Source organism: Pseudoalteromonas luteoviolacea (assembly GCF_021654285.1).
GTDB classification, from domain to species: Bacteria; Pseudomonadota; Gammaproteobacteria; order Enterobacterales; family Alteromonadaceae; genus Pseudoalteromonas; species Pseudoalteromonas luteoviolacea_J.
The window spans coordinates 1-115,343 of record NZ_JAKFZS010000018.1 but is presented as its reverse complement, the minus strand read 5'-3'; the positions used below and the strand labels follow the sequence as shown (position 1 = coordinate 115,343).

General features: G+C 40.8%; 96 protein-coding genes and 2 pseudogenes (1 of these 98 running past the window's edge). 47 read left to right on the top strand and 51 right to left on the bottom strand.

The window, feature by feature from the left end:
- Positions 1 to 757, bottom strand: partial view of an NAD(P)/FAD-dependent oxidoreductase gene (locus L1077_RS17330; RefSeq protein ID WP_237138221.1) — the 5' portion only. It extends 365 nt beyond the left edge of the window; only the first 757 of its 1,122 coding nucleotides appear in the window; it begins with the start codon at positions 755 to 757; its stop codon lies off the left edge, out of view.
- A 205-nt stretch (positions 758 to 962) separates the two neighbouring features.
- Between L1077_RS17330 and L1077_RS17325 the strand changes: the two genes are divergently transcribed.
- Positions 963 to 1,373, top strand: a complete 411-nt coding sequence (locus L1077_RS17325) for a TraR/DksA family transcriptional regulator (RefSeq protein WP_237138220.1) — start codon at positions 963 to 965, stop codon at positions 1,371 to 1,373.
- 46 nt (positions 1,374 to 1,419) lie between these two features.
- On the top strand, positions 1,420 to 2,628 hold the full coding sequence (zigA, locus tag L1077_RS17320) for a zinc metallochaperone GTPase ZigA (protein ID WP_237138219.1): 1,209 nt from the start codon (positions 1,420 to 1,422) through the stop codon (positions 2,626 to 2,628).
- A gap of 55 nt (positions 2,629 to 2,683) precedes the next feature.
- Here the strand turns inward: zigA and L1077_RS17315 are convergent, their stop codons facing one another.
- On the bottom strand, positions 2,684 to 3,076 hold the full coding sequence (locus L1077_RS17315) for a hypothetical protein (protein ID WP_237138218.1): 393 nt from the start codon (positions 3,074 to 3,076) through the stop codon (positions 2,684 to 2,686).
- Positions 3,077 to 3,673: 597 nt separating this feature from the next.
- Between L1077_RS17315 and L1077_RS17310 the strand changes: the two genes are divergently transcribed.
- The 4 genes from L1077_RS17310 to L1077_RS17295 all read left to right on the top strand — a co-directional run bounded on the left by L1077_RS17310 (position 3,674) and on the right by L1077_RS17295 (position 11,358).
- Positions 3,674 to 5,980, top strand: coding sequence for a serine protease (locus L1077_RS17310; protein ID WP_237138217.1), 2,307 nt, complete (start codon positions 3,674 to 3,676; stop codon positions 5,978 to 5,980).
- A gap of 198 nt (positions 5,981 to 6,178) precedes the next feature.
- Entirely contained in the window at positions 6,179 to 8,485 is a 2,307-nt protein-coding gene (locus L1077_RS17305) for a serine protease (RefSeq protein ID WP_237138216.1), read from the top strand.
- A 266-nt stretch (positions 8,486 to 8,751) separates the two neighbouring features.
- Complete coding sequence (locus L1077_RS17300) at positions 8,752 to 10,818, top strand: LruC domain-containing protein (RefSeq protein ID WP_237138215.1); 2,067 nt, start codon at positions 8,752 to 8,754, stop codon at positions 10,816 to 10,818.
- Positions 10,819 to 10,827: 9 nt separating this feature from the next.
- Positions 10,828 to 11,358, top strand: coding sequence for a hypothetical protein (locus tag L1077_RS17295; RefSeq protein WP_237138214.1), 531 nt, complete (start codon positions 10,828 to 10,830; stop codon positions 11,356 to 11,358).
- Between the two features lie 105 nt (positions 11,359 to 11,463).
- Here the strand turns inward: L1077_RS17295 and L1077_RS17290 are convergent, their stop codons facing one another.
- The 4 genes from L1077_RS17290 to L1077_RS17275 all read right to left on the bottom strand — a co-directional run bounded on the left by L1077_RS17290 (position 11,464) and on the right by L1077_RS17275 (position 16,564).
- The gene (locus tag L1077_RS17290; protein WP_237138213.1) at positions 11,464 to 13,170 is read right to left on the bottom strand and encodes an ATP-binding protein; all 1,707 of its coding nucleotides are present in this window, start codon (positions 13,168 to 13,170) and stop codon (positions 11,464 to 11,466) included.
- Positions 13,171 to 13,596: 426 nt separating this feature from the next.
- Complete coding sequence (locus L1077_RS17285; protein ID WP_237138212.1) at positions 13,597 to 14,961, bottom strand: serine hydrolase domain-containing protein; 1,365 nt, start codon at positions 14,959 to 14,961, stop codon at positions 13,597 to 13,599.
- A gap of 173 nt (positions 14,962 to 15,134) precedes the next feature.
- Positions 15,135 to 15,857 carry a L,D-transpeptidase family protein gene (locus L1077_RS17280; RefSeq protein ID WP_237138211.1) on the bottom strand — a complete coding sequence of 241 codons (723 nt, stop codon included), beginning with the start codon at positions 15,855 to 15,857 and terminating at the stop codon, positions 15,135 to 15,137.
- A gap of 260 nt (positions 15,858 to 16,117) precedes the next feature.
- The gene (locus tag L1077_RS17275) at positions 16,118 to 16,564 is read right to left on the bottom strand and encodes a DUF4174 domain-containing protein (protein ID WP_237138210.1); all 447 of its coding nucleotides are present in this window, start codon (positions 16,562 to 16,564) and stop codon (positions 16,118 to 16,120) included.
- A gap of 127 nt (positions 16,565 to 16,691) precedes the next feature.
- Between L1077_RS17275 and L1077_RS17270 the strand changes: the two genes are divergently transcribed.
- Complete coding sequence (locus L1077_RS17270; RefSeq protein WP_237138209.1) at positions 16,692 to 18,695, top strand: protein-disulfide reductase DsbD family protein; 2,004 nt, start codon at positions 16,692 to 16,694, stop codon at positions 18,693 to 18,695.
- The gene (locus tag L1077_RS17265; protein ID WP_237138208.1) at positions 18,679 to 19,287 is read left to right on the top strand and encodes a thioredoxin family protein; all 609 of its coding nucleotides are present in this window, start codon (positions 18,679 to 18,681) and stop codon (positions 19,285 to 19,287) included. Before L1077_RS17270 ends, L1077_RS17265 begins: the two co-directional genes overlap by 17 nt.
- 57 nt (positions 19,288 to 19,344) lie before the next feature.
- Here L1077_RS17265 and L1077_RS17260 read toward each other — a convergent pair whose 3' ends face one another.
- Positions 19,345 to 20,031 carry a cupin domain-containing protein gene (locus L1077_RS17260; RefSeq protein WP_237138207.1) on the bottom strand — a complete coding sequence of 229 codons (687 nt, stop codon included), beginning with the start codon at positions 20,029 to 20,031 and terminating at the stop codon, positions 19,345 to 19,347.
- A 462-nt stretch (positions 20,032 to 20,493) separates the two neighbouring features.
- On the opposite strand from L1077_RS17260, the gene L1077_RS17255 reads away from it, so the two are divergent.
- The 4 genes from L1077_RS17255 (at position 20,494) to L1077_RS17240 (ending at position 23,608) form a co-directional block, all read left to right on the top strand.
- Positions 20,494 to 20,907: a LexA family protein gene (locus L1077_RS17255; RefSeq protein WP_237138206.1), complete on the top strand. Its 414-nt coding sequence runs from the start codon at positions 20,494 to 20,496 to the stop codon at positions 20,905 to 20,907.
- Positions 20,895 to 22,154 (top strand): Y-family DNA polymerase, encoded by a 1,260-nt coding sequence (locus L1077_RS17250; protein WP_237138205.1) that lies wholly within the window; start codon positions 20,895 to 20,897, stop codon positions 22,152 to 22,154. Before L1077_RS17255 ends, L1077_RS17250 begins: the two co-directional genes overlap by 13 nt.
- Positions 22,155 to 22,565: 411 nt before the next feature.
- Positions 22,566 to 23,384, top strand: coding sequence for a substrate-binding periplasmic protein (locus L1077_RS17245; RefSeq protein WP_237138204.1), 819 nt, complete (start codon positions 22,566 to 22,568; stop codon positions 23,382 to 23,384).
- 50 nt (positions 23,385 to 23,434) lie between these two features.
- Entirely contained in the window at positions 23,435 to 23,608 is a 174-nt protein-coding gene (locus tag L1077_RS17240) for a hypothetical protein (RefSeq protein WP_237138203.1), read from the top strand.
- 80 nt (positions 23,609 to 23,688) lie between these two features.
- Here the strand turns inward: L1077_RS17240 and L1077_RS17235 are convergent, their stop codons facing one another.
- Genes L1077_RS17235 through L1077_RS17215 form a run of 5 tightly spaced genes read right to left on the bottom strand, consistent with a single transcriptional unit; the run spans position 23,689 to position 29,304 of the window.
- Positions 23,689 to 24,720: a sugar phosphate isomerase/epimerase family protein gene (locus L1077_RS17235; protein WP_237138202.1), complete on the bottom strand. Its 1,032-nt coding sequence runs from the start codon at positions 24,718 to 24,720 to the stop codon at positions 23,689 to 23,691.
- Positions 24,721 to 24,740: 20 nt separating this feature from the next.
- Positions 24,741 to 25,658 (bottom strand): myo-inosose-2 dehydratase, encoded by a 918-nt coding sequence (gene iolE / locus L1077_RS17230; RefSeq protein WP_039607906.1) that lies wholly within the window; start codon positions 25,656 to 25,658, stop codon positions 24,741 to 24,743.
- A gap of 45 nt (positions 25,659 to 25,703) precedes the next feature.
- Positions 25,704 to 26,222 carry a hypothetical protein gene (locus L1077_RS17225; protein ID WP_237138201.1) on the bottom strand — a complete coding sequence of 173 codons (519 nt, stop codon included), beginning with the start codon at positions 26,220 to 26,222 and terminating at the stop codon, positions 25,704 to 25,706.
- The gene (locus L1077_RS17220) at positions 26,222 to 27,385 is read right to left on the bottom strand and encodes a ferritin-like domain-containing protein (protein ID WP_237138200.1); all 1,164 of its coding nucleotides are present in this window, start codon (positions 27,383 to 27,385) and stop codon (positions 26,222 to 26,224) included. Before L1077_RS17220 ends, L1077_RS17225 begins: the two co-directional genes overlap by 1 nt.
- Entirely contained in the window at positions 27,382 to 29,304 is a 1,923-nt protein-coding gene (locus tag L1077_RS17215) for a GMC family oxidoreductase (protein ID WP_237138199.1), read from the bottom strand. Before L1077_RS17215 ends, L1077_RS17220 begins: the two co-directional genes overlap by 4 nt.
- 434 nt (positions 29,305 to 29,738) lie before the next feature.
- On the opposite strand from L1077_RS17215, the gene L1077_RS17210 reads away from it, so the two are divergent.
- The 3 genes from L1077_RS17210 (at position 29,739) to L1077_RS17200 (ending at position 34,032) form a co-directional block, all read left to right on the top strand.
- A complete protein-coding gene (locus tag L1077_RS17210) occupies positions 29,739 to 31,175 on the top strand; it encodes a glycoside hydrolase family 15 protein (protein WP_237138198.1) in 1,437 nt (478 codons plus the stop codon).
- Positions 31,176 to 31,513: 338 nt separating this feature from the next.
- Positions 31,514 to 32,344: an MBL fold metallo-hydrolase gene (locus tag L1077_RS17205; protein ID WP_237138197.1), complete on the top strand. Its 831-nt coding sequence runs from the start codon at positions 31,514 to 31,516 to the stop codon at positions 32,342 to 32,344.
- Between the two features lie 32 nt (positions 32,345 to 32,376).
- The gene (locus L1077_RS17200) at positions 32,377 to 34,032 is read left to right on the top strand and encodes an alpha-keto acid decarboxylase family protein (RefSeq protein ID WP_237138196.1); all 1,656 of its coding nucleotides are present in this window, start codon (positions 32,377 to 32,379) and stop codon (positions 34,030 to 34,032) included.
- 58 nt (positions 34,033 to 34,090) lie between these two features.
- On the opposite strand, the gene L1077_RS17195 is transcribed toward L1077_RS17200, so the two are convergent.
- Both L1077_RS17195 and L1077_RS17190 read right to left on the bottom strand, forming a co-directional pair.
- The gene (locus L1077_RS17195; RefSeq protein WP_237138195.1) at positions 34,091 to 38,137 is read right to left on the bottom strand and encodes a carboxypeptidase-like regulatory domain-containing protein; all 4,047 of its coding nucleotides are present in this window, start codon (positions 38,135 to 38,137) and stop codon (positions 34,091 to 34,093) included.
- A 243-nt stretch (positions 38,138 to 38,380) separates the two neighbouring features.
- Positions 38,381 to 39,613, bottom strand: a complete 1,233-nt coding sequence (locus L1077_RS17190; RefSeq protein WP_237138194.1) for a DEAD/DEAH box helicase — start codon at positions 39,611 to 39,613, stop codon at positions 38,381 to 38,383.
- A 143-nt stretch (positions 39,614 to 39,756) separates the two neighbouring features.
- On the opposite strand from L1077_RS17190, the gene codB reads away from it, so the two are divergent.
- The 6 genes from codB (at position 39,757) to L1077_RS17160 (ending at position 47,292) form a co-directional block, all read left to right on the top strand.
- On the top strand, positions 39,757 to 40,983 hold the full coding sequence (codB, locus tag L1077_RS17185; RefSeq protein ID WP_237138193.1) for a cytosine permease: 1,227 nt from the start codon (positions 39,757 to 39,759) through the stop codon (positions 40,981 to 40,983).
- A 189-nt stretch (positions 40,984 to 41,172) separates the two neighbouring features.
- Entirely contained in the window at positions 41,173 to 43,800 is a 2,628-nt protein-coding gene (locus tag L1077_RS17180; RefSeq protein ID WP_237138192.1) for a TonB-dependent receptor, read from the top strand.
- A gap of 140 nt (positions 43,801 to 43,940) precedes the next feature.
- Entirely contained in the window at positions 43,941 to 44,795 is an 855-nt protein-coding gene (locus L1077_RS17175) for a bile acid:sodium symporter family protein (RefSeq protein ID WP_237138191.1), read from the top strand.
- Between the two features lie 264 nt (positions 44,796 to 45,059).
- On the top strand, positions 45,060 to 45,926 hold the full coding sequence (locus L1077_RS17170; protein WP_237138190.1) for a hypothetical protein: 867 nt from the start codon (positions 45,060 to 45,062) through the stop codon (positions 45,924 to 45,926).
- A 234-nt stretch (positions 45,927 to 46,160) separates the two neighbouring features.
- Positions 46,161 to 46,574: a hypothetical protein gene (locus L1077_RS17165; protein ID WP_237138189.1), complete on the top strand. Its 414-nt coding sequence runs from the start codon at positions 46,161 to 46,163 to the stop codon at positions 46,572 to 46,574.
- Positions 46,575 to 46,752: 178 nt separating this feature from the next.
- Complete coding sequence (locus L1077_RS17160) at positions 46,753 to 47,292, top strand: OmpW family outer membrane protein (RefSeq protein WP_237138188.1); 540 nt, start codon at positions 46,753 to 46,755, stop codon at positions 47,290 to 47,292.
- Positions 47,293 to 47,358: 66 nt separating this feature from the next.
- On the opposite strand, the gene L1077_RS17155 is transcribed toward L1077_RS17160, so the two are convergent.
- Entirely contained in the window at positions 47,359 to 48,690 is a 1,332-nt protein-coding gene (locus tag L1077_RS17155; RefSeq protein ID WP_237138187.1) for a dihydroorotase, read from the bottom strand.
- Positions 48,691 to 48,756: 66 nt separating this feature from the next.
- A complete protein-coding gene (locus L1077_RS17150) occupies positions 48,757 to 49,245 on the bottom strand; it encodes a Fur family transcriptional regulator (protein WP_237138186.1) in 489 nt (162 codons plus the stop codon).
- A gap of 161 nt (positions 49,246 to 49,406) precedes the next feature.
- Here L1077_RS17150 and L1077_RS17145 point away from each other — a divergent pair, with 161 nt between their 5' ends.
- On the top strand, positions 49,407 to 50,780 hold the full coding sequence (locus L1077_RS17145; protein ID WP_237138185.1) for an alkaline phosphatase PhoX: 1,374 nt from the start codon (positions 49,407 to 49,409) through the stop codon (positions 50,778 to 50,780).
- An 84-nt stretch (positions 50,781 to 50,864) separates the two neighbouring features.
- On the opposite strand, the gene L1077_RS17140 is transcribed toward L1077_RS17145, so the two are convergent.
- From L1077_RS17140 to L1077_RS17120, 5 genes are all read right to left on the bottom strand, one after another.
- Entirely contained in the window at positions 50,865 to 51,383 is a 519-nt protein-coding gene (locus L1077_RS17140) for a PepSY-associated TM helix domain-containing protein (protein WP_237138184.1), read from the bottom strand.
- Positions 51,384 to 51,391: 8 nt separating this feature from the next.
- Positions 51,392 to 53,263 carry a TonB-dependent receptor plug domain-containing protein gene (locus L1077_RS17135; protein ID WP_237138183.1) on the bottom strand — a complete coding sequence of 624 codons (1,872 nt, stop codon included), beginning with the start codon at positions 53,261 to 53,263 and terminating at the stop codon, positions 51,392 to 51,394.
- A gap of 194 nt (positions 53,264 to 53,457) precedes the next feature.
- Positions 53,458 to 56,730, bottom strand: a complete 3,273-nt coding sequence (locus L1077_RS17130) for a WD40/YVTN/BNR-like repeat-containing protein (protein ID WP_237138182.1) — start codon at positions 56,728 to 56,730, stop codon at positions 53,458 to 53,460.
- Between the two features lie 374 nt (positions 56,731 to 57,104).
- Positions 57,105 to 58,109 (bottom strand): protease SohB, encoded by a 1,005-nt coding sequence (sohB, locus tag L1077_RS17125; protein WP_237138181.1) that lies wholly within the window; start codon positions 58,107 to 58,109, stop codon positions 57,105 to 57,107.
- 170 nt (positions 58,110 to 58,279) lie between these two features.
- Complete coding sequence (locus L1077_RS17120) at positions 58,280 to 60,727, bottom strand: VolA/Pla-1 family phospholipase (RefSeq protein WP_237138180.1); 2,448 nt, start codon at positions 60,725 to 60,727, stop codon at positions 58,280 to 58,282.
- Positions 60,728 to 60,979: 252 nt separating this feature from the next.
- Between L1077_RS17120 and L1077_RS17115 the strand changes: the two genes are divergently transcribed.
- Positions 60,980 to 61,723 (top strand): YciK family oxidoreductase, encoded by a 744-nt coding sequence (locus L1077_RS17115; RefSeq protein WP_063362171.1) that lies wholly within the window; start codon positions 60,980 to 60,982, stop codon positions 61,721 to 61,723.
- A gap of 62 nt (positions 61,724 to 61,785) precedes the next feature.
- On the opposite strand, the gene rluB is transcribed toward L1077_RS17115, so the two are convergent.
- The 5 genes from rluB to rnm are packed head-to-tail and all read right to left on the bottom strand — an operon-like array spanning position 61,786 to position 65,560.
- The gene (gene rluB / locus L1077_RS17110; protein ID WP_039607882.1) at positions 61,786 to 62,646 is read right to left on the bottom strand and encodes a 23S rRNA pseudouridine(2605) synthase RluB; all 861 of its coding nucleotides are present in this window, start codon (positions 62,644 to 62,646) and stop codon (positions 61,786 to 61,788) included.
- Positions 62,643 to 63,230 carry an SMC-Scp complex subunit ScpB gene (gene scpB / locus L1077_RS17105; RefSeq protein WP_237138179.1) on the bottom strand — a complete coding sequence of 196 codons (588 nt, stop codon included), beginning with the start codon at positions 63,228 to 63,230 and terminating at the stop codon, positions 62,643 to 62,645. The genes rluB and scpB overlap by 4 nt, the downstream gene beginning before the upstream one ends.
- A gap of 55 nt (positions 63,231 to 63,285) precedes the next feature.
- Entirely contained in the window at positions 63,286 to 64,086 is an 801-nt protein-coding gene (locus tag L1077_RS17100; protein ID WP_237138178.1) for a segregation and condensation protein A, read from the bottom strand.
- Between the two features lie 3 nt (positions 64,087 to 64,089).
- Positions 64,090 to 64,710, bottom strand: coding sequence for an L-threonylcarbamoyladenylate synthase (locus L1077_RS17095; protein WP_237138177.1), 621 nt, complete (start codon positions 64,708 to 64,710; stop codon positions 64,090 to 64,092).
- Position 64,711: 1 nt separating this feature from the next.
- Positions 64,712 to 65,560 (bottom strand): RNase RNM, encoded by an 849-nt coding sequence (rnm, locus tag L1077_RS17090; RefSeq protein WP_237138176.1) that lies wholly within the window; start codon positions 65,558 to 65,560, stop codon positions 64,712 to 64,714.
- 503 nt (positions 65,561 to 66,063) lie between these two features.
- Here rnm and L1077_RS17085 point away from each other — a divergent pair.
- The 6 genes from L1077_RS17085 to trpA are packed head-to-tail and all read left to right on the top strand — an operon-like array spanning position 66,064 to position 72,583.
- Positions 66,064 to 67,644, top strand: coding sequence for an anthranilate synthase component 1 (locus tag L1077_RS17085; RefSeq protein ID WP_237138175.1), 1,581 nt, complete (start codon positions 66,064 to 66,066; stop codon positions 67,642 to 67,644).
- Positions 67,634 to 68,218, top strand: a complete 585-nt coding sequence (locus tag L1077_RS17080; RefSeq protein WP_237138174.1) for an aminodeoxychorismate/anthranilate synthase component II — start codon at positions 67,634 to 67,636, stop codon at positions 68,216 to 68,218. Before L1077_RS17085 ends, L1077_RS17080 begins: the two co-directional genes overlap by 11 nt.
- 8 nt (positions 68,219 to 68,226) lie before the next feature.
- Complete coding sequence (trpD, locus tag L1077_RS17075) at positions 68,227 to 69,231, top strand: anthranilate phosphoribosyltransferase (RefSeq protein ID WP_237138173.1); 1,005 nt, start codon at positions 68,227 to 68,229, stop codon at positions 69,229 to 69,231.
- Positions 69,224 to 70,588, top strand: a complete 1,365-nt coding sequence (gene trpCF / locus L1077_RS17070; protein WP_237138172.1) for a bifunctional indole-3-glycerol-phosphate synthase TrpC/phosphoribosylanthranilate isomerase TrpF — start codon at positions 69,224 to 69,226, stop codon at positions 70,586 to 70,588. The genes trpD and trpCF overlap by 8 nt, the downstream gene beginning before the upstream one ends.
- 10 nt (positions 70,589 to 70,598) lie before the next feature.
- Positions 70,599 to 71,780 (top strand): tryptophan synthase subunit beta, encoded by a 1,182-nt coding sequence (gene trpB, locus L1077_RS17065; protein ID WP_237138171.1) that lies wholly within the window; start codon positions 70,599 to 70,601, stop codon positions 71,778 to 71,780.
- Complete coding sequence (trpA, locus tag L1077_RS17060) at positions 71,777 to 72,583, top strand: tryptophan synthase subunit alpha (protein WP_237138170.1); 807 nt, start codon at positions 71,777 to 71,779, stop codon at positions 72,581 to 72,583. The genes trpB and trpA overlap by 4 nt, the downstream gene beginning before the upstream one ends.
- A 6-nt stretch (positions 72,584 to 72,589) precedes the next feature.
- Here the strand turns inward: trpA and L1077_RS17055 are convergent, their stop codons facing one another.
- Positions 72,590 to 72,865, bottom strand: coding sequence for an HU family DNA-binding protein (locus L1077_RS17055; protein ID WP_039607871.1), 276 nt, complete (start codon positions 72,863 to 72,865; stop codon positions 72,590 to 72,592).
- A 122-nt stretch (positions 72,866 to 72,987) separates the two neighbouring features.
- On the opposite strand from L1077_RS17055, the gene L1077_RS17050 reads away from it, so the two are divergent.
- Both L1077_RS17050 and L1077_RS17045 read left to right on the top strand, forming a co-directional pair.
- Positions 72,988 to 73,599 carry an inner membrane-spanning protein YciB gene (locus L1077_RS17050; RefSeq protein WP_237138169.1) on the top strand — a complete coding sequence of 204 codons (612 nt, stop codon included), beginning with the start codon at positions 72,988 to 72,990 and terminating at the stop codon, positions 73,597 to 73,599.
- Between the two features lie 125 nt (positions 73,600 to 73,724).
- Positions 73,725 to 74,369 (top strand): CPBP family intramembrane glutamic endopeptidase, encoded by a 645-nt coding sequence (locus tag L1077_RS17045; protein ID WP_063362183.1) that lies wholly within the window; start codon positions 73,725 to 73,727, stop codon positions 74,367 to 74,369.
- A 35-nt stretch (positions 74,370 to 74,404) separates the two neighbouring features.
- On the opposite strand, the gene L1077_RS17040 is transcribed toward L1077_RS17045, so the two are convergent.
- Complete coding sequence (locus tag L1077_RS17040; protein ID WP_063362236.1) at positions 74,405 to 75,829, bottom strand: sodium-dependent transporter; 1,425 nt, start codon at positions 75,827 to 75,829, stop codon at positions 74,405 to 74,407.
- 175 nt (positions 75,830 to 76,004) lie between these two features.
- On the opposite strand from L1077_RS17040, the gene L1077_RS17035 reads away from it, so the two are divergent.
- From L1077_RS17035 to L1077_RS17015, 5 genes are all read left to right on the top strand, one after another.
- A complete protein-coding gene (locus L1077_RS17035) occupies positions 76,005 to 76,304 on the top strand; it encodes a YciI family protein (RefSeq protein WP_237138168.1) in 300 nt (99 codons plus the stop codon).
- 79 nt (positions 76,305 to 76,383) lie between these two features.
- Entirely contained in the window at positions 76,384 to 76,632 is a 249-nt protein-coding gene (locus L1077_RS17030) for a PepSY domain-containing protein (protein ID WP_211036521.1), read from the top strand.
- Between the two features lie 2 nt (positions 76,633 to 76,634).
- Entirely contained in the window at positions 76,635 to 77,309 is a 675-nt protein-coding gene (locus L1077_RS17025) for a response regulator transcription factor (RefSeq protein ID WP_211036520.1), read from the top strand.
- The gene (locus L1077_RS17020; RefSeq protein ID WP_237138167.1) at positions 77,303 to 78,646 is read left to right on the top strand and encodes an ATP-binding protein; all 1,344 of its coding nucleotides are present in this window, start codon (positions 77,303 to 77,305) and stop codon (positions 78,644 to 78,646) included. The genes L1077_RS17025 and L1077_RS17020 overlap by 7 nt, the downstream gene beginning before the upstream one ends.
- A complete protein-coding gene (locus L1077_RS17015) occupies positions 78,630 to 79,043 on the top strand; it encodes a hypothetical protein (RefSeq protein ID WP_237138166.1) in 414 nt (137 codons plus the stop codon). The genes L1077_RS17020 and L1077_RS17015 overlap by 17 nt, the downstream gene beginning before the upstream one ends.
- On the opposite strand, the pseudogene L1077_RS17010 reads toward L1077_RS17015, so the two are convergent.
- From L1077_RS17010 to L1077_RS16935, 16 genes and pseudogenes are all read right to left on the bottom strand, one after another.
- Positions 79,033 to 79,359 (bottom strand): annotated as a pseudogene (locus tag L1077_RS17010) (AI-2E family transporter); the annotation flags it as partial. The gene L1077_RS17015 and the pseudogene L1077_RS17010 overlap by 11 nt on opposite strands.
- Positions 79,360 to 79,597: 238 nt before the next feature.
- Positions 79,598 to 80,236: a hypothetical protein gene (locus L1077_RS17005; RefSeq protein WP_237138165.1), complete on the bottom strand. Its 639-nt coding sequence runs from the start codon at positions 80,234 to 80,236 to the stop codon at positions 79,598 to 79,600.
- 222 nt (positions 80,237 to 80,458) lie between these two features.
- Complete coding sequence (locus tag L1077_RS17000) at positions 80,459 to 80,821, bottom strand: hypothetical protein (RefSeq protein WP_237138164.1); 363 nt, start codon at positions 80,819 to 80,821, stop codon at positions 80,459 to 80,461.
- Between the two features lie 285 nt (positions 80,822 to 81,106).
- The gene (locus L1077_RS16995) at positions 81,107 to 81,448 is read right to left on the bottom strand and encodes a hypothetical protein (RefSeq protein ID WP_237138163.1); all 342 of its coding nucleotides are present in this window, start codon (positions 81,446 to 81,448) and stop codon (positions 81,107 to 81,109) included.
- Positions 81,449 to 81,493: 45 nt separating this feature from the next.
- Positions 81,494 to 81,757: a HEPN domain-containing protein gene (locus L1077_RS16990; RefSeq protein WP_237138162.1), complete on the bottom strand. Its 264-nt coding sequence runs from the start codon at positions 81,755 to 81,757 to the stop codon at positions 81,494 to 81,496.
- Between the two features lie 38 nt (positions 81,758 to 81,795).
- Positions 81,796 to 85,221, bottom strand: coding sequence for a DEAD/DEAH box helicase (locus L1077_RS16985; protein ID WP_237138161.1), 3,426 nt, complete (start codon positions 85,219 to 85,221; stop codon positions 81,796 to 81,798).
- 2 nt (positions 85,222 to 85,223) lie between these two features.
- The gene (locus tag L1077_RS16980; RefSeq protein WP_237138160.1) at positions 85,224 to 85,685 is read right to left on the bottom strand and encodes a hypothetical protein; all 462 of its coding nucleotides are present in this window, start codon (positions 85,683 to 85,685) and stop codon (positions 85,224 to 85,226) included.
- A gap of 15 nt (positions 85,686 to 85,700) precedes the next feature.
- Positions 85,701 to 86,231: a hypothetical protein gene (locus tag L1077_RS16975; RefSeq protein WP_237138159.1), complete on the bottom strand. Its 531-nt coding sequence runs from the start codon at positions 86,229 to 86,231 to the stop codon at positions 85,701 to 85,703.
- Positions 86,228 to 87,373 carry a hypothetical protein gene (locus tag L1077_RS16970; protein WP_237138158.1) on the bottom strand — a complete coding sequence of 382 codons (1,146 nt, stop codon included), beginning with the start codon at positions 87,371 to 87,373 and terminating at the stop codon, positions 86,228 to 86,230. Before L1077_RS16970 ends, L1077_RS16975 begins: the two co-directional genes overlap by 4 nt.
- Positions 87,374 to 87,433: 60 nt before the next feature.
- Positions 87,434 to 90,460 (bottom strand): type I restriction endonuclease subunit R, encoded by a 3,027-nt coding sequence (locus tag L1077_RS16965; protein ID WP_237138157.1) that lies wholly within the window; start codon positions 90,458 to 90,460, stop codon positions 87,434 to 87,436.
- A 2-nt stretch (positions 90,461 to 90,462) separates the two neighbouring features.
- Positions 90,463 to 92,451 (bottom strand): DUF262 domain-containing protein, encoded by a 1,989-nt coding sequence (locus tag L1077_RS16960; RefSeq protein ID WP_237138234.1) that lies wholly within the window; start codon positions 92,449 to 92,451, stop codon positions 90,463 to 90,465.
- Positions 92,452 to 92,459: 8 nt separating this feature from the next.
- The gene (locus L1077_RS16955; protein WP_237138156.1) at positions 92,460 to 93,920 is read right to left on the bottom strand and encodes a DUF262 domain-containing protein; all 1,461 of its coding nucleotides are present in this window, start codon (positions 93,918 to 93,920) and stop codon (positions 92,460 to 92,462) included.
- Between the two features lie 12 nt (positions 93,921 to 93,932).
- A complete protein-coding gene (locus L1077_RS16950; protein ID WP_237138155.1) occupies positions 93,933 to 95,279 on the bottom strand; it encodes a restriction endonuclease subunit S in 1,347 nt (448 codons plus the stop codon).
- 2 nt (positions 95,280 to 95,281) lie between these two features.
- Positions 95,282 to 97,744 carry a type I restriction-modification system subunit M gene (locus L1077_RS16945; RefSeq protein WP_237138154.1) on the bottom strand — a complete coding sequence of 821 codons (2,463 nt, stop codon included), beginning with the start codon at positions 97,742 to 97,744 and terminating at the stop codon, positions 95,282 to 95,284.
- A gap of 27 nt (positions 97,745 to 97,771) precedes the next feature.
- A complete protein-coding gene (locus L1077_RS16940; RefSeq protein WP_237138153.1) occupies positions 97,772 to 97,948 on the bottom strand; it encodes a hypothetical protein in 177 nt (58 codons plus the stop codon).
- 36 nt (positions 97,949 to 97,984) lie between these two features.
- Complete coding sequence (locus L1077_RS16935; RefSeq protein ID WP_237138152.1) at positions 97,985 to 98,854, bottom strand: WYL domain-containing protein; 870 nt, start codon at positions 98,852 to 98,854, stop codon at positions 97,985 to 97,987.
- Between the two features lie 129 nt (positions 98,855 to 98,983).
- Between L1077_RS16935 and L1077_RS16930 the strand changes: the two genes are divergently transcribed.
- The 9 genes from L1077_RS16930 (at position 98,984) to L1077_RS16895 (ending at position 103,682) form a co-directional block, all read left to right on the top strand.
- The gene (locus L1077_RS16930; RefSeq protein WP_237138151.1) at positions 98,984 to 99,238 is read left to right on the top strand and encodes an antitoxin Xre/MbcA/ParS toxin-binding domain-containing protein; all 255 of its coding nucleotides are present in this window, start codon (positions 98,984 to 98,986) and stop codon (positions 99,236 to 99,238) included.
- Between the two features lie 13 nt (positions 99,239 to 99,251).
- On the top strand, positions 99,252 to 99,965 hold the full coding sequence (locus L1077_RS16925; protein ID WP_237138150.1) for a hypothetical protein: 714 nt from the start codon (positions 99,252 to 99,254) through the stop codon (positions 99,963 to 99,965).
- 210 nt (positions 99,966 to 100,175) lie between these two features.
- Entirely contained in the window at positions 100,176 to 100,706 is a 531-nt protein-coding gene (locus L1077_RS16920; protein ID WP_237138149.1) for a HEPN domain-containing protein, read from the top strand.
- Positions 100,707 to 100,731: 25 nt separating this feature from the next.
- Positions 100,732 to 101,130, top strand: a complete 399-nt coding sequence (locus tag L1077_RS16915) for a hypothetical protein (protein WP_237138148.1) — start codon at positions 100,732 to 100,734, stop codon at positions 101,128 to 101,130.
- 286 nt (positions 101,131 to 101,416) lie between these two features.
- Complete coding sequence (locus L1077_RS16910) at positions 101,417 to 101,893, top strand: hypothetical protein (protein ID WP_237138147.1); 477 nt, start codon at positions 101,417 to 101,419, stop codon at positions 101,891 to 101,893.
- A gap of 3 nt (positions 101,894 to 101,896) precedes the next feature.
- Positions 101,897 to 102,637, top strand: a complete 741-nt coding sequence (locus tag L1077_RS16905) for a hypothetical protein (RefSeq protein WP_237138146.1) — start codon at positions 101,897 to 101,899, stop codon at positions 102,635 to 102,637.
- Positions 102,638 to 102,696: 59 nt separating this feature from the next.
- Complete coding sequence (locus L1077_RS16900) at positions 102,697 to 102,960, top strand: ParE family toxin-like protein (protein ID WP_237138145.1); 264 nt, start codon at positions 102,697 to 102,699, stop codon at positions 102,958 to 102,960.
- A gap of 37 nt (positions 102,961 to 102,997) precedes the next feature.
- On the top strand, positions 102,998 to 103,132 hold the full coding sequence (locus L1077_RS27485; RefSeq protein WP_275424231.1) for a hypothetical protein: 135 nt from the start codon (positions 102,998 to 103,000) through the stop codon (positions 103,130 to 103,132).
- Between the two features lies 1 nt (position 103,133).
- A complete protein-coding gene (locus L1077_RS16895) occupies positions 103,134 to 103,682 on the top strand; it encodes a glycine-rich domain-containing protein (protein WP_237138144.1) in 549 nt (182 codons plus the stop codon).
- A gap of 254 nt (positions 103,683 to 103,936) precedes the next feature.
- On the opposite strand, the gene L1077_RS16890 is transcribed toward L1077_RS16895, so the two are convergent.
- The 7 genes and pseudogenes from L1077_RS16890 to L1077_RS16860 all read right to left on the bottom strand — a co-directional run.
- Complete coding sequence (locus tag L1077_RS16890) at positions 103,937 to 104,071, bottom strand: DUF4172 domain-containing protein (protein ID WP_237138143.1); 135 nt, start codon at positions 104,069 to 104,071, stop codon at positions 103,937 to 103,939.
- 330 nt (positions 104,072 to 104,401) lie between these two features.
- Positions 104,402 to 105,454, bottom strand: coding sequence for an AI-2E family transporter (locus L1077_RS16885; protein ID WP_237138142.1), 1,053 nt, complete (start codon positions 105,452 to 105,454; stop codon positions 104,402 to 104,404).
- 2 nt (positions 105,455 to 105,456) lie between these two features.
- The gene (locus L1077_RS16880) at positions 105,457 to 105,894 is read right to left on the bottom strand and encodes a hypothetical protein (protein ID WP_237138141.1); all 438 of its coding nucleotides are present in this window, start codon (positions 105,892 to 105,894) and stop codon (positions 105,457 to 105,459) included.
- A gap of 2 nt (positions 105,895 to 105,896) precedes the next feature.
- Positions 105,897 to 107,948: a hypothetical protein gene (locus L1077_RS16875; protein ID WP_237138140.1), complete on the bottom strand. Its 2,052-nt coding sequence runs from the start codon at positions 107,946 to 107,948 to the stop codon at positions 105,897 to 105,899.
- Between the two features lie 12 nt (positions 107,949 to 107,960).
- Entirely contained in the window at positions 107,961 to 109,745 is a 1,785-nt protein-coding gene (locus L1077_RS16870) for a hypothetical protein (RefSeq protein ID WP_237138139.1), read from the bottom strand.
- Positions 109,746 to 109,747: 2 nt separating this feature from the next.
- Entirely contained in the window at positions 109,748 to 111,013 is a 1,266-nt protein-coding gene (locus L1077_RS16865) for a tyrosine-type recombinase/integrase (protein ID WP_237138138.1), read from the bottom strand.
- Positions 111,014 to 111,150: 137 nt separating this feature from the next.
- A pseudogene (locus L1077_RS16860) lies at positions 111,151 to 111,867 on the bottom strand (AI-2E family transporter); the annotation flags it as partial.
- Between the two features lie 148 nt (positions 111,868 to 112,015).
- Between L1077_RS16860 and L1077_RS16855 the strand changes: the two are divergent.
- The gene (locus L1077_RS16855) at positions 112,016 to 112,912 is read left to right on the top strand and encodes a TIGR01777 family oxidoreductase (RefSeq protein ID WP_237138137.1); all 897 of its coding nucleotides are present in this window, start codon (positions 112,016 to 112,018) and stop codon (positions 112,910 to 112,912) included.
- Between the two features lie 147 nt (positions 112,913 to 113,059).
- A complete protein-coding gene (locus L1077_RS16850; protein ID WP_237138136.1) occupies positions 113,060 to 115,093 on the top strand; it encodes an EAL domain-containing protein in 2,034 nt (677 codons plus the stop codon).
- Positions 115,094 to 115,343 lie beyond the last annotated feature (250 nt).

Sequence of the window (115,343 nt, the reverse complement as noted above, 5' to 3'; positions counted from 1 at the left end):
ACTCATTGCCTTCTTTGTACACTGAACTGACTTCAAACTCGCCATCAAAATCAATGTCTTTATTGTCTGCAATCGACTTCATACGCTCCATAGTATACGGAGATAAAACTTGGCTGGGGTCATAGGTATCTGCGTCATTGGGCTTACAATCAAGTAAGGTGACTTTGTTTGCAGAATTAGCCAAATTAAACGTGGCATCAACACCGCTTTCATAGCCGCCAATGACCACATAATGCCCCTGTTCTAATGCTTCCCAATCACGAACATGGGTATTGTGCTGACACAACTCTGCACCACTAAATGCATTCATACTGGGTGATTGAAACTCGCCCCCTGCCCATATTAAAAATTTGCATTGGATCTCAGAGTCGCTCGTTTGCAAATAAAACCCGTCATTTGGCCCTATCGATGATACCTCCAATAGCTCAGTTTGTGTCGTCACTGGGATTTTGTAATGGTTAACCACCATATTTAAGTACTTTGCATACTCTTTACCACTCAGATGTTCTTTTCCCGCATTAAAAGCCGGTGAAGTATCTGGGGTGATGGCGTTTAAGTCTGTTTGATGATAGCCATTACAAGGAAAGGAAGGGGTAATAAAGCGCATGCTTTCTGGCCACCTTAAAAAGCTCTCCCCCACTTCGCCTCGCTCAAGCACAATGAGTTCTTCATCTTCAATGCCCATTTGCTTTAATAAAGCAGCACACCCGAGTCCCGCAGGGCCTGCGCCAACGATTACGACTTCCGTTTTGATCATGTGAGGTTCACCTATCTCGTTAAAACTTAAATTTGATACGATATAACACATCAATATACACAAGTGTAAATGAGAATTCATTGCATTAATGAATTAATCTTGCTGGTCGTACCCTTAAACATAAAAGCCTGCAGCAATTCCAATGGTGAAACCACTAAAATATGTTATAACATAACAAATAAGCAGAAATAGTGGTATATCAATTATGACCTCCGCAATTGAAGAAAAAATAATTAATGCTCCGGAATCAGACTATATGAATGACGAGCAATTGGCATTTTTTAAAGACCTACTCATTGAGTTACACGACACAACCAGAGCACGAATAAAAGAAGCCAAAGAGGAAATACTCAACCAGCCAGATTTACCAGACTTTAACGACAGAGCCTCTTGGGAGGAACAATGTGAACTCCTTATGCGCATTGTAGATAGAGAGCAAAAACTACTGCCTAAAATTCAACTCTCCCTTGAGCGCATTCGTTTAGGCACCTATGGGTATTGCCTCGAAACTGGCGAGCCGATTGGGGTCCAACGACTGATGGCAAGACCGACCGCAGAATACTGCATTGACGTCAAAGCATGCCAAGAAATGAAGGAGCATTTAATTCGATCTTGATTGACACATTCATCCAACTATCCAAGTAACAATAAGGTAGCAAGTTATGTTACAAACACCGTCAAAATTACCTGTTACAGTACTTTCCGGCTTTCTAGGTGCGGGGAAAACCACACTCTTGAACCACATACTCAATAACCGAGATGAGCTAAAAATAGCGGTTATTGTTAATGATATGAGCGAAATTAACATCGACGCCGCCACCGTTAAAAATGAAATCGGCGTTAATCGTGCAGAAGAAAAGCTCGTCGAAATGAGTAATGGCTGTATCTGCTGCACGCTGCGGGAAGACTTACTCGAAGAAATCACCCAGCTCGCCAAAGAAGGTAAGTACGACTACCTCGTTATTGAATCCACGGGTATATCAGAGCCTCTCCCAGTGGCTGAAACCTTCACCTTTACCGATGAAGATGGTCAAAGCTTATCTAATGTCGCTACATTAGACACCATGGTTACCGTTGTCGATGCCCTTAATTTTTTAAAAGACTACGGCCAAGCCCAGTACTTACATGACGTTGGGGAAAGCTTAGGTGAAGACGACCATCGCAATGTCGCTGACTTGTTAGTCGACCAAATCGAGTTTGCTGATGTGATTGTTATCAGTAAAACCGACCTTGTTACTGAGACAGAGCTGCGCCGTTTACAGAGCATTTTAAGTACGCTTAATACTGAAGCCTTACAAATACCGGTATTAAACGGCCAAGTGCCGATCAAACAGATCCTTGCAACAGGTAAATTCAGTTTTGAGAAAGCGCAGCTAGCTCCGGGCTGGTTAAAAGAGCTCCGTGGTGAGCATGTGCCAGAAACGGAAGAGTTTGGTATCAGCAGTTTTGTATATGCCGCACGCAAGCCTTTTCACCCGCAAAGATTTTATGACTTTTTACACAGTAAAGACAAAAAGGGTAAGCTCATTCGCTCTAAAGGCTTCTTTTGGCTTGCATCACGCCCTCAGTTTGCAGGTAGTTGGAATCAAGCTGGGGGGATGGCGCAATATGGCGTGGCTGGACTCTTTTGGAAAGCCGTCCCACAAGAGCAGTGGCCAACAGACCCTGAATACATTGATGCGATACAAGATATGTGGGAAGAACCCTACGGGGACATGCGTCAAGAGCTGGTGTTTATCGGTCAAAAGCTCGATAAACAAGCGATTATCGATGCACTGAATGACTGCTTATTAAGCGAAGAAGAAATGGCACTTGGTATGCAGCTTTGGAGCACGCTACCTGATCCATTCCCTGAGTGGGAAACCAGATAAACTAAACCGAGGCAGTTTCACTTACGACACTGCCTCGATTAATCGTAATGACTTTTCATAGCTCCGCTTCTAATACTGCAAGCGCGCGTTTTTCCGCTTCATCAATTACACCATCAGCTTCGATGACTTTAATAACAAGCTCTTTGACAAATTTTCGCATTGGATCGTCAACAATATGATGCATTCTATGCTGAATGAACGACTCTATGTCATTTTGCTGTACCGCCAAAACTGATTTGCTCAAGCTATCTTCAAAATAATCTTCTAACGCTATTGTCGAATTCCACTGCAACTGATTTGCCCAGTCATAGACAACACGCCTTTCGCTATCGTCTATTTTTCCATCAACTCCAATAAACAATAGAGCAAGGTCTAATAAAGACTCCTTCTGCAATTGATCAATGCAGATCCCAGTATCAAAGTGACTTAATAGTTGCTCAAATTTCATTGTTTCTCCTTTCAAGTTGAGATAATCAAACTCAATAAAATGACAATAATACATTTGTCATTTTACAAACATAATTTACTTACATACGTTGCTCAAAGCAATTTAGAACAAATCAGTTCATCGCTCCTTTTAATGCGATAAATACACAATAGTACTCTGTAATAAAAACATATGAATAGGTCGCACATCAGTGCACAAACAGATTTTATAGCGCTAACTTGCGCCACCGCCCCATAAAAACAATAGATAACAATAATATACTTGTGATTTCACTTATCCATAATTTTACTAGAGTTACGACTCTCCAATGATTTATGGGTAAAATGCCTAGTTACAAACTTATTTTACGATGGCGAGTTGTATCGTCTGCACCTTTAACACCCGTCATGGGGTTGTTTTCAAATTCCATTGCGCCCCTAATTTGAAATAGAAAATAGCTGCTCATTCACCCCAAATAAATATAAACAATTTAATTCCCCCAAGATTTAGAATTTTATCTTCAGCGAACAAAACTTTTTAGAGGACTATATATTCCACCCCAAAATTACACTGCAAATTATTTTACTCAAAATTTTCACATCAAAAATAGGACTTAACATGCTCGATAAGATGAAAGGATTACTTCTTCTCGTAACAGTAACCCTGGCCCCCATAGGCCAAGCAAAGGAAATATCAAAATCAGCCACGCAACTTCCAATTAGTTATAAATTTAACAATGACATAACCCCTTACATTATAGGAGGTCAAGAAACACAGCCCTATGCATATCCATTTATGGGCAGTTTGCAAGAAGATGGTGAGCATAAATGTGGTATCTCATTTGTCGGGGAAAATAGAGTACTTACGGCGGCCCATTGCATAAACTTTAATTACTACACATTCGATACTCATTACATTGACAGGCTGTCTGTTAAGCTTGGGGGCCATGACCTCAAAGAGGACGCACAGTGGACAACTTACCAAGTCAGACAGATTTTAATACATGATCGTTATGACTGGAGAGGTGCCGATGCTGTCAATACCGATAAAAGTTATGACATTGCTATTCTAGAGCTAGATAGGCCCGTTGAGAATATAACACCAATTAAATTAGCGAATATGCAAATCAGGGAGAGCCTTACATCCAGTGATACCCTAAGAGCAATGGGATGGGGAAAAATCGATGATGGCACCAGATCAAATAAACTTAAAGAAGTCGACCTACAGTATGTGCCAAACGTCTTATGTAAAGAATTTAAGTACTATGATAGATCGATCACTGACCTAATGATATGTGCGGGCGCGATTAACACAAATGAAGGTACCTGTAGTGGAGATAGTGGTGGGCCGCTTATCGTAAAGCGAGACAGCGAGTGGATACAAGTAGGTGTCGTTAATTTTGGCGTCTCCTGCGGCAAAAACGGTCATCCTTCAGTGTTTGCAGACATAGCGAATCTATCCGACTGGTTGTTTGGTAAAAACTTAGAATTTGGCTTTAAACACAAAACCAAAAATGCCTTTGTTACACGTAATTCACCCACTTTAATAGCAGGCGAGTTTAAAAATACACTTGAATTTCCTGTTACCGTCTCACAAATTGCGATTTCACAGCTCACATTCAATGATTTCTATTTTCCTAATCCCTACGGTGTCGAGCTAACGCAGCAAAGCTGCGAAGACGTGACGCTAGCCCCCCAGCAAGCATGTCAATTTAAAGCACTTGTTCCTGAAAAATATGAACATGGTTATTACAAAGTGGATGCCAAAATCACAGCCCCTATTACCACAAAATACTCACAAAGGTTGAACTTTTACAAAACTGACGAAATAACTGCAAACGTCAACCAGCACTTATCAACATCAGAGGATATTAAATGGTATTCAGGTGGCAGAGCCAATTGGTCTCTCACAAAAACTGACAAAGATGAACATGTCCTTATCAGTAGCGATAGGACTGATGATCAAATTAAAAATAGCTCACGACTAAGCTATCTCATCGTCGAAATAGATGACATACATATCGGTGCGCTCAGCTTTGATTATCTCATTACCGGTGAAACAACAGTTGATTATTTAGAGGTTTATCACGACGGTAAATTGCTTCGCCGCGATCGTGAAGGGCAAGAAATCAGTAAAAATGTGCATATTGATCTCAATAAAGGACAAAATCAGATTGCCATTTTGTTTTATAACAGTTCCGCTGAGCTTGCCAGCAATGTCACCCTTCACAACGTAAAAACCATATTTACTAACCAAACGCCCATCACTTCGGTGAAGCCAAACAATATTGAGGTACGTAGCGAACTTGACTTCACACTTGATGCCAGTCTATCTCATGATGCAGACGAAGACGCATTAACATACCAATGGATAGACATTCATAACCCTGAAGAAATCATTAGCGAAGAAAGTATTGTCCAGCTCAAAGCCCCTAATGTGACTAGTAATACGCTCAAAACGTACCAAGTCACTGTAACCGATGAGTACGGTGCAACTTCTTCAGCCCAAGTAAATGTTAATGTTGCTGCAAATAATGCACCTAGTGTTACATTGTCTAGTGACAAACAAACAGTCAATGTCGGCCAGGAAGTCTTGATCACATCAGAGTTCAGTGACCCGGATAATGACTCCTTAACTTTAACATGGACACAAACATCTGGCACACAAGTTAACTTTCCAGAAGGTGCTGAACAAATTAAATTTACAGCCCCTTCTGTTACGAAAAATGAAAGATTAACGTTTACATTATCCGCCACAGATCAATTTGAGTTATCAAGTACGGCATCAATCGATATTTTAGTTAACGCGCCTATGGACACAGAGGCTTCAACACCTCAAAATGAGGCAACAAACAGTGGGTCATTTTGGATCTTGCATTTTTGTGTACTGCTAATATTGACTGCTTTACGCCATTCTCGGAAGTAATATTATTTTCATAAAAAAGGAGCCTGTATTTTTATCAGGCTTCTTTTATTCAGTATTTATCAATTAATGGTGTATGAGAACAATATATAACAATATTTAGCAATACTTTTTTAAATAAAAGTCATATTATTTTAGTGTATTTATTCTTAGTTCGTACCTTATATTGCTTAGTTTTAATAGTTCAAAATAGGATTTAACATGAGTGTTAAGATGAAAGGATTGCTTCTTCTCGTGACTGTTATGACACCAGTCATTGTCAATGCAATTCAAGATATTCCCCAAGCATCAAATTCGCATACTGTAAATTTATCACCAACGCCAGAGCAAATTACCCCCTATATAGTTGGCGGCGGTGAAACCACACCTTTTAGCTACCCATTCATTGGCAGCCTGCAAATAAATGGCCGTCACCAATGCGGAGTTTCTTTTATCGGAGAGAACCGAGTGCTTACCGCAGCCCACTGCATCACCTCTGGCTCATTTAGTGATTTTAGGGTCAAATTTGAAGGGCATGACCTTACAGATGAATCCCAATGGAAAACCTATCAAGTTCATGAAGTTCTTTGGCATGACGATTATGATTGGGGGTATCGAGAAGATAACGACATGGCAATTTTAAAGCTTGATAGAGCTGTTGAAAATATCGCCCCGATAGCATTAGCGGATAAAGAGGTTAGAGAAAGCCTGACTCCCGGCGAAACCCTCAAAGTAATGGGATGGGGGCGACTCAGCCATGGTGGAGATGCCCCTAAAAAACTACATGAAGTTGATCTTCAATATGTTCCCCGAGACGTTTGTAACGATAAAGACCATCACGATGGCGGGATCACCGAGTCAATGATGTGTGCAGGTGTCCCTGATGGAGTTAAAAGTCCTTGCCACGGGGATAGCGGTGGCCCCTTAGTCGTTAAAAGAGATGGAGAATGGATTCAAGTTGGTATAGTCAGCTGGGGGGTTGCTTGCGGTGCACCAAACAGGCCGGGAGTTTTCGCTGATGTAGCGGCCCTTTCAATGTGGCGACTAGGAAAGACTTTAGAATTCGGGTTTGATGAAAAATCACTCAACGCATTCAAAAAAAATCAACCTTCCTCTACCTTTACTGGCACATTTAAAAACACCTTAAGCTACCCTATTAGTATTACCAATTTTGCGATTGCAAACTATCCTGACCGCCCAAATTTAAATTTATCAAATGCGGAACTTATTGAGCAAACTTGCGCTAACTCAACCTTAGAGTCTGAACAAGAGTGTCAGTTTACCGTGTTAACCAAAGATCAACATGCTTATGGCAGCTACCTTATGGAAGTTGAGATGGATTCGCCCTCTGATGTTTATTTCACTGAGTTTTTAACTTACTACAAAACATCCGAACCCGACTCTGACTTTAATCAACACCTCTCAACAACAACCAGTATTGGTTGGTCAACCGGAGGCGATGCAAACTGGTATACAGAGGCTAGCGCATCGGGAGAACCTATTTTAGTTAGTGGTGATATTACAGATCAAACTGATGATCCGAATCTAGATGGATTTGAACAAAAATCATACGTAATGGCTGTCATTGATGATAAGCACATTAAGGCAGTCAGCTTTGACTACTTTATCTCAAGCGAATTTTATGGAGACCATGTCACGGTATTTCATAATAACAAGGAGATCCTCAAAGACAGTGGCTTAAAAGAAAACCTGAAAAGCGTCAACATCGATCTGGATGACGGTGTTAATCAAATCGCTGTCATTTACACTAAAGATTCCGAGTATTCTGCTGGAGAAGATAAGGTAACAATTCATAATTTTAATACAACTTTTACTAACCAAGTACCCACAGCTGAAGTTGCTCAAGACCAAATCAATATTCGGAGTGAGTTAGAATACACTTTAGATGCCAGTGATTCATCCGACCCTGAGGGCGACAACATCGCTTTCACATGGGTTGAGTTAAACAAACCTCAAGATATGCTTGGTAAAGAAAGTATAATCACACTTACAGCCGACAAAGTCACTGAAGATACAACAAAAGTCTACCAAGTGACCGTAACCGATGAATTTGAAGCCTCAAGCGTCGCTTTAGTGACAGTCAATGTTGCGAAAAATAATGCGCCTATTGTTGCTCTATCAAGTAACACACTTGAGGTAAAGCAAGGCGAAAAAGTACTCATCACCTCAGAATCCTCTGATCCCGAGGATGACAGCTTAACCTACAAATGGTCGCAAACTTCAGGCACACAAATAACACTGCCACAAGATACGCAAAACTTGGAGTTTACTGCGCCCAATGTAACGCAAAATGAAACTCTCTCATTTTCGCTCACTGTAACCGATGTGTTTGGTCTTGCAAGCTCAGAGCACATCGATATCAAAGTCAGTGCACCTGAAGTAGCAGTAAATAAACCCACCCCAACGGATAATAACAGCAGTAGCGGCGGCTCACTCGGATTCTTAAACTTATATTTATTCGCTTTATTGCTCATGCAAAGGCGTAAACAAGCTAAAAAAGTACACTAAACCATTCCCACTAAATAGCCTTCATAATATCACTGAAGGCTATTTAACTTTCACCTAATCCCATTTCTACTCGCTGAACTATCCTTTTTTTCATTAGCCAACGCCGTACTAATTCATTTTTAAAATGAGAGTATCGATTTAAAAGCGCTTTGCATTTTGCAATAACGCAAAAATAAACTTTAAAAACTCATTACAATTCAAAATCTTATTTTTGGCATTGGGATTGCAAACAGTTAAATCAGCAAAATTGCATCTTGGAGAAAGTCATGAAATACAAACTATTGAGCTTGTGCCTTTTGTCTGCTGGCGTCAATGCAGCACCTTTCGATACTTGCCCTTCTAAAGCATTTTTAGTGCAAGGAAATACAGCCGCCATTTACGGCGTTAACTTAGTATCTGGTGCATATACAGAATTCGCACCAAACGTGGGCACAAACAACAAGCTCAACGGATTTGGATTCAACCTCCATGACCGTTATCTTTATGGTTGGGATTACAGCCGCAAGGATATTGGCCGCGTCGGTAACGACTACACATTAGAGCCTCTAACCACAGTTGGCTTTCCAGACACCAACTTTTACGTCGGCGATGTAGCGATCCACGAAAACGCTTATTATGTCTACAGAAAAGGCAGTGCTTACGGCTTGTATCGCGTATCCCTTGACGAATCAAGCAATGATTATTTGCAAGCAACGCGTGTTATTAATGGTGGAGACCTCAATTTAAACATTTTCGATATGGCATTTGCACCTAACGGCGAAGCTGGTATGGCATACAGTGTTGATAGCAACGGTAATTTGCACCGAATCAATGCAACAACTGGCGCGAGCACCTCACTTGGCAATGTTGGCCAGTCTGGTACTTTTGGCGCAGTGTATTTTGATGTCGATAACAACTTTTATATCAGTCGTAACCAAGACGGGCATATCTATCAAGTAAATATTGATGACCCTGCTGATACACAGCTTTTCGCATATGGCCCAAGCTCTGGCTCTAATGACGGCGCACGCTGTGCAACTGCCCCTATCATTGATGAAAGCGAAGATCCAACAATGGACTATGGCGATGCGCCAGAGAGTTACGGCACGTCTTTAGCTGAAAACGGTGCCCGACATGTTGCCGGTGACCTTTACTTTGGTGATGGTGTTAGCGCAGAGCATTTACCAAAAGCGCAAGATGACGACGATGGTGTTAGTTTCGTCACAAGCATAGAAACCGGCTATGACGCTCTCATCTCATTTACATTGTCTACCAACGGCTACGTCAACGCATGGGTAGACTGGAATCAAGATGGTGAATTTCAATCTTCAGAGCGTATTATTAGCGAGCTGTCAGGCGTAGCAGGCGAAAACCGCGTGTTAATCCCCGTGCCTGTAGACGCTTTAGAAGGTAATACATGGGCTCGCTTTAGATTGTCCAACAACCAAGATATCGCGCCAACAGGGGGCGTGGACAATGGCGAAGTTGAAGATATCGCAGTTTCCGTGGTAGCAAGCAGCTTAATTGAGTCTTCGACGGCTTGGCAAACGGCAGCATTCGAAGACTTATGGCCACAAAAAGGCGATTATGATTTCAACGATGTAGTCGTGAGATACAGAGCAACAACCGGCCAGATTGGTAATCAAATCGTACAGTATAAAGTAGAAGGCGCTTTAGTTGCCGTCGGTGCAGGCTATCACAACGCATTTGCGATGCGTTTTAAAGACATAGCACGCAACCATGTTGATGAGTCACAAATTAAGTTGACTATCGATGGTGTTGAGACGCAAAACAGCCCACTCGAAGCAAATAGAAACGAAGCCATCGCCGTTATTTTCGCGAATACAAGAGAAATGGTGCCAACACAAGAAGGCTGCAAATTCTTCCGGACAGAAGAAGGCTGTAGTGACATTCAACGCGCGCCTATTCCATTCGAACTGACGCTACCGTTATCAACAACCTACAGTGCGAGCGTAGCTACTTTGGACAAGCTCGACCCATTCATTTTCGCAGTCAATGGTCATTATCACGGCCCCTATGTTGATAGCAATAATGGTCGCGGCTGGGAAGTACATTTGAAAAACCAAACACCAACAGAAGCCTTTGACAGCAGCTACCTTGACCAAGGTGACGATACGTCATCGACAAATGGATACTTCCAAACGGGTACTGGTTTACCGTGGGCACTGATAATCGATACTGATTGGCAACACCCAAAAGAAAGAGTTGATATGTCCATTGCATACCCACAATTTGCAGAGTTCGCATCATCAGCAGGCCAAAACAACGTGACTTGGTTCGAAAACCCTGTCGCAAACTACCAATACACTATCAGCAGCGCATCACAGAACTAGGAGCAGACCATGAACAAGTTAATTATCACTCTAATGACATTAGCACTTACAGCATGTGGCGGCGGTTCTGGTGGCTCGGAAGGGCAAAGTAATCCAAGCACAACAACCTCAAGCAGCAGTACTGCGGCAGCGCCAGCGACAACCAGTACAAGTACGCCAACAACAATAGAGCAAGATTCGACTGATACAGGCGATACAGTAGCGGCACAACCTCAAGGTGAAGGTATGGATAGTATGGATGTTGACGTGGCATTTGATTTCAGAAGCAACGTGGCGGTCGAAGTAACCTTAAGCGACAACGTGGTCAGTGAGCGCGCTTTCATCAACATCTGTAAGCAAGGCGAAAGTATCACAAACGCTGATAACTGCTTCTTAAGAGCACCGCTGGACAGCAATGGTTTTACAACACAAATACAGCTACCGCATGCAGATCAGAAGCTTAAAGCAGAAATATGGTTCTACAGCACGTCAAAAGAGCCTTTGGTATACAACTGGGAAGTAGATGCCAGTCAACCAACACAAACTTGGGTAATCAACTAACTCCAATTTGATTAGGAGGCATGACAATCATGCCTCCTGCATTTGCATCTCTAAAGCCTCCCCCCAAAGATAACCAAGCAACATCACAGGCCTTTCAGCCTATATTCAAATCAGGCGACTAATCGCCTTGAACATTGAATACATCGCGACTGGCTTACCGATATGGTCGGCAAACCCCAAAGCTCTGTAATGCGCTATATCTTGGGGCATTACATTAGCGGTTAGCGCTATGATGGGTACATTCGAGTTTACTTTATGAATTAGCGCAAAGGCTTCCAGCCCATCCATTTCAGGCATTTGAATGTCCATTAGCACGATATCATAGTGTACCTTCTCAAACGCCTGCACAGCCAACCAGCCATTTTCAACCAAGTCGACTTGCGCCCCTGTTTTTTCCAACATCTTCTCAATGACGAGTTGATTTACTTTATTATCTTCAGCAATTAACATTTTAATGCTCGAAAAGTCAGGCAGCGTATCTTTGTCAGGCTGTGTGCCTACCTTAGCAGAATCAGCTTGTGCCAAGGGCAAAGTCACCGCGATTTGTGTACCTTTACCTTCCTCACTGGCAATGTCGATTTCTCCTTTCATCAATTTGACGAGACTTGAAGTAATCGCCAAACCAAGGCCCGTTCCACCATATTTTCGAGTTGTAGACGAGTCTGCTTGCTTAAAGCGGTTGAAAATAGACTTTTGCGTCTCTTGGTTCATACCGATCCCCGTATCTATCACCACAATAGATAACCCGTATCGTCCTTGATATCGCAGGGTCTTCACTTTAATTTGAATACCACCAGCATGGGTAAACTTGACAGCATTTGACACTAAATTAAGCAAAATTTGCCGAACCCGCACTGAATCACCTAGCCAGATTGGATGACAGCTCTTCTCAATGTCTGTTTCAACAGTGATCGACTTCTCTTGCGTTGCACTTTTTAAATCCGCAACAACCGACTCTACGGTTTCTAATATCGAAAAAGGCGCCACTTCCAATTCTAACTTGTGTGCCTCTATTTTCGAAAAATCTAATATATCGTTAATAACGGTCAGTAAAGACTTTGCAGAATACATAGCCTTTGAAACAAGGTGCTTAGACTCGGTATCTAGGTTATCTTGCTCTAGCAGCTGTAATGTCCCCAAAATGCCATTCATTGGCGTTCGGATCTCATGACTCATGTTGGCTAAAAACTCACTTTTGGCACGAGACCCCTGCTCTGCCTTATTTTTTGCTTCTATTAATGCTTGATTTTGCTTACGCATTTTATCGCGAGAACGTTTCAATTGGCCTGAATACTTTCGATTAAAAAACCCCACGTTACAGCAATATAAATAAATACTTGAAGCCGCGACAACTTGAGTTATGAGCGGTGATTGCTCAACAAAATCAAACCCCAATAAAAGCCCGCCTGATATGCCACCTACTATTAAACTGGCGCTACAGCTGTAAAACCGCTTGATCCCACCTAATATTAAACTATTGAGAGAGTTGACAATTAACAGCGCAAACACCACCCACACCTGAAAGCCCACCGCTGCAAACCAAGTGCCATAAAACAACGCATCAAGGTGCAAATTGGTATACTCTGCGGCTTTTTCATCGGATACTACTCTGCTGTGAAAGCGGGCTAAGTGAGGCCAAATAAGGCAATTTAAAATGATAAAGGCGATATAGGTTGGTGTTAGACTGGCATACAGCGCCCCTACTAACATCACCGCCATAAGCACGCCACCGATTACTCGAGGTGCATAATTTTGCTTTGCCAACGAGGGCTTGTTTTCGGCAGTTTTTCTTTTTGTTTGAGCAGACGTCATGTCAAAGGTTTCTGTCTAAGCGCAGCTTATCCTTTAATTTTATACACTAAATCACGCACTATTATCTATTTTTTAACTTAATTTGTTAAAAACTTTCTTTGAAAAGCACCTCATAGCTGCCTCACGCCCGTGAGAGCCCTCTTTTGACGGGTTCAAAATAACATAGATAAGGCATGTAAAGTCATGACGATAGCCAAACTCAGCGCTCCCCCCACTCCAAGCCTTGAGATGTGGCTCTTCGATTTTAGTTCTTGCCCATACGAACCAAGTCATAAGAGAGTAAAGCAGAATTTCGCTTAAATACTTAGTCAATAACACACTGATTGATAGATCAGTTTGCCAAAACCCCGGAGATAAACCTCTTACTGAGTAAGGGTAAAACACGTGTTCTACCCTTATATTTATCATTTAATGTCTTTAACCAATTTATAGCTTGGTATATGCGGCTTGATCACCATGGATAAGGTGCGTTGGCACTAGCTTAATTTTGTTAGAATTTTCCCGTAAAGTAAAATAATGTTCTGTACATTCATAGGAGTAAGCGTTGTTCTCTCGCGGTATAATAAGACGTTTTTCCTCTCCCTCATGTTGGGAATAAAGACGATTGTTTTCAAACGTAATAGAAAGGGTTTGGGAATCTATGGAGCGATAATCGCCCACCAACTTTTCAGCCAATGAGGTTATTTTGTCTTGGTCTTTAATCGGCTTCGGAGACAGCTCAAGCGCAATGGCAACCATATCGAGTAAGGCAAGACCCGGAAAGTACTTATCCTGATTACTCATACCGGTGGCGACCAAGTCGTGTTCAGGCAAATACACATGCCAAGTAAAAAAGCCTGGCACCATACCAGCATGGTTGTAACTTATCTCTCCCCCTAACTTATAGACATTCAGCCCCAAACCATAATTTGCAGTTGAGTTGTCATTGAGTCGCACTTTTTGGGTCATTAAGTTCAAGCTTTTTTCACTGACAACTAGCCCAGACATCAACGCTTTATTCCATACCTTCATATCTTGTAAAGTAGATGCGATAGCGCCCGATGCGTGGATCCAGCTACGATCCACTTTCCATGCCCTGTCTTTTGATTTTTCTGCTTTAATGTGCTTTTTGGGTGCATCAAAGTTGGTCGTATATCCAACCACGTCATTCACACGTATCCCTTGTGTGACAACAAATGTATTGTCCATCCTCAAGGGCTTAAAAAATGTATCTTGCATATACTGGTTATAAGGCATCCCAGTGGATACCTCTATTGCTTTGCCTAACAAGATATAGCCTAAATTAGAATAGACATGTGTATCTCCCGAGTTAAAACTCAGCGGCAGCCTCGTAATGATCTTTATCACTTTATCAAGTGACGCATAGTTTCCCCAGATTCTGTTCACGACAGGATCGCCTAAATAATCGGATAGGCCAGATGTGTGGGTTAATAAGCTAGAAAGCGTTAAATCTCTATATTTAGGATTAATATCAGGAATAAACTTCCCTATCGGGTCTTGCAAAGACAAGGCGTTATTTTCAGCTAACTTTAAAATGGCAGCAGCCGTGAACATTTTTGTCACTGATCCTATCTGCATCACATCATCTATCTTAAGCGGTCTTTTTGTCTTCAGGTCTGCCAAACCAGCCGCACCGCTGTATATGACCTCATCGGATTGCACCAACTGGACAATCAACCCCGGTTCATCAGCAGCACTGTGACACTGTAAAACTGCATCAAAGTCTTTGTCATCTGCATGACTCGTAAATGCACATAGCCCTAAACAAATACTTATTACACTCTTTTTCATCTTGATTCATATCCTTTGGGTCTTGTTATTCTTGTAACCGAGATATAACGTGCAAAAGTGAAAAAAAGGGTGAAAATTTATTCTTTTTTATCGAAACAAATGATTGGGCATGTTAAGGCCAACATATATATCAGCCTTTTTAGGTACATGGTCTACTTTTAATCAATTAAAAGCTAAGAGCTGTGTTGATACCTGCTAAAGTAATCAGTGATATTTGTATAGAGTTCAGAAACCCACTTTGGCTTTCCGTGGGCCAAAGGCAATATATTATGTTTTCTCGGATCAATCGGTGCTATCGCAACCTTCACCGACTCCTTGCCTATTGTTGCCGTTAACACGAAGAGCTCCTCTATGACTTCGTCCCCCATCGCTAAACAACCTACTGACATCGCTTTACCATGAATAAAAATATTAGTACCTGGCGCTTCTCTCCCTTCCGCGTGGGCATGTATTAGGTCAAAATCATTTGGATAGTTTAGCTTCATAGATAAATGAAAAGCACTGTTTGGATTTAAATACTCCAAGCTATAAATTCCCTCAGGCACCTGTTCGTCACCCTCTTGCAGTTTTGGCCCTAATACTCCGCTGGCAGCAAGCACTGGATATGTTCGAATAAAAACAGGGTTATCATCATTTGATGCCCATAGCTCAAGTTGATCAGTCCCTTTGATAGCAAGCAATGTAACGCTTTTGGGCGGGTATTGAACACCTGCTTGTTGGAAAAATGGACGTAGTCTCGCCTCTGACGTTTCACCATATTCTCTGATCACATCTGACACACTCTGCTTGCCAGCCACTTTGTGATAAAGGGGAACCCAATAAGGCCTCATAAACAAATAAACACAAATAGTGCTTACAACCACAACAGCAAGAACAGTCAATTTAAATATACTCATGAATTACTCATTTTACGCTCCACCTCGACCACTATATTAACTCAACAACTTAATCAAAAGTTATTGAAACTACACAATCTACAATTTGGAACGCCATCTTAATGGTGCTTTAATTTAACCCATATTCTACCCATTCAAAAACGGGTAATAAAGCAACTTAGGTATCTGACTTTTCTCTCTGTTTAACCACTGAATTTTTGCATTTATTTAAACAACCCTGATTGATTAATATACTTAAAAAGTAATGGATTTTAACCAAACTACTTATTAATTAATGCGTGCCGCCTCATAGGCATGGCATCAATTCGTTCGTAAATGGACTCAAAAGAGAGATCTGAAAGCAAAAATGACGCTTTAACCTTGCTATCTAACCCAATGAGAAATGCCTGACCTATAGCGTCTTTGCTACAGTAACCTGAATACCCAGATATATTGCTCAACGAGCCGCCTATTTGCCATTCGAATAATGTCATAGAGTGCTCAACAAAAATTCGAAGTTTCCTTTCAGCTAACGCGTCGTTATTTACAGCGTGCGTAAGACTATCTATCTGATCTAGAGATTTCGAACAGATGACGAGCAACCTGTTATGCCATTGATATTGTTCCAATACTGCGCGTTCGCTTGCGAGAGATACCGAAGCCAAAAAACCTATTACTATGATAGTGAAAACGACCAAAGTGACATTAAGTGTATTTTTAAAACGCATGTACCCTCCTTAAAACTATTTGATACGCCCTCCAGACATAGTAAGCTCATCAATGCGGTCATTTTATGATCTGATTTTCTCTGTATTGGTATAACTATAATTAAAAAATAATGGGATAAGCAGTGTCATGGTAAGACTCTTGTATTTATTATTGCTGATTTTCTCTGCAGGTGTATTTTCTCAAAATACCGCGACAGGGCCGCATATTGAAGTGGCACTGGTGTCAGAGCATAATCAATTACGTGCTGGCGAAACACAGTGGATTGGGGTCTTATTGACCCCTGATAAGGATTGGCATACCTACTGGCTAAACCCCGGTGATTCAGGTGAGGCGCCAACCATACAGTGGTACAGTGATGCAGACATTGAATTTGGAGATATTCACTGGCCGCTTCCAAAGCCCATTCAAGTCGCTCACCTAGTTAACTATGGCTACGAAGGTGCGACCTTGCTCATGGTCCCTATCAACCTCAAGCAGGCAACTAAAGAGCGCGTCTCTATTAGCGCTAATCTATCCTGGCTGGTCTGTAAAGAAGATTGTATTCCCGGCTGGGCAACATTAACGATAGATTTGCCTGTCGCAGACTCTATAACGCCATCAGAACACTCAAACCTATTTGAGCAAACGCGATTAAACTTACCAAAAAAGCACAAAGACACCGCACAGTTTGAACTTACAAGCACGCACCTTGGATTACAAACCACCCTGCCCTATCAATCTGACTGGCACGTATTTCCTTTTAGAGGAGATGTGATTGCTCATAATGCAGATCAGGCTTGGGCACATCAAGCAAACAGCTCACAAGTGGTCATATCCTTATCAGACTACTTTGCGACTCCAAGCGAACCACTCAACTTTTTAGTCAGCGATGGTAAAAATGGCTTTTACGTTGAGGCCATCCCAAATGATACAAGTAGCGCGGATAACAATTCCCCGTCACAATCCCTTTGGTTAATGCTGCTATTCGCTTTTATCGGTGGACTCATTCTTAACATTATGCCCTGTGTACTGCCCATTCTGTCCATGAAAGCGCTGTCTTTCGCACAGTCACAAAAGGCTAATCACTGGGGATATCCTATCGGTGTTTTAGCCAGCTTTTGGTTGTTTGCGAGCATCATTCTGGTACTCAAAGAGGCTGGGAGCGCTGTTGGCTGGGGCTTTCATCTGCAAGAGCCATTGCTTATTGCTGGGCTTGCGTTTTTATTCACCTTTATTGCCATGATGTTGTGGGATTTACTCCCAAAAGGCATCAATCTGGCAGGCGTGGGGCAATCGTTAACAGGCGAAAGTACCTTTACTCAGCAGTTTTTCACTGGCGTACTGGCTGTCATTGTCGCCTCTCCCTGCACCGCGCCATTTATGGCTACAGCGCTCGGTGTAGCCATGATAAGTCCAATGTTAGATACCCTAGCTATTTTTACCGCACTCGCTGTTGGGTTTGCGCTGCCTATGACGCTACTTTCACTGTCTACTCGTTTTGCTGCATTGCTCCCAAAACCTGGGGCTTGGATGCAAACATTTAAGCATTTTCTTGGCTTTCCCATGCTGGCAACCGTTGTCTGGCTTGCTTGGGTATTTCTGTCTCAGACCAGCAGTTTTGGTCAGCTGTGGTTGTTATCAGGACTATTAGGGTTTACTTTTTTTATTTGGTTGTCCGCAAAAGTCAATCGGGTTTATTGTGTGATGAGTCTATTGCTTGCAATGACGTTTGCAACGTTTTGCAGTGTCAAAGGCACGCAAGCAACCAAAGTAATTAGCGAGCAAAAAAACAATCACTTTAGTGCACAAAAACTCACCGAACTACGTAATAACAATCACGTGGTGTTGGTGAATATGACCGCAGATTGGTGCATTACTTGTAAAGTAAACGAGCAAGTGGCTTTGAACAGTGCTGATCTACAAGCCTTACTTGAAGACAGCAAAGTCGACTATTTAGTGGGTGATTGGACCAACAAAAACCAAGCAATTTACGAGTACTTAGAACAGTATCAACGCCCTGGTGTGCCTTTATACGTTGTGTATGCAGGTAACCACAGTAAGCAAGTTTTACCGCAGGTTTTGACACCTGAAATCGTTATAAATGCTATTCAACAAGCAAAGAAGGAGATTAATCATGCAACGTCTAACTAAATGGCTCATGCTGTCTATGCTATTTGCACCATTGCTCAGTATCGCTGCAGCGAAAGTAGACACAAGCGCCCCTGATTTTAAGCTACAGGACTCATTTGGCAAAACCGTTAGCCTGTCTGACTTTAAGGGCAAGTATGTGGTACTTGAGTGGACAAATCATTTGTGCCCATATGTCGTGAAACACTATGGTAGTGACAACATGCAGTCGTTGCAGCGTCAATACACGCAAAAGGACGTCGTGTGGCTTTCCATAATTTCCTCAGCAAAGGGAAAGCAAGGCCATGTTAGCGCACAAAAAGCCAATGAACTAACCCAAAAGCGCAGTGCAGCGCCGTCACACGTATTGTTTGATGAAGATGGACAAGTCGGGCGATTGTACAAAGCAAAAACCACCCCACATATGTACATCATAAACCCACAAGGTAAGTTAAGTTACGCTGGTGCAATCGACAGTATTAAATCAGCCAACCCCGCTGATATTACAAAAGCAACCAATTATGTCACAGCAGGCTTGAACAACTTGCTGGCGGGTAAGCCTGTTACACAAAAACTGACAAAACCTTATGGCTGCTCGATAAAATACAAAAGCTAACTCAATATAGGATGTCGAGTTGAGTGCCCAACGTATACGCTAGCTCATTCGAAGCAATCACTCGACTTCTACCTCACCCAAGTTACAAATATACTCATCGCCCCACTCCATCACTTGATGCTCATCTAACTCCAATGCGCCTTGGTTTTGCAACGCAATGACTTTAGAGGCAACCAGTTCAAGTTCATTCACATCGCAGGGTGCAAACAATTCAGGGTGTGCCTCAGCTATTTTTTTCGCATTTTTTGGACAAACCGTATGTAATGGATGCTCGAACGGCACATAAGGGCCCAGCAACACTTCAACCACCATGGGCTCGTCTTCAGCACCCCAAAAGCAATGTGGCGTAGCATGGGGGAATAAAATCACATCTCCCGGACCTACTTCTTTTTTCGCCATTTTTCCTTTGCATGTTTTCACAACAGCGGTACCAAAACCTTCCAAAACAGATATCAGCCGACTACTTAAAGGATGTACATGCACATCACCTTTGGCCGCTGATTTTGGCGGAAACATATCAAATCCAAATGACAAACCATCTGCTTTTTGCATGACAATTTTAGTCAACATGCAATCTATTTTTTCCCATGCTACTGACTCAAACTCATTGTGGTTAGGCAAAACATGTGTGGGTACACGCAAAAAGTGATTGCCCAGCTGCCACTGCGATAGAACAAACTTATCAAGCTCAGCTCTTGTTAAGTCACCTCTATTGGCAAGCAAATCGGTTAAGTTAACAGACATATTCATATTCCTTTTTGACACTGTTCAAATTTCAGTTTTCCGCTAGCTATGTGTCTGAAACTGACAACCTAGACAACATATTCATAGATGGCACTGACCGTAAAAACTCAAAACGTGGCAAAGCGCACATATTTTTCGCTTTCCGACTGTTAAAACACACTTCAAAGTTAAAAAAATGTAACCAAAACATATGTGATGGTCAAATAAATACTCACAAAAGATATTAAGATTAAATAACACAGGCCCAAAATTACGCCCTCAAAACTACGTATCAGTTCATGTAAAAACACTCAACTTATTAATATTAATAACTTAAATAGCAGGTTGGCTGCATCAGATAAATCGATTCAAGGTGCACAGCTTCTTAGCTTTTATGAATTTTTTAGATACTTGATGACTGTGCCACTTGCACGATACGCAGGCCTCACACTATACTGTATATATAAACAGTATAGGTAAAGTATGAAAGTAATCCCCATCAAAGCCCAAGCAGGTATCACTGGGTTTGAATCACCAGCGGCAGAATATAAAGAACTTGGTTTATCGTTAGATCAACTCTTAGTCAATCACCCCAACGCCACGTTTATCGGGCTCGCATCTGGCGACTCTATGCAAGGTGTTGGGATCTTTGATGGTGATTTGTTATTGGTTGATCGCGCTGTTTCCCCTCAGCAAAATGATGTCATTGTTGCAAATTTTAATAATGAATTTGTCTGCAAGCTGCTCGACTTACAAAATAGAGTGCTGCGATCAGCATCCACCCTTTATGCGCCAGTCAAGATCAGTGAATGTGATCAATTCCAACTAGAGGGCGTAGTCACAGGTTCAATACGTATGCACCGCACAAACCCGAGCTTGACCAGATGTATGCGTTAGTCGATGCCACCTCATTTTATGCCTCTGCGGAGAAAGTCTTTGATCCGAGTATTCGCAATAAGCCTGTTGTAGTGTTGTCAAATAACGATGGCTGTATTGTGGCAGCTTCGCCTGAGGCTAAGCGCTTAAATATTCCCAAGTTTCAGCCCTACTTTAAACTGAAGTCGGTTTTGGCTGAGCACAATGTCATTATTCGCTCTTCCAATTATGAGCTGTATGCAGATCTGTCAGACAAGATGATGAAGGTGATTAATCAATTCAGTGATAATCATCATATCTACTCCATCGATGAGTCATTTTTAAAATTCGAGGGGTTTGGCGACCTTGTTGACTCTTGGGAACAATACGGGCATGTTATCAGGCGTAGCGTGTGGCGCTCCACCAAGCTGCCGGTTGGCGTGGGGTTTGGCCCAACTCCAACACTTGCAAAAGCGGCAAACCACGCCGCTAAAAAATTTAAAAATGCGACGGGTGTTGCGGTAATAGATAATCAACAAAGCCGCAGGCAAATACTGGCGAATTTAAACGTGGAGGATGTCTGGGGCGTTGGTAAACGCCTGACCAAACAGCTCAATCAGCACGGCATCTATAGCGCCTTAGACTTAGCCAATCAAAACCCGCGTTTGATGCGAAAACAGTTTAGTGTGGTTTTAGAGCGCACAGTATCTGAGCTCAATGGCGAAGCTTGCCTGTCTTGGCATGAGATCACACAAAGAAAAAAAGAGATATACAGCACACGTAGCTTTGGCGAGCGCATCACAGATCCAAAAGCACTTAAAGCCGCACTAGCAACCCACTGTGCCATTGTCAGTAAAAAACTCAGAAAGCAAAATTCATTGGCAAAAAACATTGTTATTTTTGCCCATAGCTCACCGTTTGAAGACAGATACTACAAAAAGTCTTTTATTCAAAAACTCCCCGTCGCTTCGAGTGATGTTCGAGTATTTACCAATGCTATGAGCGACATTTTTCATCAACTATTCAAATCTGGCGTCAGATATTACAAAGCGGGGGTTGGTGCGATTGAACTTGAAGACGATACATTTTTACAAACTGACTTATTCAGTCAATCTCAAGATAGCCCAGCTCTGATGAAGTGCCTAGATGAAATCAATACCAGATTTGGCAATCACACAGCACGCACTGGCACACAATTACAATCTAAAGCTTGGCACATGCGCCGCGCGTTTTTATCGCCTTATTACACCACGCGCTGGTCTGATATTCCCTTGATAAAATGCCAATGACACCAATTTACGCACAGTGATTCAATTGAGTCACCTTCCTTTAGGAGAACTTAGCGAAAAAAACATCGCACCAAAACAGCGTTTTCTATCCACAGTTTTTGTTAATAGGCTGTGGTTAACTTTTTTTGTCTCTCAAATTTAATCAAAATATATTGCGATTTAATACTGTGTTCTATGCAACGCTAAGTGAATACAACAATATCGCCTCGCAATATATAAAACCCACATAAAGCGATGAAAAATATAAAGTTTAACTTTATCACTCACAGACCTACTATCATTATTTATCACAGCCAAGCAATCAAAAATAAAAATAATGGTGAAAATACAGGCTGATACATCACATGTTCCTCCATATTTATGAGCTAAACTTGCATAGATATTAACTGGTTATTTTTTGTTCCAAATTAAATGGGAAAGTCTCTTTTTTTAATATTGTTCAGTTGTTGGCATGTCTTTGCAGAAAACAATATAAACATTGCGACTGGAGAATACCCACCATTTACTGGTAGCCAATTGGTTGATGATGGCTTCGTCAATCATATCATCCGTCTTGCCTTTGCAACGCAAGGAATGCAAGTGTCTTTCGTTTATTTGCCATGGAAACGTAGCTTTCATGCTGCAAAACTTGGCCAATTTGATATGGCGTCATACTGGGTATGCGAAAGTGAATATCATAAGCACTTTTACTGTAGTGACGAGATATATCAAGGTGAGTTAAAAATGTACTTCAGACAAGAGACGCCTCTACCAAACAGGGAAACCCTCAAGGACCTGCAACCCTACAGGATAGGCGCAACACTGGGTTATGAATATGTTCCTGAGTTCCACAAGGCCATTAAAAATGATGAGTTAGATGTACTCTTGGTGAGTAACGATCAGCTTAGCTTAAATATGCTCTTAAATAATCGAGTAGATTTAATTTTACTCAGTGAAACTGCCATGGAGGCGCTGCTAAAAGAGCAGTTTTCTACCGAGTACCAGAAACTACTTCAATCACACCCAAAGCCCTTTCTTAAATATCGTGCGCAAGTTTTATTTCCAAAAGTACTAGAGGGGAGCCCAAAACTGAGACAAACTTTTAATTTAGGGTTACAACAGCTCAAAGAGTCTGGAGAGCTGAGCAAGCAATGGCAACGCATGATCCGTGGTGATTTTTCCAAGCTTAACAATAAAAAGAAACAAAAACCCACAAAATACAGAATAAAATATTCACAAAGAAAAGATTAAGTGGTAAGTTTCAGTCTCAGCAAATTGGCTGACATTCATAAAGGAGTAATATGATGAAAAACATGAAATTGAAAAAGACCCAACTTAAATCTTTGTCACTTAAAAATAAAGCGCTTCCTCACAAAAATACCCCAGCCGTGGGCGGTGGTGCATCAGGCACTATGTGTATTACGCTTTCAGTAGATGACTGCTGTACGATTCCCCCAACAAAAGATTTTTGTTAATAAGTAAGTGAAAATAAAAGAAGTGACAGAGATGTCACTTCTATTGAACAACATTAAATATAAGCAACAAATTTATCCGTTCAACAGCGGCTCTGCTGCAACTTACTTCTCACCTCATTGAGCTTCGCTTGCGTAAATTCATAAGCTTGCTGCGCTATTTGATAGGCATCAGGATATTGATTAGGCGTATCCACTTCAGGCACCCAAAACTTGCGTCGGGTCAAACGAAGACCCTGATCAAATGCACCCACCGCATTAAAAATCTCCACCGCAATGGGACCATCAAATCGCGACAAAATAGGCGTAAATATGCCTTCCCATGGCAGCCAACAATGCACTAAATCCCCCCTATCAGGCGGTGACGCTTGTGCGTAGTGCAAGCGATTTTGATCAGCAAGGTAATTAATTTGCTGTGCAAACACCTCAGGCCCATCACCATCTAACGTCTCTTGTGCACTGTCGAGTACCACCCCCACAGTAGGATCTTCTATGCCATCTAAAAACGTGATCAACTGCGCCAGCTTATTCGGCCCTGGCGTCTCCCAATGGCTAATTGGCTCAATCGCCAGTTTAACGCCTTTAGAAGAAGCATAAGCGCCAAGTTCAACAAAACTTGGCTGTGCCGTTTGATAACGTAGCGCAAGTTCATCTTGTAACTTGTCACTCCATACGGCTTGACCATTTGGCGCATCAAATACAAAACCACCATAGGGGATCACCAAGGGTCCCATCATGATTTCACCACCTAATGCAGCGGTAATATCAATCCGAGATTTTAAATAAGCAATCCCGGCATCGCGAACAGATTTAATCGCAGAGCTTGGGTCGCACGAGGTCGTAGCCCCGACATTGGTCGCGACTTTGATATGCCCAAACCCCTCATCATCCATGCGCTGACGAAAAGCCTTATAGGCATTGAGTTCATCCTCGTAAGTGGCAAATGCATAGGCTGTGGTGTCCTCTCTACCGGGATGAAACTCAAAACCGGTGTAACCCATTTCAACCAAACGTCGAATATGGGTCATCGCTTGGTCCAAAAATGCATCATCTTCTATTGAGAAGTTTGACCCAAACATAAAAAAGCTAAAATACATCTCCGTATTATGCTGCATGTGATAACTCCTTTATCACTTTAAAGGCCAGTAACTTCTTGAAGATACTTGCGCGCCATTTGCGCATACAGAAGCGGGGTTGCATTGGCAGGGTTTTGCTCTGCCTCTACAATCAACCACCCTGCAAAGTTTTTATCTGCCAGCGCCTGTAATATCTCTTTAAAGTCTAAGCACCCCGCAGGATCTCCCGGCACAGTAAATACCCCTTTCAAAATGGCCTCTTTAAATGACAAGTCATTGGCCAAACTGTAATCCATAATGTCTTTGCGGATATTTTTTAAATGAACATGTCTGATCCGCTCACCATAAAGTCGAATAAACTCTAAATTGTCGCCACCTGCAAAAAAGAGGTGCCCCGTGTCCAAACAAAAGTGCACGCAATCAGGGTCAGTTAACTCCGCAAATCGCGCAATTTCATCCATCGTCATCACCCCTGTGCCCATATGATGGTGATAACACATTTTCACCCCGTGGCAATTGGCTTTATGGCCAAGCTCATTTAAGCCATCAGCCAGTCTACGAAACTGCTCATCTGTAAACTTAGGTGCATTAGGCACTAAGGCAATAGGTTGCTGATGAGATGAACCGCCAAGTTCAGCCAGTACTAAGTCCCCACTTTGCATCTCTTTCAAAAACTGGATTTCTTGCTCAAAACTTTGAAACGTTTGCTCTTTCATATCGTTTATAGTGAAGTAAGTACTAACCCACGGCTCAGAAATCACTAGCCCGCGCATATCTAACTCACGTTTTAATACCGCTGGATCAGATGGGTATTTATGCCCACGGCTACAGCCTTCAAAGCCAGCCAGAGCCATCTCACTGACAATTTGCTCAAATGGGATCCCGATATCAATATCTAAAAAGTCATCATTGACCCATCCAGTTGGGGTAATACCAAACTTTACAGCGCCTTGTGGAAACATTGTTTGTCTGCTCATGATAAACATCCTGTTGGTGACATAAATGAAAGTAAATACTTACATTTATTTTGATTGAACACTTTGCTGCTTTACAAACTGCCAGCTGTTGTCGAAATGAATTCTAGGTGGCTCGCTCCAAGAACCATAACCCGGCCCTTTTGCGCCTGATGGATTGGCATCAATCGCCTGCCAAAGTAAGCCCTCTGTATATGAAGCAGAGCTTACAAAAAATGTTTTATCCTGCTCACTCTTGCCATAAGCCTCTCGCCAAGTACGTGGTAATTGATACCAAGTGCCGGTGTACCAAAGCTTGATGATATTTCTGGCGACAGGCCCCAGCTTCACATCCCCCATGATCTGTTGTCGTATACCAGTTAAAAACATTTGCTCGTCACAGGCACATTCAGACACGGTTTGAAACACGCAAAGTAACTGTTCAACCGTGTCACGGCCAACAATGTCATTAAGTGTTTTATAGTAATGTTCAACTTGTCCTGTACCATGTAGTGCAAACGCATTGAAATCCGTGAGTGCACCTGATAGCTCAATAAATTGCTGCTGTTGATTTTGCTGAGTATTCATTACGCCCGCTCCTTATGTACACAAGTCTGCCCTACTTTATCGTTCAATGAACCACGGCTACTGGTGTCAATTTCGAATGTGGGGCCTGCGTGCATATTAGGCTCAATCGAAATCGGGTTACGGATCAGCTGGCTGGCGAACTCTTTCAACCGGAACATGTCGCACACTGCACCCAACAAAAGATTTTGATGACCACTGAACGCGGCATTGATGATGCCTAAAAACTCTTGGTAACTATGGTTAAAATCTTTCGCGGCTTTTAATAAAGTTGGGTTTTCTGCAAAATCCGACAGCTTAGGGTTTGTCTTGATCGGATATACCTTACTAAAATCGACTTCGAACTTTGCGCCAGTGGGGTTACTTGGCCTATCACCTTTTTGATAATAACGGCCAAACTGTAACTGCTTAAATCGATAATAATGGGATAGCTCTCCCTCACTATCAAACTCTTGGTTCTCTGTATCTTCGCCCAGCTCTGCCTTCCCTTCACCTTGCTCTTTGATCAAATTCAACGCGGCAATGGCCGATTTTTCATCCGTGACTTCTATGACTTCGCCACCGCCAGAGTAATAGTACTTATTGGAAACCTGATATTTAGGATCGCCGATAAAAATAGTTTCTCCGCACTCTCTGGCCTGCGTCTCTAAAAATTTAATGCCATCTATAATGGCATCGTAAAAATCTCCAATGCTGTAAAAACTATATGTTGGCGATTTTAGCGGTTTTATCGCATCCAAATGAAAGCGCGCATGATTTGCACGCGTGATACAGCCATTAGGGCAAGTACTTGAAGTATTTTTTGGAGGCTTTGAAGGGCGCTCGATGTTCAAGAAAGTCTCAAGGGTCTCTGGTGTAAAAGCGGCAATAGAGACTTGGAAGTCTTTCTCACCATCCGGCAAATAAGTTGGAAATGAAGGCATAAAGCCTTCACTCAATACATTGGGATGTCGACCCAATGCATTGAGCACATTCGCAGACAACGTCATATGAAGCATCTCTTCAACCAAAACCGCTCTAATAACCGCCGTAGCCTCTAAATTGGTTTCAGGATGGATACTATATAATGCCGTTAAATACGGCGGAATTGTCGCATGTTCCAACTGAATCGCGGCATCTAACATCTGATATAAATCATCAATGGTATTGATAATACGTTCGTTCATGAGCGCGCTCCTTTAGCCAGTTTAAAGGCATCATCAGCTACGACATTCACGGGAAAACTGCTCAAATGTGCCAAAATATGTTCCGTGGTTTTAAAGCAAAGGGCTGCAAGTGTCAGGGTGGTATTAGATGTACCAATGCTTGGCATACTGCCAGAGCCAATCAGGTATAAGTTACTGTGATCCCATGATTGTTGATATTCATTCACCACAGAGTTTTGGGCAGCAGTGCCCATGACATGCGTACCAGAAAAATGGTTGCCACCACGGAAGTAATAGCTTTCACCTTGGTAATTGAACGAGCCATAATCAAGTAATGAATAACTTGAAAAGTCCTGTGCACCAAGGCGCTGGAAGAATACCTTTGACGTTTCACGTGCGTAGGCAATGCCCGCTTTGGAGTAATCAGACAAGTTATAATTGACGATTGGGCGCATGTTACCAAGCGCATCAGTATATTCTGGGTCGACTGTAATGCGGTTGCTCTCATCTGCTGGCTGCTCGACCATATAAGCAAACAACAATTGATTTGATATCCTCTCAACGGTACTTTGGCGAAGTGCCTTACCAAATTTATTTTCAGTGTCGACTAACTCTTCGATATCAGAAAAAGGAGAGCCCGTTGCCCAGCCCCAACCATCATTATGAATGTCTACACCAAACGGCGCTTGCTTGGCTCTGCTTTGTCCATATCTAAAGTCCGCAATGCCAGAGGTGCATTTTGTCCCTCTCATTGTCCCCGCCGCTTCTGGCAATAAACCCCAAGCGAGCAAATAAGTATGGTCCATTAAATTTTTGCCCATTAACCCACTCGAACTGGGTAAATCAGACGCGAGCATGAGTCGGGCGTTTTCTACCGCGTTGGTCGCCAAAATAAAGGTTTTTGCAGTGATATTGCCTGTCGTATGCTCAGGCGAAGAGGTCTTGGTATAGTGCTTGAATTCAATATGACTGACTTGATCAGTACATCCATCGACAAAGACTTTGCTGGCCACCGCTTGTGGTAAAAAGTCAAGATTGCCTGTTTGCGCTGCGCTGTATAACGTTTTACGTGCATCATATTTGGCTTGTACAGGGCATATCGGCACACAGTTGTTATTACCTTGGCAGCGCCCGCCTTGCTCGCTCTGCACTGCGCCCACAGCCCCGACAGGATTAAACCCCGCACCATTTTGATAATCCGCATTGGGAATGCCGTTTCGACCTTGTGGAAACGGGCGCACTTTTACCGTGTGTACTTCGCCTGCAAGTTCAAACTCTGCCCCGTCAATGCCTTTGCCCACCACTTGATCAAGATAAGAGGCCGGCAACCCATGCATTGGGTATACGTAACCAGGTTCGTACTTAAGCCCGTAAAACCCCTGCTCCTCAACATTAGCAGATACGCCAATTTCACGTTCAGCCATGCGGTAATAGGGCATCAAGTCATCATAGCTGATGGGCCAATCTAACCCAACGCCATAGTGGGTTTTGATTTTAAAATCATCTGGTAACATGCGCAGAATTTTGGCTTCCCAGTGCATAGTTGTGCCACCCGTAACCCGCGTGTAGGTGCTATCTAGTGCCAAAGGACCATTTTGCACCATGTACCCTTGGGTATCCATTTGACCCAAGCATAGCTTGCGAACATCAGTCGACCTAGGCATGGGTGCATTAGGGTTATCAGGATATGGCGCGTTATTATCTTTTGACGCGTTGACATAATAATTAGATACATACGCCTTGAAGCCGTCATAACTTAAGCTTTTTGCGGGTGCAGCTTCAAGCACAAGTACTTGATACCCTCTAGAAGTGAGTTCTTTCGCGGCAATCGCACCGCTAATCCCTGAGCCAACGATCACTGCATCATATTTACCGTCATTCGAATTTTGAATTGCTTGCTCAGGTGTTACTTGCTCTATTGTTGAATTTGATTCACTCATTCAAGTGTCCCCATCTTATTCCATTAACAACAGCATTAACATTCAAGCTAAAAATCAGTGTAGCAGATATTACAAAATGGCAATTATAAAATAAGTACCCGAAAAAAATCCGGCATGGATATAATAGAAATAGGATCCTAAAATAGATGTTTATGTAGACAAAATAAGCAAATAAGTATAAAAACTCAAAACCAACCATCTTGAAACTCGTCTTTCATGGCTACATTTTAGTTTCCCCAACCAAATTAATAACTTGTTAAATAAATCGAAATATTTAAGCGGGTGGCTGTTTTTTGTGTATATACTTTCTGATGCACTCAGTGCGACTACAACGGATTGCTAATGTGAGACAGTTAGTGAATGAACTTGGTTGTATGTTTGATTTCTCACACCGACATTCCGAGACAATTAACACCTTTACTCTTGGAACACTTATGACAACTCAAACGAACACGGTACTCAAATCAGAGCAAGAATACCCGACGGCTATTGATGCACAACCACTTGAAAAGTGGGCAAAAGTGGCAAGGCAACATGTGCTAGATAGAATGATTGCGAATATTTCACCCGACGATGGAGAGCGTGGAGCTGTACTCGCCTCTCCCTCTCGCACCAACCCAAACTACTATTATCACTGGGTAAGAGATTCGGCACGAACAATGAGTGAAATTGCCAAGCTCAATGGCCTTGATCATAGAAATTTTAAAGATAACTACTACGACATGATGATTGACTATGTCGAGTTCACCAAAATAAACCAAACAACACCAACTGTCAGTAATAGCTTGGGCGAGCCCAAGTTTTACGTCACAGGACAAGCGTTCAACGGACCCTGGGGCAGACCACAAAATGATGGTCCAGCACAACGTGCGCTCACTATCACTCGCTGGGCAAGTACCCTGTTAGAGAATGGCGAAAAAGACTATGTCACAGGCACTTTATACGACTCAAAAGAGCCTTCATTTAGCATCATCAAAGCGGATTTAGATTTTGTTGCGAACCACTGGCAGGACCCTTGCTTTGATCTGTGGGAAGAAGTCGATGGCACCCATTTTTATACTCGACTGCTACAGCGCACAGCGCTGCGCGAAGGTGCTGATTTAGCGAATAAGCTTAATGACCCAGGTGCAGCTGATTACTATAACCAACAGGCGGCTTTAATTGAAAGTGCAATAGATGATTTTTGGAGTGAGGAACAGGGCTATTTCCTGACCACACTTAACCGTGTGGGCGGACTAGATTACAAGTCGTCAAACCTTGATGTTGCAACCACTTTAGGGATCTGCCAAGCACTGTCACACACCCACCCTTTCCTAAACCCGCACGAAGATAAAGTACTGGCAACCGCCTATGCACTCCACCAAGCTTTTGACCCACTTTATCTGATCAATGCCATTGAGCACACCACATCTGGCGATCCTGTTGCACCGGGAATTGGACGCTATCCAGAGGATAAATACGCAGGCGGTGCGCCACTTGGACAAGGTAACCCTTGGTTTTTGTGTACCGCTTCTTTGAGCAGTATTTGCTACAAAGCCGCAGCCCTATTTGCTGAGCAAAAAAATATTGAAATCAACAAATATAACCTCGGCCAATTGAATCTGGCAGTGAAGCTGGTCGACCCCAAATGCCAGCTTGAGGTAGGCGAATGTTTCAGTAGCAGAACCAAAACATTCAAATCCATCATTTCTGGTTTAAAAGCACTTGGAGACGCGTATCTTCGCCGTATCCAGATCCACGCAGGGGAGCATACGTCATTGTCGGAGCAATTTAGTCGATACGACGGCTACATGACCAGTGCTGAGCACCTAACTTGGAGCTATGTATCCGTCGCCATAGCCATAGATTTGCGTAATGCGCTAAAGATTTGAAATCAACGACGACCGCAAGCGCTGAGGTTACGGTCGTTATTAGAGTTTATTAAACCGTACTTGGCCAAAAGCAAATAATCATGCTTTTAGGAAGTGGCACACAGTAACAGCGGATGTTGATATGGTAAAAGCACAACAACTTTACCCACACTATGCGCAGCGCAAGTTGCGCATAGCATCTGTGTTTACTGCCACATCACCTTGTAAACCAGCCACTTTTAATCGTCATACCCGCTACCTTTGGCCAATAGTTCTACCGTCTCATTATCTATTTAGCTGTTACAAAGCAAGCCGTGCATGTGCTTTGTCTCTTTTATCTATCACAGCGAGTAAATGCTATGAATATACCTATTACCAACCCAATCAAAATTGTTGTTAAACACACAGGCAATGTGAAAATTCACACCTTCATCTCTTCATACGAAGGCGATAATATTGCCAATGCAACACACATTATTGAAAGTGAAAATGTCCTAGTACTGATTGATGGCCAGTTTTTAAGTCCCTATGCGAAAAAGTTTCGTGAATACGCCGACAGTTTAAAAAAGCCCATAGAGCGTTTGTATTTATCACATCGCCATCCAGATCATTGGTTTGGCCTTGGGGATGCATTTGCAGATATTGAAATATATACACTGCCTGAAACCATCGATTTTTTAAAAGCACATGGTGAAGAGTCTCGTGAAGATCATATGGGTAAATTAGGCGACCTCGCGCCAGTGAAAGTCGTTATCCCACAACATGCGGTCAGCCCCGGTATTGAGGTCATTGACGGAGTAAAGTACGTCATCGAGCGTATTGTCGATACTGAAATTGACTATGGGATCACCTTAAAACTTCCTGACCTTGGCATATTTATCGCCCAAGACTTGCTTTACAGCGGCACGCATCTTTATCTCACTAAATATCTCGATCATTGGATGGAGCAACATGAAGATATGCTGACATCCGACTATGACTTGTTTCTACCCGGGCACGGCGCGCCTGCAGATAAAAATGAGGTACTGGAAAACCTCAAGTATCTGATTGCCGCTAAGCAAGCCATTGCTGATGGCCTGAAAAATCAGGAATTTAAAGCGTTTATGCTCAACAAATTCCCAACTAGGCAATGTCCAGCCATTTTCGACATTTACCTACCCCGACTCTTTGACGGCGCTAGCGAATATTAATCAACACTAACCAAATTGATAGGTGGATCAGCATGGATACACAATATACAGTAGGACAGTACCTCACTCAAAGACTTGAAGAGCTTGGCCTAGGCCACTTATTTTCAATCGCAGGGGACTACACCATTGAATGGATCAACAAACATATTGAGCCAAGCAGTATTGAGCTTATTGAAGAGGTCAACGAACTTAACGCAGGTTATGCGGCCGATGGCTATGCCAGATTAAAAGGCATTGGCGCTATGTGCTTTACATATTCTGCCGGTACTCTCAGCGCGGTAAACGCGGTTGCGGCATCCTATGCAGAACGCATCCCTGTGGTTGTGGTCAACGGTGCACCGAGCATACAAAAGCGTCTCACCGCCCAGCAAACTGGTTTTACGTACCACCATATGATTGATGGCGAAACCGACTTAAATATCTATAAAAATATTACCGCTGCGGCGATAAAAATAGATAACCCTGAACTTGCGCCAAGATTGATAGACTATGCATTGACTGAATGTATTTCACAAAAACGCCCCGCTTACATAGAGCTACTGGAAGATATGGTGGAACAGCCTTGTGCAGCGCCACAAGGCAAGCTTACACCGCTTACGCCTATCCCGCTGCAAGACAATGTAGACCAGGCCATTGATAAAGTTCAACAAGCTTTATCACAAGCTGAGCGCCCTATTGTTTGGTTAGGTGCCGAAGTGGACCGTATGGGTCTTCATGAGGAAGCCAATGCTTTAATCAGAAAACTAAACTTGCCTTATGTGACAGAGCTCATCAGCAAAGCGGTATTTTCCGAAAACGACCCGCTCTTTACAGGTGTTTTTGATGGTCAAGCTTCCTCTGAGGTCACCCAAAAATTAGTCAATGAGTCTGACTTTATTTTAGGCTTAGGTGTTTGGCTGTCAGATATCAACTCACTAGGCCAAGCGGTAAATTATGATAAAACTGCACTTATTTCATGGGATACCGTGAAGCTAGGGACCTATTTTGTACCACAAGTACCACTGGCAAACTTTATCGATGAACTTAATCAAAAGCCACTCTCAAACTTGTCTACATGTGCAATCCCAAGCGAAGCACCAAACAGTAGCGAACAATTTAGCGGAGATATCAGCTACCAAGGCTTTTATGACTTTATCCAGAGCAAAGAGTACATTAACGACAATGTGCTTATCGGCAGTGACGCCAGCCTAAACTTTTTTGGCAGCCTACTGCTCAAAGTCGGCACACCAAGAGGGTTTGTCGCCCAACCGACTTACTCGTCCATTGGCTATATCGGCCCAGCAGCAACAGGCATGAGCCTTGCTAAACAAGATCACCAGCGTGTATTTGTATTCTCCGGAGATGGGGGATTTCAAATGACACCGCAGTGTTTATCCACGCAGACTAGGTTTAAGCTCAACCCGATTATTTTTGTCATGGATAACGGTGTATATGGTGTAGAGCAGTGGCTATATGATGCGGAAATATTCTCAAGCGATCAGCCATTCTTTGATTCATGTATTTTGCACCAGTGGGATTACTGTAAACTTGCCGATGTATTCGGCTGTAAAGGCTGGAAAGCTAATACGTACGAAGAGCTCAACGAGGCAATTTTAGGCGCGCTTGAAAACTTAGATAGCCCTTCACTAATACAGGTTCGTGTCCCACCTAAGTCACTGCCCAATAATGCTAAGTGGAAGAAAAAATAATCATAGAACTCAGTAATAGGCAACAGCGACGCCGCGCAGTTGCCTACTTGAAGATATACTATGGGTAGGTTAAAAACAGTTCATTGTCAGCACTACACACATCATGTTCAGAGTAATGACATATTTTCACCCCATCAAGGCTGGCATCAATCACTTGTAAATAATGGTTCTCCCCCTGATTGTCATACACAATTCTGCCTTGTTCATCTAGAATCGCTGGAAACTGACCATCTGGTGTAGTGATGATTACCCCATTACTACTATGATCTATGCCAGTGCGCCATTCTAATTGTGTATCACCAACCTGCTGGTTAAATTTCAATTTTGCAAGCATATAATGCTCAAACTTTTCAAAACCGGAGGGGTTATACTCTACCACTCTGAGCACCGATGACGGAAAAGCATCCGGTGCAAACACGGGGGTTTCCAAAACATACAACTTATTTTCGCCTGTTGCGATAAGCTCAAATGTTAAGGATGAGTGCAATGAGCATTCAATTTTATCAATTGAGCAATTTGGATCGATGATATTTTGTTTATAATCCCAAAGGTTTTCCATATATATAACATTACCTTCCACTGAAGTATGGTGATAATTAAAATCTGCACCCAGTCTTGTAACACCATTATCGTAGACTTCCACCCCTCTCAGTACATCAAAGTGACTGCCTTCCTTAAAACGCCACGCTCCCGTTTTACTGATGATATCAGGGGCTGAAACATGATGCTTTACCATCAGACCTGTTCCACTGCTAATGGGCGCCATATGACTCCCAGTAACCAACTGAGTGTTGAATTGAAAACCGCTATCTAATTTATTCCATAGAGAAATACGAATCACATGATTTTGACCATCCAGTTGTTGAAGCTCAAGATAATCATCGCCAAGAACCCAATTAATAGGGGTTCGACCAAATGCATCTACGATTTCTCCATCACCATGTTCATTTAAGATAAGTTTATATGTCGACAAAAAACGTAGATAGTCGCTATTCTTATTTTTAGAAAAGTAATCGAATTCATTGTCTCCATACCCCAATGACCAAGTACCTACCATGTCATCATGAGTTAGTGTGATCTTTTCAAAGTCGCTTATGTTATCTAACATCTCAGTCATGCTATCTACACTGTGAACTACTCCACCTATACTTAATTGACGATGCCATGTCACTTCAACACCATCAGTATGGCGAATTAATTCAAAGCCAGTAATTTCAATATCATATGAAATGCTAGCATCAGAAGTAGAGACTTCTTGACCTGCATACGTTGGTTGTTCAAGTTGTGCGGTTAGTCCACCATTCGCTTTTTCCTGCCAAGTAAAGTATGGATAAAAGCCAGATCTAGCGATCATGCCACTACCGGAAGCAAGAATTTTAAAATCAAAGAAAGAGGGCGCATAAAAGCCTTTTCTAACCAAGCGATTTTCACCAACAAGTGGTTCATACTTTATGAATTTAGCAGTTATATGGCATGACTCAGCTGGAGAGTATACGTAAAACGTCATATTCTGCTCTTCAAAGTGGCCATTACAACCTGATATTTTACTGACCATATACCCCGGGCTTGGAATTACAGTCAATGATAATGTTTCCCCAAGCCTTGGCTTATCAGTATGCGCGAGTAGGTTTCCTTCACCTTCAATCGTAATATTGAAATCTAATTCAGCACCTAGGGTAGAGAATAAAGAAGTATTTGACGTATCGCATTGACCGTTAGTCGAGCGAATACACACTTCTAGTTCCGTAGCTGATAACACTTTTACAGCCAATACCAATTGCTCTCCAGTTTCGTCATTAGACAGCAGCATCACTGAACCCTGCTCTTCAATTCGATAAGTCTTCCCTTGATATTCAGCCACTGGGTGACATAGACCTTCAGGGCAATGCTTATCGAATGTCAGTGTTTCTTCAGTACCATATAGTACCTGTTCCAAACCGATAGGCGCTAATTTTCCCGACCAATTTCCCTGGTTTTGATCAAGGGTAAAAAACCTCAACAATGACTGAGATTTATCTTCTGTCACACTCGTTGTTCGAAGTATATTGTGATTGATGGCAACTTCTTTGCCATATATGCCAATCAGTTCAAACTCATCGGTGACGTTATAAATGCAAGATGCTTGACTCACATCACATTGCTCTACGTGTGTGCCATTCCATAAATACTCACCCAGTTCAAGTTTACCTTGCTCTAGAGCCCAAACACTCGACTTCCCAAGTTCTGAAAAATAACGGTTATCGTCAAAAAAGAAATACTGCTGTTCATCATATTGTGAACGTGAAATAGACCAACTTCCGGCGACGTTTAGAGTATCGAAATCTACAGCTTGGTGTTTTACAAATACAGCACCATTACGTGTACTAAGGCTGTCTGAAACATGGCCTTTTACCATGGTATTTAACTGCCCATCTGCGTAGTCTAGAATCTGATAAGTTAATGTCTTATCGTTACTTTCTAATGTTAACGTACTGCCATTGAGCTGCCACTGCCAATCTGTATTAACTGATGCTTGGTTAGCCGTACCGTCTTCCAATAGCTCTAATTTTACAGACTCACTTAAGCTATGACCTAACAGGTGGTGTTGAAGATACCAAACGCCAATGAGTTCATCGCGACTAATTGGAAGATTTGGCAGTGTTTTGTAGAGATGTGCAACAGTTTCTGTATCAATTGTCATGAGTTCTGGTAAAAATTCCAGATCCAACCCATGTTGATACGAAGCATGAACAGTGATGATACCGCCGCGCTCTTCCAACACATCAAAAGTTAGAGTGTTTAGCACTGTTTTCAAGCTAGGGCCGTAATCCGATTTAATACCCGCAGGTACAATGGTCACAGGCTCAGCAAAAGATAGCGTAACCGTTTGGCCCATTTTTTCCCAATCAAAGCTTCTCTCTTCTTCAGCAACAATTTGGCCAGTCCCATCATCGTTAAATGACAAGTGGACAAGCAGACCATGCATTTTATTTGGGATTGTCAATGTATAGTCACCCAGCAACTCCGATGTTAAACCAGGTAACAGCGTCGTATCTTTGAGTAAAGCTTCCTCAGCTTTTTTAAGCAACTCAGGATGTGCCACCTCTAGCTCGGAGTAGAGTTGATCTGCGCCTGCTGTATCTTGAGCCAGTGTTAGTGTTGAACTGAACTCTGCGGGCATCAGGTCAATATTGTCATCAACTAAGGCTTTAATTAAGGTTGCTAGCTTTATCTTGTCCGCAGTATCGACCATCAGCAGAGCATCTTGCAGCTGAGCTTGCGAGTCAAAAGCCCCCTGATGCTCGGATAATTGTACATATTCAGCTGTTGTTACATTGGTTATATTAACACCGAATATCTCTGAAGCGTCCAAAACATTATCATCACCGACTTTGCTGTGTATCAGTTCGACGCTTGGCAATTGTGAAATAAACTCTACACGAGACTGCGCATCAACGCCCTGCGCATGCAATTGAAGCAGCGCCGCCTGACTTGCTTCGTCAGCAATAATATCAAGTGTATATTCTCCCAAAGCATCGGCTGTTGCGCTGAACGTCTCATTACCAATCGTTGCAGTCACTATTGCATTGGAGATAGGCTGATCTGTCACCAAGCCTCTCAATTGGAATGCAAATTCATTTCGTGCAAACTGCACTGTGTGTGAAGCGCTCTCTGATGCACCTTGATTATCTGTAACTGTTACTGTGAATGTAACTGTGACATCTTGCTGAATATCAGGTGTGCTAAGAGTTAATTGTTCAGTTGCCTCTCCAGCTATCTCAAGCACCATATCTGAGTCATGGTCCCATTGATAACTGACAATAGAGCCATCTACATCTGAAGATTTGGCAACCAAAACTATCTGCTCTTGTTCTTGGCCAGAGGAAGTGCCTTCAATAACCACTATTGGCGCTTCATTCTTTGGCTCTGGTTGAGGTTCTGGCTCTGGTTGAGGTTCTGGCTCTGGCTGAGGTTCTGGCTCTGGCTGAGGTTCTGGCTCTGGCGTCACCTTTGGCGTTTCCGTCAGATTAGTTTCCGGCTGCTGTTTTTCACCGCCGCCACCACCGCAACCGAGGATGAATAAAGAAAATGCAAATAAACATGCTTTTGAGATTGCTGATGTCACTCGCTTGTTCCCAAATTATGATTGATTAAATTGCACGCAGGGTACATGCATCATTTAACATATTCAAGAAAGATAATTGTACAATTGTAAATAAAATTAAATTGTTAATAATTACTCAACACCACATCTTTGGTAACTTAATCTGCCTTTTTAGCCGAAATCACGCTCAAGCTAAATACTGTAGCATTACGAGCGTTGATAAACTTCTGAAATTAAAAAGGGGCTTGTGACCCCCTTAAACCGTTATTTTTTTCTACGCCTTGTGCGCTGCCCTAGAACACGCTTTTTATCTCTTTGCTTTCTCGACTTCGCAGAGTTTTTACGATTGTCTTTGGGCTCTTTGGTTAAATCGGGCTCATACCCTGCCAACCACTGCGGTGTGAGTCGGGTATCGAGTAATACTTCTATTTCTTCCAATAACCACTGCTCATCGATACTCACTAAAGAAATTGATTGGCCGCTGTTTCCAGCACGGCCTGTTCGCCCAATACGATGAATATAATCTTCTGCGACATACGGCAGCTCTGCATTAATGACATAACTTAATGCTTTAATATCAATACCGCGTGCTGCAACGTCCGTTGCCACAAGCACGCGTGTTTTACCTGATTTGAATTGCTCTAGTGCACGTTCTCGTGCGCCTTGAGACTTATCACCATGGATAGAAAGCGTCGCCAAACCATCTTTATTCAGCTCACTTGCATACTCATCTGCGCTCTTTTTAGTCCGTGTAAATACCAGCACCTGCTGCCAGTTATTTTTACCTATTAAGTGCGAGATCAGTTCACGTTTACGGTCTTCATCTACCGCATAAAAGGTTTGCTCTACCTTGTCTGCCGTGCTGTTTTGCTGCTCAACGCCAACGCGTTCAGGGGTATTCAGCCACATTTTTACCTGCGTCAGCACGCTCTCATCCATTGTTGCCGAGAACAACATTGTTTGACGCTTTTCAGGCATTTTACGCATAATGCGCTTAATTTCGCCGATAAAGCCCATATCTAACATACGGTCAGCTTCATCAAACACTAGGTGAGAAATGGCATTGAGAGACAAAGTCCCTTTGATCATGTGATCCAACAACCGTCCAGGCGTGGCGATGACGATGTCGACCCCTTCTTTTAAGATCTTTTCTTGAGGACTAATATTGGCCCCGCCATACAAGCAAGCCACCTTTAAGTGACTGAACTTGGCCAAGCGTTTGGTGTCTTTCGCAACCTGTTGCGCCAGCTCTCGAGTCGGTGCAAGTACCAAAGCGCGTACTGCGGGCGTATCAAATTCACTTTGCAATAGGGTATTTAAGATCGGCAGCATAAACGCTGCAGTTTTACCTGTGCCTGTCTGGGCTGTGGCCAGTAAGTCTTTGCCCTGTAGAATGAGTGGAATACTCAGCGCTTGAATTTGTGTTGGCTCAGTAAACTCTAACTGTGCTAGCGCTTGATTGAGTTCATCTGCAAGATTTAAAGATTGGAAAGACATAGGTGCCCATTAGTACTGCCAAAGATTCGCCCAGTATAACAAACCCAGAACACACTTGTGTACAGTGTAATAAAGTTAACTCTCCATAATTGTGCTGCAATTTCACAATACACTTTATACTTACACAGTAAAATGGAGCCCTTATGTCAGCGCATGAATTCGATTTAAAACCTGTACCCACAGTGGCAAGGCGAGCATCCATTGCCATGGCGATGTTAATGCTGGGCCTGACTTTTTTCTCAGCGAGCATGTGGACAGGTGGCAAACTCGGCGTTGGCTTATCACAAGCTGATTTCATAACAGCGGTTGTTGCTGGCAACCTTATTCTCGCCATATACACTGCGTTTTTAGCCTATATCGGTGCAAAAACAGGGCTTTCGACCCATTTACTTGCGCGCTTTTCTTTTGGCTTGAAAGGCTCATGGCTGCCATCCGCACTCCTTGCTGGCACACAAGTGGGCTGGTTTGGCGTTGGTATCGCCATGTTTGCGCTGCCTGTTAGCAAAATTACCGGATTTGATATCAACTGGCTTATTCTCATTGCAGGCATATTAATGACCACCACTGCATATATTGGGATCTCCGCCCTCATGGTCCTCTCAATGATAGCGGTGCCAGCCATAGCCCTACTCGGCGGATTCTCAGTATGGTTAGCGATTGACGGAGCAGGCGGACTGTCAGGTTTGGCAGCTAAGCCAATCACTTCACCACTGAGTCAAACTCAAGCGATCACTCTGGTAGTCGGTTCGTTTATCTCTGCGGGCACACTGACAGCGGATTTTATGCGCTTTGGCAAAAATGCTAAAAAAGCAGTGCTGATCACAGTTATCGCATTTTTAATAGGCAACAGCTTAATGTTTGTATTTGGTGGTGCAGGCGCCGCAGCAACGGGGAAGTCTGATATTTCTGAGGTATTGATGCTGCAAGGCTTATTATTACCCGCAATGATTGTGCTGGGTTTAAATATTTGGACCACTAATGATAATGCACTTTATGCGTCTGGACTTGGGTTTGCCAATATCACAGAGATTTCAAGCAAATACCTTAGCGTCATCAATGGCCTCATCGGCACACTTTGCGCATTGTGGCTCTACAATCATTTTGTTAGCTGGTTAACCTTTCTATCCGCGGCAATTCCCCCGATTGGTGGTGTGCTGATCACGCATTACTTAACCCATAAAACGCACTATCAAAATATGCAAAATGCACAGTGCCGGACAATAAACTGGACTGCCATCATCAGCGTTTTTATCGGTATCGCTGCAGGCCATTGGCTACCGGGGATCACGCCAATTAATGCCGTGTTCGCCAGTGCCACCAGCTTTTTTCTGCTAAGTAAAACGGCATTTGGCCGACTAGAGCGTGAATAATAAAGTATATGAAGCGCGGCTTTCAGCCGCACTTCCCCTTTTAATGGCTACATTATCAACACCTTTGTTGCTTATTTTTAATAAGTGTTTGTAAAGTCTTTAGAAAATTCCTGTACTGCGACAATTTGTCACATCTCAAACAAGGTCAACTTCATTATACTCGCCGCAGTTTTTTTCAGAGTTTTCATTATGTTTTCGTATTCAAAATTATCTCTTGCGCTACTCGGCCTTGGCCTCTCTCATTTTGTTTCTGCGCAGCAAACAACACACATTGAACGTGTTGAGGTAACGGGCTCTAAAATTCAAAATATCGATTTAGAGTCAGCCAGCCCGGTAACCACCTTAACTGCTGAAGATCTTGCAATAACCGGTATGTCTAACTTAGAAGAGGTATTGCAAAGCTTAAGTGCATCAGCAGGTCCGGCAGGAAATGCCACTAATGCCTACTGGACTAGCAATGGCTACGCCACCGCGCAAGTCAATCTGCGCGGTATGGGCATTAAACGTACTCTGGTTTTACTCAATGGTAAGCGCCTCGTTGCAGGGGGCACAGGTGCTAATGACAGCCCAGATCTTAATATGATCCCAATGGGACTCGTTGAGCGCATTGATATTTTAAAAGATGGCGCTTCAGCGATATATGGTGCCGATGCTGTCGCGGGCGTGGTCAATATCATCACCAAGTCTAATTTTGAAGGCACGACACTGGTTGCAAAAGTAGGTCAAAGCAGCAAAAAAGATGCTGAAAATGCAGAGCTAAACCTGTCTTACGGCAATTCATTTGATAAAGGCCATGTCACCGTTAATATTAATTATGTCGACAACGGTAACGCCTTACAATCAACCCGTAACCCCTGTCCATTAAGTGAAGTGGATGGCAAACTTGTGTGTATTTCATCTGGTTCAACCATTGGCGGGCGCGCACTGTTGGCTGATGGACAAGAAGTGCAATTTAACCAAGTCGCAGGTCAAAATGGTGACCACTTTGAAGCCTATGACAATGGCAAGCACGGCTACAATTGGTTTGAAGCACTCAATGCATACAGCCCAATGCAGCGCCTTAATTTAGCGACTTTTGTCTCTTATGAGCTGTCTGACTCTATTGTCCTTGATACATCTGTGCTTTACGCGAATCGACAGTCAGATCAAGTCGTCACACCGAGAGGGTTTAACTCTGTCAACGTTTCTAGATTGTTTACTTACAACCCTACTGGACAAGATCTCACGTTAAAGCGTCGTCGAAATATTGAAGTACCCAACCCTGAGTTCTATCAAGAAACCAACACCACACAAACCACATTCGCACTCTCTGGCACATTAGCAAATAACTGGTTGTGGCAAGCAAGCTATAACTGGGGCAGAAATACCGGAACCGATGGCTGGAGCTATGACTTTAACGATACTAAAGTTGCGCAAACACTCGATGCAAATGTATGTAGCACAGCAAGTAATGCCGCCATTCCCTGTGGAGATTATTTTGGTATCGGTGAATTAAGCCCTGACGTCATTGACTATGTTACTTACCAACGCGAAGGAACTGGCGGCAACCAACTTCAATCTCTTAGTTTTGATTTGACAGGCGATATCACTGAGCTTAAAGCAGGCAGCTTAGTCTTTGCAACGGGTATCACTCTACGTAAAGAAAAAGGCTGGCGTGACCCAGATCCGATTGCGATGCAAAACGGCGAAGAAGACGCAATTTCTGGCGACTCCGAAGTCAAAGAAGCATTTTTGGAGCTTTCTATTCCACTTTTAAGTGACTTACCCTACGCGCAATCCGTTAAAACGGATATGGCACTGCGCTACTCTGATTATCAGCATTTTGATGCCGAAACCACCTATAAACTGGGATTAACTTGGCGAGTTAACGACCAATGGCTGTTACGAGGTGTCCGATCTAGTGCATTTAGAGCGCCAACCATTACCGAGCAATTTGGCGGCACCAACATCGAAAACCTCATCACTATGGACCCATGCGACGGCGCAACAGGCATGATTTTAAATAACTGTCTCGCAGCTGGCGTACCTAATGGCTTTGAACAAGATGGCTCAACAATTCGTACAGGTGTGGGCGGCAACACCGAAGTCGGCCCAGAAACTGCGAATACATTTACACTGGGCGTGGTATACCAAAACGGATTATTTTCAGCCACGCTAGACTATTTTGATATTGACGTTGATAACGCCATCAATAGTGTGTCTGGTTCTAACATGCTGCGCCTTTGCTACAGCGATCCACTTGCCTACAAAGCTTATTGCGATAGCATTACCAGAGATACTATTACACACCAAGTCACCTTACTTGAAAAGCGCCCGATGAACGCCGCCAGTGAACAAGTCTCAGGAATAGATTTAAACATCAAATTTGCGTCTAATTATAAGCATCTCGACTACAAACTCAGTTGGGATACAACGCGCTTGCTCAAGCATGAAAACACCGCTTTTGACGGCGCAGAAACAGAAGTGTTACTTAGCAAAATCACCTCAGATAGGGGAAGCTTTGCGAAGTGGAAGTCTAATCTAACTGCCAATGTCGCTGCTGCAAAGTGGCAAGGCAGCTATAGCATACAGTATATCGGTAAAGCCCAAGATGAAAACGAAGGCGGACCCATTGGCAGCCAAGTACCCAGTATCCTTTATCATGATGTGCAATTGGGTTATACGGTATCTGACACACTTGTTGTGTCCTTGGGCATAGACAACTTATTTGATAAACGACCACCGTTTTTGACCTCATGGAATGATGCCAATACAGATGTATTTACTTACGACACGGTTGGCAGACGCGGTTATCTCAAAGTCACTTATCTATTTTAAGCGCCTTTGGTGACAAGCCTACGCTTGTCACCACCTCACTGCGTCATAGAACCTTCACATCCTACCTGTTTATTTCGGTATGACGACATGTTAAATAACTTGTTAATATAAATATAATTTGGCCTAACAAGGATAACGACATGCCACCCGCTTTAATTGAAATAGGCTTACCCGTCGCGCTCATTTTTATCATGGCAGGCGTTGGGTTAAGCTTAAAACTTGAAGACTTTCAACGCGTATACTTACAACCAAAAAGCTTTTTCATCGGTGCTTTTTGCCAGCTACTTTTACTGCCTGTACTCGCTATTGCCGTGATTGCCTTAATAGGGCTTACAGGCGAGCTTGCCATTGGCTTATTTATCTTAGCCCTGTGCCCGGGCGGTACAACCTCAAATTTGTACAGCTATTTAGCCAAAGGCGATGTCGGGCTCTCTGTGTCTTTGACTGCTGTTGTGGGCTTTATTACCCCATTTACCCTGCCCTTTTTAGCGGCATGGGCAATTGGTTATTACGGCAAAAATGACACCTTGATTGAGTTTCCAATTTTAAAAGCTTGGCTACAACTCATTGTTGTCGGTGTTGTGCCGGTCTTAATTGGTATGGCCATTCATGCCAAGTGGCCCGAATTTGCAAAAAAAGCGAGCCCGTATATTAGTTGGTTTTCTGTTGCAGTATTGCTTTTAGTGATCGTCAGTATTTGCTTTAAGTTAGGTAATAAACTAATTAATTATCTTGTCATGGCAAGCCCCGCCGTTATCGCACTAAATTTACTATCTATGGTGGCAGGTTTGTTAGTTGCCCACTTTTTACTACATAATGCCACACAAACACGCACCATTACTTTAGAGGTTGGTTTACAAAACGGGACGTTAGCACTTCTGGTGACAACCGGCTTATTAAATAGTGAAGTCATGTCTATCGCACCAAGTATTTACGGCCTATTTATGTTCATCAGTGCGGGGCTTTATACCGCTTGGGCAATCAAAAAAGCATAAGACTCGCCATGTGATTGTATAGAGTAGTGTTGTTTATTATCCAATACTACTCTCCCCTTCCCGTATCAAAAAAGCGCCCCTGAACACCATCTAAAATTCGCATTTTGCATTATTAGATTGCAAACATCCAATTACCACACACAGCTAAAAACCACCTAAAAGTTATAAGCACCTAACATATATAAACATTTTCAAAACGTCCATCATGGCATGAGTTTCGCTCACTTCTATATACGCTAGATATATCGCCATGGGTACATCACAATGAAATTAGATAACAGAGAGCTGTCTTTACAAACAATGTATTTAAAGCATGGACTGCTCCCTTTTCAAAACATATATACACAGCAAATAATTGATAAATGGAATGAGTTGTTAGACCCCATTTTTCATGACCGTCAATCGCCGGAAACTCGTTATGTGTACTCAGATGAGCTTGTTGAGCTCGGCATTCTCGATGATGTGTTAAACAACAAACTGCTCAACGCCATTACTGTGCTGGACCCCTGCCCCATACTTTTTCAATGCCACTGCTTTGAGATAGATTGGAGTCAAGCGATTAACCAAACTCATTGTGACCCTTTAGAGGGTTGGCACAAAGACAGTCGTGACCCAAATATCAAATCGGTTTATGGCTGTCGACCATTCTCAATTTATATCTATCTCAATGATGTCAAACAAACCAATGAAGGTGCCTTTGAGATTATACCTGGATATGCAACAGGCCCACTTGAAAGTAATCTAAACTACTGTAATTTGAAGGGGCAAAAAGGCACCTGCTTTTTATGGAATCGAGATTTATACCACCGCCTACATGAAAAGAACGGTTCAACAAAGCAACGCGTTTTAAAGCTATCTGTACAGACCAATGGCTGGGCACACTCAAAAACACAGCTAGATGAGTTTCATCAAACTCGTGCTTTATTAAACAATGCAAACCCAACGCTCTCATATTTATTTGGCAGTCACTGTAATAACAATCTAGCAATTCAAACGATCCCTTTTGCGCGAAAAGGTCAGTTACCTCAAATAATGCCTATAGATTACTCTCGAAAAACACACATGCCTTCCAAAGCATCAGTGATGTTTCGTCGCTTTAAAAGCAAAGTTGACCAAGCATTAGGATTTTAGCCTCGAAAAAGGGGCGGATATTCAATATGTCATCAACATGATGAAATTATAAATCCTACAACTACACAGCTAAGAGTAAATTCAGGTTGAGTGGGAAAATAGCGACTATCATTGCTAATGATAGCAGGATGTAACCAATCGATATGAAAAGACAGTCGATGGATCATGTGAGTATTTAGCTAAGCCGTTTTTACACATGCAGCTTTTTACTTGATCTTAGGCTAAGGAGACTCAATGACAGTGCATAAATCCCAGCAACGCCACACTCACGTCAAACAACTGCTTGGCAAGATGGACCCCGAAGTTGCCGCCAGCTTTACCTATAAACAGCGAAAAGCGCTGGATAAAGTCATCAATACGCGAGGTTGGAATAACCACCAGATTGACTTTAGACCGACACTCGCCTTTCCATTTTTACCATGGAGTTTTTATATTGTATTTCTTGGCGGTGTGAATAAGCGCAGCTTAAACTCAACGGAACGCTTTACCGCCGCCATGGTGTTTGTAACTGCATTAACCATTGTTGGAATGATGGTCCTCGGGCTTGTTTTCGTTATCTTGTATTTACTTAAATCTTGGCTGGGCATTGATCTTTTCCCTAATGAGTCTTTGGGAATATGGGACCAATTTAAAGATTTATTTAAATAGCACCGGCCAAGTTTTAATCTAAATACTTTATTCTCTCGTATAGCAGATGGAGCTAATAATGGAGCCCTAGCCATGAATATTACATTACTCTCTTTTGGTTGCTGTTGTTTAGTACTCTCCCCCAATCTGCAGTGCAAAACATGATTGGTTTGTCAGGCCTTACGTTGGGCTGAGTCAAATGTCAGATATGACGCTCGTCGCACAACATGTAGAAAGTCAGACGGGCAATAGCGATATACAACTTGATGGCGGGTTTGTATCAGGGCTTGGTGTCGGTTATGTCATACATAACAATTTAGCAATAGAACTGGCTTGGGAATATCGAAGCAATGAATCAAATACCACATTGCCGTCGATTAACGCACCCTATGAAGGCAACGTTGCATCAAATTTATTTTTTCTTAATACTTACTATGTATTCAATACATCCAGCTCATGGCAGCCTTATATTGGCGCTGGGGTAAGCTGGGCACAAGAGGTAGACATTGATCTAGAAGAGCAAGGGTCTGAGCGCTCCTATTCCAGTGATGGCGACACCGGATACCAAGTATTTGCAGGCATGTTGTTCAAAGTAGATGATACTTGGTCTTGGCAAAGCGAAGTCAGGTATGGGCAAATGAAAGATATAACACTCAATGCAGAAAGCGGCACAGGTGAATTCAATAACCTTGATAACGATACACTCACGCTGCAACTGTCAGCCGTTTACCACTTTTGATTAGGCTAAACGTTAAATAATTCAGTGAGCAACAATTTAGCCGTCGCTCACTGACTATAAATACAACTAGTCCCGCTCAAACACCAGTGGCATTGCGTTGTCTTTTACTTCAATGACCGCGCCATCTTTGTAAACACATTGGCCGTTGACAAACGTATAGCGAATTTGATGAGAGAACTGATGGCCCACAAACGGTGACCACTGGCAATGGTACAACGTATTGTCATGACGTACCGTGTCTCCCGCTTTCGCACTCACCACCGCTAAGTCGGCAAAGTACCCTTCTCTGATAAAACCTCGTTGCTGAACTTTGTAGCGCTTAGCAGGGTTATGTGCAGTTTTCTCAACTACTTGAGTCAAGCTCATGGTGTCACGTTTCACTTGGTCAAATAACGTCAGCAACGCATGTTGTACTAAGGGAAGACCCGCAGGGGCTTGTGCGAATGCTTGCTGTTTTTCATCCCAAGTATGCGGCGCATGATCTGTCGCTATGATATCTAAACGACCATCGTTTAAAGCACTTATCAATGCAAGTCGGTCTGATTCCGCTTTAATGGCAGGATTACACTTGATCAAATTCCCCAATTTGCCGTAATCATCTTGATTAAACCATAAATGATGCACACAGGCTTCTGCGGTAATTTGCTTGTTATCAATTGGTCCTGGGGCAAATAAATCCAGCTCTTTGGCAGTCGTCAAATGAAGAACATGCAGCTGAGTGCCATATTTTTTAGCAAGACTCACCGCATAAGAAGACGACTCGTAACACGCATTGGCATCACGAATAACAGGATGGTCTTCGATGGTCAACTCTCTGCCACCCAGCTTTGCCAGATTGTCGCTGATCACATCCCCCTTTTCACAGTGCGTCGCAATCAGTACTGGGCATTCTCTAAAAATCGCTTCAAGGGCACTTGGGTGCTCAACCAGCAAATCTCCTGTGGATGCGCCCATAAATACTTTCACACCACATATAAAACTTGGATCACAGGCTTTAATTTCATCTAAGTTATCTGGTGTTGCACCTAAATAAAACGAGTGGTTAGCTACTGATGTTTCTGCGGCAATATGATGTTTTTGAACCACAGCCAGTTTATCCGTCGTTGTCGGGCTCACATTGGGCATTTCCATAAAGCTTGTAATACCACCAGCCACTGCTGCGCGAGATTCAGTGCCTATGGTGCCCTTCCAAGCAAGACCTGGCTCTCTAAAGTGCACTTGATCATCAATCATGCCCGGAATTAAAAAGTCTCCTTGCAAGTCGATAACTTGTTCCATATCCGTTGGTGTAATACTGCTGGCAATTTTATCAATCCTTTGCCCGATAATTCGTACATCACAGTGCTCAACTTGACCTTCATTAATCAGCTGGGCATTTTTTAATAGAATATTCGACATTTCTATTTCACCTTAAGACACGCGTTAACAATAAAGTTTTCTGTTGCCCTTATAAATAAAGACATTTTAGGCGTTCGAGACCGCCTCTTCTTCCAGTGCCTGGCAATCTGTGCAAAAACCTTGAAACTCAAACTGAGGTGAGTTTAATTGATAGCCATGAGATTGAATTTGCGCAGATAATTGCGCCATTAGCTCAGCAGGCATATGCACTTCTTCTACTTTTTGGCACAGGGAGCAAATTAAAAACTGAGTATGTGGATGGGGTTTATGACAATCGATATGTGTACAGCAGATGTATTTGTTGACGGTATCCAACTTATGGACCAAGTCAGCTGCAACTAACAAGTCTAAGATGCGATAAATGGAGACAGCTGGCAAGGTAAGCCCCAAATTTTGCTTACAGTACTGAACCAAATCATAGGGTGATAGCGCTTTGCCCGCCATCTTTAACCCCTTGAAAATAGCTATTCTTTTTTCAGTAGGCTTGATGCCAGCGTAATTAAAAATTTCGACAAACTCACTTTCTTGGTTATTTTTATTATTTTTTTGACTCATAAGACCCTATTTACTTGCCACACCACAATTAATGTTACATTATAACATACCACAAAATACCTAAATGAATCACTTATTTTCGTGCAATCCACCGTTATGCCACGAAAAAAACATATAACATGGGTAAGATAATTACGTTAACGACTTTGGGAGTAGTAAGCATGGTCACACGTAGACAATTCACCAAAGGGACGGTTGCACTTGCATTTGTCGGATTAAACAGCAGCATGTTAGGTTGCGCGCAAAAGCGCTCTATCACACCCACTCCAACTACCACAGGTTATGGCCCGCTCATCAAAGATCCCAAAGGCCTGTTGGACTTACCTGATGGGTTTAGTTACCAAATTATCTCTACTTTGCATGACAAAATGGATGATGGGCTCAGTGTGCTAGACAATGCCGATGGCATGGGGTGTATCGGATTAGATGAAAAACGCGTCGCTTTAATCAGAAACCATGAACTCAGCCCAAAGCATTTAAAAAATGCAGCACCAGATATTGCCGCGCATCGTACCGATAACGCTTATGACCGTTTAAATAAAGACATTGCACTGCCCGGGGGCACCACAACCATGGTGTATAACCTTGAGACTCAGCATATTGAACAGCAATATTATAGTCTCGTCGGCACTATTAGAAATTGTGCTGGCGGGACAACCCCTTGGGGAACTTGGTTAACCTGTGAAGAAACAGTACAACTGGCAGGAGACGGACTGGAAAAAGATCACGGTTACATTTTTGAAGTACCCGCAAATCAACAAGGGTTAACTCAACCAGTACCGCTTGTGGACATGGGCCGCTTTAACCATGAAGCTGCCGCGGTAGACCCAAGAACAGGAATTGTTTATCTGACCGAAGACCGAGGTGATGGTCTCTTCTATCGCTTTATTCCTAAGCAAAAAGGCAAATTGGCGTTCGGCGGTACTTTGCAAGCCCTCGTGCTTAGAAACACTCGACAGTTTGACACCCGTAACTGGACACAAGCTAACATGCCTTTATCAACTTGGTACGAGAGCGAGTGGATCACCTTGGATAACCCGCAAAGCCCTGAAGATGACCTACGGCTACGCGGATATGACTTAGGTGCAGCTGTATTTGCACGGGGCGAAGGCATTCATTTTGGCGACAATGAGCTTTATTTTTGTTGCACCAATGGCGGAGAAAAACAACTAGGGCAAATCATGCGTTATCAACCTTCAGCCTATGAAGGCACCGCACAAGAAACCAAGCATCCGGGGCAAATTCAATTGTTTTTAGAAAGCAGTGATAAATCACTGTATGACTTTGGCGATAATCTCACGGTCACGCCGCAAGGACACCTGCTCATTTGCGAAGATCAATATACTTTATTACCTGATAATCACTTGCGTGGTGTATCGCCCAAAGGCGAGGTATATCCATTTGCTAAGCTGCGCGCCAAAACTGAGCTTGCAGGCGCCTGCTTTTCTCCTGATGGGTCAACCTTATTTGTCAATATTTACTCACCCACCCAGACATTGGCAATTCGAGGAGATTGGTCAAGCTATCAAGCTTAATTTGAAGAAAATTGCAGCCAGTTTTTCTGAACTTGCTGGCTGCAAACGTGATTTTTAAATTCAATTAGATTATTAAAGTAAAAATCATGAGGCGACGCTTTGTCGTTTTCGGCGCTTTTTAAGATAAGGGAAAAAGAACAAAATCATACCTGTGATGGAAATAACTAAAGTCACAAAAGAAACAGGTAACATCAGCCATAAATTGGCGTTTTTTTCAAAGAAGGTACCATCATGTAAGCTTTCTATTAGCTCAGAATTACGTTTTGCAATGTGTAAAATTTCACCTGTCTGATTATCTATTTGAATCTCAATTTTATTATTACTACGGATTTTAGTGATCCCTTTTGCAGGGCGCACATCTAAACGATTCACATCATCCCAGCTTTTGATTTGAGCAGACTCTACAGACTTAGCAATGTCTAAAATTTGCGTAAACGTCACTTCAGGCATCGTGCCAATACCTTTTGCTGAAGGCGGCTGGATAAAACTAAACTCTTTTCTAACTAGCAATAAAATACCTGTTACGATGATCACAAGCAGGGGGATAGAAATAATAATACTCGCCCACTTGTGAATACTTCTATTATTTTTATTAAAACTCATTGCTTCCTTTAAAATTGTATACTTGTTGATAATTTAACGCTGCGCTCAGGCTGCAAAGCAGCATCTTCGTCTAAACTGCCATAATAGGTTTCGTCTGTGAGGTTATTAATCACAACGGACACAGTTTGTCTATCCGTTAATTGATGCTCAACTGACACATCCCACACAGTAAAAGCGTCCCGCTGTATTTCAGAACCACCCACTTCATCGGCACCAAAAGTATGTCGGTATGCGTTTGACAGCGACCAATTGTCGAAATGCACTAACATGGTCCAGCTCAGTTTACGTGGATGCAAATCATCTAGCCTTTGTTGATGATTATCCTCACCGGACTGTTGCTGGTAACTCACTATGTGCTCAAAATATTCACTGGCGTACCACCTGAACTCCGCTTCAAAGCCACTGATTTGAGCATGACTCAAGTTTTGATAAGTCAAATAACCTGACGCTGTCTCATAGCGATCAATGTAATTATCTAAGTCATAATGATAAACAGCACCATACACACTCACCTCGTCAGATACGTGCCAGTGCAAAGATAACTGACTGCCAACACTGGTTTCAGGGTCCAATGCTTGGTTACCGACAATAAGCCCTCTTGGCGTTTGACCATAAAACAAACGCTCAGAGAGTGTTGGATATCGAAAGCCCGTGCCAATATCAAGCCCAAGATCGACAATATCTGAAAGTGGTAGCATGGCTGCAAAAGAAGCATTTAAGCGACCGTCAGTGGCATCTTCGGATTGCTCACTTTGCTGCTTAAGCCAGTCATATCTCAGCCCTAAATCAAAATCAACGCGCCCCCATTGCCAATGGGTTTTACCATACAAAGCGAGATTGTCTTCATCGGCATTCATCTCATTACCAAGTGGGCTAAGTGCAAACTCATCCACCACTAAATAATCGCTGGTAATTTTCACACCTTTACGTGATAGCCAATCTATCCCCCAATGGCTCTCATTGCCCATCAAGTCAATATGCTGTAGCCATTGACCTCCCAGAGTATGTCCCTGGTATTGACTCAGCCCGCCATAACGCTCAAACCTCACTGTCCTGCTATCCCAGTTTTGATAGTGATGATAAAACTTCGCCATCCAGTTTTCGTCACCGTTTAACTGAACCTGCGCCAACGAATGTAGCTCCTCAGGATAGTCACTTAGCTGCTGAGTCGGATATTTAACATTACTTTTACCAATACTCTCGCCATAACTAGGTAACCAAGAGTAAGTGGCTGTAAAGCCTTGGTGTTGAACTTTATACCTCACAAGAGCTGAGGCACGCTCAAATTGAGTACTTAACTCATCCCCACTGGGGGCAGAATCATTATTGGCATGCTGGTAGGCAAAGGCTGAGGTAAAATCATCCTTTTGATGTTTAAAGGACAAATTAACGCCTTGATTATGGCTTTGCACTGAACCTGCAACTTGCGTCTTATCTGACATCTCAGAGCTTAGACTGACCACACCACCCATTGCTTGTGAACCATAAAGTGCTGAGCTAGGACCTTTAATCACGTGGCCCAAGTTAAGCAAAGACGGGGCAATAAATGATGCTGAGTTACCAGCTCGCCTGTCTGTAATAATGGGTATGCCATCAATTTCAGTCCGTATTCTGCCACGGCTAAAGCCACGAATAGCATAGCTTTGAAATTGACCGCCTTGACCATTCAAGCTAACACCTGATAAAGAGGTCAATTGATCAGCAATGGTTCGGTTCAAAGAAAAGGTAAAGCGCTCATCTAAATAAGCAGAGGTATGATTCGCGGATGCAATTGTCAGTGATTCTTTTGGTGCAAGCACCTCAATCACTTCAAACTGTTCACCATGTGCGCTCACCACGAACGGGGCGCAGGCACACAAAAAAGAAAATATCGTTTTCATCGTTAATAAACTACTCAATTAACTTGTTATGTGGTCTTGTCGGTATCTCATCAGGACATCTTCGTTGTTAACTGTTAAAAAAGCTAAGAGTGGTCGTCCGAGAAATTCACGCATCGAATGTCGCCAACGTGAAGCTTAGCATTTGCATTCAAAATGGCGCCGCTAAGACATGCGACGCCATAATTTGAATAACGCTACTTTGTCACAACAGCAGCGCCACGAGTCCAAGGCCCACCCGCATCAATCACTGATTGCTGCAGACTCGGAATCGTTTTTTCCTGTAAGGTAGAAACGCGTCTAATCACATCTTCTAGACCTTGCTGCGCATAGCCAAACTGCTGACGATGCTGCTTTGTAGGACCATAAGAAGACCACAGCGCAGACATTGCATAACCTAGGCGGCTAGAGATATTTGCTGGCTTTGCACCTTTACGGTCACGTGATTTCAATCCTGTTAGTTCAAAATTGATAGCATTGATATCAGCCTGAGCTTGTGCGTATGCCGACTCAAGTGAACTGATATTGCCAGGTGTGCGATCTATCGCTGTACGCAATGATTGCAGTGTCTTAGTGGCTTCATTTAGCGCAGCCGCTGTTGACGAGTAACGTCTTTGCACGCTTTTTAGTTGCTCGCTAAACTCAGCAATGGCCTCTGCTGTAGGCCCTGATACAGCACCTTCGGATATCGCTTGCAATTCAAATTCGACAGGAGTTGCCAGCTGAGATACTTCACCTTTTACACGCTTGTACAGAATAGCTGTATAAGTACCAGGCATAACCATACGCGCCATGGCAAACGGGTCCCATCTAGACGCTTTTTCGCCAGTGATAGCCTGATTAGCCGCATACTCCATATCCCAAGTTACACGGTGTATACCTTTGGTTGTTTTACCTGCGACACGGTCTACAAAGTTGCCCTCTGCATCACGAATTTCAAGATAAACAGCAGGCTTTGGTTCTTGGTTTTCTTTCTCAATCGCTTCCCAAGTCGGGTATTTTGGATACTTCTCGTCTTTGACTCGCTTCTTCTCAGCTTGCTGACGTTGCTCTTTGGCTGTTAATAAACTGTCTTTTAGGAAGTAAGTTAATGTCGCACCATGCTCAGGGTTATCCGCAACATAGCGATCATCCCCGTCCGTACGGCTGTGATTTGTATCTTCTTGATACCACTTAACCGGGCGGCCTGGGCCCATCAAAATAGCGTCTTGCTCCATGGCTTTTTCAGTCAATGTACGCAACGGTGTATAATCATCGAGAATATAAATACCGCGACCAAAAGTACCCGCAACTAAGTCATTTTCACGGCGCTGTATTTTAACATCGCGTGTGGAAATCGTCGGAATACCGCCGTTAAGTTCAATCCATTTTTTACCACCATCAACAGTGAAGAAAATACCAAACTCAGTGCCAATAAACAGCAGGTCTTTGTTCACATGGTCTTGGACAATACGCCAAACTAAGTGATTCTCTGGTAAGTCTTTCGCGAGTGATTTCCAAGTTTTACCTAGGTTCGTTGACTTGATCAGATATGGCTTAAAATCACCATACTTGTGATTATCTAGTGCAACGTACACTGTATTTGGATCAAATAAGTCCGCGCGAATATCATTCACATATGCAGTAGCTGGCACGCCTTTTACACGCTTGAGGTCAATTTTTTTCCAATTTTTGCCGCCATCGCTGGTGACTTGAATTAGACCATCGTCAGTACCTGCCCATAAGATATTGTCATCGACCGGACTTTCGGAGAAGTTCGCAATCGTATGGTACTCAGACATTGCATAGAGATCCCAACCGGCTTCAACAGACCAAGTGCGGCCCATCATCGGTGTATGCATACGGTTACCATTTTTAGTCAAATCACCGGAAATAGGCGTCCAACTATCACCACGATCATCAGATCGCCACACACGCTGTGATGCAAAATACACACGCTTAGGATCGTGAGTAGACACATTTACCGGCGCATCCCAATTGAAACGCTCAGCAGGATCGCCCGGCAAAGGTTGAGGTTTAATATATACATTCTCACGCGTTTTGAAATCATGACGAGTCAAGTTACCCTGCTGCCATTGAGAATACATAATATCTGGGTTGCCCGGCTCAACTGCAGGCTGATGACCGTCTCCACCCAAAGTTAAGAACCAATCTTTATTTTTGATCCCCTCTGAACGCATAGTTCGAGACGGCCCGCCTTGCGTTGAATTATCCTGTGTACCGCCATAGACCTTATAGAATGGCTTGGAATCATCCGGCGCGACTTTATAAAATTGAGTTAATGGCAAGTTCGCCATGAAGCGCCAGTTTGCCATACGGTCATGTGACATATAAATACCGCCATCAGAACCAATCAGTACAAAATCAGGATCAGTTGGATGGAATGCCATCGCATGATCATCTACGTGCTTGCGCTTGGTGTTGATTGGCGTCCAAGTCTTACCACCATCATCAGAGACTTTACTGTAGTTACTGGCAATATAAATACGGTCAAATTGATGCTTATCTGCAAAGATTTCTTGGTAATAGTGCGGGCCAGTACCGCCACCTACTTCATCTGACATCTTGGTCCAGCTCTGACCACGGTTGGCAGAACGATAAAGACCACCTTTACGGTTATCAATTTCAACAGCGGCATAAACAACGTCAGGATTGATAGGAGAAATGGCTAAGCCAATTTTCCCCATATTGCCTTTTGGCAACCCAGTTTTAAGCTCTGTCCAAGTCTCGCCGCCATCATCAGAGGTATGAATACCAGAGCCTGGGCCCGTACCAACGTAAGCCTCAATTTTTCTTTGTCGAGACCAAGTTGCTGCATATAATTTATTTGGGTTTCTTGGGTCAATCAGCAGCGATGTCACACCAGTCCACTCATCTTCTGGCTTTAATACCAATTTCCAAGTTTCACCGCCATCAGTGGTTTTATATAGGCCACGCTCGCCGCCATCAGTCCAAAGCGGCCCCTGTGCTGAAACCCAAACCGTGTTTGAATCTGTTGGGTGAATGATGATGTCAGAAATACGTTCAGACTTTTTCAAGCCCATGTTTTTCCATGTTTTACCGCCATCCATTGACTTATAAACACCGTCACCAAAGCTGATATGGCGACCGCCATTGTTTTCACCAGTGCCTACCCAAATGATATCCGAATTGCTCGGATCTATGGTCACATCTCCGGTCGAATAAACGGCCTGTTTATCAAAAATAGGTGTCCAAGTTGTTCCCGCATTAACCGTTTTCCAGATACCACCAGAACCCACTGCAGTGTACCAAGTGGACGGATTGTTTTGGTCCACTTCAATATCCGCAATACGTCCTGACATATATGCAGGGCCAATATTTCGCAGTTTCATTGCCTCAAAGGTTTTACTGCTAAAGATGGCTTTTTCTTCATCAGATTTAGCGGCCAGCGTATTTGAACTGGCACATGCTAAAGATACAGCAACTGCTGCTTTTAATAGTGCATTCATTTTCCCACCGATGTTGGTTTTTGTTTTTTTCAAAATCAACACTAACGTAAAAGATGCTATTAGTATGTAAATAAACGCTGAGATTACAGAAAATAGAGTCTAAAGTTATATTGTAACATTTTGTGTAAAAGTGAGACGCTCATTCATCCTTAAGTACGAAGTAAAATGAAATGAAAAGCGTCTGTTCACCAACGAGAAAAAGCAGAAAAACTCATAATTTATATAGAGTTAAACCTGTAGAAAATGACAGTCTTGACTGGTCAATATGTGATGAGAAGTAATTCAGGTAGGATAGTAAGGTATTAAAAAGCAATTCAGATATTGAGCCCAAACAAGTTGTAATCTACTTTATTGGGCCCACTTTCAATTAACAATTATAAGTTGCTTGTTTGGATACGAGACAACATTTTAATGCCAAACTTTTCTGCAACCACACTTAGGCCAAGGCCAAAACGCTCAGCAAGTGCCTTTTTAGTCTTATACTTTACTTTGTAAAGTTGATGCGATTCATTTAACTCTAATAAAAGATCATCACTGGTTTTGATTTCATCAACAAGATCAAACTCTTTCGCATGCGTTGCAAACCAATGCTCACCTGTCGCCACTTTATCAATGTCCATATGAGGTCGGTGCTCTGCTACAAACTGCTTAAACAAAGTATGTGTGTGTTCGACTTCGCCTTTAAACTTGTTTCGGCCTTGCTCAGTATTTTCACCGAACATGGTTAACGTACGCTTGTATTCCCCGGCAGTGATTTGCTCAAATTCAACATCATTTTTCTTCAAAATTTTATTGAAGTTTGGGATTTGGGCAAGTACACCAATGGAGCCGACGATAGCAAAAGGTGCAGCGACAATTTTATCCGCCACACACGCCATCATATAGCCACCACTCGCAGCAACTTTGTCTACGCTAATGGTGAGCGGTAAACCAGCCTGTTTAATACGGTTTAATTGAGACGCTGCTAAGCCGTAGCCATGTACAACACCACCACCGCTTTCTACATTGACCAACACCTGATCTTTTTCTTTGTTCGCAATAGTTAAAATTGCTGTCACTTCTTCGCGTAAGCTTGCCACTTCATGCGCATCAATACTGCCCGAAAAATCAATAACAAACGTATTTTTTTCCGGCTTCTCTTCAGACTCTTTTTTACTGGCTTTAAGGTGTGCTTTCAGCGCTTTTTTATCTAGCGTTTGATGTAGAAACTCTTCTTTGGTTTCTGCTAATTGAGCAGATAAATCTTTGACCTCAATTTCACCCGATTTACTTTTTGGTTTTTGGCTTGCACCAACAACTAATACAATGATGGCGCCTACAGCAATTACGATTGTCACTGCTTTAGCCAAAAATAAGCCATATTCAAACAAAAATGCCAATGCTATCTCCCAAACCCTTGTCTATAGTATGTTTAATTCAAATCTTCTAACGTTAATCTTGTCTTAAAAAGTGCGACATTGCAATGAAACCTTGATAACTAGTCTCATTTAGAACAAAGGAGAGACATAAAAAAAGCCGCTATCCAGCGGCTTTTTGATGTTCATATGCATTACTTAGCAATAACGGTCGTATCTGTAATTGGTAAGATCAAACCTTTAGATGCCAAATAAGTGGCTACTTGTCTCTGCATTTCTGCTGTTGCCTGTGCATGACCCTGAGCGGTTCCGCCAGTGCGTGCATCAAACGATGGCGTTAGCATTGAGCTATGGTGGCCCTGTGAGAAGTTCACAACATAGCGCCCTGCTGAACCATCTGTTGACTGTTTAGACTCTGTCGCAGTCTCTAAACCCATCAGCGCAGCAAGTGGTGTACTACCACCTAGCGGGTTACGTGGTAGCGTTGATGCTGGGATCACTTGGTCACCCTTGTTTTCGCCTTCACCACCAACGACAACACTCATGTACATAGGTGTATTTACCGCACGTACAAGCGGTGCATAGTTAAGCGGATCTGCGGTATCCAACACGGTTTGTGATGCATAAGCAAACTGATCAACGGTGCCATTAATGGCCGCAATTGATGCTAAATCACCTTCAGCTTCTAAGTTTGCAACAAATGTGTTATACGCACATGCCGCAAATGCACTGCCTGAGAATGTTGAGCAATCCGCAACCGCACCTTCTTGAAGGTAACTTACAAACTTTTTAGACACAGCAAGATCAGATGCGCCTTGCACAACAGCTGTTTTTACAACAGGTCCAAACGATGCAGATTCAACTAAGAAGTTTGCAATACCAGCACCACCGCTAGAAAGCGCCGCTGGTCCCACTTTAAACAGAGGCTCTGCTGCTTTTAGCAGCTCATTTTCAATTGGTAAGTTTGCATGCGCAATAAAGCTTGGTGCTACAACTGAACCCAACGATTGGCCAACGAAGCTAACATCATTGGTATTAAAGTTTAGAGGCACTTGCGAGAAGGCATTAATTGCGTTTAGACCAAATCTCAATGCAAGTAAATCCGCCGTTGATTGACGAAGGTTATCACGAGCAACTAGCAGTGACTGAAGGTTCATGTAATGTAACACGCTCTTAGTCGTGGCATTAAACTCGTCTATACCATCACCGTCTACGTCAATACCACGCTCACCGTGCATTGGGTGGTCTATCGCCACGGTTGCAAAACCAGCCTGAGACAGTGCTAACGTCAAGCTAAGCATGTCTTCTTTTTTGCTGGTGATACCATGTTGCATAATGACAACAGGGAAGCCTGTTTCTGGCGCTTCTGAAAGCGGGAATGTGATTTGCACTGGTACATTAGCAACCCACTGCTCTTTCGGAATGACATTGTATTTAGATACAAATTTTTGTGCATCAATACCTAAGTCTCGCAATTGACCACCTGATAGTGCATTACACTGCGCATCGACTGTACCATCTTCAGGTTCAGGTAACTGACCACCAGCTTGTGCTTTCGCGGCTGCAACGGCAACGCCGTTATCACATAATGCCTGCCAATAAGTATCAGCCAGCGCGGCATCTTCACCATTTTTAGGACGGCTTAAATATTGCGGTAATTGGATATTACCTGTTACATAACGAATACCGCCAGCTGCTTGCAGTAATTCAGGTGGCAATGCGGCAGCTAAGCCTAGTTCAACAAATTTGTCTGCCACCGACATATTGTCTTGCTCTGGTACTGCAATAACTGGCTGCTTCGCGGTACCAAATGTTGATGCTAATAGCTGCTTGATAGTGCCAACAACAGGGCCTGTCGCTTGCGTCGTCATTGCCGCTGTGTAGACGATTTCATCCGCGCCAATGGATTCACTTGAGACAAGTGCTTGCTCATAGCTGCGAATAACGGCTTGCAGAGATTTTTGCGCATCAGTTACTAGCGGCGCTTCTTGACGAAGCAGTGTATATGTTGATGAAGGCGTTAAACTTCTGCCGCCATCAATGGTGTCTTTGATGTTGCTTGTTAGTACCGTGATATAGGTCGTATTCGACTTAAACGGTTTAACAGGAATAACATTGATGTTTTGGCCATCTTCACTCAGCTGTGAAACAAAATCGCCAGTTGGACCAAATGTCAGCTCACTCACTACGCGGCAAGCCAACGCAGGGCTCAAGTTTTGACATGCCTCAGTTTGCGCATCATCACCCATAACGACTTCAAATATACGAACTGCGCCTGGCGCTGCCACTGTCGCCGCATCAATTGTCACACCCGTAGGTGTATTCAAACCAATTTGATAAGGCATTTGTGTAGACCAACCGTCTAAACCACCAAGTGCTAGAGAAGGATCAGCATAACCCGCACGAGATAACAGAGGCTTAGAATCGCCATCTAACTCACCAGGAATATTAAGCGTACCATCTTGTGTACCACTAAAGAGAATATCATTAGGTACGGAAATAACACCATTTGAGGGGTCAAATTTAACCGATGCAACTGGCGTTACAGGTTTGGTGTCTTGCTTTACATCTTCTAGCGTTTCACCGCCACCACAGCCTGCTAATGCAGCTGAAACAGCGAGTGGTAGTAACAGTTTCTTCATTGTATTGGCTCCGACATAATTTTATTATTATTGTTACCTCGGCCAGTGCCCACCCTTGCCTCAAGAATGTAAGCATAAATAAGCTGCCGAGAATAATTCGTTAAAACTATGTAATTTTGCTTTTAATAAGACATTAGACCAGTTTAACTTAACGCAAAGTGTAGCCTTTCGCCACTCATATTTGCAATAAATTCGATAACTTGCGTCATGACTATGATAAAATATAGCAAATGTATTTGTTCGAGGTCCAATATGCAAACATATAATGCAGCTAGTAATGCACTAGAAAATAAAGTGATTTTGGTCACAGGTGCGGGTGATGGTATCGGTCGTATTGCCGCTATCAATTATGCCAAACATGGCGCCACTGTGATTTTGTTAGGGAAAACTACCAGCAAGCTAGAAGCGGTTTATGATGAAATCATCAATGCCGGTTACCCACAACCAGCCATTGTGCCATTGGACCTTAAAGGCGCAACTAAACAACACTACCGGGATCTTGCTTCTACGATTGAACAACAATTTGGTAAGTTAGACGGCCTCCTTAATAATGCAGCGATTTTAGGCACTATGGGCCCGCTAGAGCATTTCTGCGTATCGACCTTTGAAAACGTCATGAAAGTCAATGTAACTGCACAGGCGATGATCACACGCTTCTTATTCCCTGTCATGCGTAAAGCACCCAGTGCCTCTATTATTTTTACTTCTTCTGGTGTAGGACGCCAAGGGCGCGAGTTTTGGGGTGCCTATGCTATCTCAAAATTTGCCACTGAAGGCATGATGCAAACATGGGCTTGTGAAGTGGGTAAAACCAATATTCGCGTCAACTGTATCAATCCAGGTGCAACCCGTACAAGCATGCGCGAAGCCGCCTTCCCTGGTGAAGACAGAGACAAGCTAAAAACAGCGGAAGATTTGATGCCAACTTATTTGTACTTGATGTCAGATGACTCATTAGAAGTGAACGGCCAATCGATTGATGCACAGCCTAAATAAGTATTTATATTTTCGCTAAAACTAAAAAAGGGCCAATCGGCCCTTTTTTAATGCACTTACTATTATCGACGCTTAGTTTGCTTCAAACGTTGATTATGCTTGTGTACAGCCTTTCTGATACGATTCACTTTAGCACGCTTATCTTTACGCTTTTCAGGCATCACAGATAACTTAGTTTGTGTCTCAGGTCTCAGGCTCACTGATTTTCTCAAGTAGTTCACGTCTTCTAGCGCCAATTCTTCCCAGCCGCCTTGTGGTAAACGTTTATTCAGTTCTAACTTACCGTAACGCACACGGATCAAGCGTGATACTTCAACCTCTTGTGATTGCCATAAACGACGTACTTCGCGGTTACGACCTTCTGTAAGCGTTACATTAAACCACTTATTGATCCCTTCACCACCACGCGGCTTAATTGATAGGAACTTAGCAGGACCATCTTCTAACTCAACACCTTGAGAAAGGGTTTTCAAAGTTTGATTCGTAACCTCACCAAATACGCGCACAGAATACTCTCGCTCTACTTCGTATTTAGGGTGCATTAAACGGTTAGCTAACTCACCATCATTGGTAAAGAGTAATAAACCTGATGTATTGATATCTAATCGACCGATTGCAATCCAACGATCGCCTTCTAAACGCGGTAATCTATCAAATACTGTACGACGGCCTTCAGGGTCTTTGCGCGTACATAGCTCACCTTCAGGCTTGTGATACATTAAAACGCGGCAAATACGCTCTTCTTTTTGCTCAATCTTAACCACATGGCCATCCACTCGGATCACCGCATTTTCTTCGACTCTATCGCCTAACTTAGCAACTTTACCGTCAACACTGACACGGTTTGAGTCAATGTATTTTTCCATTTCACGGCGCGAGCCAACGCCCGCACGCGCTAATACTTTTTGTAGCTTTTCACTCATTCTGATGGTTCTCTCACAGAAGGATCATTTAACATCTGATCTAGCTTCTCAGTTTGCAGCTCTGGCAGTTTTGGTAACCCATCCAGACCGTTCAATGAGAAGTAATCTAAAAATAACTTGGTCGTCGCATACAGTGCTGGCTTACCCGGCACTTCTTTGTGTCCAACAACCTTTATCCATTGTCGCTCTAACAAGCTTTTCATAATGTTAGAACTGACAGTCACCCCACGAACTTGTTCGATTTCCCCTCGAGTAATTGGCTGACGATACGCAATAAGCGCTAGCGTTTCCAAAGTTGCCCGAGAATACTTAGGAGCTTTTTCTTGCCAAAGCATATTAAGCCAAGGGCTTAAACTTGGACATGCTTGAAAGCGATATCCGGTTCCGACTTCAACAAGTCTTACACCACGTGTTTGGTAGTGCTCATAAATCGTTTCTATCGCTTGCCCTATACGCTGATCAGAAACATGAATATCTTGCAGCACAGTCTCTTTCATGTGCTTTTTCGATAATGGTTTATCTGCTACAAAAATCGCAGCTTCAACCAACTCGACAAGTTGTTCATCACTGACTCGGCGTTTCATGTCACTATTTCTTCATAAGGCTAGTAGAAGGCGCGGTATTATGACAGAGCTGACACTACTCTTGTAGCTTTAATGACAAATAAATTGCACGCTCGAGCTTGATTTGAACAATCGAGATTAATTGCTCTTTAAGCAACTCAAGCATAGCGATGAATGTCACCACGACACCGCTTCGACCTTCTTGAACACTAAATAGCCGACTGAACTCAACAGGCTCTGTATGCTCACTTAAGTATTGCAAGATCATCGACATTCGTTCGCGGGTGGAGAGGGCTTCTGCACTGACCTGATGATGCTCAAATTGCTTAGCTCTGGCCATCACTTCACTCATCGCCAGTAATAGCTCTTTTAAATCCACATCAGGCAATGAATCGTCATCTTGCTCATTATCTTCAATGAGTGCACGTGCAATAAATATATCCCGCTCAACACGGGGGATTTTATCCAAGTTTTCCGCAGCCACTTTAAACTGTTCATACTCTTGTAAGCGTCTTACCAACTCTGCACGAGGGTCTTCTTCTTCTTCGAGTTCTTCATGCGTAGGGAGTAACAAACGAGACTTAATCTGTGCCAATAAAGCAGCCATCACCAAGTACTCACCAGCAAGCTCCAATTGCAGTTCTTGCATCATCTCGACATATTGCACGTATTGCTGAGTAATGCTCAGTATTGGGAGCTCTAAGATGTCTAACTTGTGACGCTTTATCAGATATAACAATAAATCCAGTGGCCCTTCAAAGCTTTCGAGGATCACCTGTAAGGCATCTGGTGGAATATAAAGATCTTCTGGCTTTTCTAATACGGCTTCCCCGTTTAAAAAAGCCAGAGGGGATGTTTTACTAGAAACTTCTGTCATGAATTATTCAAATGGTGTGGTATCACCACATCCATGACGTAAAATTTCGACATTGTCTTCAGACATATCAATCACAGTGGTTGCTTGTTCAATTAAATAACCACCATGCACAATAAGGTCAACATGCTTTTCAAGTTGCATGCGAATATCGTCCGGATCAGACTCAGTAAACTGCTCGCCAGGTAAAATAAGCGAGCAAGACATTAACGGTTCATTGAGCTCTTCTAAAATCGCGCAGGTTATTGGATGCTCAGTGACGCGAATACCTATGGTTTTTTTCTTGTCGTTTATCAGTCTTTTAGGGACCTCTTTGGTGCCCTTTAAAATGAAGGTATACGGTCCCGGCGTATTATTTTTTATCAAACGAAACATTTGATTATCAACACGCGCATAAGTCGATAATTCGGATAGATCGCGACACATTAGTGTGAAGTTGTGATGTTTTTCGATCCCACGGATACGCTCAATGCGTTCTTTTGCCTGCTTGTTTCCCAAACTACACCCGATCGCATACCCCGAGTCAGTTGGATACACAACCACTCCGCCTTTTTGGATGATTTCGACCGCTTGACGGATCAATCTGGCTTGCGGATTATCTGGGTGAATATGAAAAAATTGACTCATGCTAACATTCCTCTGTGGCTCCCCAAAACTGCCATACACCTTGGCAATCTTTTGGTAAGTATAGATTTCTTCCTAAATCTAACCAGCTCATAGGGTAATGAAAATCAGAACCTTGGCTGGCTAATAAATTATATTCTTGCGATAGCTGACCAAGAAACTGTCTTTCACTTGGCGCTTGTTGCGGCTGTGCCACCTCCATCGCTTTACCACCAGCACAGGTGAATTCATCCAGTAATTTTCTCAGCCATTTATTGGACATCTGATAACGTCCAGGGTGAGCCAATACCGCAACGCCGCCCGCCCCTTGTATGGCTTCTATGGCTTCTTGCATAGAGCACCAAACACTGGGCACATAGCCGGTCTTATTGCGCGCTAAAAACTTTTTAAATACACTCTGAATATTTTTTGCCACACCACGCTCCACCAGCGCCTTCGCAAAATGAGCACGGGTTATCTCTGCACCTTGTGCCAACTCTAAGGCCTGCGCATAAATACCTTCGTAGCCTCTTTTTTCAAGGCGAGCACCAATTTCTTTGGCTCGTTCACGGCGTTTTTGCTGCTGCTGTGTCAATAATGCCTGCAGATTTGCATCATCGATGTCAATATTTAGACCAACGATATGAATTTCGAAACTTTCCCACTTGGTAGAAATCTCAACGCCTGAAATCAATTCTAATGCTAAGTTTTTTTCTGCAATATAGTCACGTGCAACGGATACACCCGCCACCGTGTCGTGGTCAGTTAATGCCAGTACATCAACGCCTTTTTCTGTTGCCCGCTCAATAAGCTCAGGTACTGCTAAACGCCCATCAGAAAAAGTGCTATGACTGTGTAAGTCATATTTAATCAAAATTTTCCCCTTAAAAACCAAGTGAGCGCAGTATACCACGCCAGTCAGTTCGAGTGCGCTTTTATTTCCTCTCTCAAAACACTGGAGAATTTAGCCATTTTTACTAGGTCAAAAATCGTATTAATGAAATGAATAACGGACGATTGTTTATTTTTTGATATTAGTGCTTGACAGTTTACACCTGAGTAGGGTTTACTGTAGGCACTTAAATTGACATAACGAAAACTTTACAAATGAATCTAACACAAAAAACAAAAATCGTTTGGTGGTGGCGCTCGTAATTGCGGGTGTGATTCGTTGTGTCTAACAACTTTTAAACCCGCGCTGAGTCCGCGGGTTTTTTTATGGAATTTTTATAGTGATTAACAATTTTTGCAACAATTCATCTACAAAATCTTGGTGGTGGTGCCTGAATTAGCGGGAAGGCATTGTTGTAACTAATTACACACCCCCCGCAAGTAAAAATACTTCGGGGGGTTTTTTGTACTAAAGAGGAATGAGGTTTGATTTTTAGTCATATAACTACAACACCGGGTGAGGTGACGAGTATAAGGCAGCGGCGCGATTATATCGAAAGCCCTTTGTCATTATACGCGGCCCTCAATAAACCCAACACACTGTTGTTAGAGTCTGCGGAAATAGACTCAAAAGACAATGTAAAGAGCATCATTTTGGCGGACGCTGCACTACGTATAGAGTGCAACGGCCTTGAAGTGAAAGTACGTGCCCTTTCTAATAATGGCGAGCAATTACTTAATTACTTAGCAGAGCAAGTGAGTAACTGCACGGTTGTTAAAGAATATGCTGTACTGACGCTAACATATGATGCTCAAGACTTATCACTGGATGAATACAGTAAACTAAAAGCAGACAACGCATTTAGCGCACTACGCACCTGTATTAATTCAATTAAAAGTAACTCAGATACGCCATTTTCCGTCTTTTTAGGCGGAGTATTTGCCTATGATATGGTCGCCAATTTTGAAACATTGCCTGACGTACCAGACGGTAAAAATGATTGTCCTGACTATGTTTTCTACTTAGCAGAAACCTTAGTGATGATCGATCATCAAGCTAAAACCACTGAGCTAATTGGCAATGTATTCAATGGTCCAGATGTCCATGCTAATTGCTTTGAGGTAGGTAAACAGCTTGAAGAGCTCAATCGTCAATGCGATGAGTATGAAACATATAAAGAACAGCCAGAGCAAGCGACACATGATATGAGTGTTGATATCAGCGATGATGTCTTTAAAGATCAGGTCGTAAAACTGAAGAAAAACATCGTTGATGGCGATATTTTCCAAGTTGTGCCCTCTCGTACATTTTCGCTACCTTGTGCAAAGCCACTTGCCGCTTATAAGCATCTGAAAAAGCAAAACCCAAGCCCATATATGTTTTATATGCGAGACGAAAAGTTTGTGCTGTTTGGAGCCTCTCCTGAGTCAGCCTTAAAGTACTGCCAAGACAGTAATCAAGTTGAAGTCTACCCAATTGCAGGCACGCGTCCTCGCGGAAAATTTGCAGACGGCTCCATTAATCCTGATTTAGATAGTCGCATCGAACTAGAGTTACGTGACGATAAAAAAGAACGTGCGGAGCATTTAATGCTCGTCGATTTGGCACGTAATGATGTTGCTCGGATCAGTGTACCAGGAACTCGCCATGCTAAAGAATTGCTCAAAGTAGACCGCTACTCACAAGTCATGCACTTGGTCTCTCGAGTCGTTGGTCAGCTAAAACCTGACCTTGATGCTTTGCATGCTTATCAGGCTTGTATGAATATGGGCACACTTGTAGGCGCACCGAAAGTAAAAGCAGCACAGCTTGTCAGAGACATTGAAAAGCAGCGTCGCGGCAGCTACGGTGGCGCGGTTGGTTATTTAACAGGTGATGGCGTAATGGATACATGTATCGTCATTCGCTCAGCCTTTGTGAAAAATGACACAGCCTATGTTCAAGCAGGCGCTGGCGTTGTTTATGACTCAGACCCTCAAGCTGAAGCCGATGAAACAAAAGCCAAAGCCAGTGCGGTGATCAAAGCCATTCAATCTAGCTATCAAGGAGTGGGTCATGACGCCTAAAGTATACTTTTTAGATAACTTTGATTCATTCAGCTACAACCTTGTTGATGAACTGTCACAGCTTGGCAGTGAATTGGTGGTTTATCGTAACCATATCGATGCAAGCACTATCTACGACAAAATGTGTAATGAAACCGTACCAGTGATATTGGTATTATCTCCTGGTCCTGGGAAACCTAGCGAAGCAGGCTGTTTACTTGATTTGATTGAATTATGTAAAGGCAAATTTCCTATGTTAGGCATTTGTCTTGGTCAACAGGCATTAACGCAAAGCTATGGTGGTACCATCGGCCATGCTGGCGAGACGGTGCATGGTAAATCATCACGTATTGATGTGGAAGAGCACCCTGTTTTTGCAGGTCTTGGTAAACAGTTTCCTGTTGCAAGGTATCACTCATTAATGGCGACAAGCGTACCTGAGTGTTTAAAAGTCATCGCTAAATATCAAGATATTCCAATGGCAGTGTACCATACCACTGACAAAGTGATTGGTTATCAATTCCACCCAGAATCAATTTTAACGCCAGACGGTGCCAAGCTGCTTAAGCAAAGCATCGATTACTTAACCTGTTAGGAGGCAACATGGAAAGTTTAAATCAGCTGATTGATCAGCAATCACTGAGCTTTGAGCAAGCAACTGAGTTGTTTGGACAAGTTATGCAAGGCGAGTTATCTGAAATAGAGCTCACCGCAGCATTGGTGGCACTCAAGATAAAAGGTGAAACCGCAGCAGAGATTGCTGGTGCCGCAAAAGCCATGCGTGACCATGCCGTCGCTTTTGATAACCGCGGTTTAAACTGCGCTGATAGTTGCGGCACAGGTGGTGATGGTACGAATACCATTAACGTCAGTACAACCGCAGCCATTGTCGCAGCAGCGTGCGGTATTCCAATGGTAAAACACGGTAACCGCAGTGTTTCTAGCAAATCAGGTTCAGCAGATTTACTGCGTACTTTGGGCATTAATCTTGAGATGAGCCCTGAGCAAGGTACAAACTGCTTAGAGAAGACCAACTTTGCGTTTTTATTTGCCCCGCTCTATCACAGCGGTGTTAAACACGCGATGCCAGTGCGCACACAACTAAAAACGCGTACCTTGTTTAATATTTTAGGCCCGCTTGCAAACCCTGCGAAACCGCAGCTACAGCTGCTTGGTGTATATGATCCAGCACTTTGCCGCCCAATGGCAGAAACATTAAAAATGCTGGGGACAGAGCGTGCAATGGTTGTCCATGGTGCAGGATGTGATGAAATCGCACTGCATGGCACAACCCAAGTCACCGAACTTAAAAATGGTGAAATTACTAAATACACGCTAACGCCAGCTGACTTTGGTTTAGATAATTACGCGCTTGAAGATATTGCCGGTGATACCCCTGAATATAACGCTCAAGCAACCCGTGATATCTTAGCTGGCAAAGGCAAGCCAGCACACAATGCCGCAATTGCAGCCAATGTCAGTGCGTTACTTGTGATGTCAGGCAGAGCAGACACGCTAAAAGAAGGTACACAACAAGTACTAGATGTGCTGGCGTCTGGCAAATGTGTTGAAACGCTTCAAGCCATTTCGGAGGTCAGTCATGGCTAATGTGTTAGAAAAAATTGTTGATGACAAAAAAGTTGAATTGGTCGAGCGTAAAAAAGCTTTCCCTTTGAGTGAGTTTCAATCTTTGGTTCAACCCAGCGAACGAGACTTTTATGGCGAGATGTCAAAACCCGGCATTCAGTTTATTTTAGAGTGCAAAAAGGCATCACCTTCAAAGGGTCTGATCAGAGATAACTTTGACTTAGATGAAATTACCTCGGTATACGCTAAGTACGCAACCTGTATCAGTGTTTTAACAGACACTAAGTACTTCCAAGGCAGTTTTGATTACCTAAGCTACGTACGCAGCAAGGTCGAGCAGCCGCTGATCTGTAAAGACTTTTTCATTGATGAATACCAAGTATACCTCGCGCGCTTAAAAGGTGGCGATGCAATCTTATTGATGCTGTCGGTGTTGGATGATGAAACATATGAAAAGCTAGCAACACTTGCTCACTCGCTCAATATGGCGGTACTGACTGAGGTCAGTAATGAAGAAGAAGTGCACCGAGCACTTAAACTTGACGCTAAACTGATTGGGATCAATAACCGTAACTTGAGAGATCTCAGCACTGATCTAGCGACCACGGAACAATTAAGAAAACTGATCCCGAGTGACAAAACCGTCATCTCTGAATCAGGAATTTATACACATAGCGACGTTAAACGCTTAACTCCTCAATGTAACGGCTTCTTAGTTGGCAGCTCTTTGATGGCTGAAGATGACCTAGAAGGCGCTTGTCGTAAGCTGATTTTAGGTGAAAACAAGGTGTGTGGATTAACCCGTGTTGACGATGCCCTTGCCGCTTACCAAGCTGGCGCCGTTTATGGCGGCTTAATTTTCTATCCAAAATCACCACGCTTTGTTGACTTTGATTGCGCTCGTGCGGTCGTAGACAGTGCACCTTTAAAATATGTTGGTGTTTTTGTGGATGCACCCCTTGAGCAAATTGTGGAATATGCGCAAAGCCTAAGACTAAGCGTGGTTCAACTTCATGGTCATGAGTCACAAGACTTCATAAGCACTCTGCGTAAACAGCTACCTGTCAATTGCCAAATCTGGAAAGCACAAGGCATTGTAGATGAATTTCCTGTGCCTTTTGATGAAGTAGACAAACACCTATATGACACAAAAACAGCTTCAGCATTTGGCGGAACTGGAAAAGTTTTCAACTGGCAACTACTTAAAAGTGCAAAAAAACCATTTATGCTTGCAGGCGGTCTTAACGCAGATAATGTAAAAGACGCTTCCTATTTAGGTGCGGCAGGCTTTGATCTTAATTCAGGGGTGGAGACGAGCCCCGGTAAAAAGTGTCCGGAAAAATTACGCGATGCTTTTAACAATATTCGAAAATACTGAGGTGGATAGAATGAATACAGGATATTTTGGTGATTTTGGTGGCATGTACGTCCCAGAATTACTCGTACCAGCACTAAAACAACTTGAACAAGAATTTGAAAAAGCACAGCAAGATGAAAGCTTCAAATCTGAGTTCTATGCACTACTAAACGAATACGCGGGCCGTCCAACACCGTTGACGCTTTCTCGCAACCTAGTTAAAAACCCAAAAGTTAAACTGTACTTAAAGCGTGAAGACTTACTGCACGGCGGTGCACACAAAACCAACCAAGTATTAGGTCAAGCACTACTTACTAAGCGCATGGGTAAAAAAGAAGTCATCGCTGAAACAGGTGCTGGACAACATGGTGTAGCAACAGCGCTAGCCTGTGCACTACTGGGCCTAAAATGTCGAGTTTATATGGGTGCAAAAGACGTTGAACGTCAGCAGCCTAATGTGTTCAGAATGCGCTTAATGGGTGCAGAAGTAATCCCTGTCACTGCTGGCTCTGGCACGCTAAAAGATGCCGTCAATGAAGCAATGCGTGATTGGTCTGCAAACTATAAAACAGCACACTACCTGTTAGGCACAGCAGCAGGCCCTCACCCGTTCCCGACCATTGTTCGTGATTTCCAACGTATGATCGGTGAAGAAGCTAAGCAGCAAGTGCTTGAAGCTGAAGGCCGTCTACCCGATGTTGTGATGGCGTGTGTTGGCGGTGGCTCTAATGCAATTGGTATGTTCGCAGATTTTATCGATGAAAAAGAAGTCAAACTCGTAGGGATTGAGCCAGCTGGTAAAGGCCTTGATACTGACGAGCACGGTGCAGCTCTATGTAAAGGTAGCACAGGTATTTTACATGGTGCCTATACCTACATAATGCAAGACAGTGATGGACAAATTGAAGAGTCATATTCTGTTTCTGCTGGTCTTGATTACCCTGCTGTTGGTCCTCAGCACGCCTACCTACATAAAACAGGTCGTGCTCAATACGTTGGGATCACAGATACCGAAGCACTTGACGCCTTCCAAGCACTGGCAAAACATGAAGGGATTATTCCTGCCCTTGAGTCAAGTCATGCGATTGCGTATGCATTAAAGTACGCAGAGCAACAAACTGAAGAAACCGTTATTGTCGTAAACCTAAGTGGCCGTGGTGACAAAGATCTTGCCCATGTACACAACGTATTGAACGAGCGAGGTGCACTATGAGCCGTTACAGCAACTTATTTACACGCCTAAACGACGCCAGAGAAGGTGCATTTGTGCCATTTGTTACTTTAGGCGACCCGACAAAAGAGATCAGTATTGATATCGTGAAGAGCTTGATCGACGGCGGTGCTGACGCACTAGAGCTTGGAATCCCATTCTCAGACCCAATTGCTGATGGCCCTGTCATTCAAGCAGCGAATATCCGTGCACTTGAAAGTAAAATCAATACACAAGATTGCTTCGATATCATTCACGAGATCAGAGAGTACAATGCAGACATTCCTATTGGTCTGTTACTGTATTCAAACTTAATCTTTGCACAAGGTCTGGAAAACTTTTATCAGCAGGCAAAAGATGCGGGAGTTGACTCTATCTTAGTGGCTGACGTGCCTCTACATGAATCAAAAATGTTCAGACAGGCTGCACAGCAAGCTGAGATTGAGCCGATCTTCATCGCAACACCCAATGCCAGCGATGATACGCTTCGTCAATGTGCAAGCTATGGCCGTGGCTACACTTACCTATTATCACGTTCAGGGGTTACAGGCACAGAAACTAAAGCGGAAATGCCTGCAGATACCATGATCAATAAGCTACATGAGTACAATGCAGCGCCTACATTATTAGGCTTTGGTATCTCTGCACCGGAGCATGTACAAGCTGCCATTAAGTCAGGCGCAGCAGGTGCAATCTCAGGTTCAGCGGTCGTGAAAATTATTGAAGATAATTTGAGTGAGCCGGCACTGATGTGCGAGCGTTTACGTGAGTTTGTTGCAACCATGAAGGCTGCAACAGCGAAGTAAGCCTACTTAATCAGCTAGGGCATCTTTAAATGCCTTAGCTGGTTTAAATAACACTTTATTTTGACCTTCTATGATAATTTCTTCCCCTGTTTTAGGGTTTCTCCCAGGCTTAGCGGGATGGTAGCTTAGCGTCAACGAGCCAAAACCAGATAAAGCAACAGGATCGCCCTCAGACAATCGTTTTGTAATGGCATTTAAAATGCTGTCTAAAGCGGCTTTTGAATCCTTTTTAGTCAGTTCGTTGCGCTCAGACATCGCTGAAACTAATTCACTCTTATTCATTGAGTTCTCAAATTATTTTTAAGGTGTGCGGAGGCTAGAAGTTTAGCAGCTAAAAGTCAATCTTGAACTTATTGTCATAACTTGGTAAAACGCAATAGAGGTATGGTAACGCGAGGTTTTAAATGGCATTTATCGTTGAGTATTTACCCCTGATCCTATTTTTTCTCGTCTATAAATTTATGGATATTTTTTGGGCTACGGGCGTATTAATTGTCGCATCTTTAATACAGATGGCATGGCAATATTTTAAGGAGGGCGCGATCTCTCAAAGGCATTGGATTTTCTTTGCCATTGCTTTATTACTCGGCGGATTGACAATACTATTCCAAGACGAACAGTTTATCATGTGGAAAGCCACTATAATATACGCTGCTCTGGGCAGCACACTTTTAGTATCACACCACATGTTAGGGAAAAACCTGACTAAAAAAGCCTTGCTCGGCATCCTCAATAGCGCAATGAAACAAATGCAGCATGCAGAGCAAAGCGACAATAAAGTACCAAAACGACAAAAAGCCGAAGAGCTCCCTATCCCTGAAACGCTCTTTGCACAACTTAACCTCGCATGGTCAGCACTCTTTTTTGTTATCGCGATTTTAAACTTAATTGTGGCTTATACTTTTTCACTCGATTTTTGGGTTAATTTTAAGGTCTTTGGTTTAATGGCAATTACTTTTATCGCCGTTATGTTAACCATTGCCAAGGTATCTAAATACCTCCCAGAAGACGAATAAATTCAACATTGATACCATTACGAAAACAAGCTTTACAGGTAAGAAAATAACTCTGTAAAAGTTCCAGCCAAAATGATGATGCTTGCTATATTTTATGCAGGGCAGATTTTCAGTATGGTGGTCTTTTGAACGCGCATCAATATAGATGGTTTGAGCTATTCTCTGTTTTTATTTTTCTTCCTTGTATCGCTTATCTATTTCGTGCAGAGCTTGCTAATTGGCTCTTCCCTGCATTGATCACTTTAATGGTAGTGTGCACTTACCTACTCATTTCTGATCCGCATTTTAAACGATTCAGACTCACCAGCCTTGGGCAATTCTCAGCCATAAAAAAACGGTTATTTTCGATGTTTTTTATCGGCGCTCTATTCTCTGGCATGCTGTATGGGCTGATAAGTCAGGAAAGTTGGTTTGCACTGCCCATTAACTCAACGTTTGACTGGTTAGTGCTGTTAATTGCTTACCCTATTTTATCAGTCCTGCCGCAAGAACTTATTTTTAGAAGCTACTTTTTCCACCGCTACAAACGAATTTTACCAAGTAAAACCGTAAGGGTTGTGCTCAGTGCCAGTGTGTTTGCACTCGCACACTGTGTATACGATAACTGGATGGCCATCATTTTATCATTTATGGGCGGATTGTTATTTGCGTATACCTATGCACACAGCCGTTCTTTAGCCGTGTGTGTGCTAGAACATAGTTTGTGGGGATTATGGATATTTACAATTGGCGCAGGAAAGTATCTAGATGCAGGTGTGACATTTACATAAATTGTGGGGCAAGCGCCCCACAACTTATGTATCAATTAGAAACCAAATAAGCTGACTGCAAAGTACTTGGTAGCAACCGTATTGACGAATATCACGAGTAATATCACTGGAATAAACGTCGACAGCGAGAAGTTGACATACTTCTCCATAAAGCTGCCTTTGTAACTTTCACAACCTTGAGACAGCTCATCTGACAGATTTGCTTTTCTCCAACGGTATGTCACAAACAAACAAAGTAGTAAGCCATTGAATGGTAAAATCGTGTCATAGAATACGTCAGAAACAATGTCAAAGAAGCTCTTATCAACGCCACCATACTGAGTAAATTTCGTCAGCCACTCTACCATACCAAATGACATGGTACACATCACAGTTAACACACCCGTCGACACAGCAAGTACTGTCAATGACTTCTTACGGCTGTAACCTTTGGCTTCCATTAGGCTTGCAGTTGGCACTTCCACAATGGATACCAAAGATGTAATCGCCGCGAAGAACACCAATAAAAAGAAGATACCCGCAACAATCGATGCACCTGTATAGCCAATATCCGCTTGCATCGTTAAGAATAACTGAGGCAAGTACACAAAGATCATAGATACAGAGGAGTCTGATAACTCGTCAAGCTTAACGTCAGGGTTAAAGCTGAAAATGGCAGGTAGTACCATTAGGCCTGCGATAAATGCCACTAACGAGTCTGTGACTGCCACCATTTTTGAGCTACCGACAATGTCCTCTTTCTTAGAAATGTAAGACGCATAAGTAATTAAGATACCCATACCAAGTGACAATGAGAAAAATGCTTGTGACAGCGCGCCATTTAAAACACTGGCATCCATTTTAGAAAAGTCAGGAACAATGTAATAACGCACACCAGCCATCGCATTGTCGAGCGTAAGTACATAGGCCACTAATCCGATTAGCAGCACAAATAAGGCTGGCATCATCAGCTTTGCAGCTTTTTCAATCCCTTCTTTTACGCCACCAACTAAAATCAGATTCACCAAGATAGCGACACCGGCCATATAGCCAAAAACACTATACTCGTTAATAAAAATACCAAAGTTATTTGGGTTTGCTAGCTGGTCCAAGTTCCCCATAACAGTTTGTACCAGATAACCAAAAATCCAAACAGTAATAACCATGTAAAAAACCGCAATCATAAACGGCGTTAACACAGCTAGTGCACCTGCAAACGACCACTTTTTATCACCACCTGTAAGTGAATGATAAGCACCGTATGGATCTTTTTGCGCCTTACGACCAAGCGCCATTTCGGCGATCATTACGGGTAAACAGATGAAGATAACAAACAGCGCATAAACGATTAAAAATGCACCGCCGCCATTTTTTGCAGCAGAAACTGGGAACCCAACCAGATTTCCGATCCCCACAGCGGACCCTGCCGCTGCCAAAATGAAACCCAGTCGAGAGCTAAATTGCTCGCGATTCGCACTCATTAAAACAACCTTATTATTATTTTTCACGATAGTCGAAGGACTGTAACAGCCATGGCCTGCGGATTTCAAGTATAAATCAGGATTCTCATCAGATAACGTCATTTCATTTACATTTAGGGACAATCCAGTCTATGATACGAAACACAAAATTAATTACGCATTATTTCTGACTATTATGCTTTACATGATTTACTCAACGGATGTGGAAAACTCGCTCGAAAAACGCATGAATGCAAGACCTGCTCATTTGGCTCGCTTAAATGTATTGAAGGAAGAAGATAGACTGTTTGTTGCAGGGCCGCTTCCTGCAATTGATGACGAGAACCCGGGCGAAGCTGGTTTTACAGGTTCTCTTGTTATCGCAGAGTTTGCTTCTTTAGAAGATGCGAAAGCATGGGCTGCAGCAGATCCTTATATCGAAGCAGGCGTTTACGCTGATAGTGTCGTTAAACCATACAAGAAAGTATTACCTTAACTAAAGTTCAGCACGGGTTAAGACAACTCATCTTAACCTTCGTCACATGATGTTAAGCAACCCAAACGTGGAGCTTAGAATGCAGTTGCCCTTATGTTTTGCGATTTTTATGCTGGTTTTTTCCCTGACATTCACTCAGGTACAAGCAGCACAGCAGGACACCATAAGCAAAAAAGAAGCCGTACAATTAGCAACCACCGAGCAGCCAGGGAAGACACTCAAGATCTCCCTTGAAGGTGATTATTTTGTTGTACGTATTCTACAAAGCGACGGCAGAATAGTTGATGTGAAAGTCCACAAAGTAACGGGTGAGGTTAAGAAGGATTAACAATGCGAATTTTAGTAATTGAAGACGACGTTCAACTGGCCGAAAACCTAAGAAACGTATTAGAGAAAGAAAAGTACAGTGTTGATCTGTGCCATGATGGCGAAAATGGTCTATTTCACCTGACTGAGTACCCGCTTGACTTAGCCGTTGTCGATTTAGGTTTACCTAAACTAGATGGTATCGAGTTAATAAGACGTGCGCGTGCTGAGGGGATCAAAATACCTATTTTGATTTTGACTGCCCGAGATCGCTGGCAAGAAAAAGTTGAGGGGTTGGATGCAGGTGCTGACGATTACTTAACTAAGCCATTTCATGTTGAAGAACTTATTGCACGCTGTAATGCATTAATACGACGCAGTGCCGGACAGGCAAACCCTGAGATTAGCATTGGCCCAATCACTCTGCATACGCGCTCTCAGCAAGTTTTCGTCAATGAACGAGAACTAACTTTGACCGCATATGAGTATAAAGTGCTTGAGTATTTGATGGTAAATCCTCACAAAGTCATTTCTAAATCAGAGTTGACCGAGCATATTTACGACCAAGATTTTGACCTAGATTCAAACGTTATCGAAGTATTTGTTCTACGTTTGCGTAAAAAGCTTGACCCTGATGGCAAATTGAACCCAGTGGAAACCTTACGAGGTAGAGGTTATAGGTTTAAAACTCAGTGGTAAGCAGCGCCCAGATCTCTCTCAAAATAAGGCAAGGATTTATCCTTGTCTTTGTTCTAATCATTGCGCTTCCAGCACTCTTTTTCTCTATCGGTCGCGCCTATCATGCAACCTTAGTTGATGCGACAGAAAAAACACTTGAGGCTCATCTCTACTCTTTAATATCTGAAGTCGAATTTGTATCAGATGGCATTTCTATGCCTAGAACGATACTGGCTCCTGAATTAAACCGACTTAATTCAGATACCTACGCATTGGTATACCAAGAAAATACCCTCGTATGGTACTCAGAGTCCGCTGTAAGCCTCACTGTCACCCCTGATGTTTCTCAAACACAAGCGGGGGCATCAGAATTCAAAAAAGTACGTTACAGTGGGGAAGACTTTTGGCAGCTCAGTTTAACCGTTATATTGGGTAATGCAGATCAATCCCAACAAGCCAAATTTATTTTATTAAAAAAGAACTCAGCCCTACTCGCATTAATGTCTGAGTTTAGAAACACCCTCGTCAATTGGATGTTGATAATGGGGGTTGTTATCGCCGCACTCATGGCATTTGGTTTTGTTTGGAATGCCCGCCCTTTGCAGCGACTAGATAAAGAAATCAAAGAAGTGGAATCAGGTGAACGGGACAAGATAAATGGTCTATACCCTGTCGAACTGACAACAATCAAAGCTGACCTTAATTTACTACTTGATTCACAAAGACGACAAAAAGAGCGTTACCGAGCATCTTTGAGCGATCTGGCACACGCACTTAAAACGCCATTAGCAGTGCTTAAATCGAGCCCACTTGCAGCAGACTCAGAAGCGCAAGAGCAATTAGATCGCATTAATGCGATGATCGAACATCAGCTAAAACGTGCAGCTACTGGGGCGTCGGACACATGGAAAAAACAAACCAAAGTCAAACCGGTTCTAGACTCGATCCTCAACGCCATGGGTAAAGTCTACTTAGATAAAGGGATAGACTTCTCTGCAACCTGTGAGCATGACGCCGCTTTTCTCGGTGATAAAACCGATTTGATGGAAATTTTAGGTAATATCATCGATAATGCTTGTAAAGCATGTGTGCATAAAGTTGATATCACTGTTAAAGCGGATACCACGAAAGGAATTACATTCATAATTAGTGATGATGGCCCAGGCATTCCTGAGAATAAACGAGAAGAACTTTTACAGCGCGGCTCTAGACTTGATACCTATGAAGCTGGACACGGTGTGGGCATGGCAATAGTGTCGGATTTAGTTGCCTCTTATCACGGCCAAATCATTATTGACTACAGTGAGCTTGGCGGTGCCAAATTTACAATTGAGTTTAACTATGATCAAAACCATTAATATTTTTCTGTTGTTCACTGTATTTCTAAGTATCGACGCGTTTGCTCGTACTGAGGTGTTAAAGGATTGTAGTCACCTTGAGTCTGACCACCCTCAAAAAGCAAAAAAATATTTAATGTGCCTCGATGGCAATATTGAGTTGTTAGAAAGAAGCCGTCAAACTTGGGTAAACAAATTGGTGATGGATACTGAAGAGTTAGAAAAAAATACCGGTAACACCCAACTCATGCCAATTATTCAGCGTAGTATCACAAACCAAAGCCGTTATATGGATGACGCTTGCAAATGGCGTTATCTTAAAGAGTTGCCTAACTCAACTCGCGCAGCAAAAGTCTTTAAGCGCTGTAAAATATCCTTTTTACAGCTGCATATCAAAGAACTACAAGCTAATTTTTAGACTCTTCATAACTACCTAGCATGGTCGCTAACCAGCGGCCGTCTTCGCTATTCTCAAGACCTATTTTCACAACCATCGTCAGTGGTACAGATAACAGCATACCTACGGTACCTAGTAACCAGCCCCAAAATATCAAAGACACAAATACCACAAGTGTAGATAGACCAACCCCTTTACCCATATATTTAGGCTCAATCATATTTCCCATAATAGTATTGATAGACAAATATCCCGCTGCCACTAAACCACTCACAACCGGCCCATGTGTTACGAGCGCTAGTAAAACCGGAGGTACAGCCGCAATAATAGAGCCTATTCACTATCAAGATGTGTAATAAGAAAAGTTATTGAATAGTCATACTTCATGCGAGCTAGAGAGCCAATCCCTTCAAAATTCAGTTTTTTCATAAAATTCATAAAATACTGTGGCTAAATTCAATTTTTCATAAAAATAGAAATATAACTTTCAGAAAATTACTAGGTATAAATCAAAATAAAAATGAAAAATAAAAGATAATATTTTTCATTTTCTTCAAAGTACATAGCAAATAAAGTCAAAGTTCATTAACTATTGGGAAACCAAATTCTCGCATCATAACTTCATATTCTCTTCTTTCAGGTTTAGACATAAACCTCTGATATAAATCATGACCAATATGGTCATCAAGTTTGAGATTAAAGCTATCCAAATCAATACAGAGAAAATCTACCATTAATCGATAGTATTCGGCCTTATTCAACTTACATGTGCTTAAGATATCTGCTTGAGTTAATTGAACATCATATTCATCTAACTCTTCATAAATAGCATTAACAGTCGCCCTATAATAACTTAGCTCTGATTCAAAAAATGGCTTATCTAATTTGTTAAGAGGAACATTTAGTAAAGAGTTATCGGAGCGAACATAGTCGAAGTAGCCCTTAGGGTTAGCAGCCCCTTGGGATATACTGAAAATGACACTTCCAGGACAAGCACCAACTTCACTAGCAATATCAGCAATAGACTCACCACGAAAGACTTGATACAACTTAAATAGTGTATGTGATAGCTTATATTTACTTTGGTTATAACAAGAAAAAACTAAACTGTTTATAGGGAGAGATTCGCCATAAAAAACTTCAGGAAATGACTTTTGATATTTTTTTAACGCTAAACCAGACAATACTGGGCTATTGCAATAGGCACAATTCATAATAATCCTTAAACAAATAAGGCCTACTAAACGCTTATTCATTTTTAATATTACAAATTGTTCGGGTGCATCGACTTTGCCGCTTTTTAAAGTAGGCGCTGGCTTCCCGTAAGCCTCTACGCTATATTAAACAATTAGCTGGGTAAAAAGATACATTTTTCATCACGACATTTTACTTGTAAATAAATATAGTAATTTTTAATCAAATACAAATTGCAAAAGTTACTCTGAATTAATTAGGCTTTTAAACTCTTCAGGCTGCACATTAAGAATACAGGCAATAACTTCAAAGCGATCAAAGCTTGTAAGGTAATCAACTTCATCAAACGCAGTATTAATTCTTTCCCAGCTACGTTGAAGACTTATCAAGCATTCAGAGCTCTTATCAAATTCAAGAAGCTTAGTTGTGTCCGGGGTTGCCAATCCATTCTCTAGACTTAGTTTTAAGTCCTTTAAAGATTTGTATCCATAAAAGTCTATCGCGATAGTCCTTTGCGCCTGATTCAATTTACATTCAGTAAGATTAGCTAAACGGCGAGCTTGTCGTTTAAGTATTTTTTCATATTGTGATTTTTCTTCAGGCACTAAAAGTCTCCATAAGTACCGAAGCATCCACAGCATATTCGTTACCTAAGAAGTATTAGCTAATTTTTTAAATGGGCTTTCGCTTTGTTTTTGTGGTCACTGGCTGCCATTACAGCCATTTATTACAGTTACCAGTATTACACCTTTACATGTTATCTAAAATAACAAGATAATAAAAACCATTGATTTAATTGTACTTTTTAAAATATATTCAAGCATTTATAGATTCAACGGTGTAATTAGCTAGAAATTTTTACACTATTAAAAGCTAAATGAATGTGCAAATTATTCAGAGATTAAAGGGTAATTCGCATCACCCCATAGAGTGTCAGGGCTGTCCATCATAACATTGACAATAATAGGTAGTAATTCACTTAAAAAAGCTACACCATCCCTAATCTGTTCTCTGTTTGCTGAGCTATTCCAAGTAGCACCGCCATGAATTATCTGATTTCTCAATGTATATAATCTTTGCAAAACTATACAAATAACAACATCAGTGCTTTTATTGCTAAGTGCATGACTAGCTGCTGATTTCGCTTTACTGAAGCGCTCTTTCCATTCAGACTCAGTAATCTTACCATTCTGACAATCCCAAAATGGCTGATATACATACTTATTATCCAATAATACTCTTATAGTTGATGAAAACTGGGACCAAATAAGGTTTGATTAGTCACCTTTATTATCCAATTCAATTAATTTAGAAATAAATTTGGAGAACGCCTCTGATTCTGTATGCCTTAGTACTTCTGTATCTTGAGCATATGCTGCATTAAACGCAATCCACAAGAAAATAAATTGGCTGTCTTGATCATCATTGCATTGCTCAGATTTATTTAACCAACTAAGAGCACGGTGTACTCTTAAGGCTAGATTTTCCGAGAAGCCATCTCTAACTTCTCTTTGTTTATTTTTTAATCTCTGATAATTCATAAATTTCCTTATTTTAACGCTGAGCTTTTATTTTGCTATTAAGCTTTGAGTTTTGCTATTTTTTTACTTCTTTTTACTTTGATGAATTCAGGGGTATATTTCTCTTTATGTGATCTTTTTATTATTTCCTTAAAAAGATTAACCTCACCAGATTTGGGCTGCCAACTTTCGAGTGCTCGTATATTACCAAAGAACATCAAATTTTCTTTAGCTCTTGAGCAGGCAACATTCAGCCTCTTCTTATCAAGTAAAAACTGTAATGACCCATGCGTTCTCACAGTAGAATAACAAACTAGCTCAGCTTCACTCCCTTGGAAACTGTCCACTGTATCAACTTTAATAGTTAAGCTTCCTAGCTTAATTTGCTGAGAACCACCACTAGACTTTAATAATTTTCTTATTAATCGTTTTTGGGCACCATAAGGGGTGATAACGGCAACATCTATTTTACGGGTGATAGATTTAGATAGTTTATTGAGATAAGAACAAATGGCCTCAGCTTCTAGTTCATTTTCAAGGCTCGTTGCTCCATGTTGCTTAAACTGTTTACCCCATACATCGACCCAAACAAGACATTTTTTTGATACAAAACCAGTTGTATCAAGAGGGTCTTTATTACCGTTATAGAGTTTTCTTACACCTTCTTTTGTATAAAAAAGTTCAGCAACAAGATCACCGATAGGTTCAGACATCCTAAACTGCTCAGCTAAAGAAGTGGTGCATTTATTTGGTAATTGTTCAAATAACGTCTCAAAAAAGCTTGTTTCTAAAAAAGTTTCTTCAAGGAATTTCATTTCATCTTTTGCTGAGTCTTCACGTAAAACAGGAGCAATGCTAGGAGGAAGTTGATGATGATCACCGATAAGTATTGTCTTACGAGATCTAAGCAAAGGAATTAAAAGCTCTGGTACTGTAGCTCGACCTGCCTCATCTACTATTGCCACATCAAAGGTAACGTGATCAATGCCAGCATTTCTTGCCGCTAAACCTACACAAGTTGCACCTATTAAGTTTTTATCTGCCAGCATAGTAGTAAAAAACTCATCAGAAACCTTACTATTCTGAGCCGTATCTTTCATGTGCATCAGCAAAGCTCTCCATTCATGAATGGCATCACGCTTTCCCTTTTTAACATTTACTTCATTATCATCCATAGCTTCATTAACAGCATAGGTAGCAGATCTACTTGTTGTATCAGACAAGCATTTTTCAATGAAAGATTGAAAAATCAAATCGAAATGGTTTTCTGCCATATCATCATCGATTTTATCGGGGTTACCTACCCGAACTATATTCACGCTTGAGTTTACAAGGTGTGGATAAACTTTTTTAAATTTTGTAATAGCATTATCTACTGCGGTATTTTGTTGTGATACAACTAAAATCTTTTGATTAGGGTTCTTTTGTAATAATTGATACAGCATTTCTACAATTGTAGTTGTCTTACCCGTTCCCGGTGGCCCCTGAATCATGGCTATATGTTTAGCTGCAAGTGCTACTTTAATAGCATGCTTTTGGCTGTCAGTAAGCCTTCCATTCCATATTATGTCATTTTCAAGCCAACTAGGATGTTGTTCGATATTGTAAGAAGATGGAGCTAGGAAAATCTCTTTTAAATGAGGCTCAACAAGTCTATCTTCAAAAAGTGCATCTAAAGCCATCTGCTGTCTTTGAAGAGGGGCATTAGGTAATTGAACAACTAATTGAAATTTTTGCGATTGTGTAAAGTCTAGCTTTTTGAAATTATTAAGAGGTGCTTCAATTTCAATATTGCCATTATCAAGTCGGTAATCAACTTTATATGACCTTGAATATTCGACAGCGGGTAAGTATTTACCATGCTCCGCATCCCAAACTAATAACCGACAACTGCGGTTAAACTGTAAAAAACCAGAGGTTTCTATTTCCCTCATGAACTGGTATATAGATTTGTCATTCAAGCATGAGTCTTTAATAGAAGTACTATTAATGGCCAGTAAATAAAATGCGGAATTAATACGATGTGGAACTATTTCAAACTCAACACTTCGAATGCTTTCCTGTTGTTTTTGATATTCAACAACTTTTTCCCAGCGCCTGAAAAACTCAACTTGCTTAACTCTTTCTTTTGCTGTTGTTGAATTAATAAATGCTTGGCTTGCAAATGAAAAAAGCTGTTCGACCCCGTAAGGCCATCCAAAAAGTTCACTGGCTGAAAGGTCTGGTGACAGTAAAATAAACTCAAAAGGTAGATCCATACCAACTTGGGGTAGCTGGTGTACAAAAGTTTTACTAATAACTAGACCATCATTATTTTCGGAAAGTTCACACTGTATCTCAACTTCCCCTTTGCCTAACGTTATCAGCCCTTTATCAATATTAAAATCTAACAATGACCATTGGGTAAATTCACTATAAAAAGAACTATCCGATGGTATTTTATTTAATACTTCAATATCTGCTTCAATAAACAACTCAAAATCATCATATCCCATAGTTGATGGTGACTTTTCAGTAATAGAAGGGAGTGGTTTCTTTTTGTTTTTTTGTAAAAGACCAAGAGGATTTGAATGTAAAATAGCATCATAACTTTCAAAATATACTTCTACCTTTTGTCCTGGTACACAACGCAGTCCAGGTTGAAGAAGTGATTGCTGTGGTAAACACGCCCTTACTAAGCCTTCATTAAATGTACATAAATACTCCTTAGAACCACCACGAAAATGATCTACAGTCATGCTTAGAGGCTCAGACAATCGAATGTGATCATGAAAAATAATTCCACGAGCTACACAACCAAAAAATTGATTACGATTATTCTTGACTATTAATATTGGAAATTCAGTACCATAGTTTAAGGCTAGGGCTTTTTGCTGCTCTATTACTCCATCAAACCCTAAAAATTTTAAAATATGACGACTATTATCTAAAGGCTTATCCATGTCATCTAGCTCAACCACTAACAACTTCCCTGGATATAACCACTCCAAAGGCAATAATGCGTCTGAAATTGGTCTATCTAATAACCAATCATAACTAGCTTGATCCCACAACTGGTTGACTTTTGTCCTTTCAAACTCTAAATACTTTGCATATTCTGAAATTCTAATTTGAGCATCTTCAATTCGTGAGAATTCTTTTTGAAGTGCTGATTTTCTATAAGGACTTGTTGTATCTGAATTTATTTCAATAATAATTGCATCATACAACTCTTGGTATGCTTTAGTTATAGGGGTTACTTTTTCAAAGTGCTTTTCTATTTCTTTGAGTAATAACCTTTTATAATCCTCAGCTTGTGCTTTCCTTTTTTCTCTATAATTTTCATCTTGAGTAGCGTGTTCAGCATCATAACGTGCATAAATATCATCACGTTCTTTATAAGCTCTATCTTGCCTAGCTAATTCATCATTTGTTTTTTCATTGTAATAGTAAGCTAAAGCGCTTCCTAAAACGACAACGCCAAGCCCCACAGCTAAATGCAACATAATTAAGAACCTGACTTAACGGCAAAAATAAGCTCTGAAAGTTGTTCGGTAGAAATTTTACCACTTCCAACATGATCTAGAATTTTCATTATTTGCTCATGAGAATTAGCTTCTTTATTGGTGTCAGAGTAGTAACTTAGCTCATTATCCTTTCCTCTTTGCATTATTTCCTTTTGCTTAGTTTCTTCTTGTATAGAGACCTTTTTTACTTCTGCCTCACTCTTTCGTATATCTGCTTGAGCTTGAGCTAAAACTTGCCCTGTTCGTAAATACTCCTTAGCTAAATCTACACCATTATTAGCTAGCTCAATAACACCACCTCCTAACTGTGCTAATTGATCTCCATTAAGCTTACCAAGCATTTCTCCAACATCAACTTTGGGTGACTTATTAGTACTTCTTTGAGGGGAATTTGTTTTATTTCTAGGTATATATTGGCCTTTAACTGGTTGAGGTTTTCTCATTATATGCTTCCTTACTTATTCAATATTATTTGTTATAAACATTAGAGATGCTCTTAATAAATGATCTAATGCTTGTTGAGCTTCTTGTAGTTGCTTGAAGTTAATGCCACTTTCGCGTTCTTCTTTGAGTTTTTTTTGCATGACTTTAGCAATTTGGATATGTTTTTTTACTTCGATAAGCATATTGGATCTTTGCTGTTCATTTAATTGAATCTGCTGATTCAATTCTTCTATACGTGCTTCACCTTCTTTTAAAATAGTATCCTGTTTCAGTTTTAAAATTTTTAGTTGCCCATCTAATTCTGATTTAATTCTTCTATTTTCAGCTAGTATTTGTTTAGTCTTTTCACACTCTTTGGCGTATTTTAAATAACTATTTACCGCTTCAATAACAGATAAAGCTGCATCAACATATAATGCAGCCGGGTTAACTTTTTTTGCTGCGCCTTTAACCCCATGCTGTAATATCATCATTCCATATTTGCGAACTCTATTATCACTAAATAAATGTTCCGCAAGAGATGGATGCTTTTCAACAGTCCTCATGCTTTTATCCTTATGATTTCAGGTTTGGTGATCAAAGCAATAACTTCTTCATACGAATATTCATGAAGTTGCCAGCCTTTATCAAAACAGTTTTCTCTTGAATAAAGTTGAGCATCTTCATCAATAAAAGGAATGGAATGAGCTAAAAGGTTTAATGCGCTCTCTTTTTCATCAAAAAGTCCTTCGCTATAAAGGCGCTTGTCTTCATCAGCTTCGACTTCAAAGTCCATATAATCGTAAATTCTTTGGTCATTATCAGAATAAATGAAGCTCTTCGGTTTAACATTTTCAAACTCTCCAAAGTCAACACCTTCTGGTAATGAAAATTTAACTTTTAATCTCAATAGTTCTGTGTACAAACGCAAAGTTTCTTCATTGCTTTTTTCTTCGGCTTCAGCGAAGTTTTTCAGTTCTAAATCTATTGGTATTCCCATACTTTTATCACATGCTTGAGATCTAAAGCTAACATCCCATTCTTGTTCCCAGATGGCGTTAGAATCATCAATAATTTGATTAAATTCAGGTAATATATTAGGGAGTATTTCAAAGTAATTATTCTGAAATCGCTGACTCTGTTTAAAGCAATCTTCAATTGGATTAAAACGAACGTTTCTTGGTAAAGGAACAATAAAGCAACTTTTTGAGATCTCCTTTAAAGAGTTTTTACTTTCTACAGCAATAAACCAGTCATTATTACGGGAAGCGTAATTTTGATCGATATATAAAGGAATTTGTTTATTGTGTATATTTTCTAAAATATAGGCCGCTCTTTTTCCTCTTTCTGATAAATCACTTTCAGAATCACTTATAAACTTCAGTGCCTTCATTCTATCAACTACAGGTCTAATTTGAATTTCAGATAACCCTGTAACTTCTTCAATGTCCTGTATTGTTAAGTCATGCTTTGCCATAACGCTTAAAACATAATGGGATAATTCACCAAGCTCAGCAAGCACCCTATGTTTAATCGTTACCTCATATAGTTTGAGAGGAAGCATGACATTAACAACATCAGGGCCGAATGAGTCGTCATCAACTTTTATGACTGCATCAGTTTGGCACTCAGTCTTAACTTTTTCAGAATCTTGTTTAATCTCTTGATTAAGTCCTGCAAGAGTTCCCACTAAAACATTATGAAACACAGATATCTCCTGATCTAAAAAAGCTTATTACAGTAAACTTCATACTAATTTCCTTATAAATTACAACCCAACACTGCGCTGCATGCTCTGTGTCCAAGATGCTTTAAATGCACTATCTCCAGCAAATAACTTATACAGCTCTAGCTCATCTTTACGTCTTGCTAGCATCACTTCTTTAAGCATTTTTTCAAACGCTAATTCTCGGTTATGTGGATCAGGATTATTTTGGTATTTAGCTTCAAAATCAGGGTGATTTTTCACACTTTCAGCAATGTTTATAAATTTAACTTTCTGCTCTTCAGGTGTTGCACTCCAACCTTGAAACCATCTTTCGTTAAAGTTTTTAATGATTTCGTCTAGTGGATCTTTTTCATCATCCCCGCCGTGAGCACCACGAGGGTTTGGGTTTTGAGGTTCTAATTCCGTTTCATCATCATCTAAGCCTATGCCATAATTAAGTTTTACACGCTGTAAGCCGTAAGAGCTTAAATCAACGGAATCTAATAATGCATCAAGCTTTTCTGAATCAGGATCTTTAACGATTAACTTTGGAATTAAGAACTTAAGGAACCAAAATAACTTTTCCCAAACAACAATTTCATAAGGCATGATTGAAGCCATTTGTCCGTAAATCTTCACAAATTGTTTAGCTTTGATCTTAAAATCGACTTTATCGTCATCTTCTAGATCTAACTCAAAATTAAATCGATTAGCCGCAGTATCAATTATTGGGCTTAAAGTTTGAGCATCTTCATTATCAAAATAGCGTTTAACAAAATCTTCAACTTCGTACCATTCATAAACGCCAATATCATCCATAGCGTCTTTTAGCTCATGTAATACATTTACATCGGTTGCTTCAGATAAAGTCGTTGAAGTGTAAAATGGGTCAAATGCCGTTTTTATTTCATCAACACTATTAAAGAAATCGAGTACAAATAAGTCCTCTGTCTTTTTACCAAGCTTGGGTGCAGAGCGATTTAAGCGTGATAATGTTTGTACACAAAGCACGCTCGCTAACTTTTTATCTACGTACATAGAGCAGAGCTTTGGCTGATCAAAGCCCGTTAGGTATTTATTAGCAACAACCAACAAGCGATACTCATCGGTATCGAACTTATCCTTGGTTTCACTTTCAGCAAAGCCATTCATTTCCGCTTCAGTATATTCAATGCCGTCCACTTCTTTGGTGCCAGAAAATGCTATCGCTATTTTAAATGGGCTACCTTGAGCTTCTATCACTCGTTTTAAGGCTTTGTAATAACGAATAGCTGTAACAATATTCTGAGTAACAACCATACCTTTGCCTTTACCACGTAGCTTTTTGGCGTTCACTACTTGTGGAATAAAGTGTTCAAGCATAATTTCAGCTTTGGTGTCTATGGTCTGTTGGCTGGTTTCAACGTAAGCACGTAAGCGTTTTTGCGCCTTTTTAGTATCAAATTCAGGGTTATCTTGAATTGACTTTTCTATCTCGTAATAACTTTTATAGGTGGTGTAATTGGCAATAACATCAAGAATAAAGCCTTCTTCAATGGCTTGTTTCATTGAATATAAATGAAATGGCTTAAAACTACCGTCTTCTTGTTTTTGACCAAACTTTTCTAAGGTGCTGTTTTTAGGCGTTGCAGTAAAGGCTAAATATGAAGCATTACCTCGCATCTTGCGTGAGCGCATCGCTTGCAGTACTTTATCTTGCGCATCTTCAGCTTCCTCTACTTCAGTTTTCCCCATCGCTCTGTTCATATTGTCGTGGGCAGAGCCTGACTGAGAGCTATGTGCCTCATCAATAATCACCGCAAAACGTTTATCACTTAAATCACTAATGCCATCAATAATGAATGGGAACTTTTGAATAGTGGTAATGATAATTTTCTTACCATTTTCCAAGGCTGATTTAAGTTCTGATGATTTAAATGCAGGGGCAACAATGTTTTTAACTTCAGAGAATTCTTTAATGTTATCTCTAAGTTGTTTATCAAGTAATCGCCTATCAGTAACTACAATAACTGAGTCAAATAACGGTTGTTCTATACCTTTGCTACCTTGAATATCAGGACTAACTGGATACGTTTCTATTAACTGATAAGCCGCCCAAGTGATAGAGTTCGACTTACCTGAACCCGCTGAGTGCTGAATTAAATAAGTGTGACCAACACCGTTAGTTGAAGCGTGATCAATTAAGCGGCGAACAACATCCATCTGGTGATAACGTGGAAAGAATAAGGTTCGTTTCTTCAAGTCATCTTTGCTACTACCATCTAAACGAACAAAGTGCTGGATGATATTGGCTAGGCTGGCTTTACTAAAGACTTCTTCCCATAAGTAACTTGTCTTATGTCCATCCTTATTGGGTGGATTACCCTGACCATGATTATTACCTTTGTTAAACGGTAAAAAGAAGGTACTTTTCCCGGCTAACTTGGTGGTCATATATACTTCGTCAGTATCAACCGCCATATGCACTAAACAGCGCCCAAACTGCAATAACGACTGCGAGGTATCTCTATCGTTACGGTACTGTTTTTGACCATGGTAACGAGCATTTTGGCCGGTCCATGCATTTTTCAGCTCTAGTGTTATCAGCGGAATACCATTAATAAACAGCACCATATCAATTTCTTGTAACGGATTGGTTTTTGAATATCTTAATTGACGAGTTGAGCTGAATATATTGGCATTAAAGTTTTGTTTAACGGAGTCACTACTGCTAGCTAGAGGCGCTGGATACATCAGATTTAAATGCGCATCTTCAACACTCAAGCCTTTTTTAAGCAAATGCAAAATGCCATGCTTTTTGATCAGTCTATCAAAACGCTCAAGTACTTTACGCTCCCAATCATTGGGGCTATTTTTCTTAAGTTTTTCTAACTCTTTCTCTTGGGTGTTTTGTAGAAACAACCAAAAGAACTTTGTATCAATAGCATAATGCATATCGAAATCATAAGGATATCCTAGCTGATACATAGCATTGTTATAGCCAGGTGCAGCTTCCTGCACTCCTGCTTTTACATCTTCTAAACACGTACCAGTTAAGTGCTTTTCAATTGCCGCTTCTAAAGCTTGTTCGTTTGTTTGGCTAACCATAATTATTCCTTGTCACCATAATGCGTTTCTAATACATCTAGCATTCGCTTTTGATGCGCTTCAATTTCTTCCTGATCCCAACTGTTATTGCTTTTTTGAATAAACATTTCTCTTAGCTTTAACGAATCAAAATGTTGCTTACGGTCAAAGTCAATTTGCTTTTTATCAACGTCTTGATTGCTATATGAAGAGTTTTCGCCAGGGCTAAGTAAAACAAGATTGCCAAAGGCATTTAATATTTCACCAGCCAGTTTGCTCTTGTACTCGTCATTTTGTGGATGAACATGCTCTACCGAATTTTTGGAGGTAATACGAAACTTTGTAAACTTATTTAATTCTTCAGTCTCTAGTTTAGAGCGAGCACTATCAATTTTTTTCCACAGTAAATACTCAAGCTTTTGAAACCAGTAATGCTCAAAACCAGTGCCTTTAGCTTCAGTAAAATATTCTTTTTGTTCTTCCCACTTTAGTCTTTTTGGTTTTATTAAATTAGCTTGCTTGAAACTTGCCTTTTTTTGCGAACATGTCGCTAACGACATCAGATTATCGATTATTTCAAGTTGCTTTAATGCTTTGTTGCCTTGCTTAAGACTTATCTCTTTTTTAATCAATCTTGCAATAAACGGTGTGATCCAATATTGAGCACTTCGCTCACCGGTAAAATTACGAACACTTTGCAAAAGTGCCAAGGCATTAGTCTCTTTGGGGCTACGGTTAATATATTGTTTACCTTTAGATTGACTTGGTGATTGAGAGGTTAATCCTAGATGAGCCTCTGGTGAGTAGTCTCGCTCGACCCACTTAACAACCCATGCATCAAATTGATAACGAACTTGCCACAGCATTTCAATGAAGGCTTTAACAGTTTCTTCTTTTGACTCAATAAGCGGGGTAAAAATTTCTAGCAGTCGATCGCTGTGCAGTCTTGGCTCAATATCTGACTCATTGTTTAACGCTAAAAAAACACGGTAAGCATGAATTAAAAATAAAGGAAACTTAATAATTGATCGACAATAAGTGGTTTCGACATCTAAGTCATACGTTTCAAAAGCTTTTTGTTTTACGCTATCAGGTGCTTTACCGCTTCCCAGCATTTGGCTTAATTCATCAATGCTATAACCACGTTCATCATCACTTTGTTGTTGTGATTCTGGATGGTAAAAAGTTTTAGCTTTAAACACCGCTAAGTCATGAGGCTCTATATTATTCCAATCAATATCAGGAAATACCTTACGCACGTTGCGCTCAAAGTAGTTTTCTAAATGCTCACAAGCTACCCACATGGCATCATATTGGGCTTTATCTGTTTTAATATGCTTAAACAATTTCGCTTTTAAAATGTCTGCTTGTTCTAGCTGAACACCTGCGGTGTTCATGGTGGCAAATAAGCGGTTCAAATCCATTTTCGCTGGTACTATGTTGTTTACCCATTGAACACTACTATAAAAATATTGTCCTAATTTTTCGGCTTCATTTTTATCAAGTGCTTCTATGTGTTCACTTAATACCTTTAAAGCTATACCTATTTGTTTAAGGTATTCGTTACTATCAATAACTTCCTGCGATGGTGTCTCATAACCTTTAAGCCCGGCAAGCCCTCCTAATAACTGCTGTACCTGATCACGAATAGCAAATTGTAGTCTAGGCATAGCCTTACCAGTTACAGGCATATAAACCGCTAACTCATTGAGGCTTGATGTAATACCTGCGGCTTTAAACGCAATGGCAATTAACATTAATGTAGTCGTGCGCTGCTGACCATCAATTAACTCGTAAACTAAACCTGTGTTGCTTTGTAATTTAGAAGAAAGCACTGTGCCAATAAAGTAATGCTCATCACCATTTTCACAAGCGGTTTTAACATCATTAAAAAGCAATAATACGTCATCATCAGACCAAACATAGGGGCGTTGATAACTAGGAATGGAAAACTGATACCCACCTTCAAAAATTTTACTTAAGGTTAATAATTCTGTTTGTACGGTTAACATATCCAAAACTATTTACCTCCTAATAAAATAACGTGTTGGCTAAAGCTACTCGCAAACTCCTGAGCGTATTCAGCTTTTGTAGCTTCACGCTCAACGTTTAAACCAAAGGCTTTAATCACTTTATTGATAAAGTTTTGTTTAGTACTCGACTTTTGATCTGTGGGCGACTTAATAGCGTCTATAATGCCATCAGCATTCACGGTAAGTTCAAACTCATCCAGCAAATCAAAACACTGCTCGGGTGTATAGCTTTTTGCTATCCAATCTAACACTGGAGTTTCTTTTAAAAAGGCAGGGATCGACTTTTCTTTTACAGCAACTTGGTTTGATACTCTACGAGAATAAACCACCCTAAATAGCTTTTTCGCTGCTATGTCTAATTGCTGCTGCCCAAACTGGCTGATATAAAGCAATAAACTTGCATCAAATAACTGCTTCAAATAAGCACAACCATCAAGTTTGCAAACAAGCTCATGGTATAATTCGTCAAACGCGAAAAGCGTTTCATCGTTATGATTTTTGAGTAAGTATTTCTGCCTTAATGCTTGGAAGTACTCAAGATAACGAATGGTATTGGCACCGCTATTGAGTGGTTGCCGTAATTCGTAACCTACTTGCGATTGCATTAACGCTTCGCCACCATTGTCTAAATAGGTTCTTGTAACTCGCCCAAACGCTACATCATCACCAGTTGCACTTGGGGAGAACTCATCAACAACGGCATCAACCAATAGACGTTCTTGTTGATGAAACGGCATAGTTTTTCTTGACGGGTCTTTTAAATCTTTGCGTAGATTTAAATATTCCCAATACCGGCCACGTAACAGTAGTTTTATGATGGGGTTAATATCATTCAAGCTTTCCCATAACTCGGCATAATGGCGAGTTTTATTAGGCATGCTTTTATCTATTACGTTTAAATGGTGCGCCTTGATAATATCTGGGCCTTTTAAGCGCACGCCACCGGTATTTTGTGTTTCAAAGAAGCGATAAGCTTCATCTTCAGAATTTGTCACCACTAAAGTGATATGAATAGTTGAAAAATTAATATCGTTAAGCTGTAACTTTTTATCCGCTAGCCAGGCCAAATTATGTTTAATTTGCTGCTGACTTTCTGGAGCTTTGTAGCGAAGTGATAAGTCTTTAAACTCTTCAGTTAAATAGGCAATTAATGCCATGGTTGTTAAGCGTTGCTGACCATCAATAATGTTTAGCTTGTTACCTTGTTGATGCAAAATAATACTGCCTAAATAAAACGGGCAGTTATCACCATCAGAGTGATTTCGCTCATCAATTTGATAGTCTTTAAAATCTTGCAATAATCGTTGTATTTGTGCTTCAGTCCAACGATATGGGCGCTGATATTCAGGTATGGCTAACTCGCCATGAATTTCAGTGTTATTAGCACTGACAATACTTTGTTTACTGAATAACTGCGCTAAGGTACAACTTGCCACTTCAACCGACATACCACTTCCTTGTTAGTTAATTACTGAGTCCACTTCAGGTACTTTAATTTTTCCTGTTACTGCACTGTTGATCAGTGTGGTTTTGTATTCTTTGAGCTTTTCGATTTGTTGGATTTGTATATCTATTGCATCTTCAATTTTGCTCGTTTCATTTTCGAGGTAATTAAAAATTAATTCCTGTTCATCTAATGATGGTAAAAGTACGGGAAGGTTTTTTAATAACTCTTGGCTTAGTGAAGCTCTGATTACAAGGTTCATTTCTTTTACAAAATATTCCCGCATCATGGCAGCGTTAAAGTAGTACTTTGAAAAGCCTTTAAATAACCTTTTAGTAGGTCTAAAACGAATTAAGAAACCTGCAAAGGTAGAATCCTTTATTGTTTTCATGCAGATAGAGGCAAAACCAATTTCTTCAGCAGTTTCTGATGTTCTTGTGAATAAAATATCGTTCTCAAGGATTGAATATTGTTTCCTATCGTTCGTACTAGATTTTGCCAACCCACTTACTTTAGAAGGTAACTCTCTATTCTTATACACATCACCATAGCTAACAAAAGGAAAGCCTGAACCGAAATACTCAGCACCTGCACTGATACCATTTTGAGTAGTACCTAAATACCTCACTTTAGATATATCCCAATGCTCAGGTATTTCACCAATCCAATCGACACCTGAATCTTTCATTGGTGCATCTGGCTTCCCTTCATAAGAGATGCCTTGTGTAACCGCTTGTTGGATGATGATTTGCTTGCGTTCTTTTAACAGCTCAATTTGCTTTTCTTTAATCGCGATCGCTTCATCAATTTGTGCTGTTTTTTTATCGAGGAAGTTGGCGATGGCGGTTTGTTCCGAGAATGAAGGTAATGCAATAGGAACTCTTTTAAGCTGAGGCCAGTATAAATTCCTTTGAATTGTTCCAACACCTTTAGAACAAATAAGGTATTGAGAAACCATGTTTCTATCACGAAAAAAATAATTGCCAAATCTGGGATTAATTTCTTCCGTTAGCTTTAGAATCAAATATGCAGGACTAACAATTCCTTGATAGTCAGAAACCCCAACAGAACCCCGCCAAGCTTGCTGATTATTTAAAACAAAATCGCCAATTTCGACCAACTGGTACTTACTTAAATCTAGACTGGTAACGTTTGTTCTTTTAGATTCAACATCTTGAAACCTAATGACTCCCTTGTCTAAATAAACTGAAAGTAACTCTTCATCGTTTCTGTTAGTTATAGATTTAAGAGTTGCTTTGCTACATAAAGGAGATATATCCCAGTGTTCCGGTACAATACCTAACCATTCAACGCCAGAGTCTTTATATGCCTCATACTTAGGCATAGTCGTTAATTCACCCATCACTACGCTCCATGTACTTTAGCAATATCAACACCAAGAATATCAGCAATTAAACCTTCGGCTTTTTGCTCTAATGTGATGATGTCGGTCGCTACGTCATCCATTGCTCGCAATGGCTTGTGCTGGTAAAAGTACTTATTAAAGCTGATTTCATAACCAATTTTAGTGCTGTCTAAATTGATCCAGGCTTCGCTTACATGCGGTTTAACTTCATCAAGGTAATATTGGTGAATTTCAGAGTTATCGCTATCATTATCTTCGTTATAAGTTAGCGGTACAGATTCAGCATCACGTAAATCAGAATTTGACTCGTAAGTAGTGAACTCTAACTTTTTACCTTCAACAGCATAATAGCCAAAGTCTGCTAATTCAGTTTGTTCACAGCCTAAGTGATGTAATAATTCATCAAGTTTGTCTTGCTTAAACTTAACCACTTTTTTGATGACTTTTTCCGCATTTTCGTCGTACCAACTCATGGCATTAACCACAGTGGTGTAAAACGCTTTGCGTTTGTTTGCTTTAATGTCGGCTAATACATCAGCTGAAACGGCTTTAAAGCGAGCTTCAGCATCGGCTTTAAACAGATTGTAATCGTTATATTCTTTGGTAATGGTTTCGGCAAGTTTGTTAGCAAGTTCAACCAGTAACTTACCGTTTTGCCAAGTATCGGTTGAAAGTAGCTTCGCTTTCGCTTTAGCGTTTAAGTTAATATCGTTATCTTCACACCACGCAATAACTTCTTTCTCTTGTGCTTTATCGTTAGCAGTGAAAAAATCCGCTTGATAAACCTTGTCACCATATTCCGCATAAAGATGTTCCATTGGCTCACGCAAGGCTTTATCAAAGCGTAACGGTGCAATAAGTTCATCTTTAAACTGAGCATTGCGTCTGTCTGGGCGTTCAATGTTTACTTTGTAATAACCAAAGTCGTCATTATTAAATACTTTGGCCGCAATGCCTGTTGGATCTTTATCTTGCGTTAGTTGGCGCTCAACACTTGCAGCATCAAGATACGTTTGGGTAATTTCAGTAATATGTTCAGGTGAAAACTCACAGTTTTTATTACCTAAATTTTTACGGAGCTTTTTAAATAACAAACTGGCATCAATAAGCTGTACCTTACCTTTGCGCTCTTGTGGCTTGTTATTATTCAGTAGCCAAATATAGGTAGTGATACCTGTGTTATAGAACAAGTTATTGGGTAGCTGCACTATGGCATCAAGCATATCGTTTTCAATAATGTAACGGCGAATATTACTTTCGCCCGAGCCTGCATCACCGGTAAATAAACTAGAGCCGTTATGAACTGATGCTATACGAGAGCCTAGTGGGCTGGTAGCGGTAGATTTCATCTTGCTAACCATTTCCATCAAAAACAACAATTGGCCGTCTGATGAACGTGGTGTGGCGTCAACAAAGCCTTCTTTCGGTAAGTTACCCCAGTAATCTTTTAGCACAACCTGAAAGCGTGAATCGATAACGTCTGAGCCTTCCTTAATATGCTTTTGCTCACTTGCCCAGCTTTTACCGTATGGCGGGTTAGATAAACAAAAATCAAAACGTTGGCCGGCAAACTCATCAGTAGAAAGTGTTGAGCCTACTTTGATGTTTTTAGGATCGTTACCTTTGATCATCATGTCTGACTTACAAATAGCGTAGGTTTCGTCGTTGATCTCTTTACCGTATAAATTAATATCGCGTGTGGTGTGCTCGTTCGGGTACTTTTCATTAATAAAGTTTTGTGTTTCGGTAAGCATACCGCCACTACCACAAGCAGGGTCGTAACAGGTTAATGTTAGCGGTAAGTCTGATTTTATTGGGTCAAACACCAAGTGAGTCATTAACTCAATTACTTCACGTGGAGTAAAGTGCTCACCGGCCTCTTCGTTGTTATCTTCATTAAATTTTCGGATCAACTCTTCAAACACATAACCCATACCTAAATTACTTAAGGCGGGTAATTTATTACCTTCGGGGTCTTCAACTTCGTCAGGCGTTAAGTTGATATACGGAGACACAAATTTCTCTAATACATCAAGCAATACGTCTTTACCTGCCATGTGCTGAAATTGAGATTTAAGATTAAAGCATTCGATAATTTCTTTAACGTTGGCACTAAAACCGTTTAGGTATTCTTCAATATTTGCCAGAATGATTTGGCGGTTATTGGTCGCGGTTTCTTTAATGCTGGTTAATGTCCATTTAGAAGTGTTGTAAAACACATAACCTGCGGCATCAATTAAAGGCGCATCATCAAGCTCTGTGGCTTCCATTTCCTCAACTTGAAACTTAACTTCATCAAGCACCGCTTTTTTAGTGGGCTCAAGTAAGGTATCTAAACGGCGTAACACCACCATAGGTAAAATTACGTCACGGTATTTACCACGCACGTATACGTCACGCAGGCAATCGTCAGCAATTGACCAGATAAAAGAGATAAGTTTGTTATGTGCGCTGTGATCCATTTGTATTCCAATAATATTTGATTAGCACTAATGTGCCTTGTTAAGCGGTGAGTTATTGCTAAAAACGTTGTGGATTGCGAGCTCTTCACTCTCGCCACTTTCCATACGTTGTTTTACTTCATCGAGCATCGCTTGTTGTATGTCTTTGCTTGGTAAATTTTTAAGGGCTAAGTTTAATACGTCCGATATATCTATTTCTGCCATGATTTCTTCCCCAAATTTATATATTTAAGTTTGTTTTTAATGTTGCTGATAACCCGGTGCAATAGCTAGATTTTCCGCACCATATAATGTTTGTATATTCTGTAAATAAAGTTGATATTCAGGGCCTGAAAGTGAAGCACTTTCAGAACAATCCACGTTCCAACGTCTTAATAAATATCCTGCCATTGCTGCACGCACATTTACTTCTAACATACCTTTCTCCATACCAAAATCGAGCTTTATGGCGGTTGGATGTTTAACGTTATTTGGGTGTGGAATAATCTGCAATGGCACCATGCGCATCCATTGATGATCTTCTAATTTATCTTCTTCAGGAGATGGTATCTGTACGAGAATTGTAACTTTGGTAATGCGAGTTAACACGAAGTCTCTGAATGACTTTGATTTGCGATCATACGCTCTTAAATGCCAACGTAAGCCATTATCAACTATTGAATGAGGTACTAACTCCCTTGCACCCGAACCGCTGCTTAAAGACGTGTATATAACGCTAATAGGCTTATGGTTGATAATCGCTTGAGATAGCTTAGCGATAACATCAATATCAGGTACGTTTAACGGGCTTGGTGATTCAATAGGGAATGAAATATCACCAATTGAATCAAAACCATCACTTATGTTATTCGCTAACTTAATAAGCGTGCGGCGAGCATCATGTTTAAATATGGGCTTGAATTGCGTTGTGATGAAGTATTTTTTTTCTACGTTGTCATACGCCATATTCTCAGGCGCATTGTCTTTATAGAACTTCAAATCTCTGGTTGCTGCTGCAAGGCCTAATTCGAAATGACTGACTATTTCACTGCGAGTTACCATCCCAGTAAAATAGAGCTTAAAGTCGATATAAGCTAAGCGCTGCTTCTGTGCAAAACTGAATTCGTCCATTCGATAAATCTGATTCTATTGACATTTTCTAATTGAGTTGAAATAGTATGTCTCATTATGAGTTAGACAGCAAATAGATTTTATGCTTTAGTGTTGATACAGATCATCACTATTTAAAAGCTTAAATTTATGTCTCATCAAAACACCAAACCCTCCCTAGAAAAACATACTACTTTAACTGAACTAGAGCATTTAAAAACTGAGCATTTTGATATTTATCAGGAACTGATGAAGCAGTTTAAATTTGATGATCGGGTGTGCTATGAATGGCTAACTAAACCTAAACCTTTTCTAAAAGGTAAGTCACCGTTTGAGCAGCTTAAAATTAATGCTGATGAAGTGATGGATATGCTAGTTCGCATGAGAACGGGTGACTTTTCATAAGGGGTAAGCGATAGTGAATATTCTATTTTTATGCACCGCAAACATACAACGCAGCAAAACTGCTGAAGAAGTATTTCGCGCTGCCAATAAAAATCACCAATACAAATCAGCTGGTTTAAGTTATAAATACGTGCAGAAAGCTAACTCGACACTTTGTACCGAAGAGTTGCTGCAATGGGCGGATCGAATTTATGTGTTTGAACAGCAACATATTGAACGCATTCAAAAGCACACTGGTGATGTTTATTTGTCTAGAATTATCAACTTAAACATACCTGATAATTACCAGTATTTTCAGCGTGAACTTGTTTTGCTTTTACTAGAACGAGTTAAGTTATCAAATTATGAGCAGACTCCAAGCATAAACCATACTATAGCTTTCGATTTAGGGGCCAACCTTCTTGAAAAATGGGGTTGTACTACTGCCCAGAAATTAGCAATTTTAGGAATAGCTAAAGCTGACTTTACTCGCTATCAAAAGGACTCAAGCGTTGTATATTTAAATACTGAGCAACTTGAACGCCTCAGTTATGTAGCAAGAATTCATCAAAACCTTAAAGTGGCTTTTTCTAATCCTGATAACATCTATGGATTTATGAATATGAAAAATAATAATTCATATTTTAATGGTAGAACTCCGCTATCGATCATAGCTACGGGTAAAGTTGACTCATTAGGTGAAGTATTTAAACATATTGTTAGCATGGCTAACTGGACAGTAGTATAGGCTTCAATCAGCCACTAGTTACCAGAGCAACTAGAGGAGGATGCTAGTTTGCATGATAACTGGCTATTTTCTGTAAAAATTAATGAAATTAAACATGCAGTTACCGTTTACTTTGTACTATTAAAACGAGACAATTGACTTAAATCTACGTTTAAGATAATTAGGAAAGCAAAGGCTTTCAAAGGAATCTGTAAATAACAAGGAATAAGTGTGACCAAATCATTAAGTATTTTTCATCAAGCATTAAGTGAAGCTAAAGAGCTTCTTAATTGTTACGACACCTTAAATAATCATGACGAAATCGTCCCTCCTGATGCATTAAAAAAAGCTAGCTTGATAATGGCGCTAACAGCTTGGGAAACTTATGTTGAAGATGTTGTAACTGAACTCTTTAATATAAAATTCAGCTTAGTTAAGGGCTCTATGTTAGGTGACTTTGCAGAAAAACAATTAAAAGAACGTTTGAAACAGTTTCATAATCCTGATTCTCGTAAAACAAAGCATTTATTCGAAGAGTTTTTTGGCGTTGATATCACTGCAAAATGGGAGTGGAATAATGTGCTCCCGAAAGATGCTAGAACACAATTAAATAAGTGGATATCTATTCGTGGTGATGCAGTTCATCGGGTGGAAGTCGATGTAAACCAACCACAAGTTATACGTAAAGATGAGTTAGCTAAGTGCATTCGATTTATTGAAGAGTTAGCAAAAGCAACAGATAAAGCAGTAGATAAGCTTTAAAAGGAAGTAAAGGAGTAGTATTACCATGAATGGTGAGTCCACGTACAAACCCAATTTTACCGTTATTGATGATGAACCAACATCAGAACCTAAACCTAAAAAAGAAAATAACAAAACATCAAATGATAATGCTGATTTTGCGTTTAGCTCAAGTGAAGAAAATTTAATTAAAAAAAAGCGTCATAAGCTTAGAATATTTGACCCTGAAGGTATTTATACTTTTAGACATATTGAGATTGGGTATTTTCATTCTTTCCTACATGCCATAAGTGCATTAATTTCGTTATTTCTGATCATCAGTTATTATCGTCTATCAATAACAGAAACCCAGCAGCTAGTATCAGGGATAGGCTATATTAGTGACCTTAATGTATTGGACAAATTGTGCATGACATTTATTGCGTTATATGGGTTATCAAAGTAAAAAGCGTATTTAATGTAAAAGTAACTCAATTTAACAAGCGATATCGATTAGCACTCTGTGCAAATGCATTTAACCGTTTTGTTTTAAATTACTTAAAGCTAATAGTCGCCTTTCTAGTATTTCAATTCCTTATCATACAAGTAAAATATTTAGATCTAACTGTTGGTGAAGCTATAGAGCTGACACTAAATGGAACAATGGCAGATACAATTTCAATCATTACCTGGTTCATCTCAATCATAATTGTTGTTAAAGCCTTTAAATATTGTAGTAAAGGTGAAAATAAATGAGGTGTTTAATCGGATTAATACTTTGCTTAATGCTTCAAGTCAGTTATGCAAAAGAGTCGTTACCAAAAGATTGTTCACACCTAAAAGATGTTACAGAAGCCGATTTTGTATTACTTAGTAAAAAAGAATTTATTGAGCTTGGTGAGTGTTTGGCTATCAGTTTAATTAAGAAAAGAGCCCCCTTAAATGTTGTTGAATCTTGCAGTGAAGTGGATGAGGATAGGAGAAATATATTAGGTATATTTTCCCTCTCTAAGCTAGAAGCTATTTTGATCGGCCAGTGTGTTGGTACTATTAATTATATCTATCAACATTACGACAATGAACCTGTCTCTTCATATAGCTACCGACGTAGTAAAACGAATAAGTATCAATGTACTAAAGGCATTCAGGCTGTCGACATTCTTAGGCGAAGTACAGCTAAATCATATACTCGAACAAAGCTTAGAGATCTACTTTGTAGTGTGAGGTAATTTATGTCACTTGAGATAGAGCCATTATCATTTTTAGAAATTGCTCGCCGTGAACTGAGTAATGACGTTAAGGGCAAGGAGCCCTTACCGGAAGCCATTAGAGGTTGTTTAAATACAATTTTCACTAAAAAAGCGAATGCTGATTTATATCGTTCAAAAGTGATCAATGAAAAAGTGGTTGGCCAAAAACAAAATAAGCATCCGATTAAGCTAGGCAAAAAAAACTTTGTTTATAATGTGTTAGTTATTTGGTACTTGCTTAATAGTGATACAGGGAAAGCTAAATCACTCCTTCAAGAGTATGGCAAACTTGGTAAATGTGTTGATACATTAAATGAGCTTATTGAGCTAACCAAACAGCAATATTTAGAGTTTTTCTGTCTTGGTGTGGTTAGAGAGAACGTGCAACAGGTAATTGAGTGTTTAAAATCATCTGACTTTGATTTATTTACTAAAAAGCTACCATCACCATTCTTATATAACAAAACAGGTAAAAGTGATATTAGCCCAATGCTGTCAATTTATGCTGAAGATATCCCTTGGGAAAGCTATATGACGCAATATCAACTTGCAGAAGACTTCTTTAATAATAAAAACTACGTAAAGGCTAAAGAAACACTTACTCACTTAGAAAAAGTAGCGGTAATTAGGCTTCCTGTTATTGAAGCTTTAAATACAAAAATTAGCGCTGTTGAGACTGAAACTAAAGAAGCCTGGGATTATTTCCAAAATATTTTAAATTAACTGTTGTTTGTGCGCAGCACAAAATGATGATAGCTCCACTGAATCAATTGGAGCTATTTATGAAAACAATTCACTCTCTGTTTAAAAACTTCCCTTCATCAGATGCGAATAAGTATACTCAAAAGGCATTACTTATTGAGCACAGATTAAGTTCTGGCACAGAATACCAAAAACTAGGTGGTAAAAAGCTTAATCTAGCTAAACATCTAATACGCTTTAAGCTTGGTCATTACCGACTAATCTTCAAGCTCACTCATTCAGGTTTTGCACTTGAGGCATTAATACAGCGCAAAAGCCTTAACCGCTTTCTTAAACGAAGGTAATACAAGCTCGTATTACCTTCGTTTAAGGAAATATCAAATGACTAAGAAAATTAAACCATCTGACAATACATCTAACCAAAAAAACTCAAATAAAGGTACATCTGGGACTAACCGCCAGTACGATCAAAAACACGGCAATCGTAGTAAACAAAAACAGCAAGGAGGAAAATAAAATGAAAGCTTTAACTCAAACAACTAAAAATGCAAATCCAGTCAGCTTTCAAGCACACTTTCAACCTAGTAACTCTGATGAAATCAACTCATTGGTAAATACTATTAATTTTGAAAAGCTTAAATGGAAACTAACAAAGTCTACTGAGGCAACTTGGAATGAATCAATGTGCGACTTTGCTGAGGTTGAATATAAAAAATTTCTCACGCTTAAAATGCTTTACCCTAAAGTATCATTCGTCCCCAGCAAACTTGTAGATAAGTTTTGGCATGAACATATATTAGATACTAAATCTTACGCTGAAGATTGCGATACATTGTTTGGAACATTTATTCATCATTACCCTTATTTTGGTATTTATGGTGATGAAGACCAGCAATCATTACAAGCTTCATTTGAAGAGACTATTACATTATATGAAACTCATTTTGGTTCATACCCAACTGATGAATTATTTAGTAAACAAAGCACTGAAGCAGCACGCTGTGACGATCACGCATGCCATGTGCCTTCAAGTTGTCGTTGCCGAGTACCAGGCGCGTGTAAATAAGCCATAAATTGAATAAGTCTTAACTTGAACTGCCAGATTTGATTTTTAGAGTTGAATCAAATCTGGCAGTGAATAGCCGATTTTTGCCAGTTACTAACGGCGGCCCCCTGCATCAGGAGCCAATAGATAATAGTGTGCTCAGATACCGTTAACTTAAAACTATTTTTACCCGTTTCGTCCTAGAAGTTTTTCTAACTTTTGCTCCGCTACTTTATCATCTAATGACAATGCTTTATATTCGTCAATAAGCTTTGTTAACCTAGATCTTTCTCACCACGCAAATGGCCCTTCAGTGCTGTAGGCTTTTTCGAATACTCGCTAACACTTTCCTCAAAGCGTGTCACACCATATTCAAATTGAGGCCAATTTTTTTGTTGCCAATGATACATGTGATTTGAACCTTTGTTAGTTATAAATCACTTTATATCTAATTGTGATTTAAAAGCCCAAGTCTTATGAATCATATGAAGAGGGATTTTGATTTATAAAGTGAAAATGTATAAATCAAATTAATCATTTTGGGCAGGGTTGAGTTATTCAAACGTCCGCTTTGTAAAGATGTTCAAATCGTTATAAGTGATAGCGAACATCTCTTGATAGCTTAAAGTTGCCTGTCAGGTTAAGTCCAAACTTATTCATCGAAACTGTAAGATCAGATATGAGCTACTACATCTTAACATTACTACATCTTAACATTACTACATCTTAACATATGAAATTTAACTTTCTGATGGAACTACGACCTCTTTAGCCTCTTCTTCTGGACCAAGTAAAATTCCTAGCCAACGTGTTTTTTCATTAGTATCTAATGCAATTTTTATCATCATAGTAAGCGGTACAGATAAGAACATGCCGACAATTCCAAATATGTAACCCCACAATATTAACGATAGGAAAACAACAAATGCAGATAAGCCAAGCATTTTACCCATTAACTTGGGTTCTAAGTAATTGCCAACAATATTATTTATGGCGAAAAAGCTTATTCCTGTCCACATAACACCGATAGGGCCTAATTGGATTAGTGCTAAAATAACAGGGGGTATAGCAGCTAGGAGCGAACCTAAATTTGGAATAAAATTTAAAAGGAAGGCTAACATGCCCCATAAAAATGGGTAATCGACGCCTATGAATAACAATGCTAATGCAGCTAAAACACCTGTCAAAAGACTAGTTGCCGCTTTAATTGCCAAATAATGGCGGATTTTACTCAGAATGTTATTTACATGCACCATTTTGTCTTGAGCATTAGAAAATGCCCTAGAGAACTTAGCAGGAAAACTTGTTGTTTCAGCTAAAATAAAAATAACACACAAAAAAATCAAAAAGAAATCACTAAATATATTTCCAACCCCACCTAAAAGCATTGTTACTAATGACATTATGTCGGCTTTTTCAAAAGCCGCTGCAATATTGAAATTTTCAATAGGCATACCATGTGAGGCAACCCAATCTGCTATAGACTTCACCCGCGAGCTTAGCTGCTCAATATAAAACTCTTTATTAGCATTGAAAGCGTTGATTGAATCTCCTACCAGGGCAACAACAGCATAAACAAACGCCAAAATAACAGCGAGTACAATTACAATAGCTAACGAGCGGGGAACTTTATGATCTTCCATCCAACGAATTGAAGGCATACAAATAATGGCAATAAACAGCGCCATTAATAATTGAACTAAAAGAGGTGCGGCAACTTTCAGCCCTGTGATAATAACAATGATTGATGCAGCTGCTACCAGATAAGGTGTAGCCTGCTTGGAAGGATTCATATTTATTGTTTTTCCTTATAATTTAATACGTTATCTACTACACCTGAAGATATCTTATCCATATGAAGTTCAAATCGTTTTTCTAGTATTACTTGCGTTAATTCTGCATTACAAGCCAAGAGTTTATCATACTTTTTTTGCAATGCTTTTTTATCCGATTTTGATTTTTCTAAATCCTGTGTTAACTCTTTAATACGAGGATCAACTGAACTTAATTTCTTATTGTTTCCTGACTTTGCTCCTTGAGATTGATCTCTTTTCGCGTTTACAATTTGCTGGAGTAAATGTTTATATTCATCGTTATTCCTTAACAGACTTCGACCCACACCTGCTTCGTCTTCTACAGCAGAAGGTGAGATTTTTCGACTCTTTGAAATTCTAATGGGATTGCCCGATTTTAGGCGTTCAAAGGCATCGGTTAACTTTTGCATTTTAGACATAATTAAACCTCTATGGGATCATATTTAATATTAAACGACTTCATTATTTTTATTGCGACTGAGTTTTGTGCTTCCATCATTGTCTCTGTACCTTCAAAGCCAGCCATTACTTTTGATTTTAATAGCGATAAGTTTCTTTTATATAATTTCTCCCATTCCAAGGCATTTTCTATAGTAATTATCATCGTTTCACATCTAGCCCCACAAAATGTAGGATCAACAATATGCCCTTTGTCACAAAGATTTCCCTTAGTACAAAAGCCAAACAAAGTACTAGTCAACTTAAAAGCACCTGTTTGAACTAATAGTCGAATTTCATCATCAGTTAATTGCTGCGCTAACCCTCGTTGACGCTCTATTTCTTTACCTTTCACACCTTCTAAATGCTCATCAGACTGGTAAAAGCGTTTATACATCATTACACCAAGCTCTAGTTTCTCTTCATTCAACTGTTTAATAAACTCACTAGAACGAGACATTTTTAGCGCAATGGCGAGATCAGAATTTTCCCCGTAATATTCCGTCATAATTGCATACATATGCTTTACTTGTTGCTTAAGTTGAGTCACACCAGTAATACCGTGCGTTAAAAAGTTTACTATTAAAGTGCGCCTGAATTGATGAGAAGAAAGTGGCCAAACATCTCCAATATTTATGGTTTTTAAAGAGGTAGGATTAAACAATTCGTGCTGCCTCAAATCTTCAGCTGTCACTGTTATATTAAAATGAGCCATAAAATTAGGTAATAATTCGGTTAAACAAGAAACACCGTAAGTTGGTAATCTAAGTAATCGATGCGTGATACATAAAAAAGAATCATTTTTTAGTTCTGGTATTAGTTCTTTTGCTGGTGCGTGAAGATTTTTAAGTAGATTTACAGCACGTTCGGACAATGGGCTTGTAACATAATCAACAAATTTCCCCCCACTGATTTTGCTTTCGTATGACCTTAAGAAATGTATTTTTCTTTTTTTAGTTCCTTTAATCTTGTGCGAATCATCTTTCAAAGCCATTACTTCATCTTCACGCATACCTGAAAATGAACCGAGTATAATGTAGCAAGCAGCTGCTATGATTCCTGTATAGTAAAACAAACCTTTTCCCGTAGCAGCATAAGCATTATCAATGTCTTTTAATTGATATTTTTCTAACAATTCAGAACGAGTAATTATGCCTGCTTTTCTGTTAGCTTTAGACGGCCTTCTTCGTATACTAGACGCTCTTGTAGCTTGTTTTTTTTTGCTTAAAGAAGCATGGTTAGGCATTTCACTTGCTATTTTTTCTGATAATGCATGAATGTGCCAATGCTCAGTAAAAAAATCAGTAATACGTTTAATTTTTGATTCCGCTTCAATGAGTAACTCTACAGCACACTTCATCATCTCTGAGTGAATTTTAATGGGTATATATAAAGTTTGTTGTCCGATACTTGAACCTGGACGACAGTACTTTTGGGCGAGCCCTTCAAGTGTTTTTTCTTTATCAACCCCTGAAAGCCTACCGCTCTTTATTGGTAAAGTTAAATTAATTCCAGAAATATCAAGTTTCTCAATTTTAGCCAACCCTCCTAGCGAACTCCTCAGAGTTTCTAGTGCATATTTAGGCCCTATCCGTGACAATATTTCAATTAATCTTATTGACTTGCTTAACACAGCAATTGAAGTTTTACCCTTATCATTTAACTCAATAAAAAACTTACTAACTTGTTCATAAATAGCCTGTCCAACCCTCGCATTATTACTTTTGGGGTACTCATTTAAAAAAGCATGTAACACAACTGCCCTTAATTCATTACTCAATGCTCGTGAAATATGTAAAGTTCTAAAACCTACTTTATATTTAGCTTTCACCCGATTGGTATTTTGATTTGCGTAAGCTAAGAAATCCCATTGCTTATCTCTAAACCGATTTAAAGGCTGCCCATTTACATCGTAAGTAACAATCGGGTTTAATTTATAAAGCTCCGCAGGTGTTAACTTTGAGATATCAACTGATTCATTCTCGCAACAAAGTGGAATATCTAAATAATCAGTACTTGTAATAGCGTTAATCATCCTACTTCCCTTCTATTCAAAAGACCAAAGAAGATGAACGCCCTGATATTTTATTCTTCGTTCAGCATTTATAATGACTTGAGGACTAAATCTATTGCTCTTCATCCAGTAAATCTCATCAATAGCATCATTTATCAATTGTTTGCTGCCAAACAATCCCCCAGCCTCATTCACATAAAGCGAGTCAATCAAAAACTGATGAAAGGAAAGTAAAATATAGACTTGCTCTTCTTCATCGACAAAAGCATGCTGAGAGCATGTAAAACACGCTAAAATATTATTGCAGCTTATCTTTTTCTCATTGACTAAATTAAGTTTATTAAGTTTACGATTATGCTTTTGAGCTTCACGTGATGTAGTTGCATTCTCACAAACGCCTCCAGTCGATGTTTTTGTTGCCGCTTTGGTTTCAAGTAGTTCCACAGCCGAGTCTTGATCTATAATTTTAATATCAATATCTGAAGTAACTTTATGATGTGTTTTTGATAAGTCCTCACCTGAAATTAGTGATAATGTATAAGCATTCATTCCAACCTGTAATTCATCGGTATTTTCTTCTGGGTTCCCATCACTATAGTGTTTTGCTGCGGTTTTAGGTGAATTACCTAACGCAGCAGATCTTGTATCTAAATCATCAAACTGTTGCCCGTGAGAGTCTCTAAGCTTCTTAGGATTAGGGGATAAAATTTCACCAAATTCACCTACAGGTCCTTTAGTTCTATAATTTTGGATCGCACTGCTAACTGCTGTACTATTAAAGTTTGTATATGAACCGTCTTCTTCCATAAAAGGAAACAGCAAGGCGTTGTCACTAGGATCTATCAACTTTGAGTGGTTGAGGATTTCAGTATAAAATTCTTCTTGATGCTTCTTCATCAAGTAAACCTTAGGCTCATCTTTTTTCTTTTTTCTTTTATCTGTTATTCGAATCGTAAATAGATCACGCTCTCCTTTAGAAATGACCACATCTTGTCGCTTTGCCCTTAACAAAGGAGATAAGTTTGCCCCTGTAATAGCTATAAAGGTCAGCATGTAATAAACCGTTGAACGATTAGATAGATACTTTTTCACATTGAGTTTAGGTGAAATAGATTGAGTATTTAGCGTATGTGTAACTGTATGGTGTGAAAATGTGGGAGCCTTTTCTTTCAGCTGTTGAAGGGTTTCACCTGATAAATACCTACTTTGAAACTCGCGCGCATAAAACATTAGCAGTAAAATTATTAATTTAAAGTCCTTATCCGAAAATGCTTTTGAGTAACCTTTTTCGTCATTAATAGTTGCACCAAATAGCTCACCAGTTCTAGCACAAAATGAAGGAAACCATTCTTCAAAATCATTTTGATTAAGAGAAAAGCAGTCCCTTAATATTATTCGGAACTGTTTCCTCATTCCTTCGCAGGTTTGAGGACCTAGATTTCCTGCATTATATAGCTTTAGTATTACTTTATGGACTCCAAGAAGAATACTTTTATCTGAAAGTGCTAATGAAGGATCAATTTTATTAGCGTAACGAACCCAACGGGATAACATCTTAATTCTAGTCGCCTTGGATACACCTTCGCCTTTCACTTTTTTAACGTAGCCAATAAATTTAATTAACTCTAATTGACGTCTACGCTTTTCTTCCTCACCCAATCCATCAAGTAAGTTAGATAAATCAAAGTCCTTTTTACCTTCAAACTCTACATCTACAGTAATTATTAAAGATAAACCCACAACTGATGACTTATTTAAAGTTGAGGCATCAATAGTCTCCAGGCTAAGCTCATTTACTGTGATTTTTTTTCTAGCCATGGTTATAGGCCTTCCAAGGCTGAAAAAACTTCTTCTAAAATATCTTCGTTAATAGCTGCTTGTTTTTTTAACGCAACAGATGACTGCCAGTGTTCTAGATAGAGTAACGTGTCTTTAAGGTATTTATGTCTCATTTGAGTTTTAGTGAATGCCAAACATTCTTTTTTTGGCCACCCTGAATCAATACATGCTTTCATGGTATCTACACCGAAAGTAACTCTGAGGTCATGAAGCTTATGATAAAATTCATCGTTAGCCGTTATGATATACTTATTCATAAATTCATTGAAAAGTGTAGAGATCATCTTTTGTGTATAGGGTTCACCATTTTTATTAAGAAATACATGTGGTCGACTAGGGGTCGATTTTGCCAAACGCTTTAAATATCTTTTACTTTTGTTATACCTCAATAAAGTAGCTATGGTGCGACCAGAAACCTGAACCGGCATTTCACTATCTTTTTTTGTTCTATGCTCACTAAGTGGTCCTAGTTTTAATTTAAAGCTATCTTCATCCGCATACTTAGAAATCATATCGATACGAAGATCTGCTATTTCATCAGCTCTCATACCACTATTCATAGCTAACAAACACATCAGTAATAACTCTTGTGAACCATTTTTTAAAAGAGATAAAAAGAACAACTCTTGTTCTTCTGGCGTAAAAGGAATTAGCTCAGTAGCTTTAGTACTGGGGATATTTGGTTTGCAATCTGCTGATTGCACTTTAATTTCTAAACCTGTGATATGCGACGTTAAGTCATTATCGAATTTTTTTATGATAGTTTCTGTATATTCAACAGGGACACCTTTGGTAAACGGATAGCTAAATTTTAAATGATGAGTATAAAATCGGACTACGGATGAAAAGTAATTTTTAGCTGTTGTACCTGCAATTTGTCCTGACCCATAAAGTTCTTCCAAGAAATTTGAAAATTGATAAATAGGTCTTTCATAAGAAATAGAAGAGCCAGCACTCCAATTTAGTTCAGGCACCCCACCAATAAAATCAAAGTAAAGTCTAAGCGCTCTAGATTCAAAGGAAGAGTTATCTCTACCTTCTTTATGTCGGGTTAATAAATAATCAAATACAGAAGGAATTATAAAACCAGTGTCTTCATCAACAACGACTGTTAATTCTTCTACCATTTCTTTATTGCAAGGCTTAGTTGTATCGACGCAAGAATAACCACCGTTTTGATCGATAAAATCAGTAGGTACACTTTTAAAGGAAAAGAAGGTTGGAAGTAGTTGAGTTTTGTAAGCCATGAAAGAATCTCCTGTAGCTTACTAATATAATCATAAATTCATAAAAGTCAAAACTTGAAAGTTGGGTTCAAACTCCTATCGCTACAGTACTTTTCATAAAAACAACTTCTTGACAGTTGGGTTCTTAAAATTAACCTGACAGTGCCAATGTTTGGAATGTAATTGAGTAAAAATGCTAATACACCCCAAAGCACAAAATAGTCGACATCGAGGAGCCACAGTAAAAATCCAGCCAGCACACCAGTGGCCAGTGAAACACCTGTTTTAATCGCCAAATAGCTATTAATTGAATCTAGGAAGCGGTCAATTTGCTGCATTTTCATTTGCGGATCATCAAGGGCAATATGCACTTTTTTACTCAGCATAGGCGCTTCAAAAAGCATAAAAACAACCGTCAGCAAAATTAAGAAAATATTGGCCATCACACCACCAAACCCAGCAAGCATATTAGTTGCCACATCTATCATTTTACCGGGATCAAACAGTGAGATAAGCTGCTGCTTATCAATAAGTATATTGTAGTTCGCAGCGGTATCTACTAACCAAATAAATTTATCTTGAAGCGCTTCACGGTAGCTGGGTAATTGCAATGAAAAGTCATTTAAAGACTGCCCAACTAATCCAGCTAGGCTCATTCCTAATAATGCGACTAAGGCTATGATAATCACTATCGCTGCGCCTTTAGGAATACGATAACTAGCGAAAAATCTTAAAAGTGGATTGCAAATAATCGCAATAAATGCAGCTAAAATAAACGGCACTAAAATGTCATTTGCAAGTTTTACACCTGCCAATACAATGAATAATGAGGCCAATACAACTAAGCTCTTGTTTATCCCAGTCAATGATGACACTGTTGATCCTTATGCGAGGTCGCAACGTTGAAGGTAAAGTTAACACATAACTTCTGTATGTATCTGCTACTATTGTAATTGAATTTAAATTCAAAGCACTAGGGCTAATTTAAAAACATACATAAACCAAATCATAATTGAGCGTGGAATGAATATATTGATCACGGGTGGAACCGGACTAATTGGGCAGGAACTTTGTAAGTTTTTAGTCAATAAATATGATTTAATCGTTTTGACCAGAAACGAGATAAAAGCAAGACAGCGGTTAGGGCAGAACGCACGCTTTGTCGACTGTTTATCTAAAGTTGACTTCAACGATATAGACATCATCATTAACTTGGCAGGAGAACCCATCGCTGACAAAAGATGGAATGATGGGCGTAAACAGGCAATCATAGATAGCAGGGTTGGCATCACTAAACAAATATCTAACTATGTTAATGCAGCCCAAACACCGCCTCATACTTTTATTTCAGGCAGCGCTATTGGTTTTTACGGCAGACAAGCCCCTAACGAGTCAGTAGATGAAACTTTTGATAAGCCGCACGATGAATTTAGCCATCAGTTGTGTCGTGACTGGGAGCAAGCAGCTTTAACCAGTCAAAGTGAGAAAACGAGAGTCTGCCTACTTCGAACTGGTGTCGTTTTGTCTCGTCGCGGTGGTGCGCTCAAAAAAATGTTACCTGCGTTTTCTTGGGGTATGGGTGGACCTATGGGCTCTGGTGAACAGATAATGTCATGGATCCACATTGATGACATGATACAGCTGATCCTTTTCTTGATCCGCCACGATGAATTACAAGGTGCATTTAACGCAACAGCTCCAAATCCAGTATCAAATAAAGAATTCTCAGATTGTCTTGCTAATGTCCTAAACCGTCCAGCTTTTTTGTGGTTGCCTGAAAGTTTCTTAAAATGGGCATTTGGAGAAATGTCAGACTTGCTTATTTATGGCCAAAGAGTCATTCCTAAGAAAGCACTCGATGCAAATTATAGATTCCGCTATCAATCGTTAGAAGAAGCATTGAAACAAATAATGCACTAACACAAATAGTACCAACATAAAGGGTTGATAATCTGAGCGCCCTTTTGGCCCTGCTTGAAGATGAATTACTTACGACCACTCATATGAACATGCAGATTTCTAGAGTGTGATTATACTTAAACATACCATCTATAAAGAGCCGTATGATTGCCTTACTCTCGTTTCAATAAATTCATTCAAGCCACATTACACAGCAAGTACTTACTTTCGCTGCGTGAAGCTTTTATTGCTCTTTTACCTTATTTTGTCAGCAGCGCTCTTGCGCTGCTTATTATTAACAGTGCACTGTTTTTCAATTTAATCAACAAAAGTAATGGAATATATACTGTTCTATTTAATGGTGCGGCACTGATTTTGAGTCTATTCCCGCTCATCGTCGCCACCTCCATTGGCTTCTTTATCTGTAAAAATTATGGGCAAAGTGGGATCATTGGCGCCATGCTCGCTTTACTGAGCTTCTCACTGCATGGCCAATATATCATTTCAGTAAATACCAGCTTTGAGCTTAATCCCACAGGTGCAACGCCATTTGCCATTATTATTCCTAGCATTAGTAGTTTGTTGCTCGTATTGTGTATGCGACTGCAACCAAGCTTTGATAGCTATTTATATCGTGTCAGTCATTTCTTGAGTGAAAAGCTACGAACAATCCTCCCATTCTCTGCGGTTTTTTTCAGTTTCTACCTATTTATGCCCTTCCTCTTTGCCATCGGCGACATGATTGCTTCATGGATCACGCCAGACACCACTAATACCTCTGTTGCTTGGTTAACTTATCAAAGAATGCTCATAACACATGGTTTGTGGTTTCTTGGGATCCATGGCGATAATACATTTGATATGTTACTGAGCCCTCAGTTTTTGTCGCAACCCATATTGCCAGGGATCTCGGCAAAAGTATTTTATGACACCTTTGTACTTATTAGCGGCACAGGCTGCTTCGCAGGGCTCATTTTAGCGGCTCTATGCCTTAAACGCAGCGGCCATGAACGCAATATAGCCAAGCTTTCTATTCCTTTCACTGTCTTTAATTTTTGTGAGATTATTGTTTTCGCCCTGCCTATATTTTTAAACCCGATTATGCTTGTACCATTTATCTTGGTTCCGAGCATTAATTTTATATTGGCCTACTTTGTCTTAAGTCATGGCTGGGTTGATGTCACAAATATTGAGATTAGCTGGATGACTCCTGCGCTGATCAGCGGCTATAAAGTCTCAGGCGGTGTATCTGGTGTTATTTTGCAAAGTTGCTTAATTATCACCAGCGCATTCATCTATTACCCTTTCCTATACTGGCACAACCGCCAAATTAACTTTGAAAGTGCCATTAACAAACTGACCGATAAGCTAAAAATTTCTGAGCAATTAAGAAGTACAGGAGAATCTGTCTTCATAGCCCACCAACGAGATATTGACTATGCAAGCAAAGAGCTCAATCAGGTGCTTAATGATATTAGTGAAGGCAAGCTCAAGTTGTATTACCAGCCGCAAATATGTCAGATTTCAGCAAGCGTCAGTGGATTTGAGGCACTTTTGAGACTACAAAAACCAAGTGGAAATTTAGTCGGCCCATATTTTTTAGATACATTGATAAAACATGACCAAACAGACATCATTGACAAATGGGTCATCGAACAAGCACAGCGTGATCTTGCATATTTTAGAAAAAGAGATTTTTTTCCAATCCTTAGCATCAATGTAAACCCAAAGGTCATGACCGACCATGTACTCATTAATTATCTATGTAAAACATTTCATCAGTTTCCTGAACAACTAAAAATAGAAGTTGTCGAGTCAGGTTACTTAAGCGATAAAAACAAAGTAATCAAAAATATCCTTAAATTACGCGCTTCCAAGATAGAAACCGTCATTGACGATTTTGGCACTGGTTACTCCAGTTTATCTATGTTAGCGGATCTGCCTATCGATATTGTAAAGCTAGACAAGTCGCTATTAGACAATGCACAAGAAGAATCAGGTGCAGATTTTTATACCTATGTAGTTGAGTTACTTCATAAAATGGATAAACATTTAGTTGCAGAAGGGGTCGAGTCTCAGGGCCAATTAGAGTTTGTTCGCGGCCTGCAAATTGAAACAGTACAGGGATGGCATTATCAAAAGGCGTTACCCAAGCAAGAAATCATACCTTATCAGGCGCGATTCTCATCCAATAGTGACTAGGGCAATGTTTAGCATAAAATAACTCTTTACTTTCAATGAAGCAACATACCTAAAAGTAACTTGGCTAGTTCTCAGGGTTGCCTTAACGTAACCATATGGATTAGCACAATAGACATTCATTACTCGAAATATAGCCTGTACACTGTGCGTTTCATTATTTACTCCTGATTTCAGATAATAAGTGCGACACTCATAGAAAGGTGTAGAGGAGGAAGTCAACTGCCGAAAGTGGTACGCTCTTCTCGCCAAA

Bases quoted from the DNA above. Each gene is read 5' to 3' on its own strand.
- L1077_RS17325 (WP_237138220.1), top strand. From the start codon at position 963: ATGACCTCCGCAATTGAAGAAAAAATAATTAATGCTCCGGAATCAGAC.
- zigA (WP_237138219.1), top strand. From the start codon at position 1,420: ATGTTACAAACACCGTCAAAATTACCTGTTACAGTACTTTCCGGCTTT.
- L1077_RS17315 (WP_237138218.1), bottom strand. From the start codon at position 3,076: ATGAAATTTGAGCAACTATTAAGTCACTTTGATACTGGGATCTGCATT.
- L1077_RS17310 (WP_237138217.1), top strand. From the start codon at position 3,674: ATGCTCGATAAGATGAAAGGATTACTTCTTCTCGTAACAGTAACCCTG.
- L1077_RS17305 (WP_237138216.1), top strand. From the start codon at position 6,179: ATGAGTGTTAAGATGAAAGGATTGCTTCTTCTCGTGACTGTTATGACA.
- L1077_RS17300 (WP_237138215.1), top strand. From the start codon at position 8,752: ATGAAATACAAACTATTGAGCTTGTGCCTTTTGTCTGCTGGCGTCAAT.
- L1077_RS17295 (WP_237138214.1), top strand. From the start codon at position 10,828: ATGAACAAGTTAATTATCACTCTAATGACATTAGCACTTACAGCATGT.
- L1077_RS17290 (WP_237138213.1), bottom strand. From the start codon at position 13,170: ATGACGTCTGCTCAAACAAAAAGAAAAACTGCCGAAAACAAGCCCTCG.
- L1077_RS17285 (WP_237138212.1), bottom strand. From the start codon at position 14,961: ATGAAAAAGAGTGTAATAAGTATTTGTTTAGGGCTATGTGCATTTACG.
- L1077_RS17280 (WP_237138211.1), bottom strand. From the start codon at position 15,857: ATGAGTATATTTAAATTGACTGTTCTTGCTGTTGTGGTTGTAAGCACT.
- L1077_RS17275 (WP_237138210.1), bottom strand. From the start codon at position 16,564: ATGCGTTTTAAAAATACACTTAATGTCACTTTGGTCGTTTTCACTATC.
- L1077_RS17270 (WP_237138209.1), top strand. From the start codon at position 16,692: ATGGTAAGACTCTTGTATTTATTATTGCTGATTTTCTCTGCAGGTGTA.
- L1077_RS17265 (WP_237138208.1), top strand. From the start codon at position 18,679: ATGCAACGTCTAACTAAATGGCTCATGCTGTCTATGCTATTTGCACCA.
- L1077_RS17260 (WP_237138207.1), bottom strand. From the start codon at position 20,031: ATGTCTGTTAACTTAACCGATTTGCTTGCCAATAGAGGTGACTTAACA.
- L1077_RS17255 (WP_237138206.1), top strand. From the start codon at position 20,494: ATGAAAGTAATCCCCATCAAAGCCCAAGCAGGTATCACTGGGTTTGAA.
- L1077_RS17250 (WP_237138205.1), top strand. From the start codon at position 20,895: ATGTATGCGTTAGTCGATGCCACCTCATTTTATGCCTCTGCGGAGAAA.
- L1077_RS17245 (WP_237138204.1), top strand. From the start codon at position 22,566: ATGGGAAAGTCTCTTTTTTTAATATTGTTCAGTTGTTGGCATGTCTTT.
- L1077_RS17240 (WP_237138203.1), top strand. From the start codon at position 23,435: ATGATGAAAAACATGAAATTGAAAAAGACCCAACTTAAATCTTTGTCA.
- L1077_RS17235 (WP_237138202.1), bottom strand. From the start codon at position 24,720: ATGCAGCATAATACGGAGATGTATTTTAGCTTTTTTATGTTTGGGTCA.
- iolE (WP_039607906.1), bottom strand. From the start codon at position 25,658: ATGAGCAGACAAACAATGTTTCCACAAGGCGCTGTAAAGTTTGGTATT.
- L1077_RS17225 (WP_237138201.1), bottom strand. From the start codon at position 26,222: ATGAATACTCAGCAAAATCAACAGCAGCAATTTATTGAGCTATCAGGT.
- L1077_RS17220 (WP_237138200.1), bottom strand. From the start codon at position 27,385: ATGAACGAACGTATTATCAATACCATTGATGATTTATATCAGATGTTA.
- L1077_RS17215 (WP_237138199.1), bottom strand. From the start codon at position 29,304: ATGAGTGAATCAAATTCAACAATAGAGCAAGTAACACCTGAGCAAGCA.
- L1077_RS17210 (WP_237138198.1), top strand. From the start codon at position 29,739: ATGACAACTCAAACGAACACGGTACTCAAATCAGAGCAAGAATACCCG.
- L1077_RS17205 (WP_237138197.1), top strand. From the start codon at position 31,514: ATGAATATACCTATTACCAACCCAATCAAAATTGTTGTTAAACACACA.
- L1077_RS17200 (WP_237138196.1), top strand. From the start codon at position 32,377: ATGGATACACAATATACAGTAGGACAGTACCTCACTCAAAGACTTGAA.
- L1077_RS17190 (WP_237138194.1), bottom strand. From the start codon at position 39,613: ATGTCTTTCCAATCTTTAAATCTTGCAGATGAACTCAATCAAGCGCTA.
- codB (WP_237138193.1), top strand. From the start codon at position 39,757: ATGTCAGCGCATGAATTCGATTTAAAACCTGTACCCACAGTGGCAAGG.
- L1077_RS17180 (WP_237138192.1), top strand. From the start codon at position 41,173: ATGTTTTCGTATTCAAAATTATCTCTTGCGCTACTCGGCCTTGGCCTC.
- L1077_RS17175 (WP_237138191.1), top strand. From the start codon at position 43,941: ATGCCACCCGCTTTAATTGAAATAGGCTTACCCGTCGCGCTCATTTTT.
- L1077_RS17170 (WP_237138190.1), top strand. From the start codon at position 45,060: ATGAAATTAGATAACAGAGAGCTGTCTTTACAAACAATGTATTTAAAG.
- L1077_RS17165 (WP_237138189.1), top strand. From the start codon at position 46,161: ATGACAGTGCATAAATCCCAGCAACGCCACACTCACGTCAAACAACTG.
- L1077_RS17160 (WP_237138188.1), top strand. From the start codon at position 46,753: ATGTCAGATATGACGCTCGTCGCACAACATGTAGAAAGTCAGACGGGC.
- L1077_RS17155 (WP_237138187.1), bottom strand. From the start codon at position 48,690: ATGTCGAATATTCTATTAAAAAATGCCCAGCTGATTAATGAAGGTCAA.
- L1077_RS17150 (WP_237138186.1), bottom strand. From the start codon at position 49,245: ATGAGTCAAAAAAATAATAAAAATAACCAAGAAAGTGAGTTTGTCGAA.
- L1077_RS17145 (WP_237138185.1), top strand. From the start codon at position 49,407: ATGGTCACACGTAGACAATTCACCAAAGGGACGGTTGCACTTGCATTT.
- L1077_RS17140 (WP_237138184.1), bottom strand. From the start codon at position 51,383: ATGAGTTTTAATAAAAATAATAGAAGTATTCACAAGTGGGCGAGTATT.
- L1077_RS17135 (WP_237138183.1), bottom strand. From the start codon at position 53,263: ATGAAAACGATATTTTCTTTTTTGTGTGCCTGCGCCCCGTTCGTGGTG.
- L1077_RS17130 (WP_237138182.1), bottom strand. From the start codon at position 56,730: ATGAATGCACTATTAAAAGCAGCAGTTGCTGTATCTTTAGCATGTGCC.
- L1077_RS17120 (WP_237138180.1), bottom strand. From the start codon at position 60,727: ATGAAGAAACTGTTACTACCACTCGCTGTTTCAGCTGCATTAGCAGGC.
- L1077_RS17115 (WP_063362171.1), top strand. From the start codon at position 60,980: ATGCAAACATATAATGCAGCTAGTAATGCACTAGAAAATAAAGTGATT.
- rluB (WP_039607882.1), bottom strand. From the start codon at position 62,646: ATGAGTGAAAAGCTACAAAAAGTATTAGCGCGTGCGGGCGTTGGCTCG.
- scpB (WP_237138179.1), bottom strand. From the start codon at position 63,230: ATGAAACGCCGAGTCAGTGATGAACAACTTGTCGAGTTGGTTGAAGCT.
- L1077_RS17100 (WP_237138178.1), bottom strand. From the start codon at position 64,086: ATGACAGAAGTTTCTAGTAAAACATCCCCTCTGGCTTTTTTAAACGGG.
- L1077_RS17095 (WP_237138177.1), bottom strand. From the start codon at position 64,710: ATGAGTCAATTTTTTCATATTCACCCAGATAATCCGCAAGCCAGATTG.
- L1077_RS17080 (WP_237138174.1), top strand. From the start codon at position 67,634: ATGACGCCTAAAGTATACTTTTTAGATAACTTTGATTCATTCAGCTAC.
- trpD (WP_237138173.1), top strand. From the start codon at position 68,227: ATGGAAAGTTTAAATCAGCTGATTGATCAGCAATCACTGAGCTTTGAG.
- trpCF (WP_237138172.1), top strand. From the start codon at position 69,224: ATGGCTAATGTGTTAGAAAAAATTGTTGATGACAAAAAAGTTGAATTG.
- trpB (WP_237138171.1), top strand. From the start codon at position 70,599: ATGAATACAGGATATTTTGGTGATTTTGGTGGCATGTACGTCCCAGAA.
- trpA (WP_237138170.1), top strand. From the start codon at position 71,777: ATGAGCCGTTACAGCAACTTATTTACACGCCTAAACGACGCCAGAGAA.
- L1077_RS17055 (WP_039607871.1), bottom strand. From the start codon at position 72,865: ATGAATAAGAGTGAATTAGTTTCAGCGATGTCTGAGCGCAACGAACTG.
- L1077_RS17050 (WP_237138169.1), top strand. From the start codon at position 72,988: ATGGCATTTATCGTTGAGTATTTACCCCTGATCCTATTTTTTCTCGTC.
- L1077_RS17040 (WP_063362236.1), bottom strand. From the start codon at position 75,829: ATGAGTGCGAATCGCGAGCAATTTAGCTCTCGACTGGGTTTCATTTTG.
- L1077_RS17035 (WP_237138168.1), top strand. From the start codon at position 76,005: ATGCTTTACATGATTTACTCAACGGATGTGGAAAACTCGCTCGAAAAA.
- L1077_RS17030 (WP_211036521.1), top strand. From the start codon at position 76,384: ATGCAGTTGCCCTTATGTTTTGCGATTTTTATGCTGGTTTTTTCCCTG.
- L1077_RS17025 (WP_211036520.1), top strand. From the start codon at position 76,635: ATGCGAATTTTAGTAATTGAAGACGACGTTCAACTGGCCGAAAACCTA.
- L1077_RS17015 (WP_237138166.1), top strand. From the start codon at position 78,630: ATGATCAAAACCATTAATATTTTTCTGTTGTTCACTGTATTTCTAAGT.
- L1077_RS17005 (WP_237138165.1), bottom strand. From the start codon at position 80,236: ATGAATTGTGCCTATTGCAATAGCCCAGTATTGTCTGGTTTAGCGTTA.
- L1077_RS16990 (WP_237138162.1), bottom strand. From the start codon at position 81,757: ATGAATTATCAGAGATTAAAAAATAAACAAAGAGAAGTTAGAGATGGC.
- L1077_RS16985 (WP_237138161.1), bottom strand. From the start codon at position 85,221: ATGTTGCATTTAGCTGTGGGGCTTGGCGTTGTCGTTTTAGGAAGCGCT.
- L1077_RS16980 (WP_237138160.1), bottom strand. From the start codon at position 85,685: ATGAGAAAACCTCAACCAGTTAAAGGCCAATATATACCTAGAAATAAA.
- L1077_RS16975 (WP_237138159.1), bottom strand. From the start codon at position 86,231: ATGAGGACTGTTGAAAAGCATCCATCTCTTGCGGAACATTTATTTAGT.
- L1077_RS16965 (WP_237138157.1), bottom strand. From the start codon at position 90,460: ATGGTTAGCCAAACAAACGAACAAGCTTTAGAAGCGGCAATTGAAAAG.
- L1077_RS16960 (WP_237138234.1), bottom strand. From the start codon at position 92,451: ATGTTAACCGTACAAACAGAATTATTAACCTTAAGTAAAATTTTTGAA.
- L1077_RS16955 (WP_237138156.1), bottom strand. From the start codon at position 93,920: ATGTCGGTTGAAGTGGCAAGTTGTACCTTAGCGCAGTTATTCAGTAAA.
- L1077_RS16950 (WP_237138155.1), bottom strand. From the start codon at position 95,279: ATGGGTGAATTAACGACTATGCCTAAGTATGAGGCATATAAAGACTCT.
- L1077_RS16945 (WP_237138154.1), bottom strand. From the start codon at position 97,744: ATGGATCACAGCGCACATAACAAACTTATCTCTTTTATCTGGTCAATT.
- L1077_RS16940 (WP_237138153.1), bottom strand. From the start codon at position 97,948: ATGGCAGAAATAGATATATCGGACGTATTAAACTTAGCCCTTAAAAAT.
- L1077_RS16935 (WP_237138152.1), bottom strand. From the start codon at position 98,854: ATGGACGAATTCAGTTTTGCACAGAAGCAGCGCTTAGCTTATATCGAC.
- L1077_RS16930 (WP_237138151.1), top strand. From the start codon at position 98,984: ATGTCTCATCAAAACACCAAACCCTCCCTAGAAAAACATACTACTTTA.
- L1077_RS16915 (WP_237138148.1), top strand. From the start codon at position 100,732: ATGAATGGTGAGTCCACGTACAAACCCAATTTTACCGTTATTGATGAT.
- L1077_RS16910 (WP_237138147.1), top strand. From the start codon at position 101,417: ATGAGGTGTTTAATCGGATTAATACTTTGCTTAATGCTTCAAGTCAGT.
- L1077_RS16905 (WP_237138146.1), top strand. From the start codon at position 101,897: ATGTCACTTGAGATAGAGCCATTATCATTTTTAGAAATTGCTCGCCGT.
- L1077_RS16900 (WP_237138145.1), top strand. From the start codon at position 102,697: ATGAAAACAATTCACTCTCTGTTTAAAAACTTCCCTTCATCAGATGCG.
- L1077_RS27485 (WP_275424231.1), top strand. From the start codon at position 102,998: ATGACTAAGAAAATTAAACCATCTGACAATACATCTAACCAAAAAAAC.
- L1077_RS16895 (WP_237138144.1), top strand. From the start codon at position 103,134: ATGAAAGCTTTAACTCAAACAACTAAAAATGCAAATCCAGTCAGCTTT.
- L1077_RS16890 (WP_237138143.1), bottom strand. From the start codon at position 104,071: ATGTATCATTGGCAACAAAAAAATTGGCCTCAATTTGAATATGGTGTG.
- L1077_RS16885 (WP_237138142.1), bottom strand. From the start codon at position 105,454: ATGAATCCTTCCAAGCAGGCTACACCTTATCTGGTAGCAGCTGCATCA.
- L1077_RS16880 (WP_237138141.1), bottom strand. From the start codon at position 105,894: ATGTCTAAAATGCAAAAGTTAACCGATGCCTTTGAACGCCTAAAATCG.
- L1077_RS16875 (WP_237138140.1), bottom strand. From the start codon at position 107,948: ATGATTAACGCTATTACAAGTACTGATTATTTAGATATTCCACTTTGT.
- L1077_RS16870 (WP_237138139.1), bottom strand. From the start codon at position 109,745: ATGGCTAGAAAAAAAATCACAGTAAATGAGCTTAGCCTGGAGACTATT.
- L1077_RS16865 (WP_237138138.1), bottom strand. From the start codon at position 111,013: ATGGCTTACAAAACTCAACTACTTCCAACCTTCTTTTCCTTTAAAAGT.
- L1077_RS16855 (WP_237138137.1), top strand. From the start codon at position 112,016: ATGAATATATTGATCACGGGTGGAACCGGACTAATTGGGCAGGAACTT.